94 protein-coding genes are annotated in these 99,676 nt (G+C 70.5%); 45 read left to right on the top strand and 49 right to left on the bottom strand.

The features are described from left to right. Positions 1–366: 366 nt before the first annotated feature. The 4 genes from MKK65_RS09355 to MKK65_RS09370 all read right to left on the bottom strand — a co-directional run bounded on the left by MKK65_RS09355 (position 367) and on the right by MKK65_RS09370 (position 4,202). The gene (locus MKK65_RS09355) at positions 367–1,251 is read right to left on the bottom strand and encodes a 3-keto-5-aminohexanoate cleavage protein (RefSeq protein WP_243957229.1); all 885 of its coding nucleotides are present in this window, start codon (positions 1,249–1,251) and stop codon (positions 367–369) included. A 210-nt stretch (positions 1,252–1,461) separates the two neighbouring features. Continuing rightward, positions 1,462–2,220, bottom strand: a complete 759-nt coding sequence (locus MKK65_RS09360) for an SDR family NAD(P)-dependent oxidoreductase (protein ID WP_243957231.1) — start codon at positions 2,218–2,220, stop codon at positions 1,462–1,464. Then, the gene (locus tag MKK65_RS09365; RefSeq protein ID WP_313902033.1) at positions 2,217–3,167 is read right to left on the bottom strand and encodes a 3-hydroxyacyl-CoA dehydrogenase family protein; all 951 of its coding nucleotides are present in this window, start codon (positions 3,165–3,167) and stop codon (positions 2,217–2,219) included. Before MKK65_RS09365 ends, MKK65_RS09360 begins: the two co-directional genes overlap by 4 nt. A gap of 9 nt (positions 3,168–3,176) precedes the next feature. Beyond that, on the bottom strand, positions 3,177–4,202 hold the full coding sequence (locus tag MKK65_RS09370; RefSeq protein ID WP_243957235.1) for a cyclase family protein: 1,026 nt from the start codon (positions 4,200–4,202) through the stop codon (positions 3,177–3,179). A gap of 323 nt (positions 4,203–4,525) precedes the next feature. On the opposite strand from MKK65_RS09370, the gene MKK65_RS09375 reads away from it, so the two are divergent. The 9 genes from MKK65_RS09375 (at position 4,526) to MKK65_RS09415 (ending at position 15,090) form a co-directional block, all read left to right on the top strand. Then, positions 4,526–5,785, top strand: a complete 1,260-nt coding sequence (locus MKK65_RS09375) for an ABC transporter substrate-binding protein (RefSeq protein WP_243957237.1) — start codon at positions 4,526–4,528, stop codon at positions 5,783–5,785. Between the two features lie 24 nt (positions 5,786–5,809). Then, positions 5,810–6,685: a branched-chain amino acid ABC transporter permease gene (locus MKK65_RS09380; RefSeq protein ID WP_058190718.1), complete on the top strand. Its 876-nt coding sequence runs from the start codon at positions 5,810–5,812 to the stop codon at positions 6,683–6,685. A 250-nt stretch (positions 6,686–6,935) separates the two neighbouring features. Further along, positions 6,936–7,856 (top strand): branched-chain amino acid ABC transporter permease, encoded by a 921-nt coding sequence (locus tag MKK65_RS09385; protein WP_243957238.1) that lies wholly within the window; start codon positions 6,936–6,938, stop codon positions 7,854–7,856. Then, positions 7,853–9,358: an ATP-binding cassette domain-containing protein gene (locus tag MKK65_RS09390; protein ID WP_243957240.1), complete on the top strand. Its 1,506-nt coding sequence runs from the start codon at positions 7,853–7,855 to the stop codon at positions 9,356–9,358. The genes MKK65_RS09385 and MKK65_RS09390 overlap by 4 nt, the downstream gene beginning before the upstream one ends. A gap of 94 nt (positions 9,359–9,452) precedes the next feature. Then, positions 9,453–10,688, top strand: coding sequence for an acyl-CoA dehydrogenase family protein (locus MKK65_RS09395; RefSeq protein ID WP_243957242.1), 1,236 nt, complete (start codon positions 9,453–9,455; stop codon positions 10,686–10,688). Next, the gene (locus MKK65_RS09400) at positions 10,685–11,743 is read left to right on the top strand and encodes a phosphotransferase family protein (protein WP_243957244.1); all 1,059 of its coding nucleotides are present in this window, start codon (positions 10,685–10,687) and stop codon (positions 11,741–11,743) included. Before MKK65_RS09395 ends, MKK65_RS09400 begins: the two co-directional genes overlap by 4 nt. A gap of 1 nt (position 11,744) precedes the next feature. Further along, on the top strand, positions 11,745–12,521 hold the full coding sequence (locus MKK65_RS09405; RefSeq protein WP_243957246.1) for an SDR family NAD(P)-dependent oxidoreductase: 777 nt from the start codon (positions 11,745–11,747) through the stop codon (positions 12,519–12,521). Between the two features lie 29 nt (positions 12,522–12,550). Next, positions 12,551–13,321: an SDR family NAD(P)-dependent oxidoreductase gene (locus MKK65_RS09410; protein WP_243957248.1), complete on the top strand. Its 771-nt coding sequence runs from the start codon at positions 12,551–12,553 to the stop codon at positions 13,319–13,321. After that, positions 13,318–15,090 carry a class I adenylate-forming enzyme family protein gene (locus tag MKK65_RS09415; protein ID WP_243957250.1) on the top strand — a complete coding sequence of 591 codons (1,773 nt, stop codon included), beginning with the start codon at positions 13,318–13,320 and terminating at the stop codon, positions 15,088–15,090. The genes MKK65_RS09410 and MKK65_RS09415 overlap by 4 nt, the downstream gene beginning before the upstream one ends. Here MKK65_RS09415 and MKK65_RS09420 read toward each other — a convergent pair. Beyond that, positions 15,057–15,605, bottom strand: coding sequence for a hypothetical protein (locus MKK65_RS09420; RefSeq protein ID WP_243957374.1), 549 nt, complete (start codon positions 15,603–15,605; stop codon positions 15,057–15,059). The genes MKK65_RS09415 and MKK65_RS09420 overlap by 34 nt on opposite strands. 281 nt (positions 15,606–15,886) lie before the next feature. On the opposite strand from MKK65_RS09420, the gene MKK65_RS09425 reads away from it, so the two are divergent. The 3 genes from MKK65_RS09425 to MKK65_RS09435 all read left to right on the top strand — a co-directional run bounded on the left by MKK65_RS09425 (position 15,887) and on the right by MKK65_RS09435 (position 18,767). Continuing rightward, positions 15,887–16,132, top strand: a complete 246-nt coding sequence (locus tag MKK65_RS09425; RefSeq protein WP_243957251.1) for a ferredoxin — start codon at positions 15,887–15,889, stop codon at positions 16,130–16,132. Between the two features lies 1 nt (position 16,133). Beyond that, positions 16,134–17,408, top strand: coding sequence for an NAD(P)/FAD-dependent oxidoreductase (locus MKK65_RS09430; RefSeq protein ID WP_243957253.1), 1,275 nt, complete (start codon positions 16,134–16,136; stop codon positions 17,406–17,408). A 105-nt stretch (positions 17,409–17,513) separates the two neighbouring features. Continuing rightward, the gene (locus MKK65_RS09435; RefSeq protein ID WP_243957255.1) at positions 17,514–18,767 is read left to right on the top strand and encodes a cytochrome P450; all 1,254 of its coding nucleotides are present in this window, start codon (positions 17,514–17,516) and stop codon (positions 18,765–18,767) included. A 61-nt stretch (positions 18,768–18,828) separates the two neighbouring features. Here the strand turns inward: MKK65_RS09435 and MKK65_RS09440 are convergent, their stop codons facing one another. The 5 genes from MKK65_RS09440 to bchO form a co-directional block, all read right to left on the bottom strand. Beyond that, positions 18,829–20,568 carry a methyl-accepting chemotaxis protein gene (locus tag MKK65_RS09440; RefSeq protein ID WP_243957257.1) on the bottom strand — a complete coding sequence of 580 codons (1,740 nt, stop codon included), beginning with the start codon at positions 20,566–20,568 and terminating at the stop codon, positions 18,829–18,831. 300 nt (positions 20,569–20,868) lie between these two features. Continuing rightward, positions 20,869–21,465: a DUF1989 domain-containing protein gene (locus MKK65_RS09445; RefSeq protein ID WP_058193829.1), complete on the bottom strand. Its 597-nt coding sequence runs from the start codon at positions 21,463–21,465 to the stop codon at positions 20,869–20,871. 66 nt (positions 21,466–21,531) lie between these two features. Further along, positions 21,532–22,290, bottom strand: a complete 759-nt coding sequence (gene gntA, locus MKK65_RS09450) for a guanitoxin biosynthesis heme-dependent pre-guanitoxin N-hydroxylase GntA (protein WP_243957259.1) — start codon at positions 22,288–22,290, stop codon at positions 21,532–21,534. A 292-nt stretch (positions 22,291–22,582) separates the two neighbouring features. Then, positions 22,583–23,365 (bottom strand): gamma-glutamyl-gamma-aminobutyrate hydrolase family protein, encoded by a 783-nt coding sequence (locus tag MKK65_RS09455; protein WP_243957261.1) that lies wholly within the window; start codon positions 23,363–23,365, stop codon positions 22,583–22,585. Positions 23,366–23,466: 101 nt separating this feature from the next. Then, positions 23,467–24,372 carry an alpha/beta fold hydrolase BchO gene (bchO, locus tag MKK65_RS09460; RefSeq protein WP_243957263.1) on the bottom strand — a complete coding sequence of 302 codons (906 nt, stop codon included), beginning with the start codon at positions 24,370–24,372 and terminating at the stop codon, positions 23,467–23,469. A gap of 207 nt (positions 24,373–24,579) precedes the next feature. On the opposite strand from bchO, the gene MKK65_RS09465 reads away from it, so the two are divergent. Next, entirely contained in the window at positions 24,580–24,726 is a 147-nt protein-coding gene (locus tag MKK65_RS09465; protein WP_201025803.1) for a hypothetical protein, read from the top strand. A gap of 33 nt (positions 24,727–24,759) precedes the next feature. Here the strand turns inward: MKK65_RS09465 and MKK65_RS09470 are convergent, their stop codons facing one another. From MKK65_RS09470 to bchF, 16 genes are all read right to left on the bottom strand, one after another. Next, entirely contained in the window at positions 24,760–26,541 is a 1,782-nt protein-coding gene (locus MKK65_RS09470) for a magnesium chelatase subunit D (protein ID WP_243957266.1), read from the bottom strand. A gap of 77 nt (positions 26,542–26,618) precedes the next feature. Then, positions 26,619–27,632, bottom strand: coding sequence for a magnesium chelatase ATPase subunit I (gene bchI / locus MKK65_RS09475; protein WP_243957269.1), 1,014 nt, complete (start codon positions 27,630–27,632; stop codon positions 26,619–26,621). A 136-nt stretch (positions 27,633–27,768) separates the two neighbouring features. Continuing rightward, complete coding sequence (gene hemA / locus MKK65_RS09480) at positions 27,769–28,986, bottom strand: 5-aminolevulinate synthase (protein ID WP_243957270.1); 1,218 nt, start codon at positions 28,984–28,986, stop codon at positions 27,769–27,771. A 110-nt stretch (positions 28,987–29,096) separates the two neighbouring features. After that, on the bottom strand, positions 29,097–29,891 hold the full coding sequence (gene puhE / locus MKK65_RS09485) for a putative photosynthetic complex assembly protein PuhE (RefSeq protein WP_243957271.1): 795 nt from the start codon (positions 29,889–29,891) through the stop codon (positions 29,097–29,099). A gap of 1 nt (position 29,892) precedes the next feature. Then, positions 29,893–30,981: a magnesium-protoporphyrin IX monomethyl ester (oxidative) cyclase gene (gene acsF, locus MKK65_RS09490; protein ID WP_243957272.1), complete on the bottom strand. Its 1,089-nt coding sequence runs from the start codon at positions 30,979–30,981 to the stop codon at positions 29,893–29,895. Next, entirely contained in the window at positions 30,978–31,274 is a 297-nt protein-coding gene (locus MKK65_RS09495) for a hypothetical protein (RefSeq protein WP_058193822.1), read from the bottom strand. Before MKK65_RS09495 ends, acsF begins: the two co-directional genes overlap by 4 nt. Next, positions 31,274–31,762: a photosynthetic complex assembly protein PuhC gene (puhC, locus tag MKK65_RS09500; protein ID WP_152997567.1), complete on the bottom strand. Its 489-nt coding sequence runs from the start codon at positions 31,760–31,762 to the stop codon at positions 31,274–31,276. The genes MKK65_RS09495 and puhC overlap by 1 nt, the downstream gene beginning before the upstream one ends. 11 nt (positions 31,763–31,773) lie before the next feature. Beyond that, positions 31,774–32,430: a photosynthetic complex putative assembly protein PuhB gene (gene puhB / locus MKK65_RS09505; RefSeq protein ID WP_243957273.1), complete on the bottom strand. Its 657-nt coding sequence runs from the start codon at positions 32,428–32,430 to the stop codon at positions 31,774–31,776. Continuing rightward, a complete protein-coding gene (gene puhA, locus MKK65_RS09510) occupies positions 32,427–33,206 on the bottom strand; it encodes a photosynthetic reaction center subunit H (RefSeq protein WP_058193820.1) in 780 nt (259 codons plus the stop codon). Before puhA ends, puhB begins: the two co-directional genes overlap by 4 nt. 18 nt (positions 33,207–33,224) lie before the next feature. Then, positions 33,225–34,658, bottom strand: coding sequence for a BCD family MFS transporter (locus MKK65_RS09515; RefSeq protein WP_243957275.1), 1,434 nt, complete (start codon positions 34,656–34,658; stop codon positions 33,225–33,227). Continuing rightward, positions 34,655–35,359, bottom strand: a complete 705-nt coding sequence (bchM, locus tag MKK65_RS09520; protein ID WP_243957277.1) for a magnesium protoporphyrin IX methyltransferase — start codon at positions 35,357–35,359, stop codon at positions 34,655–34,657. Before bchM ends, MKK65_RS09515 begins: the two co-directional genes overlap by 4 nt. Positions 35,360–35,375: 16 nt before the next feature. Next, positions 35,376–36,269, bottom strand: a complete 894-nt coding sequence (bchL, locus tag MKK65_RS09525; protein ID WP_058193817.1) for a ferredoxin:protochlorophyllide reductase (ATP-dependent) iron-sulfur ATP-binding protein — start codon at positions 36,267–36,269, stop codon at positions 35,376–35,378. Then, complete coding sequence (locus MKK65_RS09530) at positions 36,266–39,994, bottom strand: magnesium chelatase subunit H (RefSeq protein WP_243957279.1); 3,729 nt, start codon at positions 39,992–39,994, stop codon at positions 36,266–36,268. The genes bchL and MKK65_RS09530 overlap by 4 nt, the downstream gene beginning before the upstream one ends. Continuing rightward, positions 39,984–41,585: a ferredoxin:protochlorophyllide reductase (ATP-dependent) subunit B gene (gene bchB, locus MKK65_RS09535; RefSeq protein WP_243957281.1), complete on the bottom strand. Its 1,602-nt coding sequence runs from the start codon at positions 41,583–41,585 to the stop codon at positions 39,984–39,986. Before bchB ends, MKK65_RS09530 begins: the two co-directional genes overlap by 11 nt. Before the next feature lie 4 nt (positions 41,586–41,589). After that, positions 41,590–42,864: a ferredoxin:protochlorophyllide reductase (ATP-dependent) subunit N gene (locus tag MKK65_RS09540; protein WP_243957284.1), complete on the bottom strand. Its 1,275-nt coding sequence runs from the start codon at positions 42,862–42,864 to the stop codon at positions 41,590–41,592. Then, the gene (gene bchF, locus MKK65_RS09545) at positions 42,861–43,367 is read right to left on the bottom strand and encodes a 2-vinyl bacteriochlorophyllide hydratase (RefSeq protein WP_243957286.1); all 507 of its coding nucleotides are present in this window, start codon (positions 43,365–43,367) and stop codon (positions 42,861–42,863) included. Before bchF ends, MKK65_RS09540 begins: the two co-directional genes overlap by 4 nt. A 326-nt stretch (positions 43,368–43,693) precedes the next feature. On the opposite strand from bchF, the gene MKK65_RS09550 reads away from it, so the two are divergent. The 9 genes from MKK65_RS09550 (at position 43,694) to MKK65_RS09590 (ending at position 53,717) form a co-directional block, all read left to right on the top strand. Next, the gene (locus tag MKK65_RS09550) at positions 43,694–44,605 is read left to right on the top strand and encodes a B12-binding domain-containing protein (RefSeq protein WP_243957288.1); all 912 of its coding nucleotides are present in this window, start codon (positions 43,694–43,696) and stop codon (positions 44,603–44,605) included. 30 nt (positions 44,606–44,635) lie between these two features. Beyond that, entirely contained in the window at positions 44,636–46,081 is a 1,446-nt protein-coding gene (gene ppsR, locus MKK65_RS09555; protein ID WP_243957290.1) for a transcriptional regulator PpsR, read from the top strand. 602 nt (positions 46,082–46,683) lie between these two features. Continuing rightward, positions 46,684–47,568 (top strand): chlorophyll synthase ChlG, encoded by an 885-nt coding sequence (gene chlG, locus MKK65_RS09560; protein ID WP_058193810.1) that lies wholly within the window; start codon positions 46,684–46,686, stop codon positions 47,566–47,568. Positions 47,569–47,843: 275 nt separating this feature from the next. Beyond that, positions 47,844–49,148 (top strand): BCD family MFS transporter, encoded by a 1,305-nt coding sequence (locus tag MKK65_RS09565; protein WP_243957293.1) that lies wholly within the window; start codon positions 47,844–47,846, stop codon positions 49,146–49,148. A 157-nt stretch (positions 49,149–49,305) separates the two neighbouring features. Then, a complete protein-coding gene (locus MKK65_RS09570; RefSeq protein ID WP_243957295.1) occupies positions 49,306–50,514 on the top strand; it encodes a geranylgeranyl diphosphate reductase in 1,209 nt (402 codons plus the stop codon). Further along, positions 50,511–51,011 carry a TspO/MBR family protein gene (locus tag MKK65_RS09575; protein ID WP_243957297.1) on the top strand — a complete coding sequence of 167 codons (501 nt, stop codon included), beginning with the start codon at positions 50,511–50,513 and terminating at the stop codon, positions 51,009–51,011. Before MKK65_RS09570 ends, MKK65_RS09575 begins: the two co-directional genes overlap by 4 nt. Then, positions 51,011–51,349 carry a hypothetical protein gene (locus MKK65_RS09580; protein WP_058194947.1) on the top strand — a complete coding sequence of 113 codons (339 nt, stop codon included), beginning with the start codon at positions 51,011–51,013 and terminating at the stop codon, positions 51,347–51,349. Before MKK65_RS09575 ends, MKK65_RS09580 begins: the two co-directional genes overlap by 1 nt. 85 nt (positions 51,350–51,434) lie before the next feature. Then, positions 51,435–53,012 carry a cytochrome c gene (locus MKK65_RS09585; protein ID WP_409565389.1) on the top strand — a complete coding sequence of 526 codons (1,578 nt, stop codon included), beginning with the start codon at positions 51,435–51,437 and terminating at the stop codon, positions 53,010–53,012. Between the two features lie 531 nt (positions 53,013–53,543). Continuing rightward, a complete protein-coding gene (locus MKK65_RS09590; RefSeq protein ID WP_082643446.1) occupies positions 53,544–53,717 on the top strand; it encodes a YqaE/Pmp3 family membrane protein in 174 nt (57 codons plus the stop codon). Between the two features lie 4 nt (positions 53,718–53,721). Here MKK65_RS09590 and MKK65_RS09595 read toward each other — a convergent pair whose 3' ends face one another. Continuing rightward, positions 53,722–55,200, bottom strand: coding sequence for a murein L,D-transpeptidase family protein (locus tag MKK65_RS09595; RefSeq protein ID WP_243957301.1), 1,479 nt, complete (start codon positions 55,198–55,200; stop codon positions 53,722–53,724). Between the two features lie 421 nt (positions 55,201–55,621). Then, on the bottom strand, positions 55,622–56,797 hold the full coding sequence (locus MKK65_RS09600) for an MFS transporter (protein WP_243957303.1): 1,176 nt from the start codon (positions 56,795–56,797) through the stop codon (positions 55,622–55,624). 96 nt (positions 56,798–56,893) lie between these two features. On the opposite strand from MKK65_RS09600, the gene MKK65_RS09605 reads away from it, so the two are divergent. After that, positions 56,894–57,796, top strand: a complete 903-nt coding sequence (locus MKK65_RS09605) for a LysR family transcriptional regulator (RefSeq protein WP_243957305.1) — start codon at positions 56,894–56,896, stop codon at positions 57,794–57,796. Positions 57,797–57,805: 9 nt separating this feature from the next. On the opposite strand, the gene MKK65_RS09610 is transcribed toward MKK65_RS09605, so the two are convergent. Continuing rightward, positions 57,806–59,338 carry an MFS transporter gene (locus MKK65_RS09610; RefSeq protein ID WP_243957307.1) on the bottom strand — a complete coding sequence of 511 codons (1,533 nt, stop codon included), beginning with the start codon at positions 59,336–59,338 and terminating at the stop codon, positions 57,806–57,808. Positions 59,339–59,574: 236 nt separating this feature from the next. Between MKK65_RS09610 and MKK65_RS09615 the strand changes: the two genes are divergently transcribed. After that, positions 59,575–60,459 (top strand): LysR family transcriptional regulator, encoded by an 885-nt coding sequence (locus MKK65_RS09615; RefSeq protein ID WP_243957309.1) that lies wholly within the window; start codon positions 59,575–59,577, stop codon positions 60,457–60,459. A gap of 30 nt (positions 60,460–60,489) precedes the next feature. Here the strand turns inward: MKK65_RS09615 and MKK65_RS09620 are convergent, their stop codons facing one another. From MKK65_RS09620 to MKK65_RS09640, 5 genes are all read right to left on the bottom strand, one after another. Beyond that, positions 60,490–61,221 (bottom strand): DUF1796 family putative cysteine peptidase, encoded by a 732-nt coding sequence (locus MKK65_RS09620; RefSeq protein WP_243957311.1) that lies wholly within the window; start codon positions 61,219–61,221, stop codon positions 60,490–60,492. Between the two features lie 148 nt (positions 61,222–61,369). Then, a complete protein-coding gene (locus MKK65_RS09625) occupies positions 61,370–62,332 on the bottom strand; it encodes an acetyl-CoA carboxylase carboxyltransferase subunit alpha (protein ID WP_243957313.1) in 963 nt (320 codons plus the stop codon). A gap of 484 nt (positions 62,333–62,816) precedes the next feature. Further along, positions 62,817–64,022, bottom strand: coding sequence for a DUF2252 family protein (locus MKK65_RS09630; protein WP_243957315.1), 1,206 nt, complete (start codon positions 64,020–64,022; stop codon positions 62,817–62,819). Positions 64,023–64,245: 223 nt separating this feature from the next. Further along, entirely contained in the window at positions 64,246–65,619 is a 1,374-nt protein-coding gene (locus tag MKK65_RS09635; protein WP_243957317.1) for a PleD family two-component system response regulator, read from the bottom strand. A 78-nt stretch (positions 65,620–65,697) separates the two neighbouring features. Next, on the bottom strand, positions 65,698–66,069 hold the full coding sequence (locus MKK65_RS09640) for a response regulator (protein ID WP_007560977.1): 372 nt from the start codon (positions 66,067–66,069) through the stop codon (positions 65,698–65,700). A gap of 80 nt (positions 66,070–66,149) precedes the next feature. Here MKK65_RS09640 and MKK65_RS09645 point away from each other — a divergent pair, with 80 nt between their 5' ends. Beyond that, the gene (locus MKK65_RS09645; RefSeq protein ID WP_058195144.1) at positions 66,150–66,446 is read left to right on the top strand and encodes a DUF3572 domain-containing protein; all 297 of its coding nucleotides are present in this window, start codon (positions 66,150–66,152) and stop codon (positions 66,444–66,446) included. A gap of 275 nt (positions 66,447–66,721) precedes the next feature. On the opposite strand, the gene MKK65_RS09650 is transcribed toward MKK65_RS09645, so the two are convergent. After that, the gene (locus tag MKK65_RS09650) at positions 66,722–67,645 is read right to left on the bottom strand and encodes a cell envelope integrity EipB family protein (protein WP_243957320.1); all 924 of its coding nucleotides are present in this window, start codon (positions 67,643–67,645) and stop codon (positions 66,722–66,724) included. Between the two features lie 192 nt (positions 67,646–67,837). Then, on the bottom strand, positions 67,838–69,682 hold the full coding sequence (locus MKK65_RS09655; protein WP_243957322.1) for an ABC transporter ATP-binding protein: 1,845 nt from the start codon (positions 69,680–69,682) through the stop codon (positions 67,838–67,840). A gap of 132 nt (positions 69,683–69,814) precedes the next feature. Between MKK65_RS09655 and MKK65_RS09660 the strand changes: the two genes are divergently transcribed. From MKK65_RS09660 to MKK65_RS09670, 3 genes are all read left to right on the top strand, one after another. Beyond that, complete coding sequence (locus MKK65_RS09660; RefSeq protein ID WP_243957324.1) at positions 69,815–70,333, top strand: ComEA family DNA-binding protein; 519 nt, start codon at positions 69,815–69,817, stop codon at positions 70,331–70,333. 198 nt (positions 70,334–70,531) lie between these two features. Then, a complete protein-coding gene (locus tag MKK65_RS09665; protein ID WP_243957326.1) occupies positions 70,532–70,777 on the top strand; it encodes a type II toxin-antitoxin system VapB family antitoxin in 246 nt (81 codons plus the stop codon). 12 nt (positions 70,778–70,789) lie between these two features. Beyond that, a complete protein-coding gene (locus tag MKK65_RS09670; protein ID WP_243957328.1) occupies positions 70,790–71,185 on the top strand; it encodes a type II toxin-antitoxin system VapC family toxin in 396 nt (131 codons plus the stop codon). Positions 71,186–71,228: 43 nt separating this feature from the next. On the opposite strand, the gene trpB is transcribed toward MKK65_RS09670, so the two are convergent. The 3 genes from trpB to MKK65_RS09685 form a co-directional block, all read right to left on the bottom strand. Further along, the gene (trpB, locus tag MKK65_RS09675) at positions 71,229–72,470 is read right to left on the bottom strand and encodes a tryptophan synthase subunit beta (protein WP_058194253.1); all 1,242 of its coding nucleotides are present in this window, start codon (positions 72,468–72,470) and stop codon (positions 71,229–71,231) included. A gap of 135 nt (positions 72,471–72,605) precedes the next feature. Then, entirely contained in the window at positions 72,606–72,923 is a 318-nt protein-coding gene (locus MKK65_RS09680) for a helix-turn-helix domain-containing protein (protein WP_152997598.1), read from the bottom strand. Continuing rightward, positions 72,901–73,296, bottom strand: a complete 396-nt coding sequence (locus MKK65_RS09685) for a type II toxin-antitoxin system RelE/ParE family toxin (protein ID WP_243957330.1) — start codon at positions 73,294–73,296, stop codon at positions 72,901–72,903. Before MKK65_RS09685 ends, MKK65_RS09680 begins: the two co-directional genes overlap by 23 nt. A gap of 262 nt (positions 73,297–73,558) precedes the next feature. Here MKK65_RS09685 and msrA point away from each other — a divergent pair, with 262 nt between their 5' ends. After that, positions 73,559–74,269 (top strand): peptide-methionine (S)-S-oxide reductase MsrA, encoded by a 711-nt coding sequence (gene msrA, locus MKK65_RS09690; RefSeq protein ID WP_243957332.1) that lies wholly within the window; start codon positions 73,559–73,561, stop codon positions 74,267–74,269. A gap of 7 nt (positions 74,270–74,276) precedes the next feature. On the opposite strand, the gene MKK65_RS09695 is transcribed toward msrA, so the two are convergent. Together MKK65_RS09695 and MKK65_RS09700 are read right to left on the bottom strand one after the other, a co-directional pair. Beyond that, entirely contained in the window at positions 74,277–75,227 is a 951-nt protein-coding gene (locus tag MKK65_RS09695) for a prephenate/arogenate dehydrogenase family protein (protein ID WP_243957335.1), read from the bottom strand. Further along, the gene (locus tag MKK65_RS09700) at positions 75,220–76,335 is read right to left on the bottom strand and encodes a pyridoxal phosphate-dependent aminotransferase (protein WP_243957337.1); all 1,116 of its coding nucleotides are present in this window, start codon (positions 76,333–76,335) and stop codon (positions 75,220–75,222) included. Before MKK65_RS09700 ends, MKK65_RS09695 begins: the two co-directional genes overlap by 8 nt. 193 nt (positions 76,336–76,528) lie before the next feature. On the opposite strand from MKK65_RS09700, the gene MKK65_RS09705 reads away from it, so the two are divergent. The 6 genes from MKK65_RS09705 to metW all read left to right on the top strand — a co-directional run bounded on the left by MKK65_RS09705 (position 76,529) and on the right by metW (position 79,828). Beyond that, entirely contained in the window at positions 76,529–76,822 is a 294-nt protein-coding gene (locus MKK65_RS09705; RefSeq protein WP_243957339.1) for a hypothetical protein, read from the top strand. Between the two features lie 142 nt (positions 76,823–76,964). Continuing rightward, the gene (locus MKK65_RS09710) at positions 76,965–77,132 is read left to right on the top strand and encodes a hypothetical protein (protein WP_201025806.1); all 168 of its coding nucleotides are present in this window, start codon (positions 76,965–76,967) and stop codon (positions 77,130–77,132) included. 106 nt (positions 77,133–77,238) lie between these two features. Next, positions 77,239–77,418: a hypothetical protein gene (locus MKK65_RS09715; RefSeq protein ID WP_243957341.1), complete on the top strand. Its 180-nt coding sequence runs from the start codon at positions 77,239–77,241 to the stop codon at positions 77,416–77,418. A 92-nt stretch (positions 77,419–77,510) separates the two neighbouring features. Next, positions 77,511–77,717, top strand: a complete 207-nt coding sequence (locus tag MKK65_RS09720) for a hypothetical protein (RefSeq protein WP_243957342.1) — start codon at positions 77,511–77,513, stop codon at positions 77,715–77,717. Between the two features lie 210 nt (positions 77,718–77,927). Next, entirely contained in the window at positions 77,928–79,133 is a 1,206-nt protein-coding gene (locus tag MKK65_RS09725) for a homoserine O-acetyltransferase (protein WP_243957344.1), read from the top strand. Next, entirely contained in the window at positions 79,130–79,828 is a 699-nt protein-coding gene (gene metW, locus MKK65_RS09730; protein WP_243957346.1) for a methionine biosynthesis protein MetW, read from the top strand. Before MKK65_RS09725 ends, metW begins: the two co-directional genes overlap by 4 nt. On the opposite strand, the gene MKK65_RS09735 is transcribed toward metW, so the two are convergent. Genes MKK65_RS09735 through MKK65_RS09745 form a run of 3 tightly spaced genes read right to left on the bottom strand, consistent with a single transcriptional unit; the run spans position 79,825 to position 82,169 of the window. Continuing rightward, positions 79,825–81,189, bottom strand: a complete 1,365-nt coding sequence (locus MKK65_RS09735; RefSeq protein WP_243957348.1) for an ATP-binding protein — start codon at positions 81,187–81,189, stop codon at positions 79,825–79,827. The genes metW and MKK65_RS09735 overlap by 4 nt on opposite strands. Then, the gene (locus MKK65_RS09740) at positions 81,186–81,848 is read right to left on the bottom strand and encodes a response regulator transcription factor (RefSeq protein ID WP_243957350.1); all 663 of its coding nucleotides are present in this window, start codon (positions 81,846–81,848) and stop codon (positions 81,186–81,188) included. The genes MKK65_RS09735 and MKK65_RS09740 overlap by 4 nt, the downstream gene beginning before the upstream one ends. A gap of 15 nt (positions 81,849–81,863) precedes the next feature. Continuing rightward, positions 81,864–82,169, bottom strand: coding sequence for a PepSY domain-containing protein (locus MKK65_RS09745; protein ID WP_243957353.1), 306 nt, complete (start codon positions 82,167–82,169; stop codon positions 81,864–81,866). A 336-nt stretch (positions 82,170–82,505) separates the two neighbouring features. On the opposite strand from MKK65_RS09745, the gene MKK65_RS09750 reads away from it, so the two are divergent. Together MKK65_RS09750 and MKK65_RS09755 are read left to right on the top strand one after the other, a co-directional pair. Next, positions 82,506–83,099, top strand: coding sequence for a thermonuclease family protein (locus MKK65_RS09750; RefSeq protein WP_243957354.1), 594 nt, complete (start codon positions 82,506–82,508; stop codon positions 83,097–83,099). 524 nt (positions 83,100–83,623) lie between these two features. Then, a complete protein-coding gene (locus MKK65_RS09755) occupies positions 83,624–83,839 on the top strand; it encodes a hypothetical protein (RefSeq protein WP_243957357.1) in 216 nt (71 codons plus the stop codon). A gap of 467 nt (positions 83,840–84,306) precedes the next feature. Here MKK65_RS09755 and MKK65_RS09760 read toward each other — a convergent pair whose 3' ends face one another. Beyond that, on the bottom strand, positions 84,307–86,562 hold the full coding sequence (locus tag MKK65_RS09760; RefSeq protein WP_243957370.1) for a lytic transglycosylase domain-containing protein: 2,256 nt from the start codon (positions 86,560–86,562) through the stop codon (positions 84,307–84,309). A gap of 296 nt (positions 86,563–86,858) precedes the next feature. Here MKK65_RS09760 and dapA point away from each other — a divergent pair, with 296 nt between their 5' ends. The 3 genes from dapA to MKK65_RS09775 all read left to right on the top strand — a co-directional run bounded on the left by dapA (position 86,859) and on the right by MKK65_RS09775 (position 89,000). Next, positions 86,859–87,758, top strand: coding sequence for a 4-hydroxy-tetrahydrodipicolinate synthase (dapA, locus tag MKK65_RS09765; protein WP_243957358.1), 900 nt, complete (start codon positions 86,859–86,861; stop codon positions 87,756–87,758). A 15-nt stretch (positions 87,759–87,773) separates the two neighbouring features. Next, positions 87,774–88,247 carry an SsrA-binding protein SmpB gene (smpB, locus tag MKK65_RS09770; RefSeq protein WP_058194244.1) on the top strand — a complete coding sequence of 158 codons (474 nt, stop codon included), beginning with the start codon at positions 87,774–87,776 and terminating at the stop codon, positions 88,245–88,247. 186 nt (positions 88,248–88,433) lie between these two features. Further along, positions 88,434–89,000 (top strand): peroxiredoxin, encoded by a 567-nt coding sequence (locus tag MKK65_RS09775; protein ID WP_243957360.1) that lies wholly within the window; start codon positions 88,434–88,436, stop codon positions 88,998–89,000. Positions 89,001–89,015: 15 nt separating this feature from the next. Here MKK65_RS09775 and MKK65_RS09780 read toward each other — a convergent pair whose 3' ends face one another. From MKK65_RS09780 to rpoZ, 3 genes are all read right to left on the bottom strand, one after another. Then, a complete protein-coding gene (locus tag MKK65_RS09780; protein WP_058194246.1) occupies positions 89,016–89,657 on the bottom strand; it encodes an NYN domain-containing protein in 642 nt (213 codons plus the stop codon). A 358-nt stretch (positions 89,658–90,015) separates the two neighbouring features. Further along, on the bottom strand, positions 90,016–92,241 hold the full coding sequence (locus tag MKK65_RS09785) for a RelA/SpoT family protein (protein WP_243957372.1): 2,226 nt from the start codon (positions 92,239–92,241) through the stop codon (positions 90,016–90,018). A 217-nt stretch (positions 92,242–92,458) separates the two neighbouring features. Then, on the bottom strand, positions 92,459–92,869 hold the full coding sequence (rpoZ, locus tag MKK65_RS09790; RefSeq protein WP_010685409.1) for a DNA-directed RNA polymerase subunit omega: 411 nt from the start codon (positions 92,867–92,869) through the stop codon (positions 92,459–92,461). Positions 92,870–93,167: 298 nt separating this feature from the next. Here rpoZ and fabD point away from each other — a divergent pair, with 298 nt between their 5' ends. The 5 genes from fabD to MKK65_RS09815 all read left to right on the top strand — a co-directional run bounded on the left by fabD (position 93,168) and on the right by MKK65_RS09815 (position 98,503). After that, positions 93,168–94,109, top strand: a complete 942-nt coding sequence (gene fabD, locus MKK65_RS09795; protein ID WP_243957362.1) for an ACP S-malonyltransferase — start codon at positions 93,168–93,170, stop codon at positions 94,107–94,109. Positions 94,110–94,126: 17 nt separating this feature from the next. Beyond that, the gene (gene fabG / locus MKK65_RS09800; RefSeq protein ID WP_243957364.1) at positions 94,127–94,864 is read left to right on the top strand and encodes a 3-oxoacyl-[acyl-carrier-protein] reductase; all 738 of its coding nucleotides are present in this window, start codon (positions 94,127–94,129) and stop codon (positions 94,862–94,864) included. Positions 94,865–95,145: 281 nt separating this feature from the next. Then, complete coding sequence (locus MKK65_RS09805) at positions 95,146–95,385, top strand: acyl carrier protein (RefSeq protein WP_007559070.1); 240 nt, start codon at positions 95,146–95,148, stop codon at positions 95,383–95,385. A 172-nt stretch (positions 95,386–95,557) separates the two neighbouring features. Further along, positions 95,558–96,820 carry a beta-ketoacyl-ACP synthase II gene (fabF, locus tag MKK65_RS09810; RefSeq protein WP_243957366.1) on the top strand — a complete coding sequence of 421 codons (1,263 nt, stop codon included), beginning with the start codon at positions 95,558–95,560 and terminating at the stop codon, positions 96,818–96,820. Between the two features lie 174 nt (positions 96,821–96,994). After that, positions 96,995–98,503 carry a hypothetical protein gene (locus MKK65_RS09815; RefSeq protein WP_243957368.1) on the top strand — a complete coding sequence of 503 codons (1,509 nt, stop codon included), beginning with the start codon at positions 96,995–96,997 and terminating at the stop codon, positions 98,501–98,503. A 71-nt stretch (positions 98,504–98,574) separates the two neighbouring features. On the opposite strand, the gene MKK65_RS09820 is transcribed toward MKK65_RS09815, so the two are convergent. After that, complete coding sequence (locus MKK65_RS09820) at positions 98,575–99,288, bottom strand: YidB family protein (RefSeq protein WP_058194256.1); 714 nt, start codon at positions 99,286–99,288, stop codon at positions 98,575–98,577. Between the last annotated feature and the right edge of the window lie 388 nt (positions 99,289–99,676).

Below are 99,676 nucleotides of genomic sequence, written 5' to 3' on the forward strand. Positions count from 1 at the left end.
CCGCACACCCTATGTCCTAACGCAACGCCGCTTCGATGCCGGATACGGGCGGGTGGTAGGCTACGCGCGTCTCGCCCGGGCCACGGGGGCGCAGAGTGGCCTGTACGTTCGCCGGAGTTTCGCGGAGCGGTCCGTGCGAAACACGAGAGGCCGGTCACACCTGCCGCATCACGGCTTGATCCATCGCTGCCGGATCACGCCCCCGGCTAACGCAAGCGGGCCTCCCTCCCCCGCAGAGGGGGTAGGGAAAGCCGCAGTGCTTCCCGTGGCTTCTGCAGACCCGATATGTGAATCCCCGAGCCCGCACTGGAACGGCGACCCACCCTCACCTTCGGCCTGCGGCGCTACCCGCGATGCGTGGACCCCTCACCCGCGCGGCGCCAGCCCGAAGATCGCCCGCGCCTCGTCGGGCGTCGCCGGCTCGCGGTCGAGATGGGCCAGCAGGCTGACGGCCTTTTCCACCAGGGCGGCGTTGCTGGGCGCGAGCACGCCCCGGGACAGGTACAGGTTGTCCTCCAGCCCGACCCGGACGTTGCCGCCCATGCCGGCGGCCACCGCCAGCATCGGGAATTCCTCCCGGCCGATGCCGAAGGCCGACCAGATCGCGTCCTCGGGCAGCCGGGCGCGCATCGCCACCAGGGCCTCCGGGGTCGCGGGCGCCCCCCAGGGGATGCCGAGGCAGATCTGGAACAGGGGTGGCCGCGCCAGATGCCCCTCCGCGATCAGGTACCGGGCCAGCTCGATCTGGCCGAGATCGAACACCTCGATCTCCGGCTTCACCCCGGCCGCGCGGATCTGGCCCGCCATGGTCCGCAGGTGCGCGGGGGTGTTGAGGAACAGGTGCTCGCCGAAATTCATCGTGGCGACGTCGAGGGTGCAGATCTCGGGGCGCAGCGCCGAGACGTGCCGGGTGCGGGTCTTGGGCGACATGAAGGTGGTGCCGGGTCCCGCCACCGACGGGTCGGGGTCGCCGGGCACGAACCGGCCCCCGGCCCCGGTGGTGAGGTTGAGGATCACGGACGCGTTCCGCTCGCGGATCCGCTCGACCACCTCGCGGTAATGGGTGAGCTCCATGCTGGGCGTGGCGGTTTCGGGATCGCGCACATGGATGTGGACCACCGCGGCCCCTGCGGAGGCCGCCTCCAGGGCCGATTGCGCGATGGCCTTCGGGCTCACCGGCACCGCCGGGTTCTTCCGAGGCGTGTCGAACGAGCCCGTGAGGGCGCAGGTGATGACGGTCGTCCGGGACATGTTTTTCTCCCTGGCCCTGTTCCTGATGCTGCAGGGTTTTCCCCTCCCCCTTGCGGGGAGGGGTTAGGGGTGGGGGTCGTGCAGACGGCACCGGGCCGCTCGATCCTGAACCACCCCCACCTCCGGCTCTTCCCCGCAAGGGGGGAGGAGAGCGTGCCTTGATCCACGATGGGCGAAACCGGGTGGCCGCCTGGGCGGAGGCGAGCCGCGCTATAGCGCTCCGCCATCCACCGTGATGGTCTCGCCAGTGATGTAGGCGGCGCCCGCGGCCAGGAAGAAAATCGTCTCGGCGATGTCCTCGGGCCGGGCCATGCGGCGCAGCATCGTGTGCTGCACGGTCGCGGCCTTGCGCGCTTCCGGCCAGGGCTCGGTCCAGGGCGTGGCGACGAGGCCGGGGGCAACGGCGTTGACCCGCACGTCCGGGGCGAGTGCCCGGGCGAGGCTGCGGGTCAGGTTGATCAGGCCGGCCTTGCTGGCCGAGTAGGCGATCGAGGAGCCCCGCCGCCCGAGTCCCGCCACCGAGGCCGTGTTGACGATCGCCCCGCGGTTTTCTTTCAGACTGGCCGCCGCGGCCCGCGAACAGCGGTACGGGCCGATCAGGTTCGTCGCCAGGATCGTCTGCCAAAACTCTTCCGTCATCGCGTCGAGGTCCTCGAAGGCGATCGGCGCGGTGGTGCCGGAGGTCCCGGCATTGTTGACCAGCACGTCGAGGCCGCCGAGCGCCGCGATCCCGGCCGCCACCATCGCCTCGGCCGCGCCGGGCTGGGACACGTCCCCGGGGAGCGCCATCACAGCCAAGCCCTCGCCGGCGAGACGCTCGGCCTCCGCGGGGCCGCGGGGATCGTCGGGCAGGTGGTTCAGGGCCACGCTAGCGCCGTTGCGGGCGAACAGCGTCACCGTCGCCAGCCCGATGCCCGAGGCGGCGCCGGTGACGAGGATGCGCCGTCCGGACAGGTCCGCGCCGATCATGTGCCCTCCATCCGGCCGATCCCGACCATCGCCGTCTTGAGCGCCAGGAGCTTGCGGTCGCGCGCGCGGAACAGCTCCGCCGGCTCGCGCCCGCCCCAATCGAAATAGCCGCGCCCCGCCATCACCCCGGTCCGGCCCTCGGCGCAGAGCGCGTCCAGGGTCTCCGACCGGGTCCGGGGCGGGGGCGGCACGTAGCTGGCATTCGCCAGGGCGCGCCGGGTCAGGTCCAGCCCGGTGAAATCGGCCTTGGCGAGGTGGCCGAGGATCGGGATGCGTAAGCTGAGCCCGTGGATGATCGCGTCGTCGATGTCGCGCGGCTCGGCGATGCCCGCGTCCAGCAGCCGGAACACCTCGGCGCTGATCGCCGACTGGATCCGGTTGGCGACGTAGCCGGGGATGAAGCGCTTGAGCACGATCGGCACCTGACCGAGGCCGAGCACGAGGTCGCGCATCGCGGCGATCACCGCCGGATCCGTGCCAGGACCCGGGACCACGTCGACGAGGTCGACGATGTAGGGCGGCGTGTACCAGTGCATGACCAGCGCCCGGGCCTGGCGGGCCTGCGGGATCAGCGGGAAGACGTCGAGATAGCTGGTGTTGCTGGCCAGGATCGCGTCGGCCGGGCAGAGCCGGTCGAGCGCGGCGAACAGCGCCTGCTTGGCCTCCGGGTTCTCGGTGATCGCCTCGATGACCAGGCCGGCGCCCGCCACCGCCGGTTCGAGGTCCGCCTCGACGCGGACGGCCTCGGCGAGCCGGGCGGCGTCCCAGCCGTCCGGTGCGGCGCCCGCCTCCTGCAGGGTTGCCAGCGCCGATTCCATGAGCGTCGGCACCCGGGCGCGGGTCTGCGCATCCGTGTCGGTGATCCGCACGGCATGCCCGTGGAGCGCCAGCACCAGGGCGATGCCGTGCCCCATCAGGCCGCCGCCGACGATCGCGATCTCCATGATGCCGCCCCCTCAGACCGTCGCGATCGGCGTCGTCGGCGAGCCGACCGCGCCGGGCAGGCGCAGCGGCGGCGCGGTGAGCAGGAAGCGGTTGCGCCCATGAGTGCGCAGCCAGTCGGCCAGCGGCGTCAGGTGCCACAGCTCGCCGAGATTGACCCCGAGCTTGAACAGGCAGTGCTCGTGGAGCGGCAGGGTCGCGCAGCAGGCCGGCCCCGCCCCGGCGGGATAGGCCTCGACGGCGTAGTTGTCGGCGATCAGCGCGCAGAGGCCCGAGCGGGTGATCCAATCGAGGAGCCGCGGGTCCCGGCCGTCGAGGCCGGCGCAGAGGTTGTGGACCTGCTTCGGATCGGGCGTGCCGCCCATGGCGATCAGCCGCTCGGCGAAGCCGGTATGCAGGCAGACCATGTCGCCGGGCTCGATCACGACGCCGTCGGCCTCGAGGATCCGGGCGAGCTGGTCGTAGCCGACCTTGACCTTGGCGTCGCCGAGATGGGCGCGCAGGTCGATCATCACGGCGCGGCCCTGCATGCCGACTTCGGCCAGGCGCTCGATCCCGAGTTTTTTCGCCCGGGACGGCTGGTCGGCCGCCTCGGGCGTGCTCGGCCCGACAATGTCCCGGCCGCCGCGAAAACCGTTGTAGAAGGTCGGTGCCGCGCCCGCGCCGTCGGCATCGAACAGCGCGCCGACATGGGCGAGCGAATCCCACTGCGTCGAGTATTGCAGATGGATCAGCGCGCGGTCGTCGCAGATCACGTCGGTGGCGCCCGCGACCTCCTCGCAGACCGGGAAGTTCATGTTCGGCCGGCCGTTGGCCCGCCGGGTCGGGGTGATCTGCGGCGGATGGCGGCGCGGGTTGAGGACGTTGCCGCCCGGCAGGTCGAGGGGCAGGCTGAGGCAGAAGGTCAGGCCCTCGCGCACCTCGGCGACGCCCTGGCGCACCTTCTCGGGGGTCAGGAGGTTCAGCCGCCCGAGCTCGTCGTCGGGGCCGAAATCCCCCCAGGTCGAGCCCTCGGGGCGCCGGGTCCAGCGCAGGCTCATTCGCGCCGTCCCCGCGACCGATGCCGCTGGGCGGGTCGCGTTGCGGGAATCCGGGGCCGCGGTCCGGGGCGAACCCCGGCCGCGGCCGAGTGTGCGTTCCTCACCTGTGCGTCGCCCTTCTTCGAGGCCGTCGAGCCCGCGTTTCGCGAAGCCGCTCCGAGCCTAGGACGGCGCTGCGTGAGTCGATACCCCCGGCGGAAAACGACTCGGCCGAAACGTCACCGGCCAATCCCGACGCAGGTCTTGTGATCTGGCTTGGCACGGATACAGTTCATCCCAAGCCCGCGAATAAAAAATTCGGGCACTGGGATGAGGAATCGCCGATGTCCGAGACCGTGCGCGTCGTCGCTCGGCATGCCCCGATTCGGCGCACGCTGCCCGTGCTGCTCGCGGCGGGCTTGATCGTCTCGGGGCAGGCGCGCGCCGCCGACCCGATCAAGATCGGGGTGATCGCCGAGGCGCAGTCGGTGGCCGGGGCCGCGATCCCGAAGGCGGTCCAGCTCGCCGCCGACGAGATCAACGCCCAGGGCGGAATCGACGGCCGCCAGATCCAGGTGGTGACCTACGACGACAAGAGTTCCGCCTCCGACGCGGTCCGCGCCTTCCAGCGGGCGGTCAGCGAGGACAAGGTCAACCTCGTCATCGCCAGCTATATCTCCGAGGTCGTTCTGGCCCTGATGCCGTGGTCGGCGCGGCTCAAGACGCCGATGATCACGCCGGGCGCCGCCTCCAACGAGATCAGCGTCGCGGTCCACAAGGACTACGCGCGCAACCGCTACACCTTCCACGGTTATCTGACCTCGCACGCCCTGGCGCAGTCGGTCTGCGACTCGGCCAAGGAGGCGCTCGTCGGGCTGTTGAAGGCGAAATCCGCGGCGATCATGAGCGAGGACGCGGCCTGGACCCGCCCGCTCGACGCGGCCTACGAGGAATGCCTGCCCAAGGCCGGGCTCACGGTGGTGGAGCACGTCCGGTTCTCGCCGGATACGGGCGACTTCACGCCGATCTACAACAAGATCGAGGCGGCCAAGCCCGACCTGATCGTCACCGGCATCGCCCATGTCGGCGTGCAGCCCACCGTGCAGTGGCAGAACCAGCAGGTGCCGATCGCCATGACCGGCATCAGCGGCCAGGCGACTTCCTCCACCTTCTGGGCCAACACCAACGGCGGCACGCAGGGCGTGCTGTTCGACGCCATCGCGGTCCCCGGCGTGGCGATGACCGAGAAGACGAACGCCTTCACGGACGCCTACATCAAGCGCTTCGGCGGCGCCCCGTCCTACGCGGGCTACATGGCCTACGACGCCATGCATTACGCCGCGGATGCGGTGAAGCGCGCCGGTAGCACCGAAGCCGACAAGCTGGTGGACGCCCTGGAGAAGACCGATTGGCTCGGCACGGTCGGGCGCATCCAGTTCTACGGCAAGGACGAGACCTTCACCCACTCGATCAAGTACGGGCAGGGCTTCGTCACCGGGCTGCTGGCGCAATGGCAGGCTGGCAAGCAGGTCGCGATCTGGCCGGCGGCGGTGGCCAACGGGACATTGATCCTGCCCCCCGCTGTGAAGCCGGCGGTCCAGTAATCGCGACGCGAGAGGCCCAAAACAATGATCGGGCTCCAGATCCTCGTCGACGGCTTCGCGATCTCGGCGCTCTACGCGCTCGGCGCGATGGGCTTCACCCTGATCTTCGGCGTCTCCGGCGTGCTCAACCTCTCGCACGGCGCGCTGATGGTGATGGCCGCGGTCGCCGCCTGGGCGGCCTCGTCCCAGTTCGGCCTCGGCTCCTACGCGGGCGCCGGCATCGGCATCCTGTGCGGCCTGGCCGCCGCCCTGGTCACCTACTTCGCCATCGTCGCCCCGATCGAGCGCAGCAAGGCGATCCCCCGGGAGGAGAAAGAGATCTTCGTGCTCACCGGCACCCTGCTCTGGGGCATCATGATCCAGGAGCTGGTCGCCTACTTCTTCACCGACAACCCGAAGACGGTGCTGCCGATCGTCGAGGGGGTGATCGAGATCGCCGGAGTCCGCACGCCGAAGAACGAGATCTTCACCGCGGTGATCTGCTGGATCGTGATCGGTCTGCTCTGGGTGTTCGTGAACAAGGCGCGGGCCGGCAAGGTCCTGCTCGCCGCCTCCATGAACCCCCGCGGGGTCACGCTGCTCGGCCACGACATGTCCCGGATCTACGTCGCGGTCTGGGCGATCTACGGGCTGCTCGCCGGCATCGCCGGGGTGCTGCTCGGGATGTTTTTGGGGGTCTCGTCCTACTCGGTGGGGCCGCTCACCGCGAGCGCCTTCTCGATCGTGGTGCTGGGGGGCTTGGGCAGCGTCACCGGCTCGCTGATCGCGGCCTATGTGGTCGGCTATCTCGAGACCGCCACAGCCTACCTGATCTCCCCGGCCTACCGGGTGATCCCGGCGCTGCTGCTGCTCGTGGCCGTGATGTACCTGCGCCCGCAGGGCCTGCTGGGGCGGCGGTGATGGTTTTTTGGGGACTTGTCCGCCCGTGGTCCGAATGGGAGGCGCGCGACCTCCATGGCACGCCCTCCCCCCTCTGCGGGGGAGGGTGGCCCCCGAAGGGGGTCGGGAGAGGGGCAGCGCGACGATGCAGGATGGATCGGGCGTCACGCCTTCTTCGGACACCGCGCTCCCCTCTTCCGACCCGGCCTGACGGCCGGCCCACCCTCCCCCGCAAAGGGGGGAGGGCAACGCGCGGAGGATGGACCCGCTCATGAAGCTCCTCACCACCCCGGGCTTCTGGGTCGCGCTCCTGGCGCTCGCCCTGGCCGCGTTCCTGCCCTGGTGGGTCTCGGGCTACATCCTCGGGCTCCTGACCATCGCGTATTATTTCGGCGTCTTCGCCATGGCCTGGGACCTGCTGTTCGGCTTCGCCGGCGAGGTCAATTTCGGACCGACCTTCCTGATCGGACTCGGGGCCTACGGGGCCGGCATCCTCAACAACCGCTACGAAGTGCCGATCCCCTACTGCCTGGCGGCCGGGACGGTGCTGGCGGTGGTCGGCGGGCTGGCCCTGGCGCTGCCGGCCCTGAAGGTGCGGGGGCCGTATTTCGGGCTGATCACGCTGGTCGCGGTGCTGCTCCTGCAGAACATGATCGTGGTGTTCTCCGGGATCACCGGCGGCGAGATCGGGCTCACCGTGCCCGACGTGATCTCCATCGACGCCGACACCAATTACTGGATCGCACTCGGCTTCATGGCGTTTGCCGGTCTGGTGCTCACCGCCATCGCCCGCTCGCCCGTGGGGCTGATCCTCCAGGCCTCCGGCCAGGACCCGATCGTGACCGGCGCGCTCGGCTTCAACGTCGCCAAGCACAAGCTCGCGGCCTTCGCGGTCAGCGCCGCCTTCTCGGGCCTCGCGGGCGGATTGGTGGTCTTCTACATGGGCACCGCCTCGGTCGGCACGCTGATCGACACCGCGGTGGGCGTGCAGGTGATCATCGCCGCGGTGCTCGGCGGACGCCGGACCATCGTGGGCGCTGCGCTGGGGGCGGTGTTCCTGATCGCCGCGGGCGAGCTGCTCCGACCGCTCGGCGCGCTCTCGACCTTCGTGGTCTCGGCGGTGGCGCTGCTCGTCATCCTGTTCGTGCCCTCGGGACTGCTCGGCCTCGCATCCGTCCGGAGAGCACGATGACCGTCGCCGTCCGCCCAACGCCCCCGCGGACCGCGTCCCTCGCCGAGCCCTGCCTCACGGTGCGCGGCCTGACCAAGCGCTTCGGCGGCCTCGTCGCCGTCAAGGACATCGACCTCGACCTGCGGCCCGGCGAGATCCTGGGGCTGATCGGGCCGAACGGCTCGGGCAAGTCCACCGTGATGAAGCTGATCATGGGGCTGGAGCGGCCGAGCGCCGGCTCGATCCGCCTCGACGGCGCCGAGATCGGCGGGCTGCCGGCCCATCGGGTCGCCCGCTCCGGCGTCGGCCTCGTGTTCCAGCACGCCCGCCCGCTCCAGCGACAGACCGTGCTGGAGAATATCAGCCTCGCGCTCCTGCCCGACAGCCTGCTCCGCCTGGTCGCGGATCCCCACGTCGCGCGCCGCGCGAAAGACATCGCCGAGCGCGTCGGCCTCGGCGCCGTGGCGGATCGGCGCCCCGGCACCCTGCCCTTCGCGGATCTGCGCCGGCTGGAGCTCGCCAAGGCGATCGCCCGCGACCCGAAAGTGGTGCTGGTGGACGAGCCGTTCGCGGGCCTGACCGGGGGCGAGGTCGCGGCCTTCTCCGAGCTGATCCGGGGTTTTCGCGACGAGGGCAAGGCGGTGCTCCTCGTCGACCACAACGTGAAGAGCGTCGCGGCCCTCGTGGACCGGGTCTTCGCCATGTATCTCGGCGAGCGCATCGCCGAGGGCTCGGCCGACTCCGTGATGGCCGATCCGACCGTGCGCCGGGTCTATCTCGGCGGCAGCATCGAGACCGCGGCCCGGCCCGAGGCCGCCTTCAAGCTGGAATCGCTGCTCACGGTCGAGAATGTCGACGTGCTCTACGGGAAGGCGCAGGCCCTGCGCGGTGCCGCGATCCACGTCCACGAGGGCGAGTTCGTGTCGGTGGTCGGCCTCAACGGCGCCGGCAAGACCACCCTGTTCAACGCCATCTCGGGGCTGGTCCCGCATACCGGCACGATCCGGTTCGACGGCCGGGATCTCGCCCGCTTGAGCCCCGCCGCGATCGCCCGGGCCGGCATCGTCCAGGTGCCCGAGACCCGCGAGCTGTTCGGCGACCTCAATGTTCGCGAGAACCTCGATCTCGGCGGCCAGCACTTCCCGAAGGCCGAGAGCGCCAAGCAGCGCGACTGGCTCTACGAGCTGTTCCCGATCCTCAAGGCCCGGGAGGCCCAGACCGCCCGGACGCTGTCCGGCGGCGAGCAGCAGATGCTGACCATCGCCCGCGCCCTGATGATGCGCCCGCGCCTCCTGATCCTCGACGAGCCGACGCTCGGCCTCGCCCCGGTGATCCTGGAGCTGCTGTCGAAGGCCCTGGAGCGCCTGCGCCAGACCACGCCGATCACCGTCCTGCTCGGCGAGCAGAACGTCACCTTCGCGCTCCCCCATGCCGACCGGGTCTACGTGCTGGAACAGGCCCGCATCGTCTGGGAAGGCCCGCCGGACCGGTTCGCCGGCGAGATGGGGGCGAAGTATTTGTGAGGAATGTGGTCGCACGCGCCGCTCTCCCTCCCCCCCTCTGCGGGGGGAGGGAGATGCGCGGATCCCATCAGAACAACATCGGGGAGCGGATGCCGTGGATTTCAACCTCTCCCCATCCCAGACGCACTGGCTGACCCGGGTCCGCGCCTTCATCGCCGATGAAATCCGGCCCGCCGCCGGTGCGGTGGCAGCCGAGCGGGCGGCGAGCCGCGCGCCCTCGCCGACGATGGAGCGCTTGAAGGAGAGGGCGCGAGCCGAGGGCCTGTGGAACCTGTTCCTGCCGCCCTCCCCCGAGCACGACACCGATGAATACCGCGGCGCCGGCCTGACGAACCTCGATTACGCGCTCTGCGCCGAGGAAATGGGCAAGGTCGGGATCGCGTCGGAATGCTTCAACTGCGCGGCGCCCGACACCGGCAACATGGAGGTGCTGCACCGCTACGGCAGCCCGGAGCAGAAGGCACGCTGGCTGCGGCCGCTGATGGACGGAAAAATCCGCTCGGCCTTCCTGATGACCGAGCCGGACGTGGCCTCCTCGGACGCCACCAACATCGAGACCGCGATCCGCCGGGACGGCGACGATTACGTCATCGACGGGTGCAAATGGTGGTCCACCGGCGTCGGCGATCCGCGCTGCACGATCGCGATCCTGATGGGCAAGACCGATCCGGACGCGCCCCGGCACCGGCAGCAATCGCAGATCCTCGTGCCCATGGACACGCCCGGCCTGCGGGTCGAGCGGCTGCTGCCGGTCTTCGGCTACGAGGACGCGCCCAAGGGCCACGGCGAGGTGGTGCTGGAGACCGTGCGCGTCCCGGCCGAGAACCTGATCCTCGGCGAGGGGCGCGGCTTCGAGATCGCGCAGGGGCGACTCGGGCCGGGGCGCATCCACCATTGCATGCGCACCATCGGGGTCGCCGAGGCGGCGCTCGAGGCCATGGCCCGGCGCCTGGTCTCCCGGGTCGCCTTCGGCAAGCGGATCAGCGAGCAGTCGGTCTGGGAGCAGCGGGTCGCGGAGGCGCGGATCGATATCGAGATGACCCGCCTGCTCTGCCTGAAGGCCGCCGACATGATGGACAAGGTCGGCGCCAAGGGTGCCAAGCTCGAGATCGCCATGATCAAGGTCGCCGCGCCGCGGATCGCCCTCAAGGTGATCGACGACGCGATCCAGGCCCATGGCGGCGCCGGCGTGTCCGAGGATTTCGGACTGGCCAGGATGTACGCCCATATCCGCACCCTGCGGCTGGCCGACGGGCCGGACGAGGTGCACAACCGCTCCATCGCCCGACTCGAATTCGGGCGCTACACCAATGCCCGGGAGGGTACATGAGCGGCCCCGACGCCTTCTCCGGCGTGAAGCCGGTCGAGCCGCGCCATCGGATCGACGAGGCGCGGCTCGCCGCTTGGCTCGCCGAGCACGTCCGCGACTATGCCGGGCCGCTTGACCTGCAGCAGTTCCGCGGCGGCCAGTCGAACCCGACCTACCGGCTGGAGACGCCGGGCCAGGCCTACGTGCTGCGGCGCAAGCCGTTCGGGCCGCTGCTGCCCTCCGCACATGCGGTGGAGCGCGAGTTCCGGGTGATCGGCGCACTCTACGGCGAGGGGTTTCCCGTCCCGCGCCCCTTCGCGCTCTGCGAAGACGAAACCATCATCGGCGCGGCCTTCTACGTGATGGAGGCGGTGGGCGGCACCGTGCATTGGGACGGCACCCTGCCCGGCTTCGACCCGCATGCCCGGCACCGCCACTACGCCATGATGATCGCGACGCTGGCCCGCCTCCACGCGATCGAGCCGGAGGCGGCCGGACTCGCCGATTACGGCAAGCCCGGCAACTACTTCGCCCGGCAGGTCGACCGCTGGACCCGCCAGTACCGCGCCGCCGAGGATGGTCGGCTGGAGGATGTCGAGCGCCTGATCGCCTGGCTGCCCCGCACCGTGCCCGAGCAGCAGGGCGCGGCCATCGTCCACGGCGATTACCGCCTCGACAACCTGATCTTTTCCCCCGACGGCGGCGTCAGCGCGGTGCTCGATTGGGAGCTGTCGACGCTGGGCGATCCGCTCGCCGATTTCACCTACCTGCTGATGCATTGGGAGCTGCCCGCGGACGGGCGCAGCAGCCTCGGCGGCCTCGACCTGCCGGCGCTCGGCATCCCAACCCGGGACGAGGCTGTGGCGCTCTACTGCCGGGCCGCGGACCGCGTCGCCCTGCCCGACCTCGACTGGTACTTCGCCTACAACCTGTTCCGGCTGGTCGGCATCCTCCAGGGTGTGGCGGCCCGCGCCAAGGCCGGCAACGCCGCGAGCGAGCACGCCGCCGCCATGGCGGCGCGGGTGCCCGCACTCGCCGCAAGGGCCTGGGCGTTCGCCGAGCGCGCGGGGGCCTGAGATGGATCTCGCGGGCCGCGTCGTCGCCGTCACCGGGGCCGCACGGGGCATCGGCCGGGCGCTCGCCGAGGCCGCGCAGGCCCGGGGCGCAACGATCGTCGCCCTCGACCGGGACGGCGCCGGGGCGGAGGCCGTTGCCGCCCGGCTCGGCGGCCGCGCCTACGCGCTGGACGTGGCGGATGCCGAGGCCGTCGCGGGGACGCTGGCCCGGATCGAGGCCGAGATCGGGCCGATCGCGCTCTACTGCTCCAATGCCGGCATCCTGGAGCGCGACCCCGATCCCGGGCTCGCGACCTCGGCCGATCCGGCGAGCTGGGACCGGGCCTGGTCGGTGAACGTGATGGGCCATGTCCATGCGGCCCGAATCCTGGTTCCGCTCTGGCTCGACCGGGGCGGGGGCGCCTTCCTCGGCACCGTCTCGGCGGCCGGATTGCTGAGCCAGATCGGCGGCGCCACCTATTCGGCGACCAAGCACGCCGCCCTCGCCTTCCTGGAGCACATCGCCATCGCGCATGCCGCGGACGGCATCCGGGTCGCCGCCCTGTGCCCGCAGGGGGTCGACACCGCCATGCTCGGCGGGGCCAGCGCCGCTGCCCGCGACGGCGTGCTGTCGCCCGCCTCCGTGGCCGAGGCGGCCTTCGACGGGCTGGCGCTGGGCCGGTTCCTGATCCTGCCGCACCCGCAGGTCGCGGACTACGCCCGCCGCCGGGCCGACGACCCCGAACGCTGGCTCGCCGGCATGGCGCGCCTGCGCCGGTCGATGCTGGACGCTCGATGACACCTGACCCGGCTCAGCGAGGACGCGCCATGTCCCTGTTCGATCTGACCGACAAGGTCGCGCTGATCACCGGCTCGTCCCGGGGCATCGGCCGGGCGATCGCCCTGCGGATGACCGAGCACGGCGCCCGGGTGGTGATCTCGTCGCGCAAGCGCGAGGCCTGCGAGGCGGTGGTGGCGGAGATCGAGGCCGCCCACGGCCCGGGTCGCGCGGTGGCGATCCCGGCGAGCATCTCGGTGAAGGTGGAACTGGAAGATCTGGTCGCGCAGACAGAGGCCCGGCTCGGGCCGGTGGACGTGCTGGTCTGCAACGCCGCCAGCAACCCGTATTACGGGCCGCTCGCCGGCATCTCGGACGCGCAGTTCCGAAAAATCCTGGAGAACAACGTCCTGTCGAACCACTGGCTGATCCAGATGGTCGCCCCCGGCATGGTCGCGCGGCGGGACGGGGCGATCGTGATCGTCTCCTCCATCGGCGCGCTGAAGGGGTCGCCGGTGATCGGCGCCTACAACGTCTCGAAGGCTGCCGACCTCCAGCTCGCGCGCAACTACGCGGTGGAATACGGCCCGGCCAACGTCCGGGTGAATTGCCTTTGCCCGGGGCTGATCCGCACCGATTTCGCCCGGGCCCTGTGGGAGGATCCCGAGATGCTGGCCTCCACCACCGCCGCCGCGCCGCTGCGCCGGATCGGCGAGCCCGACGAGATCGCGGGGGCGGCCGTGTTCCTGGCCTCGCCGGCGGGCCGGTTCGTCACCGGCCAGGCGCTGGTGATCGACGGCGGCGTGACGATCGCACGATGAGCCCGGATCACCGCCTTCCCGCCGGCTGGCCCGCCCTCTCCTTCCGCGAGGCGGAAGCGCGCCTCACCGGGCCGGGCGCGCCCTTCGCGATCGCCACGGTGCCGATCCGCGGTGTGCCGACCCGGATCTGGACGAACGCGCCCCCGACCCTGCGCGACCTGTTCCGCATCGCCCAGGGCCATGGCGACAGGACCTTCGTGGTCTACCGGGACGAGCGCGTCACCTTCACGGGCTTCGCCCGCGCCGCGACCGCCCTGGCCCACGCCCTGGTGGCGGCCGGGATCGGCAAGGGCGACCGGGTCGCGATCGCGGTGCGCAACCTGCCGGAATGGCCGGTCTGCTACTACGGCGCCCTGCTGGCCGGGGCGATCGCGACGCCGCTCAACGCCTGGTGGACCGGGCCGGAACTGGCCTACGCGCTCCGGCATTCCGGCGCGCGGGTGCTGATCGCCGACGGCGCCCGATACGAGCGCATCGCCCCTCACCGGGTCGAGTGCCCGGCCCTGGAGCGGATTTTTGTCACGCGGATGGAGCCTGACGAGCGGGCGACGCCGCTCGGCGACGTGATCGGCCCGGTGGCGGATTGGGCCGCCCTGCCCGACCGGTCGCCGCCCGACATCGCCCTCGATCCGGAGGACGACGCCACCCTGTTCTACACCTCCGGCACCACGGGCCGGCCGAAGGGCGCGGTCGGCACCCACCGGGCCGCGGCGACCACCGTGATGGCCTATCCCTATTCCGCGTCGCGCAGCGCCCTGCGCCGGGGCGAGGCACCGCCGCGGCCGGACCCCGCCGCACCGCAGCGGGCCTCGCTTCTGGTGATCCCGCTGTTCCACGTCACCGGCTGCCACGCGAGCCTCGGGGCGGCGCTCTATGGCGGCCATCGCCTGGTGATGATGCATCGCTGGGACGCCGTTGAGGCCCTCGACCTGATCGACCGGGAGGGCTGCACCGGCGCCGGCGGCGTCCCGACCATCGCCTGGCAGCTCGCCACCGCCGCCCGGGAGGCGGGTCGGCCGCTGCCGAGCCTGGAATCGGTGACCTATGGCGGCGCCCCGGCGGCCGGCGACTTGGTGCGTGCCCTGGGCGAGGCCTTCCCGAAGGCCGTCCCCGCCACCGGCTGGGGCATGACCGAGACCTCGGCGACCTTCACCCATCACCAGGCCGAGGATTACCTGGCCCATCCCGAATCCTGCGGCCCGCCCCTGCCGGTCTGCGAGGTGCGGATCCTCGATCCGCTGGGCCAGGACTTAGCCCCCGGCAGCATCGGCGAGCTGTGCGTGAAGGGCCCGAACGTGGTCCGTGGCTACTGGGACGACCCGGCGGCCACCGCGGAGGTTCTGTCCGACGGCTGGCTGCGCACCGGCGACCTCGCTCGGGCCGATGCGGACGGCTTCCTGACCATCGTCGACCGGATCAAGGACATGCTGATCCGCGGCGGCGAGAACATCTATTGCTGCGAGGTCGAGAACGTCCTCTATGCGCATCCGGACGTGATCGACGCGGTGGTGCTGGCCGTGCCCCACCCGACGCTCGGCGAGGAGCCCGGCGCCATCGTGGCCCTGGCCGAGGGCGCCCGGACCGGCCCGGAGGAGATCCGGGCTTTCGCGGCCGAGCGGCTCGCGGCGTTCAAGGTGCCGGTGCGCGTCGTGGTCTGGGACGGGCTCCTGCCCCGCAACCCCGCGGGCAAGATCCTGCGGGCGCCGCTGCGGAGCGTGTTCGCGGAGGCCTCCGCTCAGAACGGCTCGCCCTCGTCGTCCGGCCGGTAGACCCGTAGGGACCGGCCGTCCGGGAATTCCACGGAGCGGCGGCGCACGACGAGGTAGCCCGCGGCCTCCGCGGCGCGCAGGCGCTCCAGTCGCTCGTCGGCATAGCCCGGTCCGTAATTGTAGGCCCGGTAACGCGGGTAGCTGTCCAGCGGCGGCGGGGGCGGTGGCGCGACCGCGACCATCCTGTGGGCGCGCGCGGTCCGGGTCGGGGAAGCGGCGATGCGCGGCCGGTGCACCGTCGTTGCAGCCCGCCTGGCCTCCGGGCCGGTGCGATGCGTCGCGATCCGTTTCTGGATGGGCCGCGCGGCGACCGCCTTGCGGGCCGGTGCTGCGGCAGCAGGGGTCGAGGCGGGCGGCGGGGCGGCTTTCTGAGCCTCGGCCGGACTAGCCACCGGGGCCGGATTGCGGGCCGGCGGATCGGTCCAGCCCGACGCCTGCTCGGCCCGCACGCTGGTCGCGCCCAGAGCGAGGGACAGGATCAGGGCGGCGAGACTCGTTCGTGCACCGTACGGCATGGTGCCCTCCTGAGATCGCGGGATTTCGGGTCGGTCCGCGGGGCAGCGCGACAATAGAGGGAACGGTCCCGGAGGGGAATTCCACCGCTCCAATTTGACCGTGATCCCCCAGGACATTTTTAGATCAGTGAATCGTTACGGATTCGAGCCGACAACTTTTCCGCGGGGCCGCGGATCCCCACGCACGGCCACGATACTCTAGTGGATTGGTTCGAAGGCCCTGCGACGGCGGTTGCTGCACCCCTTGCGGAACCCGCCGCCTTCGCCGTGGTTGCACCGCCATGTCCGTCCCCGCCGATGCGTCCTCCAGCCCACCACCTGGCTTGCGGGTGAGCGTCGATCTGAACCTCTGCCAAGCCTATGCGCAGTGCTGCTATGCGGCGCCGCGGCATTTCCGGATCGAGGGGCACGAGGCCCTGATCTACGACCCGGCTCCGGGCGTGCAGGATCGTGCCGACATCGAGCGCGCGCGCATCGCCTGCCCGGTCCAGGCGATCCGGGTCGAGGATCCGGAGCGAGGCCCCTGAGATGATACCAAGTTCGGACCGTGCCGTGGTGGTCGGGGCTGGCCTCGCAGCGCTTCGTGGCGCCGAGGCCATGCGCGCGTGTGGGTTCTCCGGCTCTGTAACCATCGTCGGTGCCGAGCCCTACCGACCCTACGACCGCCCGCCCCTGTCGAAGCACGTCCTGACCGGCGAGATCCGGTCGGATGCCACCACCCTGCCGAGCAGCCTCGGCGCGGATGTGAACTGGCGGCTCGGCAGCCCGGCCGTGCGTCTCGACCGCGGCACCCGGACCCTCCACCTCGCGGACGGGGGGGCTCTGTCCTACGACCGCCTGCTGATCGCCACCGGCACCCGCGCCCGGCCCTGGCCGAACCCGCACGAAGGGCGGCTCGACGGTGTCTTCACCCTCCGCGGGCGGGACGACGCCGCCGCCCTGCGGGCCGCCCTGGCCGCCCGACCCCGACGGGTTCTGGTGATCGGCGGCGGCTTCATCGGCTGCGAGGTCGCCAGCTTGTGCCGACACCTCGGCCTGCGGGTGACCCTGGTCGAACCCGGTCCGACGCCGCTGGCGCGCGTGCTCGGCAGCACGGTCGGCGCGCTCATCGGCGCGATCCACGGCGGCCGGGGTGTCGATCTGCGCTGCGGCAGCGAGGTTGAGTGGCTGGAGGATGCAGGTGGTCGGTTCGTGCGCGCCCACCTGACCGACGGCACCCGCATCGACGCGGATGTCGCGGTGATTGCCCTCGGGGCCGTCCGCAACACCGAATGGCTCGACGGGGCGGGCCTGTCGGCCGATCCGGGTGGCGTCGATTGCGGTGCCGCGGGCTACGTCCTCGACGCCGACGGGCAACCCGATCCGCGGATCGCCGCGGCCGGTGACGTAGCGCGCTTCCCCCACCCCCTCTACGGCGGCCGGCGGGTGGCGCTGGAACATTGGAGCCAAGCGGTCGCGCAGGGGATCCATGCCGGGCGGCTGCTGGCCGGGGCGAAGCCCGAGGGTCCCTACGGGGCGCTGCCGACCTTCTGGTCGACGCAGGGCGACGTCGTGATCAAGTCCGCCGGGCTGACCGAGGGGGCGGACGCCCTGGCTTTCACCCAGGGCGAGCCCGCCTCGGGCCGCTTCATCGCCGTCTACGGCCGAGAGGGGCGTTGCATCGCGGCGGTATCGGTCGATTCGGCCCGCTGGCTGCCGGCCCATGCCGAGATGGTCGCCACGGGGGCGCCGTTCCCGCCGCGCGGTGCCGCGGCCGACCGGCCCGCGAAGGGAATCGCGATCCACGCCCCGGGCTTCACCTGACGGCTTGGCGCCCCGGCCTGGATCCGGGATGCTGCGCCGGGGTTTTGATTGGAAGCGCTCCGAGAACCGGCTCCCCGTCCGGACGATGCGCAGCACGGACACCGCATGCCTGACGCCACCCTCCTCAATCAGGTCAAGGATTTCGCCAACCGCGCGAATCCCTACCCTGTCTATGCGAAGCTGCGCGAGAATCCGGTCTCGCGCCAAGACGATGGGACCGAGTCCGGAACCTGGGTGGCCTCCACCCACGCCACCATCGCGAGCCTGCTTCAGGATCCGCGAGTCAGCTCCGAGACCCTGCCCCCGGCAGACCGGCCGCGCACCGGCAATCCCCTCACCGACCTGCTCGTCAAGCCGCTCAAGGACTGGATGATGAACCGGCACCGGGTCTTCATCTTCCGCGATCCGCCCGACCACGATGTCCTGCGGGCCTCCGTGATGCATCAGTTCTCGCGCGCGCGCATCCAGGCGATGCGGACCCGCTCCGAACGGCTGGTGGCCGACCTGCTCGACGAGAAATGCGCCGCCCGGGAGATCGACGCGGTCGACGACCTCGCCTACCCGTTGCCCGTGACGGTGATCTGCGAGCTGTTCGGCGTGCCCCGGGAGGACGAGCCGAAATTCCATGGCTGGGCGACGCAACTTGCCACGGCCCTGGAGCCCGACAGCCTGTCCGACCGCAAGATCCGCGACGAGAACAGCCGGACCTTCGACGCGATCGGCGGCTACATGGCCGACCTGATCAAGGAGAAGCGCAAGCACCCGCAGGACGACATGCTCTCGGGCCTCGCCAACGAGGCGACGCTGGAGGGCGTGAAGATGGGCGATTATGACCTGATCGCCACCTCGATCCTGATGCTGGTGGCCGGCCACGAGACCACCGTGAACCTGATCACCAACGGGCTGCTGACGCTGCTGCGCCACCCCGACGAGCTGGAGCGCCTGCGCCAGGATCCCGAACGCGCGCCCCGGCTGATCGAGGAGCTTCTGCGCTATGAGCCGCCGGTGCAGTTCCGGACCCGCAAGACGCTGTCTTCCATCGACATCGCCGGCGTGACGATCCCCGAGGGCGCCGACCTCGTCCTGTTGCTCGCCTCCGGCAACCGCGATGGCACCGTGTTCCCGGATCCCGACCGCTTCGATCCCGACCGCGCCGGCATCCGGCATCTCGGTTTCGGCGGCAGCCTGCATTACTGCGTCGGCGCCCCGCTGGCCCGCTTCGAGGCCGAGGCGGCGCTCACGGCGCTTGCCAAGCGGCTCAAAGCCCCCCGGCTGGTCGAAGACCCGCCGCCCTACCGATCGGGCGCCGCCCTGCGCGGGCCCGAGCACCTGCGGGTGGCGATCGACGGGATCGTTTGACGTGTCGAGGACGGGACCCGAGCGACGCTGAACGTCGTGGACGTTCCGTCCCCCCGCTGCCTCAGGCCGCTTTGACCGCCGCCAGGAACGTGGTCACTTCCTGGCCGAGCCCCGAGGCGTAGCGCGCCAGATCCTGGGCCGCGCTCAGCACCTGACCGGCGGCCGCGCCGGTTTCTCCGGCGGCATGAAGCACCTCGGCGATATCCGCGCTGACGGCCTGCGTGCCCTGCGCGGCCTGGGAGACGTTCCGGACGATCTCGCTCGTCGCCGCGCCCTGCTCCTCCATGGCCGCGGCCACGCTCAGGGCCACCGTGCGCATCGTGTCGATCGTGCCGCCGATCGTCTGGATGGACTCCACGGCGTGCCGGGTCTCGCTCTGGATCGCGGCGATCTGGCCGGCGATCGTGTCGGTGGCCTTGGCGGTCTGGGCGGCCAGGGCCTTCACTTCCCCGGCGACCACGGCGAACCCCCGGCCGGCCTCACCGGCGCGGGCGGCCTCGATGGTGGCGTTCAGCGCCAGCAGGTTGGTCTGCCCGGCGATGCCGGCGATCAGGCCCATCACCTCGCTGATCTGGTCCGTGCCCCGGGAGAGAACCTGCATCAGCGCGTTCGTGCGGGCCGCGTCCACGCTCGCCTGGTCGGCCATCGTCGAGGATTGGGCGACACGGGACGCGATCTCCTGGATCGAGGCGGACATCTCCTCGCTGGCGGCGGCCACGGTCTGGACGTTGCTCGATGTCTGCTCGGAGGCGGCGGCGACCCGCCCGGACTGGTCCGTGGTCCGCGCGGCGGTGCGCGTCATCTCCCGGGCGGTGGCTTCCATCTCCACGGCGGCCGAGGACAGGCTCTGCGTCAGCGCGCCGACATGCGCGTCGAACCGGGTGGTCAGTGCATCGAGGGCCTGGGCCCGGCGCATCTTGGCGGCGTTCTCGACGGCGGCGGCCGCCTCGGCCTCCCGCTTGGCGACCAGCGCCTCCTTGAACACCTGCACCGCCCGCGCCATCGCGCCGACCTCGTCGCCGCGCTGCTGATCCGCCACCGGCGCCGCGAGGTCGCCGCCGGCGAGCGCCCGCATCGCCGCGGTCAGGCGGACGATCGGCCGTGACAGGCCGTTGCCGATGAGCAGGAGCAGGGCCAGCACCGGGAGCACGAGGCCCGCGGACCAGAGGGCGTTGGTGATGGCGCGATGGCGTACGGCCGTGTGGACGTCGTCCCGGTAGAGGCCGGCCGCCAGGATCCAGCCCCAGGGTTTGAAGAGTTGCACGCTCGCGACCTTCTCGACCGGCTCGGTCCCGCCCGCGCGTGGCTTCATGTAATCGACGAAGCCGGAGCCGTCGCGCTTGGCCAGCTCGACCATCTCGGCGAAGTAGCGCTTTCCGCCCGGCATGTCGGTCTGATCCAGAACCACCTTGCCGACATTCTTGGTGTTGAACGCGTTGGCGATCAGCCGTCCCTCCGTGTCGAGGACGAAGAAGTAATCGGCCTTGCCGAAGCGCAGCGCGCTGACGGCTTCGAGGGCGGCCTTCTGGGCCTGATCGAGGGGCATCCGGCCGGCGGAGGCCAGCGCCGCGTAATGGCCGAGCAGGCTCTGCGCGACGTCGCCGAGATTCGTGGTCATCAGCGCGCGATCTTCGAGCGCCGAGGAGCGGGTTTCGACGTAGTTCAGGCCGCTGAGGACGCCGACGGCCGCGAGCACCAGCGCCATCACGGCCGCCAGCTTGTGGCGCAGCCTGATGTTCGCGAGACGCCACCGAGACGCAGGGTTGCCCTCAGGCGAGCGATTGGTCTGCGAGCGTGTCATCGGGGCACCGGGAACGGGACGGCCGAAGGCCGTCGGGAGCTCTCAGCACCGGAGGCGCCGCCATACGCAGCGAATCGTACCCCCAGCGCTGTTCCGCGGCGAAGGTTAGACACAAGATTGGTAAACACAAACTACACGCCGTTCGGCAGCGACCGAATTTCGCCGTGAACCGGCCTGTATGGATCTTCCGATGTCTATTCGACAGTCGGTTCCTTTAGAAGCAATGTCGTTTCAAGATTTCGTAGCGAAGAGCACAAAAACGGTTCTGTATCGCCGGGGCCGCCGGCGATGTTCCACGCGCTAGCCGTCGATTTGATAGTGGATCGGTTTGAAGCTACCGTTGTTCGATTGCAGCGCCGAGCAGGCGGTCAGACCGATGATCAGGTCGGTCTCGGCGGTGAACACGATCCGGTCGCCGGCCCGGCTCAACGGCGGCGCGACGGTGAGCGCTCCGGTGGTGCCGTCGATCGGCACGTTCATGAAGCAGTTGAACGCAACCGGGATCGCATCCGGCGCGATGCCGTAGGGCGCGAGGGCCGCCGCCAGATTGCCGAAGCAGCCGCGATGCGGGTCCGTGTCGCCGTAGATGATCCGGAACGTGTCGGCCGAGCACGGCGTCAGAAGGAAATCGTGGCGTCCGACCGTGTCCTCGACGATGCGCAGCAATACGTTGGAGCGGTTGGAATAGAGCGGATCGCCGGTGGTCAGGTAGATCCGGCTGGCATAATCGAGGGTCCGCCCCGACGAGATCACCTCGCCGGTGTCGTGGCGGTTGTAGGCGACGAGGTCGGCCACCTGCTCCCCGCGCGGGTCGATCACCGTGAGCCGCTGTCCCCGGTCGAGGGTGAAGGCGACGCCTGAGCGCGGCTCGATCTGCTGCACGTCCGCCCGATCCATGATGTCTCCGCTTCCGCTTCAATCCGGCCGGAAACGCGGCAAAGGCCGCCGCGATCCAGCGACGTCTCAGGCGCCGTTCATCGGGAAGATGGGATCGAGCGGCGAAGCCAGGGGATGCCAGTCGTCGGTGGTTGTCGTCGCCGGAGCCGCAGGCCGGCCCTGCATCGGGCAGCGCCACTCGTCGCCGACCACCCGGCCGCTGTACTGGCGGGCCTCGGAGATCTCGCCGTGGCGTGCCAGCATCGGGTTGAGGCTGCCGGCCAGGGCCTCGTCGCGCTCCAGGATCGAGGCGCGCAGCTTCTCGTAGCGACCCTCGGCCCGCAGCCGCTCGAACTGGGCGTGCAGGTTGAACACCAGCACCGGCGAGGAGAATTGCCGGGCCGGCCGGCTCGCATGCGGGTGCAGCCCGACCACGAAGAACGCCTCGCCGCCGAAGCTCAGCGAAAAGTGCGGGTTCTCGGGGTCGTCCGCGACGCGCGCGTCGTGTGGCTGGCCGAGCCAGGCATCCTTGTCGGTAAGCGATTGCGCCCGTGCCCAGAGGTTCTGCTCGAACGCCTCCTCCGAGAGGTCGCCCGGTCCCTCGAACACCACCGCGAAGCTCTGGAACAGATCGGGCGCCTCCCGGTAGCGCGCCACGAAGGCGAGCAGTGCCGGGTAGATGCGCATGTCGTCCCAGCCCGAGGTGAGGTCCCGGGCCACCACGATCTTCATGCGCCCGCGCGACAGGGCCGACTTGGCACCGACGCAGGGAAACGGGGGATTCCGGATGAAGTCGCGAAAGGCCTGGGCGCGGGGATGCTCTTGGTCGTCGCGAGGAAACTGCATGCGGTCCGTGGCTCAAAATCTGCGCAGGTGTGCCCTGGGTGAGGCAACCGCTGTTCGGGACTCGGGCAACCCCGGTTTGAGGTCGCTGTTCCCACCTGCGACAGGTCGTCCGGGGAGAAGGTGAATCTTTCGCCGGTGCAGACAGAATCGGCGGGGTGTTCGAAAGACATGCTGCAATGTTCGGCGCCCGTCCAAACATAGATTAAGGTGGGTAAGACTCGGTCTGCGACCACGCGAATGCTGCGGGGACGACGCCGTAACTTCGCTGGGCACACTGTCGGCCTGACTCAGCTCAACGCCGGCTGCCCGCCTCGGCCCGCTGCCGCGTCGCCGCGGCCCCGAACGCCTCGAACAGCGCCCGGTTGATCGGGTTCGTCGTGGCGTCGTGTTCCGGGTGCCACTGCACGCCCAGGGCGAAGCCCGCCGCGTCCCGGATACGGATCGCCTCGATCGTGTCGTCCTCTGCGACACCTTCAACGATGACGCGGGCGCCCAACTCCTGGATGCCCTGGCCATGCAGGGAATTCACCCGGATCGTCTCGCGCCCGAGCAGCCGCGCGAAGGCGCCGCCCGGGGTCAGGCGCACGTCGTGGCGGTCGGCGAACACGACCTCCAGATCCGGATGGATCTCGCCATTCTCGAGCCGTGGCATCCGGTGGTTGAGGCGGCCGGGCAGGTTGCGGATCTCCGGGTGCAGGCTGCCGCCGAAGGCGACATTCATCTCCTGGAAGCCGCGGCAAATGCCGAACAGCGGCACGCCGCGGGCGATGCAGGCCTCGATCAGCGGAAGCGCCATCGCGTCGCGGGCCTCGTCGTAGGGTTCGTGCGCCGGGTCGGCCTCGGTCCGGAATCGGGCCGGATGGACGTTGGCCCGCCCGCCGGTGAGAAGGATGCCGTCCACCGTGTCGAGGAGGTCGCCGAGATCGGTGATCCCGGGGCAGCCGGCGAACACCAGCGGCAGGGCTCCGGCCACTTCCGCCAGCGCGCGGAGGTTGTTCTTGCCGACGATCTGGGCCGTGAACCGGTTGTCGAGCAGGCGGGCGTTTCCGATGACGCCGATCACGGGTCTCGCCATCGTCCCGCCCACTCCTTGTCCCGGCTGCGCCGCAGGCCCTGCACCTTGCGGTTGGCTCTACGACCCAGGCAAGGCCGGCGCCAGTCCCGCCGGCCGCCGGGTCAAGCGCCGAGGATGCCGAGACTCCGCGCCTCTTCGAGGAGCACCTCGGCGACACGCTCGGGCGCCTCCTCGTGGGCGAGATGGCCCAGCCCCCGGATCAGGGCGACGCGGGCGTCGGGCAGGCGGTCGCGCAGGGTGAAGGCGGTATCCGGCAGGATCGCCCGGTCGTCGCCGCCGACGATCAGCAGAGTCCGGGTCGTCAGCTCCGGCAACGCCCGGTGCAGCCCGGCGAGGTCCCAGTTGGCCATCATGCCGAGCGCCCCGCGGACATGGCCCGCCCGGGCGAACAGCCGCCGATAGAGATCGACGCCCTGCGGATCGAGGCGCGAGCCGGTGCCCTCGATCAGTCTTTTGGCTGCCGACCGATCCGCCGTCCAGGCGAAGATTTTTGGGGTGAACGGGTTGAGGAACAGCAGCCGGGCCATGCCGGGGAAGAGGAGGCTCGCCGCCCCGGGCAACGGTGCCAGCGCGCCGTTGAAGGCTGCCAGCAGCCGCGGGGCGATCGCGCCGTCCAGGCACATCCGCGCCAGCACCGCCGCCCCGGCCGAGTGACCGGCCACCACGACCGGCGGGCGCCCGAGCGCCGCGACGAGTCCCGCCACCGCCCGGGCCATGCCGGGCAGCGACAGGTCGGAATCCGGCAGGGGATCGGTGAAGCCGTGGCCCGGCAGGTCAGGGGCGATCACGTAAAAGTCTTGGGCCAGGAGCGGCGCCAGGCCGCGCCAGGAATGGGTGGCGGCGCCGGTCCCGTGGAGCAACAGCAGCACCGGCGCTTCGGGACGGCCGAACTCCTGGACATGCCAGCGCAGGCCCGCCGCCTCCACGAAGCGGCTCGCCGCCCGGTGCGGCCAATCCCGGCCCTCGACTGCCCAGTCGGGCCGATCCGTTTCCTTGACGCTTAGCACCGGCCTGTATCCTGCGGTGCACCAAACTGGCGCGCGACGTGGATCTCTGCGCTATCATGCCGGGTTGGAAGTATTTCGTAAGACATTGCAATTGCATGCGGAAATCGCATGCCACTGCTGCCGGAAACCAGATTGCTGCAACGCAGCAAGGGGCGCATCACGGTGGCGCTCCCAGACACCGCGCACCTCCCACCAACGGAACCGGCCATGATCGTCTTCACCTCCTCGACCCATCACTTCGACAGCGCGACTTCCGGCCGCTGGAGCTTCCGCGGCCTGTTCCGCGAGATGCTGAACGCCTGGATGTCCCACAACCAGCGCGTCGCCGATCTCGGCGCCGGCCATCCCCTTTAATCCTCGACCCACCCGGTCAGGCCGTAGCCCCGCTCAGAGCGCGGCCCGCACCGCCGCGCTGAGCAGACCTGCATCGGCCCGCGGCAGCACCAGGTAGCGGGCGGCCATCGCGTCTGCGACCGAGCGTGCGCCTTCGCCGCGTGCGCCGGTATCGATCACCAAAGCCGGCACGCCGGCCGTGCGGAGTGTGCGAGCCGCCTGCAGAGCCTCCTGCCCGGCCCGGACGCGGCCGCCCTCTCCGGACCGCGCGACATTGGCGCGTCCATCCGTCAGCAGCACGATCACGGGCCGGCTCCCGCCCCGGCGTACGCCGAGCGCGACAGTCAGCGCCGCGTCGATCCCCGCCGCCAGTGGCGTACCGCCCCCGCCCGGCAGGCCCGACAGGCCGCGCTTGGCCCGGGTGAGCGAGCGGGTCGGCGGCAGGACCAGCTCCGCACCTGCGCCGCGGAACGCCACCAAAGCCACCCGATCGCGCCGGACATAGGCTTCCGCCAGGAGCAGCTCGACCGCGCCCTTGGCCTCGGCCAGACGTTCCAGCGCGGCCGAGCCGGAGGCATCGACGCAGAACACCGTGGTGGTCTCGGTCCGCTGCCGCAGGATCCGAATCCGCAGATCGTCCCGCCGGACCACGATCGGTCGGGTTTCGCCCTCTGCACGCCGGAGGGCCTGCCACGGGGCCGCCGCCCGCAGGGTCGCGAGAAGGTCGAGGCGCCCCCGCCGCGGGTCGCCCCGCCGGCTGCCGATCGGACGCCCGGTGCGCGCCGCCGCCGGCTGGCCGACCCGCCCGGCCTTCGCGGTCGACAGGCGTACGCCCCCCGCCAGCAGCTGATCCAGAAGGTTTGCCGGGATCGCCGCGCGCACCGCCTCCAGAACGCGATCCTCGGCCGGATCGGCCGGGGCCGGATCCGTCGCCTGATCCGTCGGGCCGTCTTCCTCGGACGGCGGGGGCGGCACCTCGGCTTCCTCCGGGGGCGCCTCCTCCGGTGCAGGCAGCCGCGTCGCGCGCGGGGCCAGGACCAGGCGGGCCGCCGCCGTGATCGCGTCCGTGCCGATCGGCCCGTCCGCTGCGAGCGCCCGCGCCACCCGGGCCGCCAGGATCGGCCCGCGCAGGGAGGCGATGCCGAGCGCCTCCGCCAGCCGGCACAGCGTGCCGAGCGGATCGGCCTCCGGGGTGCCGACCTCCGTGTTCACGGCGGCGACGGCAGGTGCGTCGCAATGCGCGATCCCGACGCCGCTCAGGTCGATCCGGAACGCCACGCGATCGGCCAGGGCCTCGGCGACGGTCTCGTCCCCCTCGCCCTCGTCGAGGAGCACGAGGCCGAAGCGCGCCCGGCGCTCCGATGCCGTGCCGGTGTCGAGGGCACCCGCCAGGCGGGCTGCGATGCCGGGGGGCAGACGCTCGGCCATGGGCACGACGATCAGCCCGCCATCGGTCTCGGCGAGCAATCCCGCCCGTGCCACCGACCGGCCCGCCGCCAGAGTGGCGGCGAGGTCGAGACCGCCGAGCAGGCTGTCGTCGCCGATGCCGGGCGGCAGCCGCCGCCAGGGTGTCCCCGGCGGAAGCGCCGCCCGCAGGCCGTCGAGCCAGCGCTCCCGCACCTGTCCGGGCCCCGCCCGCACCACCGCGCCGCCGAAGCCATGCGGGTCGGTGGCGAGGAGGTGGGCGGCGAGCAGGGCGTCGGGCCAGATTCTTTGCGGCGCGTCCGCCTTCCCTCCCCCCTCTGCGGGGGAGGATGGCCCTCGCGTCAGCGAGGGTCGGAAGAGGGGCTGCGCCACGGCAGCGGGGTTCGCACCCGACGCGCCTCGTCCGGACATGGCGCTCCCCTCTCCCCCTCTGCTTCGCAGGTTCCCCTCCCCGGCAGAGGGGGGAGGGAAAACCCGCTCCGGCCCCGTCACGAAAACACGTCCGCCAGCGCCCGCTCGACCCGGGCGGTCGAGCCGGATTCATCGAGGGGGTTGCGGCGCAGGCGGTGGCGCAGGGCAGCCGGGGCGACCCGGCGGATATGGTCGTCGGTGACGGCCTCGGCGCCGTCGAGGGCTGCCAGCGCCCGGGCGGTGCGCATCAGGGTCAGCTCACCGCGCAGGCCGTCGGTGCCGAGCGCCAGGCAGAGCTGCGCCGCGCGCTCCAGGGCCGAATCCGGCACCGCCAGCTGCGGCAGGCGCTCCCGGGCCAGCAGGATCTTTTTTCGGATCACTGTCTCGTCGCCAGCGCGAGCGGTGCAGAACCCTTCGGGATCGCGCTCGTAGGCGTCCCGGGCGCGCACCACCGCGATGCGGGTGGCGATGTCCTGCGGGGTGACGACCTCGCAGGCCAGCCCGAACCGGTCGAGGAGTTGCGGGCGCAACTCGCCCTCTTCCGGGTTGCCGGAGCCCACCAGGACGAATTTTGCGGGGTGCCGCAAGCTGAGCCCCTCACGCTCGACAGTGTTCACCCCGGAGGCGGCGACATCGAGCAGGAGATCGACCAGGTGGTCTTCCAGCAGGTTCACCTCGTCGATGTACAGGAAGCCGCGATTGGCCCGGGCCAGCAGCCCCGGCTCGAACGCCTTCACGCCGGCGCCGAGCGCCCGCTCCAGATCGAGGGTGCCGACCACCCGGTCCTCGGTGGCGCCGAGCGGCAGATCCACCACCGGCACCGGTTTTTTTTGACTTTTCCGCGGGCCTGGCGTGCTCGCGCAGTGCGGGCAGGATTCGGCCGGGCTGTCGGGATCGCAATTGTACGGGCAGCCGACCACCGCGCGCATCGGCGGCAGCAGGGCGGCGAGCGCCCGGATCGCCGTGGATTTCCCGGTGCCGCGGTCGCCGAACACCAGCACGCCGCCGATGGACGGGTCCACGGCGGCGATCAGCAGCGCCTGGCGCATCTCGTCCTGCGCGACGATGGCCGAGAAGGGGAAGGTTGGCACGTGGCTCTGGCTCTCGCACCTCTCCTCCCCCTTGCGGGGAGGAGCCGGAGGTGGGGGTGGTGCAGGATGGACCAGCGGTGCCGTTTGCACCACCCCGACCCCGACCCTTCCCCACAAGGGGGGAGGGAAGAGCGCCCTACTCCGCCGCCTTCTGCCGGAGCCCGATCCGCGCCCAGATCGTGGAGAGCGCTCCGACCAGATGCGCGATGTCCTTGTCCGTGTGCAGCGGCGAGGGGGTGATCCGCAGGCGCTCAGTGCCGCGGGCGACCGTCGGATAGTTGATCGGCTGCACGTAGATGCCGAACTCGTCGAGCAGGGTGTCAGAGATCGCTTTGCACAGCACCGGGTCGCAGACCATCACCGGCACGATGTGGCTGTCGTTGGGCAGGACCGGGATGTCGGCGGCCTCCAGGGCGGTCCGGACCTTGGCGCAGCGCTCCTGATGGCGCGCCCGCTCGGTGGCGCTGGCCTTGAGATGGCGGATCGAGGCCGCCGCGCCGGCCGCGACCGCGGGGGGCAGCGAGGTGGTGAAGATGAAGCCGGAGGCGAAGCTGCGCACGAAGTCGCAGAGCTTTTCCGAGGCTGTGATGTAGCCGCCGTGCACGCCGAACGCCTTGCCCAGCGTCCCCTCGATCACGTCGAGGCGGTGGGCGACGCCGTCACGCTCCGAGATGCCGCCGCCGCGGGCGCCGTAGAGGCCGACCGCGTGGACCTCGTCGAGATAGGTGAGCGCCCCGTGGGCCTCGGCCACGTCGCAGATCTCGCCGATCGGGGCGATGTCGCCGTCCATGGAATAGACCGACTCGAAGGCGACCAGCTTCGGCCGGGCCGGATCCACCAGGGCGAGCTTCCGGTTCAGATCCTCCGGATCGTTGTGGCGGAAGATGTGGCGCTCGGCGCGGGAGAACCGGATGCCCTCGATCATCGAGGCGTGGTTCTCGGAATCGGAGAAGACCGCGCAGTTCGGCAGGCGCGAGGCCAGGGTGCCGAGCGCCGCCCAGTTCGACACGTAGCCGGAGGTGAACAGCAGCGCCGCTTCCTTGCGGTGGAGGTCGGCGAGCTCCTGCTCCAGCAGCACGTGGTAGTGGTTGGTGCCGGAGATGTTGCGGGTGCCGCCGGCCCCGGCGCCGCAGCGGTCGATGGCCTCGTGCATCGCACCCGTCACCGCGGGGTGCTGGCCCATGCCGAGATAATCGTTGGAGCACCAGACCGTGACCGGGCGCGTGCCGGACGGATGGTGATGCGTGGCGTGCGGGAAGTTGCCGGAATGGCGCTCCAGATCGGTGAAGACCCGATAGCGTCCCTCGCGGTGGAGACCGGCGATCTCGGCTCCGAAGAAGGTCTCGTAGTCCATGTCGCCTCTCCCCGATTGGTTCGCGGGTTGCTCCCGCCTGTGAGGTCGGATTTCGCACGAAACCAATTCCAAATTGGTGCGCACGCGAAATCCCGTTGTGATGGTCGGACCTACCCGTTGTCCCCCGGCCGCGCCGCGCCGTCCGGATTGCGCGCCGGCAGGCTCCACCGCCACAGCTCGGCCGAGGGCAGCGGCAGCATCAGGAACCAATGCTCCAGGGTCGCCAATGCCATCAGCGTCGCCAGGATTGTGAAGCCGATCAGCTCATGCGCCAGCAGGTCCGGGCCGAGGGCCGCACGCCCGAGCAGGCCCGCCGCGATGGTCCCGAGGCTCACCGAAACCGGGAACAGCAGGTTCATCGGCTTGCGCGACAGATAGCAGGCCAGATAGCCCAGATGCTCGGGCAGGAACTCGGCGTGCAGGTTGCGCACCCCGAGGAACAGGTTGAGCCGGGCCGACAGGTTCATCACCACCAGGGCGCCGTAGGTCCACAGGGCGATCGTGTTCGCCCCGCCCCAGACCAGCGCCAGGATCGCCAGACCGCCGATCACGATGGCGAATTCGTGCCACAGGCTGGTGGCGAGCGCCGCCAGGAACCGGTCCAGCCCGCGCAGGCCCGGCGCGCAGGCGGCCGGCTTCGGGCCCGACAGGAAGCCCATATAGTAGCTCATCTCCTGCCAGCCCCAGACCACCAGGGCCGCCGTGAAGGCGGTGTAGGCCCCGGCGGCGCTGGTGTCCTGGGCGCTGGTGCGGATCGCCACCAGGGCGCCGGCCAGCAGCAGGGTCGCACCGGCCATGCTCCACGGATGCGTGCGCCGCGGGGCGTGGTCGAGCAGCAGGATCAGCCCGGTGGAGAACCACCAGAGCACCAGGGCATAGACGATAGGGGCGGCGTAGGTCGCCATCCTACCAGACCGGCTGGAGGCGGATATCGGCCGGCAGAGCGTTCGCTTTCACCGGCAGGAGGTAGAGCCGGACGAAGGTGGCGGCCGCGCGCAGCACCTGGATGCCGTGCTTGAGCTTGCCCAGGACGCCGCCCTGGGCCCGGGCCTCGGCGATCGCCCGGGAGCAGGCGAGCAGCGTCTCCAGCCCGGCGTGGAACTTCGGGTTGTCGAGATCGAGCTCCAGCGGGAAGGTCTGCCGCGAGATTTCGGAGGTGATGCGGAACACCGTGTAATCGTAGTCGGTGGGATCGACCCCGAGCGCGGCGTGGAAGGCCGGCCGGTGATGGTCCCGCACATACATTGTGGCGAACACCGCCAGCAGGAAGAACCGGATCCAGTAGCGATTGACGCCGCTGGTCAGCTTCGGGTTGGCCCGCATGAGCAGCGCGAAGGCTTCGCCGTGGCGGAACTCGTCGTTGCACCACAGCTCGAACCACTTGAAGATCGGGTGGATGCGCCGCTCCGGGTGCTTCTCCAGCTCGCGGAAGATGGTGATGTAGCGGGCGTAGCCGATCTTCTCCGACAGATACGTCGCGTAGAAGATGAATTTCGGCCGGAAGAACGTGTACTTCTTGGACTTGGTCAGGAAGCCCAGGTCCACGCCGATGCCGAAATCCTTGAGCGTGTCGTTGATGAACCCGGCGTGGCGCGCCTCGTCACGGCTCATGAAGCCGAATAATTCTTTGATATCCTTGTTCTTGGCGCGTTTTCTCATCTCGGCGTAGAGCACGCAGCCGGAGAACTCGGCGGTGATCGACGAGACCAGGAAATCTAAAAACTCCTTCCGCAGCTCGGGCTCCATCTGCGACAGGTCGCAGTCGAAATCGGCGTTGCGGGTGAAGTGGCGCTTGTTCGGGTCGGCGCGCAGCTCGGCGATGAGCAGGTCCCAGTCCCGGCGCACCGGCTCGACATCGGTGCGGTCGAGCTCGTCGAAGTCGGTGGTGTAGAAGCGCGGGCTCAGGAAGGTCGTCTCCTGGGCGGCCTTGGTCGATTCGTTGACCGGAGTTTTCGGGACCGGCTGGCCGGAGAGCGGCGGGACGGGAGCGTTCACAGCTTCCTCCTCTCGGAAAAACTGACTTCGTAGAGCTCGGTCAGCTCGAGATGGGCGACGAGCTTGGTCCAGGCCCGCTCGAGCGGGCCGGCCCGGGTGACGGTGGCGGTACGGTGCACGGTGAGCCGCTCGCCGTAGGGTACGGAGGTCGGGGCGTCGTGGACCTGGACCTCGTCGCCGGGCTCGATCTCGAAGCCGGAATCGAGGGTGACGTGCGCGTGCAGGCTCTCGGGCGTCTGCTCGATCTCGATCGTGCAGGGCACGGTGACGGTGCGGCTTCCGAACAGGCCCATCAGCGCGTCTCCGTGCTGGCGGCGGCGAGCAGCCGGGCGAAAGCCCCGGCATTGGTCGGGCCGAACGCCTCCAGGGGCACCCGGCGGCCGGTCGCATCGTCGGCGAGGGAGAGGCGACCGTCGTCGTAGCGGGTCAGGCTGAACGGCTGTTCCTGGCCGAGGCCGTCGCGCTGGCGGGCCTGGGCCAAGCCCCGCAATGTCCCGCGCAGAAAGCCGTCCTCGCCGGGGCGGATCCAGGCGACGATCTGCCGGTCGGCGGCGTTGCGCAGGGCGATCGAGCCGTCGACCTGATCCTCGGCGCGGAATTCGAGCCGCGTGACCGGCTTGGCCGGCGGCAGGGCGATCATGCCGATACCCTCGCTGCGCCCGACCAGGACGGCCAGCATGGTGAAGCCCATCAGCGCACCGGCGCCGATCATCAGCAGGGCCGGTGCCGGTCCGGCAGCCGATCCTTTGGCTTGGCCGATGCTCTCCGCCCGCTCGCCCATCGCGCCTCTCCCTACTCGGCCGCGACGAGGCGGCCGGGATTGTCTTGGACCGCCCGCGGACGCGGCACGATCATGGGCCGCACCGTCTGAGACAGCTCGGCATGGGCCTCGATGGCCCGCGCCAGCAGCCTCGCCACCGCGTCCGCATCGGGCACGGAACGCAGCATGGGCTCGGTCCGGGCGATGCGCCAGGGCCGGGCATGCGGCCACAGTTGAAGGTAGGCGATACGCAGGCCCGGCCGCAACCGGAGCGGCAGATCTCCGCTCCTGTCCGTGAAGGCACGCAACGCCGCACCCTCGACCTGCGCGAAGGGCACATTGTGCGTCACCGGCAGGGCGATGCCGACGTGCATCACGATTCGGCGGTCGGTGATCGTGTAGACCGTGGTGCGGTGGTTGAGCCACGCGAACAGCCAGAGCAGGGCGAGGCCGACCGCGCCGACCAGCAGGGTCAGGCCGACGGTGGTGAGCGCCGAGACGGGCGATCCGGCCGTGAGCCCGAAGGCCAGAGCGCAGGCAACGAACCAGGCGGCGACCAGGCGGGCATGATAGGCGCGGACCCAGAGGCCCCCCGTGGTCGGCGCCCCCTGCCACAGGATGCGCTCGTTTGCCGGCAGCGGGCCGGGCAGGCCCCGCAGGGTGCCCTCGGGAAGGAAATCGCCGCTCATAGCAGGGGCTCCGCCCGGGCCGGAGTGGCGTAGAGCGTGCCGGCGCCGAAATAGGCCATGATCCGCTCCTCCTCGAGGAAGGTGATGCTGTCGGGATCCCGGGTGACCGGGATATCGGCGAACTGGGCGGCGAGCAGGGCCTCGGACTTCACCGTCTTGGTGAAGCCGCCGGCCCGGCAGAACGTGGTCGGCATCAGCCGGCGGCCACCGGTGGGCAACTCGACCTCGTAGTAGCGGATGAGCGACTCGCCGCGGTCGATCCAGACGTCGCTGACGACGCCCGCCACCGCGTTATCGGTGCCGAACACGGTCATGCCGATCGGGTTCGGGCCGGCTTCGTGGATGACGAAGGCCGTAGCCACCCGCAGGGGCACGATCCGGTACTCGTCGTCCCAGGTCTTGTCGTGCACGTCGTGCCGGACGACCCAGGAGCCGGGGCCGACGCCGGCCTGCAGCGACGCGTCGGTCCGCTCGTAGGGCGCGCCGGGCCAAGGCTCGACCTTGCGGGCCGGGATTCCGGTCTCGATGTCGTCGCGGCCCTGCACCGCCTGGGGGGCGTAGGTGGTCTCGCCGCCCGGCAGGTGGAACGCCTTGGAGCGCGGGATCAGGACCGGGTCCGGCGCCTTGCGGCGGCCGACGATCTCGTTCTCCAGCGGGTAGCCCTCGCGCCGGTCCTCCCGGCGGAGCCAGAACACCAGCCCGAAGAAGAAGATGAAGAAGGCGTAGAGCACGACCTGGGCGACGTCGACGTACCCTGTAATGGCGCCGGTTGGCATGGCTGTCCTCCCCGAGTCTCAGGCCGCCCGTTCGGCGAGGGCGCCGCCGAGCCGATTTTTCCCTGCTGCACGCGCGTCCTCCCGCACCAGCGGTCCCAGGGCGATCAGGGCCGCGAACAGGAGGGCGATCTCGATGTGGTAGACGATCAGGTAGCCGATCGCGGGCTCGTTCATGCCCTCGCCGAGCACGCCCGATTGGGCAATGGCGCCGCCGATGTCGCGCACCACGCCGCTGGCGGCGATCGAGATTCCCGCGGCGCTGGCCTGGACGGCACCCCAGGCACCGAGCGCCAGCCCGGTATCCTCGGGACCGGCCCGGTTCATCGAGGCGGTGAGCGTGCCGTGGGCGAACAGGCCGCCGCCCAACCCGATCAGGCTGACGCCCGCCGCGAACAGGTCGGCCGAGGCGAGCGGCGCGGCGAAGACCACCGCGGAGAAGGCCAGGATGCCGATCCCGACGCCGACCGCGGAGACCCGGAACGGGTCGCCGCCGCGCCCGAGCCAGCGGGCGGCGACGAGCAGGCCGAGCCCGCCGCCGGCGGCAAGCAGGGCGGTCAGCGCCGTGGTCGCCCCGACCGAGAGGTGCAGGATCTGGCCGCCATAGGGCTCCAGCAGGATATCCTGCATCGAGAACCCCGCGGTGCCGAGCCCGATCGCCACGAGCCGGCGGCGCGCGGTGCCCTCTCCAGCATAGGCGTGCCAGGAGGCGCGGAAATCCCGCGCCGGGGCGGCCTGGGTGCGGTGCGGCGCGCGCGGCTCCTGCTTCCACAGGGCGACCCCGTTCAGCACGATGGTGACGAGCGCCGCGCCCTGGATCACCTGGATCAGCCGCACGGGCGAGAAATGCGCCAAAAACAGCCCGAACAGCAGGGCGCTCGCCATCATCCCGAACAGCAGCGCGACGCAGAGCAGCGCCACCACCTTCGGCCGGGCATGTGCGGGGGCGAGGTCGGTGGCGAGCGCCAGACCGACGGTCTGGGTGGTGTGCAGCCCGGCCCCGACCAGCAGGAACGCGAACGCTGCCGCCACGTCGCCGACCCAGAGCGGGCCGGTCGTGTCGCCCGACAGGATCAGCAGGGAAAACGGCATGATCGCCAGCCCGCCGAACTGGAGCAGGGTGCCGAACCAGATATACGGCACCCGCCGCCAGCCCAGCACTGAGCGGTGCGTGTCCGACCGGAACCCGACCAGGGCCCGCAGGGGCGCGAAGATCAGCGGCAGGGCCAGCATCACCGCGACGATCCAGGCCGGCACGCCGAGCTCAACGATCATCACCCGGTTCAGGGTGCCGATCAGCAGCACCGCGGCCATGCCGACCGTGACCTGGAACAGGGCGAGCCGCAGCAGCCGGCCGAGCGGCAGCTCGACGGTGGCGGCATCCGCGAAGGGCAGGATTGCCGGGCCGAGGCGCATCAGGGCGCGGGTGAGTTTTTGGGAGGCGGCGCTGCTCATCGCGAACGACCCAGCGTGATCGCGTTCGACAGGTAGAAGCCGCTGTTGACCCGATGGCTCTGTACCCAGGTGAATCCGTCGAGCGCCGGCTCCGAGGAGATCCGCCGGCGCAAGCCGCCCTCGGTCACCGGCACGATCGCCGGCGAGCGGTCGCCGCGGGGAAACAGCTTCCCGGCCGCATGCATCAGGGTCAGCAAGGCCGTGCGGGGCGCCACGGTGAACAGGACGGACCCATCCGTGCGGGCGCCCAGGACCGCCAGCGCCTGGACGATGTCGGCGGCGCGGTAATGGATCAGCGAATCCATCGCGACGACGTGGTCGAACCGGCCGAGGCCGGGATCGAGCATGTCGCCGACGCGAAAGTCGATCCGGCCGGGGCCGGGGATCGCCGGAAGCCGGTCCCGGGCGAGACCAACCAGTGTCGGCGACACGTCGATGGCGACCACCTCGGCCCCGCGCCTTGCGGCCTCGACGCTGAGCGCCCCGGTGCCGCAGCCGGCATCGAGCAGGCGCAAGCCGGTCATGTCGGCGGGCAGCCAGGAGAGCAGCGTCCCGCGCATCGCGTCCCGGCCGGCCCGCACGGTGGCGCGGATGCGGCTCACCGGCGCGTCGGAGGTCAGGCGCGACCAGGCCTCGACCGCGGTGCGGTCGAAATAGGTGGTCAGTTCACCCCTGCGGGTATCGTAGCTGGCGCCGGCCATCAGTCGAACCCCACTCTCAATCGAACCCGAGGAACTCGAACAGGTCGCGATCCTTCATCGGCAGGGCCTCGCAGGGCTCCCCACCGGCCCAGAGCGTCTCGGCCAGTCGCATGTACTCGGCGGTGACGGCGTCGAGTTCGGGGGAGGAATCCATCTCGAACAGGGTCGACTTCTTCAGCCGCGAGCGGCGGACCACATCGAGGTCGGGGAAGTGGGCCAGCCGCTTCAGGCCGACCGCGTCGTTGAACCGGTCGATCTCATCGGTCTTGGCCGAGCGGTTCGCGATGACGCCGCCGAGCCGCACCGGGTAGTTCTTGGACTTGGCGTGGATCGCCGCCACGATCCGGTTCATCGCGAAGATCGAATCGAAGTCGTTGGCGGTGACGATCAGCGCCCGATCGGCGTGCTGGAGCGGCGAAGCGAAGCCGCCGCAGACCACGTCGCCCAGTACGTCGAACACGACGACGTCGGTGTCTTCCAGGAGGTGGTGCTCCTTGAGGAGCTTCACGGTCTGGCCGACCACATAGCCGCCGCAGCCCGTGCCTGCCGGCGGCCCGCCGGCCTCGACGCACATCACGCCGTTGTAGCCCTCGACCACGAAGTCCTCGACGCGCAGCTCCTCCGAGTGGAAGTTCACCGCCTCGAGGGCGTCGATCACCGTGGGGGCGAGGCGCTTGGTCAGCGTGAACGTCGAGTCGTGCTTGGGGTCACAGCCGATCTGCAGCACCCGCTTGCCGAGCTTGGAGAACGCCACGGACAGGTTCGACGAGGTGGTGGACTTGCCGATGCCGCCCTTGCCGTAGACCGCGAACACCTTCGCGGTCTCGATCTTCAGGTCCGGGTCGAGGGCGACCTGGACGCTGCCTTCTTCCTTCCGGGCGATGACCGGATTGCGGATGGCGATGTTCATGCGGCGACTCCTGTGGTGACGCCTTCGAGACGATCTTCCAGTTCCTCCTCGGCCCGGTCGAGGGCGTCCCGCATCGCTGCGTCGGGGGTCCAGAAGCCGCGCTTGTGAGCCTCGATCAGCCGTTGAGCGACCTTGGCGGAGGCGGTGGGGTTGAGGGTGGCCATGCGCTCGCGCATGGCCGGGTCGAGCACGTAGGTCTCGGTGATCCGCTCGTAGATCCAGGGCTGGACCGCATTGGCGGTGGCCGACCAGCCGACCGTGTTGGTCAGGTGGGATTCGATCTGGCGCACGCCCTCGTAGCCGTGGCCGAGCAGGCCCTCGTACCATTTCGGGTTGAGCATGCGGGTGCGCGTCTCCAGCGCCACCTGCTCCTCCAGGGAGCGCACGCGCCCCTCCCCGCGGGTCTGGTCGCTGATGTAGATCGGCACCGCCGCGCCGCGGGCCTTCGCCACCGCCCGGCCCATACCGCCGAGCCCGTCAAAGTAATGGTCGACCGAGGTGACGCCGACCTCGACCGAGTCGAGGTTCTGGTAGGCCATGTCGACGGAGGCGAGCACCGCCTGCATCAGGGCGCGCTGCGGCGCGGGCTTGCCCGAGCGGCCATAGGCGAAGCTCTTGCGGCGCGAGAAGGTCTCGCACAGCTCGGCATCGTCGTCCCAGGCCCCGGAATCGACCAACTGGTTGACGTTGGCGCCGTAGGCCCCCTCGGCGTTCGAGAAGACACGCAACGCTGCGGTTTCCAGATCGCAGCCCTGCTCGGCCTGGATCGCCAGGGCGTGCTTCCGGACGAAGTTTTTTTCGAGGGGCTCGTCGGCGGTGGCGGCGAGATACGACGCCTCGGCCAGAAGCTTAGTTTGCAGGGGCAAAAGATCCCGGAAAATGCCCGACAGGGTGACGACCGCGTCGATCCGCGGGCGGCCGAGGGTGTCCAACGGGATCAGCTCGGCGCCGCTGAGCCGGCCGTAGCCGTCGAAGCGCGGGGCGGCGCCGATCAGGGCCAGAGCCTGGGCGATCGGGCCGCCCTCGCTCTTCAGGTTGTCGGTGCCCCACAGGACCAGGGCGACGCTCTCGGGACAGGGTTTCCCATCCGCGGCGAAGCGCTCGAGGATGCGCTCGACCTGCCGGGTACCGTCGGCCACCGCGAAGGCGGAGGGCAGGCGGTACGGATCGAAGCCGTGGATGTTGCGTCCGGTCGGCAGGATCGCCGGGTTGCGCAACAGGTCGCCACCGGCCACCGGCGGGATGAACCGGCCGTCGAGAGCCCGGAGCAAGGCCGGAAGCTCATGGTCCCGCGCCAGCAGGGCGTCGGTCTGGGCAAGGACCGCGAAGGCGGCACGCGTCTCGGGATCGCCGGTCAGGCCGGAGACCGCAAAGGCCGCCTCGGCGCCCTTCCCCGCGATGAGCGCGGCGATGGCGGCGCGATCAGGCTTCAGCCCGTGTGAGGCTTCCGCAAGGGCGAGGAGCAGGTCGACCCGCTCGTCCTCCGGAACGCCTTCGCCGACCACGTGCAGCCCGTGCGGGATCAGGGTCTGCTCCAGCTCCTGCACGGCCGACCAGAGGGTTGCGACTTGGGCGCCGAGATCGCCGGTCCAGGCCGGCTCGGCCGGGACGAGATCGACGGCCGCACCCTGCTCCTGGATCAGCCGGGCGAGGGTTTCGCGCTCGGTGACCGCTTCGAGATCGAGCCCGCGCCAGCGCTCCATGGAGCTCTTCAGGTCGAGCAGGCCGCGATAGAGTCCGGCGGTGGCCAGACTCGGGGTCAGGTAGCTCACCAGCGTCGCGGCGGAGCGGCGCTTCGCGAGCGTCCCCTCGGACGGGTTGTTGGCGGCGTAGAGGTAGATGTTGGGCAGCGCCCCGATCATCCGCTCCGGCCAGCACGCCTCGGACAGGCCGGTCTGCTTGCCGGGCATGAATTCGAGCGCCCCGTGGGTGCCGAAATGCAGCACGGCGTCGGCACCGAAATCCTCGCGCAGGTAGCGGTAGAAGGCTGAGAACGCGTGCGTCGGCGCGAAGCCGCGCTCGAACAGCAGCCGCATCGGATCGCCCTCGTAGCCGAAGGCCGGCTGGACGCCCACGAACACGTTCCCGAATTGCGCCCCGAGCACGAACAGGTCGGAGCCGTTGGTCTGGTGACGGCCGGGCGCCGGGCCCCACTGGGTCTCGATCTCGGCGAGGTACCGTTCGCGCCGGACATGGTCCTCGGCCCGGATGCGGGCATGGACGTTGGCCTGGGTCCCGTAGCGCTTGGCGTTGCCCTCCAGGATTGTTTCGCGCAGGGCGTCGACGCTCTCCGGGATCTCGACGGCGTAGCCGTCGGCCGCCAAGCCCTTCAGGGTGTTGAGCAGCGAGGCGTAGACCGACAGGAACGCGGCCGTGCCGGTCGCGCCGGCATTGGGCGGGAAGTTGAACAGCACCACCGCGAGCTTGCGCTCGGCCTTCGGCGTCCGGCGGAGGGAGACCAGGCTCTCGACCCGCTCGGCCAGCCGCGCGACCCGCTCGGGATGGGCGCGCATGTCCCGGGCATTGTCGCTGCCCGAGGCCGAGGAGCGGCCGCCGAACACCATCGGGGCGGTGGCCCCGTCGAGCTCGGGGATCGCGACCATCATGGTCGCCTCGACCGGTGACAGGCCGCGCTCGCCCGTCTCCCATTGCTCGATCGTCTGGAATTCGAGCGCTTGGGCGGCGAGGTAGGGCACGTCGAGCTGCGCCAGCATCGCTTCTGCGGCGGCGGCGTCGTTGTAGGCCGGGCCGCCGACCAGCGAGAAGCCGGTGAGCGACACCAGGGCATCGATCCGCGCCCGGCCGTCGCGCATGAAGAAGGCGTCGACGGCCGGGCGGTTGTCGAGGCCGCTGGCGAAGGCCGGCACCACCTCGAGGCCCTTGGCCTCCAGGGCTGCGATCACCCCGTCGTAATGGGCGGTGTTGCCGGCGAGCACGTAGCTGCGCATCAGCAGCAGGCCGACGCGGCCCCGCGTCCCCGCTGAGCGCGGCAGGCGGGCCGGATCCTGGCCGATCCGGCCGGCCATGCGCGGGTGGTAGAGGCCGGTCTCGGGATAGTCGAGCGGGGCCGGCGCGGCCGGGCCCTCGCGCCAGACGGCGCGCGCGCCGGCGGCGTAGCGGTGCACCAGGAAGCGGACCAGGGCGGCGACGTTCTCGTCCGAGCCGGCGAGCCAGTATTGCAGGGTCAGGAAGTAGGCGCGCACGTCCTGCGCCGAACCTGGGATGAAGCGCAGGATCTTCGGCAGCTTGCGCACCAGCGCCATCTGCCGGCCGGCATTGCTCTGCTGGCCGGGCTTGCCGCGCAGCTTCTTCAGGAAATCCAGGGCGCTGCGCTTGTTGCCGCTCATGTCGAAGCGGCCGAGCTTGGTCGTCTTCACCACCTCGCTCGCCGACATGCAGCCGACCATCGCGTCGCAGCCGTCGCGTCGGGCCGCGAGCGCCGGCAGGATCGCCCGGACATGCTCGTCCATGAACAGCATGGCCGAGAGCACGATGTCGGCCTGCGCGATGTCGCTGCGGCAGGCGTCGAGGGCCGCGGGGTCCGTGTCCCACTCGGCCGCGGCGTGGAAGCCGAGCACCAGACCCGGCATCTCGGACCGCAGGCGCAGCCGAGCCCGCTCCACCGCACTCGCGAGGTGGTTGTCGAGCGTGACGATGACCACGCGGATCGGCGGCCTCTGCGCCGAACCAGCCTCGCGTCCGGGGGAGAGCGCTCTAGCGGCCATAATGCGCCTTGGCGTCGTAGAGGGTTTCGACGGTGATGAGCGGCAGCTGCCGCTCACGGGCGAACTTCTCCGTGTTGCTGCGCGCTTTGCCGCGCACGAAGAATGGGATTTTCTTCAGTTCCCGCTCGGCTTCTGGGGCCCAGGAAGCGGCCGTGATCGTGACGGCTTCGTCCAACAGGATCGGCGCCACGGCCAGGCTCGGCGCAGCCGCGGCCGGGACCGACTCCAGGGACGCCGCGGCCTGCGGCGCCTCGAACGGCGTGCCGCCGAGATGCGACGGCCCGACGCCGTCGTGGAATTCGGGATCCTCCCGGAACATGCCCAGCAGGTGCTCTTCGAGGCCCATCATCAGCGGATGGACGAGGGTATCGAACAGGACGTTGGCGCCCTCGAAACCCATCTGCGGGGCGTAGCGGGCCGGGAAGTCCTGGACGTGGACCGGGGCGGAGATCACCGCGCAGGGGATGCCCAGCCGCTTGGCGACGTGGCGCTCCATCTGGGTGCCGAGGACAAGTTCGGGTGCGGCCGCGCGGATCGCAGCCTCGACGTCGAGGTAGTCGTCGGTGATGAGGGCCTCGATGCCGTGCTCGGCGGCCTCGGCGCGAACCTCGCGGGCGAATTCGCGGCTGTAGGTTCCGAGGCCGACGACCGTGAAGCCCAGTTCCCGCGCCGCCATCCGGGCAATGCCGATCGCGTGGGTCGCATCCCCGAACACGAAGACGCGCTTGGCGGTCAGGTAGGTCGAATCAACCGAGCGCGAATACCAGGGCAGGCGCGAGCCGAGGCCGTCCAGAAGCGGCGCTGGATCGAGGCCGGTCAGAGCCGCGACCTCGGTGATGAAGCGGTTCGTGGCGCCGACCCCGAGGGGTACCTCCTGCGTGAACGGCTGCCCGAAATTCTTCTTGAGATACTCGGCCGCGCTGCGGGCCGTCTCAGGATAAAGCACGACGTTGAAGTCGGCCTCCTTGAGCCGGCCGAGATCGGCCGGGCTGGCGCCGAGCGGCGCGACGACGTTCACGTCGATCTCGAGGCTGTCGAGCAGCCGACGGATCTCGATCAGGTCGTCCCGGTGGCGGAAGCCCAGAGCCGTAGGACCGAGGATATTGCAGAGCGGGCGTCGTCCCGGCTCCCGCGCGGGCCGCGATGCGGGGGCTCCGGCGAGCGCCCGGACCAGGCGATAAAACGTCTCGGACGCGCCCCAGTTCTCCTTCTTCTGGTAGGCGGGCAGCTCCAGCGGGATCACCGGAATCGGCAGGTCGAGGGCTTTGGCCAGCCCCCCCGGATCGTCCTGGATCAGCTCGGCGGTGCAGGAGGCGCCGACGATCATCGCCTGCGGCTGGAAGCGCGTGTAGGCCGCGGCCACCGAGGTCTTGAACAGCTCGGCGGTGTCCCGGCCGAGATCCTGCGCCCGGAAGGTCGTGTAGGTGACGGGCGGGCGGGCATCGCGCCGCTCGATCATCGTGAACAGCAGGTCCGCGTAAGTGTCGCCCTGCGGCGCGTGCAGCACGTAGTGCAGCCCGGTCATCGCGGTGGCGACGCGCATCGCGCCGATATGCGGGGGGCCTTCGTAGGTCCAGAGGGTGAGCTGCATCGCCCTACACCTCCAGCAAGGCGCGGCGCCGGAGCGGGCGCGCGAACAATTCGGCGAGGTCGCCGGCCTGCTCGTAGCCCTGCACGGGCGTGAACAGCAGCTCGATCGACCACTTGGTCGAGAGGCCCTCGGCCTCCAGCGGGTTGGCCAGCCCGAGGCCGCAGACCGTGAGATCCGGCCGCGCCGCCCGGCAGCGATCCATCTGGTCGTCGAGGCTCTGGCCTTCGGTCACGCGGGTGCCCGCCGGCAGCATCTCGATCTCGGCCGCCAGATGCGCCCGGTGCAGGTAGGGGGTCCCGACCTCGACGAGCTCGACGCCGAGTTCGCGGGCGAGGAATCGGGCGAGCGGCACTTCGAGCTGCGAATCGGGGAAGAAGAACACCCGCTTGCCGCCGAGTTTTTCGCGGTGGGGGGCGAGCGCGGTCTCGGCCCGGGCGCGCCCCGCGGCGGTCGCCGCCGCGAAGGCCGTGTCGTCCACGCCGAACGCGTCGGCGGCCGCCTGCAGCCAGCCGGTGGTGCCCTCGGCGCCGAGCGGGAACGGGGCGGCGAGCCGGTGCGCACCGCGCTCGTCGAGGGCGCGGGCGGTGTCGGCCAGGAACGGCTGCGCAAGCAGGTAGCGGGTGTTGCGACCGATTGCCGGCATCGCACCGGCGCGGCGGGCCGGGAGGAACCGGACATCCGCGATTCCCATCGCGGCGAAGATCCGAAGGAACTGGTCCTCGACCACGTCGGCCAGCGCTCCCACGATGAGGAGCGAGGGGGCGGCCTCCGCGGGCGACCGCGGCAGTTCCGGGACGAGGGCGGCGAGGCAAGCATCTTCGCCCTGCGTGAAGGTCGTCTCGATGCCGGAGCCGGAATAGTTCAGCACCCGCACCGGCGCGAGGCGCCCCGACAGGCGCTGGGCTGCCCGGGACAGGTCGAGCTTGATCACCTCGGACGGGCAGGAGCCCACGAGGAACAGCAGCTTGATGTCCGGCCGGCGCTCGATCAGCCGCGTGACGACCCGGTCGAGCTCCTCGTTGGCGTCGGCGATCCCGGCGAGGTCGCGCTCGTCGATGATCGCAGTGGCGAAGCGCGGCTCGGCGAAGATCATCACGCCGGCGGCGGACTGGATCAGGTGGGCGCAGGTGCGCGACCCAACCACGAGGAAGAAGGCGTCCTGGATCTTCCGGTGCAGCCAGACGATGCCGGTGAGCCCGCAGAACACCGCCCGCTGGCCGTGCTCCTGATGGAAATCGATGCCGCCGCAGGCGGTGGGGGGCGGAACGGGCGCGTTCATGACAGCGCCTCCGCGAAGTGCGGTTGATGCGTGCTTGCGCCTTCCAGGCGGGCGGCTCGGAGCTTGAGCAGGAACTGCCCGGCATTGATCACGTAGGTCGCGTAGGCCGCCAGCGCGAGGATCAGCAGGGCCTGATTGCCGAGGGCGCTGGTGCCGAGGGCGGCGAGGTAGGCGGTGTGGAGCGCCAGCACCAGCATGCTGACCACGTCCTCCCAGTAGAAGGCCGGGGCGAACAGCCAGCGGCCGAATACGGCCTTCTCCCAGATCGAGCCCGTGATCATGATGGCGTAGAGCGCCAGGGTCTTGACCACCACGGAGGCCTCGGCGGCCTCCTGGCCCTGACCGGTGGCGAGTGCCCGCAGCACCAGCGCCAGGCTCACCAGGAAGATCAGGAACTGCACCGGGGCCAGCACACCCTGCACCAGGGTCCAGGGCGAGGCATCACGCCGCTGCCGCTCGGCAGGCGTGTAGAGCGGTCGTGCTGGCTGGTCCCCGGGACCCATGCATCCGCTCCCCTGTGCTCGGCGCCGTCCAGGGACGTCGTCGTTGGCAGAGGCTAGGGCCGCAGCCCCAAAAGTGTCAAGTGCGCTTGACGCTCGAACGAGGTGACACGGCGTTTGACATATTTTCTTTGTTCCAAGTCATTGCCAAGATCGACGGCTCGGGTATCGTTCCTAACACCGGTTGGGCTTTTCGGGGTCTTGGCCGGTGTGATCCGAGGATCGGCGACGACGAAGACGTGAGTAGACAGGCGGGGAACGCCGGACTCGAACACGTATGCGGAACCGCCGGTCCATTCGGGCCGGGGCCGCTTCTGGGAGGGATGCCGATGGGAGACTGGAGGCATTTCGGTGAGCGTCTGGACCCCGGGCCGATCGCCGGTGGCTGCGGCGCGATGGGTGACGGCCGCTCGGCCTTCGGGGACGGGCCGCGGGTCCGCCACCAGGCGATTCCGCGCTCCGCTGCGGACGACAAAGCGGTGCCGGACGCCCTGGCCCGCTTGGTCGAGGCGGAGATCCTGCCCCGGCTGATGCTGGCCCACCGGCCCGCCGGGCGCCGTGCCCAGGCCGACCGGGCGCCGAGCCCGGACGAGATCGCCGCCTTCAGCGCGCTCCTGCTGGCCCCCGGACCGATCGACCTGGACGGCCAGGTCTCCGCCCTGCGCGAGGGCGGGCTGCCGCTGCCGCGCCTGCTCCTCGACCTGCTCGCCCCGGCGGCGCGCCATCTCGGCGAGCTCTGGGAGGACGACGCCTGCGATTTCCTCGCCGTGACCGAGGGGCTCGGCCGGCTCCAGGCCGTGAGCCGGCGCCTCTGCGCGCAGCTCGAGGACGACACGGTGCCGGCCAACGGCCGCAGCGTGCTGCTGCTGCCCTGCCCGGGCGAGACCCATCATTTCGGCCTGTCGATCGTCGCGAGCTTCTTCCGCGAGGCCGGCTGGGACGTGACCACGGCGGTCCCCGGCCCCGAGGTCGATCCCCTGTCCCTGCTGCGGACCGAATGGTTCGACGTCGTCGGCCTGTCACTGTCCTGCGACGTGTTCCTGCCGGCCCTGTCGGGCACGGTGACGGATGTCCGGCGCGCCTCCAGCAACCCGGAGGTCCGGGTGATCGTCGGTGGCCCGTACTTCGCCCGCTACGGCGGCGAGGCGGGCATCGTCGGCGCCGATGCCTGCGCCCCGGACGGATGCCTCGCGCCGGCCACAGCCGAAGCGTTGCTGGACAGACGCGCCCTGGCCTGCTGAAAGGGCTGCCACATCAACTATCACAATACGGTGACCGTGACGCCCCAGCCTCACCCCACCCCGCAGTCGCCACCTCCGGCACTGCTCCAGGTGGCCGACCACCTCGATGGCGAGGCGGTCGGGCGTCTTGTCGCGGCGTCGGCCGACCTGTCCCTGGTGGTCGACGCCGACGGGGTGATTCGCGATGCGACCGCCGCCGCCGATCTCGATGCGGAGAACATCCACGGCTGGCTCGGGCGCCGCTGGATCGATACCGTGACCATCGAGAGCCGGCCCAAGGTCGACGCCCTGCTGCGTGACGCCCGGCCCGACGGCATCACCCGCTGGCGCCAGATCAACCACCCCTCCCCCAGCGGCATCGACCTGCCGATCCGCTACGCCTCGATCCGCTCCGGCGAGGGCGGTCCGATCGTCATCCTGGGCCGCGACATGCGGGCTGTGGCCGCGCTGCAGCGGCGGCTCACCGATGCCCAGCAGGCTCTGGAGCGTGATTACGACCGCCTGCGCGCCGCCGAGACCCGCTACCGGCTGCTGTTCCAGATCTCCGGCGAGCCGGTGCTGGTGGTCGATGCCGGAACGCGGCGGGTCGCGGAGGCGAACCCGTCCGCCGCGCGCCTGCTCGGGCGCCCGGCCAAGCGCCTGACCGGGCAGGACGCCGTCGACCTGTTCGATGCCGGCAGCGTCCGCTCCCTGGAGGCGCAGTTCGCCGCCCTGCGGGCGACTGGTCAGGCCGGCGAGGTCCGTGCCGCCCTGCAACACGGGCGGGGCGAGGTCACCGTCGCGGTCTCCCTGTTCCGCGGCGAGGGCGGGCCGAGTGCGCTGATGCGGCTCGTGGCCGATCCGGCCGCCGCCGAGGCCGGCCACGATCAGGAGGCGCCGACCCGGGCGGTGATCGAGGCGATGCCCGAGGGCTTCGTCGTCACGGATTCCACCCGCCGGGTCCTGATGGCCAACGCCGCCTTCCTGGAGCTGGCGCAGCTCGCCACGGAGAGCCAGGCCCGGGGCCGGCCCCTCGACCAATGGCTCGGTCGCGAGGATACCGAGGCGCAGGCCTTGTTCGCCAGCCTGGTCGACCACGGCTCCGTGCGCCGCTTCGCCACCGTGATCCGCGGGACCTATGGCGGCGTCGAGGATGTCGAGGTCGCCGCCGTCTCGGTGCCGGGGGCGCGTCCCTGCCTGGGCTTCGCGATCCGCTCCGCCCCCCGGCGGATCCCGGAGGGGCGGCTCGCCGGCAGCCGCGACGTGCCGCGCTCGGTGGAGCAGATGGCCGAGCTGGTCGGCCGGGTCTCGATGAAGACGCTGGTCCGCGAGACCACGGACCTGATCGAAAAACTCTGCATCGAGGCGGCCCTGCGGATCACCCGGGACAACCGCGCCTCGGCCGCCGAGATGCTCGGCCTCAGCCGCCAAGGCCTCTACGCCAAGATGCGCCGCTACGGCGTCGGCGACCTCGACAGTCCCGGCGAAGACGATTGAGTTGGTTCGGGTTTTCGGCCCTGGGGCTTCAGCCCGGGGCGATGATGCCGTGAGCAGGGCGGGGTCTGCCGACCCCTGCCCGCATCCGGAGGCGCCGGAGCGCAGCGGCGGCCTCGAAGGCGACCCCCGGGGATCGCACGGCTGGCTGGACGGTGTCGTCGAGGCCCGCCGATGCGGGCGCCGCGTGATGAGGCAGGACCCGGCATATCCGGGATCTGGGGCCTCCGCGGTCATTATGAGCCGGCAAAGCATCTGGGGCCCGCGGGGGGCAACGACCCGGGCCGGGACCGCGATGAGCGGGCGCGGCAGGGGGCTGGCCGGACGATCCGACGACGATGCGGCGTTCGGCGGGCACCGACCTCCGGGATCCGGCGAAGACTTGGCACCGTGTCCCGTCGCATACTCTTCGAAGGCTGGGCTGGACCGCCGCGATCCGTCGCCGAATCGGCCCTGCGCCTGACGCGATCGTGTCCGGGTGGCACTGGTATTGGATTATGTATTTGGCGGGCCACGGTCACGTTTGTTCGCCAACCGGCAGCGACATGTTTCGGCCGAGTGTAAATCTAGCTTGACACGCGGAGCCGCCCCGGTAGCGTGCCTGCATGGCTACCACGCCCGCCCCGAGCGCCGTTGTCGAGCTTCTCAAGCCGATCACCTGGTTCGCGCCGATGTGGGCGTTCGCCTGCGGCGTGATCTCGTCCGGCCAGCCGGCCCACGGGCAATGGCCGGTCATCGCCGCCGGCGTCGTGCTGGCCGGGCCTCTGGTCTGCGCCACCAGCCAGGCCACCAACGATTGGTTCGACCGGCATGTCGACGCGATCAACGAGCCGGGCCGGCCGATCCCCTCCGGGCGCATCCCCGGACGCTGGGGCCTCTACCTGGCGCTGGGCTGGACGCTGCTGTCGCTGCTGGTCGCCGCGGCGCTGGGTCCCTGGATCCTGGGCGCCGCCTTGTTCGGGCTGGTGCTCGCCTGGATCTACTCGGCCCCGCCCCTGCGCCTGAAGAAGAATGGCTGGTGGGGGAACGCCGCGGTCGGGCTCTGCTACGAGGGCCTGCCCTGGTTCACCGGCGCCGCCGTGATGGCCGCCGCCCTGCCCGACCGGCGGGTCCTGCTCGTCGCCCTGCTCTATTCCATCGGCGCCCACGGCATCATGACCCTCAACGATTTCAAGTCCGTGGAGGGCGACCGGCGCATGGGGCTCCTGTCCCTGCCGGTGCAGATGGGCTCGGACCGGGCCGCCCGCTTCGCCTGCCTGGTCATGGCGGTGCCGCAGGTGGTGGTGATCGGCCTGCTGCTCGCCTGGGAGCGCCATGGCCACGCCGCCCTGGTGGCCGCCCTGCTGGCGGGCCAGCTCGCCCTGATGGTCCGGTTTCTCAAGAGCCCGCGTGAGCGCGCGGCCTGGTACAACGGCACCGGCACGACCCTCTACGTGCTCGGCATGCTGGTCGCCGCCTTCGCCCTGCGGCCGCTGGTGGGAGGGGCGTGATGCGCGAATCGGGTTCGAGCTCTGCCTCCACGACGGTGCCGGATGCGGTGCGGGTCCCCTCTCCCACACGGGATAGGGAGCGTGTCGCGGTTGCGGCGTTCGATGTTGATCACCGTATGGTCGGCACGGAACGCGACGCGCTCTCCTCCCCCTTGCGGGGAGGAGTTGGAGGTGGGGGTGGCTCAGAAGGCACCGCTGCGCCCCATCCGGAACCACCCCCACCCCTGACCCCTCCCCGCAAGGGGGAGGGGAAAGCGGGCGCGGGTGAGCCGACGTTGGGCTGGCCCCAGATCGTCCGGCTCGGCCTGGTCCAGACCGCTCTGGGCAGCGTCGTCGTGCTGATGACGGCCACCCTCAACCGGGTGATGGTGGTGGAGCTGGCGCTCCCCGCCCTGGTGCCGGGGTTCCTGGTCGCCCTGCACTACGCCGCGCAGGTGCTGCGCCCGCGCTGGGGCTACGGCTCGGACCGGAGCGGGACGCGCACCCCCTGGATCGTCGGCGGCATGGCCGCGCTCTGCCTCGGCGGGTTCGGGGCGGCCTGCGGCACGGCGCTCGCCGCCACCGACCTCGCGCTCGGCCTCGCGCTGGCGGCCCTGTCGTTCCTGTGCGTCGGGATCGGCGCCGGGGCCGCCGGGACGTCCTTGCTCGTTCTGCTCTCGGGGGGCGTCGCGCCGGCCCGGCGCGGGGCGGCCGCCACCATCGTCTGGGTGATGATGATCCTGGGCTTCGCCCTGACGGCGCCGCTGGCCGGGCACTTTCTGGATCCGTTCTCGGGCCTGCGCCTCGTCGCGGTCTCGGGCACCGTCTCGGCCATCGCCTTCACGGTCGCCGTGCTGGCGCTCCTCGGGGTCGAGCGGCGCCTGCCGGTGCGGGTGCCGGAGCCCGAAGCGGCCAAAAAACCGTTCTTCACGGTGCTGGCCCAGGTGCTCGCAGATCCGGTGGCCCGGACCTTCACGATCTTCGTGTTCGTGTCGATGCTGGCCTACAGCGCCCAGGAGCTGATCCTGGAACCCTATGCCGGTCTGGTCTTCGCCATGAGCCCGGGGGCGACCACCAAGCTCGCCGGGCTCCAGCATGGCGGGGTGCTCGCCGGGATGCTGCTGGTGGCGGGCGTGACGCTGGCGGCCCGCGGCACCCCCCTCGCCTCCCTCCGGCTCTGGATCGCGCTGGGCTGCGCCGGCTCGGCCGCCGCCCTGTTCGCGCTGGCCGCCGGCGGCGACGTCCTGCCCCTGCGGCCGGTGGTGTTCGCGCTCGGTGTCGCCAACGGCGCCTACGCGGTCGCCGCCATCGGCTCGATGATGGCGCTCGCCGGCCGCGGCGACGCCCGCGAGCGCGGCACCCGCATGGGCGTCTGGGGCGCGGCCCAGGGCATCGCCTTCGGGGCCGGCGGCTTCCTGGGGGCGGCCGCCGTGGATGCGGTGCGGCTCGTCACGGCCGAGCCGGTCCAGGCCTACGCCGCCGTCTTCGCCGCCGAGGGGGTTCTGTTCCTCGTCGCGGTGGTCCTGGCCCTGCGGCTCGAGCCCGTCCGGGCTTCCGCTCGGGGCACGATCCCGCTCAATCCCATCCTCGGCGCGAGGTGACGTGATGGCTCGGTTGGTTGATGGTGGTGAAGGCCGCGACGCGCTCTCCTCCCCCTTGCGGGGAGGCGCTGGAGGTGGGGATGGCTCAGAAGGCACCGTAACGTTCGATCTTGCACCACCCCCACCCCTGACCCCTCCCCGCAAGGGGGAGGGGAAAATGCGCGGTGCCGACGTTTCCTACGACGTCGTTGTGGTCGGCGGCGGTCCCGCGGGGGCCACGGCGGCGACCGAGCTGGCCCGGGCCGGGCACGCGGTGCTGCTCCTCGACAAGCCCGGGCGGATCAAGCCCTGCGGCGGCGCGATCCCGCCCCGGCTGATCCGCGACTTCGCGATTCCCGACGCGCTGCTGGTCGCAAAGATTCGCTCCGCCCGGATGGTGGCGCCGAGCGGCAAGGCCGTGGACATGCCGGTGGGCGAGGGCTTCGTCGGCATGGTCGACCGCCAGCATTTCGACCCCTGGCTGCGCACCCGCGCCGAGGAGGCCGGCGCCGACCTGCGCGAAGCGGCGTATGACAAGATCACCCGGACGGATGACGGCTCGACGCTGGTCCACTTCACCACCGGCAAGGGCGAGGCCCAGGCCCGCTACACGGTCCGGGCGCGGCTGGTGATCGGCGCCGACGGGGCCTGCTCGCCGGTGGGCCGGGCCGAGGTGCCGGGCCACGACCGGATGAAGCAGGTCTTCGCCTATCACGAGATCGTCCGGGTGCCGGCCCCCGATGCGCCGGGCGGCGGCGCGGTCGATGCTGCCCGCTGCGACGTCTATTACCAGGGCCGGCACTCGCCGGATTTCTACAGCTGGATCTTCCCGCACGGGGACACCGCCAGCATCGGCACCGGCAGCGCCAAGAAGGGGTTTTCCCTGCGCTCCTCGATCCGGGCGCTGCGGGTCGCCACCGGCCTCGACGGCGCCGAGACCATCCGGCGGGAGGGCGCGCCCCTGCCGCTGAAGCCCCTCAAGCGCTGGGACAACGGCCGCGACGTGCTGCTGGCGGGCGACGCCGCCGGCGTCGTCGCCCCGGCCTCCGGCGAGGGCATCTACTACGCGATGCTCGGCGGCCAGCTCTCGGCGGAGGCGGCCAAGAGCTTCCTGGCCACCGGGGATGTCCGGGCGCTCGCGGGCGCGCGGAAACAGTTCATGAAGCTGCACGGCCGCGTGTTCTGGATCCTCGGGATCATGCAGTGGGTCTGGTACCGCAGCGACGGCCTGCGCGAACGCTTCGTCTCGATCTGCCGGGACAAGGACGTCCAGCAGCTCACCTGGGACAGCTACATGAACAAGGAGCTGGTCCGGGCGAAACCCGCCGCCCACGCGCGGATCTTCTTCAAGGACCTCGCCCACCTGTTCCGCTGGGTCTCCCCGTGACTCTTTTGGGGTCCGAGGGCTGGGGGCCGCCGGCCGTGGCCGCCGTGGCGGCGATCCTGGTCGCGGTCGCGGGCGCCGTCGCGACCAAGACGGATGGCTGGTACCGGCACCTGCGGTTCCCGTCCTGGAAGCCGCCGGACTGGGCGTTCGGGCCGGTCTGGACCACCATCTTCCTGCTCACCACCATCGCCGCCGTGATGGTCTGGAACCGCGATCCCGATCCCACCGCCCGGCTGCTGCTGGTCGCCGCCTACGCGGTGAACGGCGTGCTCAACATCGCCTGGAGCGTGCTGTTCTTCCGGTTCCGCCGGCCCGACTGGGCGCTGGCCGAGGTCGCGGCCCTGTGGCTGTCGATCGCCGTGCTGGTGCTGGTCACCGGCCGGGTCTCGATCGCGGCCGGGCTGATGAACCTGCCCTATCTCGCCTGGGTCAGCGTCGCCGCCTGCCTGAACCTCCGGATCGTGCGGCTCAACGCGCCGTTCCGGGGGCTGGCCTGATGGAGGCGCTGTTCGCCTCGGGCCGGATTGTCGACGCGATCCTGGTGCTAGTCGCGGCCGAGGCGCTGCTGCTCGCCTGGCTGGCCCGGAGCCGGGGCCTGGCCCGGGCGCCGCTCCTGGCCAACCTCGCCTCCGGGGCGGCCCTGATGCTGGCCCTGCGCGCCGCCCTCACCGGGGCCGTCTGGCCGGTGGTCGCCGGATGGATGCTCGCGGGGCTTCTGGCCCATCTGGCGGATCTGACGTTGCGCCTGCGCGCCGCTCGGACGCAACGCCGCAGCCCCCCGCCCGCCGGAACAACGCCGCAAACGGACGCGTTCACGCGCGGTGTCACCTTGTAACAACTATAAACGCAACCCGGGAGATGTGGTCATGCAGCTTAGAGCATCATCCCGGAAGGTAATCCCCGGCCTTCGGAAAAAGATGATGCCTGCGCAAAACCTTAGAGCATCGTCCGCCCCGATCCTGGCGGGCCTGCTGCTCGCGTTCCCGGCCCTGGCGCAGGACGCGTCCGACCCGGTCGAGCGCGGCAAGTACCTCGTGACCATGGGCGATTGCGCCGCCTGCCACACCGCCCCGGGCGGCAAGTTCCTGGCCGGCAATTACGCGCTCAACATGCCGTTCGGGGTGATCATGACCCCCAACCTGACCCCCGACAAGGAGACCGGGCTCGGCAACTGGAGCTACGAGGATTTCGATAAGGCGTTCCGGCACGGCTACAGCAAGAACGTCGGCTATCTCTACCCGGCCTTCCCGTTCGGCTGGTTCACCAAGGTCACCGACGACGACACCAAGGCGATCTGGGCCTACCTGCAATCGGTCCCGGCGGTGAACGAGAAGCGCCAGGAGAGCCAGATCCCGTTCCCGTTCAGCGTCCGCACCGCGCTGGTGACGTGGCGGACCGCCTTCTTCACGGACGAGCGCTTCAAGCCCGACCCGAATGCCAGCGCCGAGGTGAATCGCGGCGCCTATCTGGTCGAGGGCCTGGGCCACTGCGCCATGTGCCACAACGAGAACAAGCTCGTCGGCAATTCGAGCTTCGCGGGCCGCTTCGGCGGCGGCGTGATCGACGGCTGGTACGCCCCCAACATCACCCCGGACGGCCACCAGGGCATCGGCGCCTGGACCGACGAGCAGGTGGTGACCTACCTCAAGACCGGCACCGCCCCGGGCGACCGCCCCGGCGTCGCCGCCGGCCCGATGCGCCAGACCATCATGGAATCCCTCTCCAAGGTGAAGGAGGAGGACCTCAAGGCGATGGTCGCCTACCTGCGCACGGTCCCGGCCAAGCAGACCTACAAGCCGAAGGATCTCGCCGCCTTCGACACCCCCGGTGCCCCCGGCGCCTCCACCTACCTGACCTACTGCTCCTCCTGCCACCAGCCCGACGGCAAGGGCATCGAGGGCGCGGTGCCGGCGCTCGCGGGCAACACCTCGGTGATGTCGGACGGCCCCGAGACGGTGCTGCGGGTGATCTATGGCGGTCTGGCCGCCCAGAGCGGCCTCGCGCCGATGGTGGCGATCGGCCAGCAGATGACCGATGTCGAGGTGCGGAACGTCACCGACTACATCCGCAATTCCTGGGGCAACAAGGCGCCGCCGGTGACCGGCGACAAGGCCTCCGCGGCCCGGGCCGCCACCAAGACCATGCTGTCCGGCACGGCCCCCTGCGCCGAGATCGAGCAGGACAAGCTCAAGGCCGCCTTCTACCAGATCGGCGTCTCGGCGACGCTGACCGGGCTGAAGCAGCAGGATTTCGTGCCGACGCTGGTCCGCCTGGTGCCCCAGGTGAAGGCCGCCAACACGGGCGCCAACGACGACGATGTGGTGAACGCCCTGACCACGGCCTTCTGCAAGGTCGGCCGCGACGACCCGCAATACGCCAACCCGAGCTGGCCCGCGGTGATCGGCACCTTCTCCAACGTCGCCTACAGCCAGGTGAAGAACCCGGAGAAGCAGGCGATCAACGTCCCCGGCGCGACGACGCCGCCGACGAAGAACTGATTTCTTTTCGGGGGGCGCGGCGCTCACTGCGCCCTGCCCGTCATTGCGCGTGCAGCGAAGCAACCGCGTGCCTGCCAGCATTCCGGAGCCGTCCGCACGGCTGCTTCGTGCATGTGCGCTGCTCCGGATGCCGGTGATCCTCGCGGGCGCCCTGTCCGAGATCGACGCCCCGTCCACCCAGCCCTTCGAACTCCCCTTCCCCTCGCCGCAGCGGGTGACACGGGTTGGAATCGTCCTCCTTCGCCGGCACGCTGAGCGTAGTCTCGTTCCTCAAGAAGGCAGACCGATGCCGACCCGTCATCCCGGGGCGCCGCAGGTGAGCCCGGAATCCAGAAACTCCGCGATTGCAGGATCGAGCAGCAGAACTCCGATCTCTTTCGGACGCCGTGGCGGATCTGGATTCCGGGCTCCGCGGCGCGGCCCCGGAATGACGGGCAGGGCGGCCTAAGCCGCACGGCACCCCCACGGGAACGGACACGGGCGCGCTTCGTTTGAGCCGGGATCCCTCAGGTTCTGAGCCCCGGAGTGCCCGTGTCGACCCTCGTCCGTATCCTGCTCGCGATCTTCATCCCGCCGGTGGCGGTGCTCGTCACCACCGGCTTCGGCGTGCAGTTCCTGCTGAACATCCTGCTCTGGGTGCTCGGCTGGCTGCCCGGCACGGTCCACGCCCTGTGGCTGATGAACCGCGACCGGCCGCTGGTCTGAAGCCCTACGGCTTGGCCTTGGCGTCCGGCTCGCCTTTGCGCAGGGCGGGCTTCACGTCGGGCTTGGTTTCGGCCTTGGCCTCGACCTTGGCGGTCTTCACCGCATGCGGCTTGGCCGCCGCCTTCGGGGCGACCTTCTCGGCCGCGTGCGCGAGCTTGACCGGCTCGGGCACCACAGTGGCATCCACCGCCGGGGTGGCGGGGGCCGGCTTCTCCTTGTCGAACAGCGTGCCCAGAAGCTTCTGGTAGCTGCTCGGATCGCCGTCGGCATCGGCCACGGCGATCCGGGCCGGCTTCTCGCCGACCGATGCGGTGGTCTCGACCCGAAGCTCCGGCTCGGACCGATTCGCCATGAGGGTCGTGGCGGCGGGCTTCTGCTGTCCCCGGCCGGCCTTCGCGGTCGCCTTGGCGGACGCCGGCGCGGCGGCGGCCATCAGGGTCGGCTGCACCTTCGGACCGATCTCGATCTCCTCCGGCCCGGCCGCCAGGGTCTCGGGGCGGCTGACGTCGCCGAGATTGTGCCGGCCGAACTCCTTCGCGTCGTAGGGCAGCACCGTCTCGGTGCCGCCCAGACTCGCGAAGGCGCTGGTGTTGGCGGGCGGGCGGAACACCGGGTTCTGGCCGCCATCCTGATAGACCACCCGCACCGCCGGGGTGCCCTTGGCGACGAGCTCCGCCACCTCGCGCTCGTCGTGCGCGCGCTTCTCGGCCACCTGCGGGTCGACCCGCGGCTTGCACGCGCCGGCCGCCGCGTCCGAGCCGCCGAACACGTATCGGGTGCCGCACTGGCCGACCTTCGGCTCCTCGCGCAGGGCCTCGAAATAGTCCGAGCCCTCCTTGAGATTCTGCCAGAACGGCATGTTCGGGTCGTTGCGGAACTTGGCCATGTTCTGGGCCGTCATCCGGAACGGGTAGGACTGGAACTGGAAGCTGCGCTGGCCGCCGATGAACGCCTCGCGCGCCACCGCGTAGATCTCCGCGATGGTGGCATCGGTCATGGCGAAGCAGCCCGCCGACGAGCAGGTGCCGTGGACCATCAGGTAGCGGCCGGTGCGGCCGTTGGCCCGGTCGACGGCATTCGGGAAGCCGGTATCGAACGAGAGGTAGTACGACGAGTTCGGGTTCATCAGGCCCGGGGTGATCGTGTAGAACCCCTCCGGCGCCTGCCGGTCGCCCTCGCGGACCTTCGGCCCGAGCTGGCCGGACCAGCGGCAGATCGGGTAGGTCTTCAGCAGGGCGTAGCGACCGTCGCTGCCGCGCTTCCAGACCTCCATCTCCGCTTCCTTCTTGTAGGCGCGGATCAGGATCGGGTCGGATTGCTGCATGCCCTTGGACTGCATCAGGGCGAGCGTCTGGGGGGCGATCGGCGCGATGCTGCGCGCGGTCGGCCCGTTGATCCCGGAACCGTCCTGGCAGCCGGCCAGCGCCAGAGCCAGCAGGGAAGCGGCCGCCAGCAGTCGCGCAGTCGCGAGACGCGCCGTCATGGGGAACCTCGTCGTCTTCGTGCCCCCGGCGGCCTTTTGATAGCCGACCTCGGGGGCCACTCCCCAACCCAATAGGCTCGTTAAGCTTGCGCCTTTGTTACCGCAAGCGCCCGGACGCAACACTGCACGGCTCTGAGCGGTGGATACGACGCAGTTCACCCGTCTTCGCGGGATGGGGATGAGGGCCGCGGCGAACATGCGCGCGCTCCCTCCCCCCCTCTGCGGGGGAGGGTGGGCCGGCCGTCAGGCCGGGTCGGGAGAGGGGCAGCGCGACGGTTCAGGATCTCGCGCTCGTCGCGCCCTGTCCGGAAACGGCGCTCCCCTCTCCCGACCCCCTTCGGGGGCCACCCTCCCCCGCAAAGGGGGGAGGGAAAGCGTGGTGGTTCAGGCTCTTGCGGCCAAGGCCGACGGACCGAATCCGTTATCCGCAGCTCGCCGCCGGGGTGGCCCGCACCCGTCCGTCCCGGCGCAGCCACAGCAGGAAGGCGAGCCCCAGCGCCGCCATGGCGGCGCCCGCGAGCGGCACCGTTCTGTAGCCGAGCCCGGCATCGATCACGCCGCCGCCCACAGCCGCCCCGATGGCGTTGCCGAGGTTGAACGCGCCGATATTCATCGCCGATGCGAGGTTGGGCGCCGCGCGGGCTTCATCCATGACCCGCATCTGGAGCGGGGGCACGATGGCGAAGCTCGCAACGCCCCAGAGGACGATCAGCACCGCGGCCGGCGCCTCCCCGTGCATGCCCCAGGCGAACAGCACCAGGATGGCGATCTGGGCTGCCAGGGAGCCGATGATCGTGCCGTCCACCGAGCGGTCGGCGAGGCGGCCCCCCAGCCAGTTGCCGATGGTGAGGCCGATCCCGAAGAGCACCAGCATCGCCGTCACGAACAGGCTCGTCGCGCCGGTCTCGATCCGCAGGATCGGCACGACGTAGGTGAACAGCGTGAACATCGCGCTGAAGCCCACAACGGTGAGCGCCAGGGCGGCGAGTACCGGCCCGTGGCCGAGCGCGCGTACCTCCGCCCGCAGGTCGGCTACGGGATCGGCCTTCAGCTCGGGCAAAGCCAGGCGCAGGGCCAGCATGGCGACCGCGCCGATGGCCGCGATGCCCCAGAACGCCGCGCGCCAGCCCAGGATCTCGCCGATCCAGGCGGCGAGCGGCACACCGCCGATCGTCGCGATCGCGAGCCCGGAGAACATCGACGCCACCGCGGCGGCCCGGCGCTCCGGCTGCACGATCCCGGCGGCAACCACCGAGCCGATCCCGAAGAACGCCCCGTGGTTCAGCGCCGTGACGAGGCGTGCCACGACAAGCATGGCGTAGCTGTCCGAGATGGCGGCCAGAAGGTTGCCGAGGGTGAAGATCGCCATCAGCCCGACCAGCAGCCGGCGGCGGGGTATGCGCACCGAGGCGAGGGTCATCAGCGGCGCGCCGACCAGCACCCCCAGCGCGTAGGCGCTGACCACGAGGCCGGCCGCGGGAATCGAGACGCCGAGATCCCCGGCGATGAGCGGCAGCATGCCCATCGGGGTGAATTCCGTGACGCCGATGCCGAAGGCGCCGACCGCCAGGGCCAGCAGGGGAGGATTGATCGCCATGAGGGCTCTCCGGTTGTTCCGGAACCGCACGTGGCGGATTCGGCGTGCGGGGAGTAGTCCACGCGTGGGACCAAGATCTGTGCGTCGGAGGCACGAATGCTGCGCGACAGGGCCGACCGCGCCGGGGACATGGCCGTGTTCGTGGCGGTGGCGGAGGCCGGCAGCCTGTCGGGGGCGGCGCGCCGGCTCGGGCTGACGCCCTCGGCGGTGAGCCGGGTCGTCGCCCGGATCGAGGCGCGCCTCGGCGTGCAACTCCTCGTCCGGACGACCCGGACCCTGCGCCTCACCGCCGAGGGCGAGACCTACGGGCGCGCGGCACGGCGCATCCTGGCCGATCTCGCGGAGACCGAGACCGCGCTGTCCGACCGGGGCTGCCCGCGCGGGCGCGTCCGGGTCAGCGCCGCCACCGCCCATGGCCGGCTGGTGATCGTGCCGCTGCTCGGGGCGTTCGCGGCCCGCCATCCCGGCATCGTGGTCGAGATCGACCTGAGCGACGAGATCGCCGACGTGCTCGGCGGGCGGGCCGATATCGGCATCCGGTTCGGCCCCCTGGCCGACAGCCCGCTCACCGCCCGGCGGCTTGGCGAGACCGGAAGGACCGTGGTGGCCGCCCCCGCCTATCTCGACCGGGCCGGGACCCCGCGCCGCCCGGCCGACCTCGCCGAGCACAACTGCCTGGACTTCACCTTCCGCCGGAGCGAGCCCGGCTGGCCGTTCCGCGAAGCGGGGCGCGACTTCATCCTGCCGGTGCGCGGCACGATCGCGGCCAACAACGGCGAGACCCTGGTGCAGCTCGCCCTCGGCGGCGTCGGCATCACCCGGGTCGGGACCTTCCACATCGCCGACGACCTCGCCGCCGGCCGGCTGGTGCCGCTCCTGGAGCCGTTCAACCCCCAGGACCGCGAGGCGATCCACGCGGTGTTCGTGGGCGGCGCAGGCCTGCCGGCCCGGGTGCGGGTGCTGGTCGACTTTTTGGCGGAGCGGATGCGTGGGAGCTGAGCGACGGCTTCAGGAACCCGCACCACCCGTCACGCCAATGTCGGCCGATTCGTCCCTTGGCGCCGCGAGCAGACCGAGCACCGCCACGGCGCAGGCGGCCGTCACGGCGGCCAGGGTCCAGGACAGGGTGGTGAAGGCCGCCTGGTAGGCCTGGGACAGGGTGGCCGCGTCGAGACCCGGCAGCAGCGCCCGGGCGCCGTCCGGGTTTCCCACCGCCAGGCGCTGGCCCGCCTGCGCGAGGGATGCGTCGGGCAGGCCCGGGATCCGGCGCAGCTCGGCCGCGACCAAGCCGGCGAGCGCTGCGCTGACCAGGGCGAGCGCCACGCCCTCGCCGGCGACCCGGACCGTTCCGAAGATGCCCGCCGCCATGCCGGCGCGCTCCTGGGGTACGACGGCGACCGACAAGCCGTCCATCAGGCCCCAGGGCAGGCCGCTGCCGAGGCCGATGAGCAGCATCGGCGCCAGCACCGCGCGGCTGCCGATCTCGGTGAAGCCCAGCCAGACGAGGCCGATTGCCGCCACCAGCAGGCCGAAGCCCGAAAGCAGGCCGGGCGGGACGCGCCTTACCAGCGCGGCGGCCAGCATCGGGACGACCAGCATCGGCGCCGAGAGCGCCAGCATCAGCAGCCCGGCCTCCATCTCGCTCCGGCCCTCGATGCCGATGAAGCGCAGGGGCAGGAGCACCAGCAGCACGACGAAGCCCGCGCAGGTCGCCACCGGCAGCATCTGCACGCCGACGAAGCGCCGGTAGCGGAACAGGCGGAGGTCGAGCATCGGCCGGGCGGCGCGGGTCTCGATGATTGCGAAGGCTGCGAGGAGCAGCGCGGCGGCGGCGAGCAGCCCGCCCAGCGCCAGGCTATGCCAGCCGAGGCCCGGCGCCTCGATCACCGCCACCGTCAGGGTTGTGAGCATGGCGGTGAAGCTCACCGTCCCGGGCCAATCGAGGCTGCGGGCTTGCGGGTCGCGGGTCTCGCGCATCCGCGGCGGTCCGAGCACGAGCGCGGCGCTGCCCACCAGCGCCCCCACCCAAAAGATCGCGCGCCAACCGGTGCCGACGATCAGGGCGCCGGTGACGATCGGCCCGAAGGCCAGGCCGATGCCGAAGGTGGTCCCGAGCAGGCTGAAGGCCCGGGTGCGGCCGTGGCCATCGAATTCCTGGGCCAGGGCGGCGGTGCCGCCTGCCAGCGCCGCCGCAGCGCCGACGCCCTGCCCGGCCCGCAGCAGGTCGATCAGCCAGACCGAAGGCGCGAGGCCAAGCGCCAGGGAAAACCCGGTGACGATCGCGACACCCACCGTGAAGACGCGCCGGCGGCCGTAGCGGTCGGCCAGGGTCCCGGCCGCCATCAGCAGGCTGCCGAAGGTTAGCATGAAGCCGTTCGTGATCCAGGTCAGCGCCTCGGGCGAGCCGCCGAGCTCGCGCCCGATAGCCGGGGTCGCCACCGCCCCGGCCGAGAAGCTCAGCGGCAGGATCAAGGCGGCGAGGCACACCGCCCCCAGGACCAGCGGGTCGCCCGCGTGGGCGGGAGGTGGCGAGTCGGGCATGGATCGGCTCCGTTCCTGCGGGCTTCGCGTATGGCTGGACGCGACGGGCTCTCCTGCCCCCTTGCGGGGCGGGGGAAAACGCGGCGTCTCAATGGCTTGCTGCCGATGTCGTGAGTTCGAAACCCAGCCCGGCAGGTCGCCCTCGGACCCACGCCTCACCTTCGCTTGCGGCGTGGTCACCGTTAATCGCGCCGTTCGTCCTGTCATTCCGGACCGATGCGCTCTAATCTCATGGCATGGACAGCCTCGGCGATATCGCGGCCTTCGTGCGGACGGCGGAGCGGCTGAGCTTCGTCGAGGCGGGGCGCGATCTGCGCCTGTCGGCCTCGGCGGTGGGCAAGGCCGTGGCGCGGCTCGAAGCGGAACTCGGCGTGCGCCTGTTCCATCGGACGACGCGGCGGGTCTCGCTCACGGAGGAGGGCGCCCTGCTCCAGGCGCGCTGCCGGGGGATCCTGGACGACCTTCGCGAGGCCGAGGCGCTGGTCACCCAGAGCCGGCTCGCGCCGCGCGGCATCCTGCGGATCAGCCTGCCGATCATCGGCTACCGCTTCTTGCTACCGGTGCTGCCGGACTTCCAGAGACGCTATCCGGAGATCGAGCTGGACCTCGATTTCAACGATCGCCTGATCGACCTGGTGGAGGCCGGCGTCGACGCCGCGATCCGCAGCGGCACCCTGGTCGATTCGAGCCTGGTGGCCCGGCGGCTCGGCCCGTTCCGGTTCGTGCTTTGCGCTGCCCCGGCCTATCTGGAGCGTGCCGGCACGCCCCGGCGCCCGGCCGAGCTGGTGGGGCACGCGGCCCTGCGCTTCCGATTTCCCAGCTCCGGCAAGCTGCAGGACTGGACCCTCGCTGAGCCCCTGCCCGCAGGCCTCTCCACCGCGCTCACCTGCAACAACATGGAAGCCCTGCGCGCCGCCGCGATTGGCGGGTTGGGCATCGGCTGCATGCCCGACTTTCTGGCCGAGTCGGCCCTGCGCGAGGGCGCCCTCACCCGGATCCTAGACCCGTACCTCACAGATCCCGGCCAGTTCTCGATCCTGTGGCCCTCCGGGCGGCACATGTCGGCCCGGCTGCGCGCCTTCGTGGATTTCGTTGGGGCGCGGTTGTTTCAGGCGGGGTGAGGCAGCGGTTTGGGAAGACCGGGCGCCCCCTCAGCCGAACACCATCGGTCGCCTTGCCGCCTCGGTGCGGATGATCGCCACGAGCTGCGCGTCCTCGGCCGGGTCGGCAAGGCGCAGGCCGACTGGGGTCGAGCGGGTCTGGATCGTCAGCCAGCGCAAGGTGGGCCGGAGGTCGGTGGCCTCCACCACCGCCACCCCGGGATGCTCCGGCTGGAGCTGCAGGAAGGTCAGGTGGTTGCGGCTCGCCCGGCGGCCGAGGAGGTCGTCGATCGCCTCGGCCGTCTCCCGGGGCGTGTGCAGATGGGTCATCATCCACAGCCGGTTCTGGGTGCCGGGCGTGTCCAGGGCCTGGCGCAGGCGGCGCACGCCCTCGGTCAGGAAGGCGTAATCCGCCTCGCTCGCCGCCGGGTCGTGGTGGTTGAACACGCATTCGAGCCCGTGCCGCTCCCGGTAGAGCCGGTGGCGCCCGCGCCAGATATCGGGGCCGCGCCGCTCCGCCTCCGGGATGCTCTCGAGCTGGCCCCGGTCGGTGAGAGCGGCGAAATCGTCATCCAGGCAGTCCCGGACCATGCCGGGCATGGAGAAGATCCAGTCGAGCGGGCCGGACCAGTGACGCAGGTCCAGGGTCTTGAGCACGTGCGCCATCTGGCAATTGCAGCCGAGCGAGACGTGGTTGTGCCCGCCCGGCTCGCGCGCGTCGCGCCGCCCGAGGAGCCGCCCGAGGGCGCCCAGCAGGCCGCCCGTCGCGCCCGGGGCCATCATACCGTTCGCCCTTGCGGCTGACGCCTCCAGGGCGGTCCGCCGCACGCAGCCAAGTGTACGCAGGCCGCGCAAGCTTGCCTGCGGCGACGCGCATTCGCGCGTGCCGACCGCCGAACGCCGCGAACGTCAAACGTTTCGGCCGTCGGACTCACAGGGTCCGGCCGATGGCGAGGAATTTTTCGGCGCGGCGGTCGCGGATCTCCACGGGGCTCAAGCCCTCGAACTGGGCGAGCGCGTCTGCGATGGCGTCGCCTGCGCCCCGGATCGCCGCCTCGCGGTCGCGATGCGCGCCGCCGGTGGCCTCCGGGATGATGCCGTCGATGACGCCGAGCCGCAGCAGGTCCTGGGCGGTGATCTTCATGGCGGTGGCGGCCTCGTGGGCGCGGCCCTGGTCGCGCCACAGGATCGAGGCGGCACCTTCGGGCGAGATCACCCCGTAGATCGCGTGCTCCAGCATCAGCACCCGGTTGGCGGTGGCGAGCGCAATGGCGCCGCCCGAGCCGCCCTCCCCGATCACCACGGCGACGTTGGGCACGCCGAGCGCCAGGCAGGCCTCGGTGGAGCGGGCGATGGCCTCGGCCTGGCCGCGCTCCTCGGCCTCGATGCCCGGATAGGCGCCGGCCGTGTCGACGAAGGCGATCACCGGCAGGCCGAACCGGTCGGCGGTCTCCATCAGCCGGACCGCCTTGCGGTAGCCCTCGGGCCGGGCCATCCCGAAATTGTGGCGCAGCCGCGCCTCGGTGGTGGCGCCCTTCTCCTGGCCGAGCACCAGCACCGGGCGCCCGCGGAAGCGGCCGAAGCCGCCCAGGATCGCGGCGTCCTCGCCGAAGCTGCGGTCGCCGGCGAGCGGCGTGAATTCGGCGATCAGCCCGGCGCAGTAATCCACGAAATGCGGGCGCTGCGGGTGGCGGGCCACCTGGGTCTTCTGCCAGGGCGTGAGGCTCGCGTAGATCTCGGCCAGGGCCTGGCCGGCCTTGGCCTCCAGCCGGCCGACCTCTTCGGAGATCGAGACGGCGCCGTCGCGCTCGCCGACCGCCCGCAATTCCTCGAGCTTGGCCTCCAGCTCGGCAACCGGCTTCTCGAAGTCGAGGTAGGTGCGCGTCACCGCCATCGTGTCACAGGTCTTCCCGGGTTCGCCGCTCCGGAAGCGGCGGGCGCGAGGTGTTGGCGATGGCGGGTTTGGTGTCAACCGGCGCCGGGTTCGAGCAGCTTTGCGTCGATGCTGTGCGGGCGGGATTTTTTGGCCGCCTGGTTGCGGTCGTGGGGTTGGGAGGGTGCGTCGGAGAGATTTGCGACGCTCTCTCCTCCCCCTTGCGGGGAGGAGTTGGAGGTGGGGGTGGCTCAGAAGGCACCCTTAACGTTCGATCCTGCACCACCCCCACCCCTACCCCTCCCCACAAGGGGGAGGGGAAAACGTGTCGTGTTTCAGAGCCTTGCTTCAAAACCACCCGGATGTGTGAAGCCGCTAACCCGCAGAGGGGGGAGAGGCGATCGGGTCCGGCCTTCGTGCACAATCGGTAGCGATGGAAACCGGCACAGATTGTCGAGTTGATGGGCCAGCGTTCAACGCGGTCGGGCCGCCCAATCCCAAACAATCACGCCGCCAGGTCCTCTCGGGCGATCCGGCGGCAATGCTCCAGGTAGCCGCGCTGGTGCGCGCCCATCAGGTCGGTGACCGCGGACCAGAGCCAGCCGGGGGTGTCGGCGCCCTGCCCCGGCGCGCGGACGGTGTCGCTCCAGGTCTGGCGGTCGGCATCCCCCATTTGTCGGCCGTGGGCGCGGCCCAGGATGGCGGCGAGATGGCCGGAGACCCGCACGGCCTCGCTCCGGGAGAACTGCTCGGCGTCGATCTTGAGATCCTGCGGCATCAGCTCCCGGACCGTCACCGGGGTGCCCTGAAAATGGGTGGCGACCATCCGGTCGCCCAGATTCGGCGACAGGGCGCGGGCGCCGGCCACGACGCGGGCGGCCGCATCCGCGGGCATGTCGGCCCCCGGGGCGGCCGGGGCGAGGTACGGCACCGCCTCCTTCACGTCGAGGAGCGCGAGATGCGGGCGGGCGCCGCCGGAGATCTCCACGAGCCCGGCATAGCGCAGACGGCCGAGCGAGCTGCAGCCCTTGATCCAGTAGGCGGCGTCGAGCAGCCGGATCGTCGCCCCGGCTTCGGCGCCGCCGAGCGCCAGGACCAGCCGGTGCACCTCGGGGTCGCGGCTCAGGGCCGCGAACGCCTCCTGCTCGGCCGGGTCCAAGTCGAAGAAGCGGTTGCCGCGCGGCAGGCGGGCATCCTTGCCCTTGAGACGCTCCCGGGACAGGTGGCGCCAGCGCCGGCCGAGCGCCCGGCGCCGGGTGGTGGCGACGATCTCGGATTCGGCGACACCCCGCTCGGCCTGATCCGGATCGAGGATCCCGTCCGCGTAGCCGACCGCCATGGCGTCCATCATCCGGGCGGTGACGATGCCCGGCAGGGTCGCGTTCAGCGCCGCGGTGACGAGCGACAGGGACAGCCGGACGAGGTCGAAGGCCGGGTTCGACACCAGGGTCTGGTCGAGGTCGCGGATCTGGATGTCGATCCGCCCGTCGGGGGCCGCCACCGCGCCGAGATTGCCGAGATGCGCGTCGCCGCAGATCCAGATCGGCGGCCCCTCCGGCAGGGATCCCGCCGGCATGGCGGCGATGAGCTCGTAGAAATGCGCAGTGCTGCCCCGGACATAGGCGTGCGGCGAGGAGGCGATCTTGCACAGGCGGCGCTGTTCCAGCTCGCTCGCCGCGCGCCCCGACCGGGCCGGCACCTGCATATCCATCCGCGTCGTCCGATCCTCTGCCGCGCCCTGTGCGACAGGGGCGCGGATCGATGTCGGGTGCGAGGTTAGAATTTCATCCTTAAGGGCGGGTGAGCGTTTTGACGCAGTGCGATGGTGGGCTCCGTCATCGCGAGCGCAGCGAAGCGACCCAGCGATTCGCTACGATCGAGGATTGCGTGCTGCCCTGGGTTGCTTCGCTGCGCTCGCAATGACGGGTAAGCCTTCAAGCCGCCTGCTGCTCGACCCGGTTCCGCCCCGCAGCCTTGGCCCGATACAACGCGATGTCGGCGCGCTTGAGCATGTCGCCCGGGCCGGTATCCTCCGGGTGGCGGATGGCGACGCCGATCGAGACCGTCACCGGGATCGTCCGGGTGGCGCGCTGGACCGAGAACGGCAGCGCCTCGACCTTCTCGCGGATACGCTCGGCGATGGCCCGGGCCTCGGCCAAACCGGCTTCCGGCAGGACCACCACGATCTCCTCGCCGCCGTAGCGGGCGACGATGTCCACCGGCCGCGTGTGCTGGCGGACCCGCTCGGCGAAGGTGCGCAGCACCTCGTCGCCGGCTTCGTGGCCGTAGCTGTCGTTGATCCCCTTGAACAGGTCGATGTCGAGGATCAGGGCGGCGAGCCCCGGGCGGCGGGCGGTGTCGTCGGCAAACAGCGCGCCGAGATGGTTGTCGAGATAGCGCCGGTTGTGCAGGCCGGTGAGCGCGTCGGTGACGGCGAGCTGCAGGGAGGCCTGCATGGCGCCCCGCAGGGCCTCGGTGAAGCGCTTGCGCTTCACCTGGGTGCGGACCCGGGCCATCAGCTCGTTGCGGTCCACCGGGCGCATCAGGAAGTCGTGGACCCCGAAATCGAGGCCGCGCACCACCCGGGCGCGGTCGTGCTCCTCGGCCAGCATGATCAGCGGCATGGCCCGGGTGCTGTCCAGGGAGCGGAGCTGGCTGCACAGGCGCAGGCCGTCGAACCCCGCGAGGTCCAGGCTCACCAGGGCGAGGTCGAAGCCGCCCTCGGCGGCCAGGCGCATCGCCGCCTGCGGGTCGGGCTCGATCGTGACGGCGTGGTGCTGGCGCAGGGCCCCGGCCATGCGCTCGGCCGAGCCGGGCCGGTCCTCGACCAGCAGGATCCGGGCGTCGAGGCCGGTCTCCGCGGTGGCGAGCGCCAGGGGATCGCCGATGCCGAACTCGCGGGACGCCAGCGCGCGCTGGCGCAATTCGTCGGTGACCGCCTTGAGGCGCACGAGGCTGCGCACCCGGCTGAACAGGGCGGTGTCGTCCACGGGCTTGGTGAGGAAGTCGTCGGCACCGGCATCGAGGCCGCGCAGGCGGTCGGAGGGCTGGTCCAGCGCCGTGACCATCACCACCGGGATGTGGGCGGTGACCGGGTTGTTCTTGAGGTAGCGGCAGACCTCGAACCCGTCCATGCCGGGCATCATCACGTCGAGCAGGACCAGGTCGCACAGGCCCTTCTCGCAGATCGCGATCGCGTCCGGCCCGTTCATGGCCGCGACGGTGTCGAAATATTCGAGCCCGAGCTTCGTCTCCAGAAGCTTCACGTTCGGGAACAGGTCGTCGACGATCAGGACGCGGGCCGACATGGTTCCTCGCTGACGCGCCGTTGCGCGATTCCGCCCGAGCGGGCGGTCATGCGCCGCCGATAGTGCGCCGGTTCGGCGTCACCGCGGCTCAAGATACGCGCGAACCGTTGCCAAAAACTTCGCGACGGAGATCGGCTTCGACAGATAGGCCTCGCAGCCGCCCTCGCGGATCCGCTCCTCGTCGCCCTTCATGGCGAAGGCCGTGATCGCGATGACCGGAATGCTCTTGAGGTCGTCGTCCTCCTTGAGCCATTTGGTCACCTCGAGGCCGGAGACCTCGGGGAGCTGGATGTCCATGAGGATCAGGTCGGGATGGTGCGCGCGGGCCAGCTCGATCGCCTCGATGCCGTGGGCGGTCTTCAGGGTCGCGTAGCCGTTCGCCTCCAAGAGGTCGTTGAACAGCTTCATGTTCAGTTCGTTATCTTCGACGATCAGCACCGTCTTTTTCATGATCCGATGTCCCGGTGCGCGCCGATCATGATTAGCGGGCCGTGAAGCCCCTTGATGACCTTTGTAGCGATCACATGTTGATGAATGGCAAACCTCTTCAAGGGGCCGAATCTGCGGAACGGCTCGCCCTCGACGTTCTGCTGTGGATCGTCGCGGAGGATGACCGCCTCCTCCCCTTCCTGGCGGCGAGCGGCCTGAGCGCCGACACCCTGCGCGAGAGCGCCCAGGAGCCGGCCTTCCTGGCGGGTGTTCTCGACCACGTCATGGGCGACGAGGGCGTGCTCGTGGCCTGCGCGGGGGCGCTGGAGATCAAGCCGGAGCGCATCGCGGCGGCCTGGCGCATCCTGTCGCCGCAGCCGGAGGATGATTGGGCCTGAGGGGGCGGTTTGCCGCGTCTGGGGTTGAGAGGAACGGGGGGATCTCGCCGGAAAAGGCTCTGACCTCCCTCCCCCCTCTGCGGGGGAGGGTGGCCCCTGCGTCAGCAGGGGTCGGGAGAGGGGAGCGACGGTTCAGGAGAAAGCGTCGGCCCACACGCCGGCTCTGCCTTTTCCGGCAGCGGCGCTGCCCCTCTCCCGACCCGGCCTGACGGCCGGCCCACCCTCCCCCGCAGAGGGGGGAGGGAACGGCGCGTGCAGCGGCTTGCTTCACACCCTCACGGCGTGCAGCCCTTGTCCCCCTCCTTCGCGGCCGCCCGGTTCGCCTGGGCGTCGATGTCGAGGGCGGTCATGTCGCCCAGGATGGCGAACTCGCCGTAATCGAGCTTGAGGGCGCCGCTGACGCCGTTCTCGTAGAGGTCGAAGCCGAGGGTGTAGATCGGCGTCCGCTCCCCGGCCCCCGGCGTGTAGTAGCTCAGCCGCACCGGCCAGTGCTGCATGCCGGCCAGCGGGCCGTCGCGCAGGGGCTTGTCGCGGGCCGGGTCGGAGGCCGCGGCCGGGCCGGTGCCGGCATGGCCGATCACCGCGAAGGTGTCGTAGATCTTCTTGCCGTCGTCCGAGCCGTCGAACACCTTGGCCGAGAGGGTCGCCTGGCCGGCCCGTGCCGCCGTGATCAGGTGGCGCATATGCTCGCTCGGGAACAGCACCGGCCCCTCGACGGTGAACGGCTTGGCCGTGCCCTTGAGCTTCACCGTGACCGACTCCCCCTGCTCCGAGGCGGTGCCGTCCACCGGGGCGGCCGGCTGGTTGTTGGTGAGCGTCGTGGTCTTGAACCGGAACTCCCGGCCCTTGCCGCCCTCGAAGGTGGTGCTGCGCATGTCCGACAGGCGCGGGCCGGTCTCGCCGGAGGAGAGCTCGGTCACCTGCCGGGTCAGCATGGTATAGCCGCGGCAGGCATCGCCCCGGAAATCGATGACGATCCGCCCGCGGGCGCTCTCCACCGAGCGTGTGCCGCCGCCCTCGGCCAGCGACAGGTCGTAGACCGCCCGATGGTTGGCCAGCACGATCTCCTTGGGTTCCTGGCCCGGCGCGGGGGCCTCGGCCTTGGCCTCGGGGACCGGCGGCTCGGATACGGCCGGCGCAGCGTGTGCCCCCCAGGCAGAGACGAGCAGGCCAGCCGTCAGGAGGTGCGAGAGGCGCATGAATAATCCCGGTTCAAGGTCCGCCAGATAGCAGGCGACGCGAAAGGGGCAATCCTCGGGCATCGGGGCGGCCCCCGATATGGGGTTCCCAAAGGGCTGAGCCTTTTGGCGGGGCATCGGGGCAGGCCCCCGATGGACCAGGGCGCTGCCCTGGACCCGCGAAAGGTCCCGGACCTTTCGAAACCGTGACCTTCACCGGTAGCCCTGCGCCTGCAGGGTGAACAGCTCGGCGTAGCGGCCGCCCTGCCCCATCAGGGCGGCGTGGCTGCCGTCTTCGAGCAGCCGGCCGCCTTCCAGGACCAGGATGCGGTCGGCCATGCGCACCGTCGAGAAGCGGTGCGAGATCAGCACCGTCGTGCGGCCCGCCGACAGCTCCCGGAACCGGGCGAACACGTCGTGCTCGGCCCGCGCATCCAAGGCCGCGGTCGGCTCGTCGAGGATCAGGATCTCGGCCTCGCGCATATAGGCCCGGGACAGGGCGACCTTCTGCCACTCGCCCCCCGACAGGTCGACGCCGCCGGCGAAGCGCTTGCCGAGCGGCTGGGCGTAGCCCTCCGGCAGGCGCTCGATCACCGGGGCGGCGAGCCCCCGGGCGGCGGCGGCCGCGATGCGGTCCTGGTCGTCGGCTTCCGCGATCCGGCCGACCGCGACGTTCTCGCCGGCGGTGAGGTCGAACCGGACGAAATCCTGGAAGATCGCCGCGACCCGGGCCCGGAGGTCGTCGAGGTCGTAGGCGGCCAGCGGCCGCCCGTCGAGGAGCACCCGGCCCTCGTGCGGGTCGTAGAGCCGGGTCATCAGCTTGACGATCGTGGTCTTGCCGGCGCCGTTGCCGCCGACGAGCGCCACGGTCTCCCCGGCTCGCACCGCGAAGGACAGGCCGCGCAGGGCCCAGATCTCGGTGCCCGGATAGCGGTAGCCGACATCCTCGAACACAAGGCCGTCGCGGATCGGGCTCGGCACCGGGACCGGATGCGCGGGCGAGCGGATCTCCGGCCGGATCGCGAAGAACGAGAAGAAATCGTCGAGATACTGCGCCTGGCCGCTGATCTGGGTGAGGCCGAGCAGAAGCCCCTCGATGCCGCCGCGCAGGCGCTGGAACGCGCCGGCCAGGAAGGCGAGGTCGCCGATCGAGAAGGCGCCGGCCACGGTCCGCCAGACGATCACCGCGTAGGCCGCGTAATAGGCCAGCGTCCCCAGGCTCGCGAAGGCGAAGCCCCAGCGCGCCCGGGCCGTGGCCAGCGTCCGGTTCTCGGCGAGCAGGTTCTTCGCGAGCGCCCCGTAGAGCGCGGTGATGTAGCTCGACAGGCCGAAGAGCTTCACCTCCTTGGCGGTCTCGACGCTGGCGCCGAGGTAGCGCAGGTAGTCGATCCGCCGCCGCTCCGGGCTGCGGATCCAGGCCAGCCGATAGCCGGCCTTGGTGAAGTGCCACTCGTTGAGCAATGCCGGCACCAGGGCGGCGGCGATCAGCACCACCAGCCACGGGGTGAAGACCGCCACCCCGGCGGTGAGCGAGGCGAGGGTCACCAGGGCCTGGAGCTGCCCGAACACCGTCCCGATCAGCCCGGTGCGGCCGCTGACCTGCCGGCGCGCCCGCTCCAGCCGGTCCTGCTGGGCGCTGTCCTCGAACTGCGCCAGGTCGAGGGAGGCCGCGTGCGCCATCAGCCGCACGGACGCGGCGTTGGCGTAGAGATCGCCGATCAGGGTCTCGGTGAGGCTTGCCAGCCGTCCGGTGAGGTCGGAGAGCAAAGCCAGCCCGAGCTCGGCCCCCACCAGCAGGGCGAGCCGCGCCCGGCCGGGATCGGAGAGCCACTCCGCAATCCCCGCCTCTGGCGACGGGCGGGCCTGTTGGGCCACGATGCCGTCGAGGATCAGCTTGGCGAGGTAGAGCGACAGGATCGGCAGGCAGGCCGCCACCAGGCGCAGGCCCAGGCTCGCAGCGAGCAGGCGCGGGCTCGCCGCGGCGATCTCGCGGAACAAGGCCGGCAGGTAGCGCAGCGCCCCGAGGCGCTCGCCGAGGCGGGCGATCCGAAGGCTCATCGGCGGTCCATCCAGGCGGATCCCCTGTTGACGACAGCGGTCCTTCGACCCGGGGGCGCGCCGTGCCGTTGGCCGGCAGGTCGAGAGAGCATTATCTGAGGCCCGAGACTGAATTTCATCGTCGAGTGACGCGTGCTGAGTGGCCCTGCAATCCTGCGTATTTCCGTCTTACTGATCCTGGCCGGAATCCTGGCGGCGCTGGTGCAGTTCCTGCTGCCGAGTCCGGTGCCCGCGCCGGCCCCTGTCCCCGTGGCCGAGGCGCCCGCCGAGGCCGTCCCGGCCGAGCCGGCCGCGCCCCCGCCGGCCTCGGAACCGGCGTCCCAGCCGCCCGCCCCACCCCCGGTTCCGGCCCCTGCGCGCCCCGCCCAGATGCCGTCCGACGCCCTCGCCTTCCCGTCCGATCCCGTGCCGGTCCAGCAGGGCCAGGCCGAGATCGACCGGGCCGAGGATTCCGCCGGCCCCCGGGCGATCGCGATCCTCGACCTGAACACCGCCTCGGCGGCCGATCTCAACAAGCTCCGGGGCGGCGGCGCGATCGGCCGGGCGATCGTCGCCAAGCGTCCCTACACGTCGGTGGAGCAGCTCCTGTCGAAGCGCGTCCTCAGCCGGGCCGTGTACGACAAGATCAAGGATCAGGTTACGGTGCGGTGAGGCGCCCGCTTCCAGCGACATCGAACGGCGTTGGTTTGCCGTTCGACGCCCTTGTCCCGACAGCTCCTGCCCAGGACCGCAGAGCCCCGGAGGGGTGGAGCATGCGCCAACCGATCGTGCCGGCGACGTCCTGCTCACCCCCGGTTCGCCCGCCTTGCGGCACGTATGTCTAGGGCCTAGGGATATCCAAGATATCCGGTGAGCATATCCATGGCGCTCTACGTCAAGGATCCGCAGGTCGATGACCTTGTCGTCCATCTCATGACGCTGCTGGGCACGACCAAGACCGACGCGGTGCGCCAAGCGCTTCAGAACGAGATCGCCGGCCAGGTCGATCTGGTCGAGCAAACGGTCGATTTCGTCCGAACGCTTCACCGGCGGGCTGGGCCAAACCCGAAGCCCGCCGACATGGCGTTCATCGATAGCCTTTACGAGCGCGATTGAGGCAGAGGCGCGATGTTCGTGGATGCTTCGGCCCTCACGGCGATCCTGACCGACGAAGCCGACGCCCGCGCCCTGGTCGCCCGGCTGCAGCGGGCGCGCCGCCGCATGACAACGCCCCTGGCCGTTTGGGAGACCGTCGTGGCCGTAGCGCGCCGCCTCGACCTGTCGGTCCCGGACGCGCGCGATGCGGTGCGCGCCTATCTCGACCTCGCCGGCATCCAGGTCCTCGCCGTAACCCCGGAGGCTGCCGAGGTCGCCCTCGACGCCTACGACCGCTTCGGCAAAGGCCGGCATCCTGCCGGTCTCAACTTCGGCGACTGCTTCGCCTACGCTTGTGCCCGGACGCACCGGGTTCCGCTGCTCTACGAGGGCAACGACTTCCCGCTCACCGACATCGAGGCCGGGTGAGGCCAGACCTCGACCGCGGGACGAGATCCGGCCCGATCCGCGCTCAGAGCTTCGTCCCAAAGATCTCCGCCACCTGCGGGATGTCCTTGTCGCCCCGGCCCGACATGTTGAGCACCATCAAGTGCTCGGCCGGGCGCTGGGGCGCGATGTCCAGCACCCGGGCCAGGGCATGGGCCGGCTCCAGGGCCGGGATGATCCCCTCCAGCATCGAGCAGAGCTTGAACGCCTCCAGGGTCTCGGAATCGGTGGCCGAGAGGTATTGGACCCGGCCCATCTCGTGCAGCCAGGCATGCTCGGGGCCGATGCCCGGATAGTCGAGGCCGGCCGAGATCGAGTGCGCGTCGGAGATCTGGCCGTCCGCGTCCATCAGCAGGTAGGTGCGGTTGCCGTGCAGCACCCCGGGCTTGCCGCCGGTGAGCGAGGCGGCATGCAGGCCGGACTCGACCCCGTGCCCGGCGGCCTCGACCCCAAAGATCTCGACCTCGCGGTCGTCCAGGAACGGGTGGAACAGCCCCATGGCGTTGGAGCCGCCGCCGATGCAGGCGATCAGCGAATCCGGCAGGCGGCCTTCCTGCGCGATCATCTGCTCCCGGGTCTCGCGGCCGATCACCGACTGGAAGTCGCGGACCATGGCTGGGTACGGGTGCGGGCCGGCCACGGTGCCGATGCAGTAGAACGTATCGGCGACGTTGGTGACCCAGTCGCGCAGGGCCTCGTTCATCGCGTCCTTGAGGGTCTTGGTGCCGGATTCCACCGGGATCACCTCGGCGCCGAGCATCTTCATCCGGAAGACGTTGGGCGCCTGCCGGGCGACGTCGACCGCGCCCATGTAGACCACGCATTTCAGGCCGAACCGCGCGCAGAGCGTCGCGGTGGCGACGCCGTGCTGGCCGGCGCCGGTCTCGGCGATGATCCGGGGCTTGCCCATGCGCCGGGCCAGCAGGATCTGGCCGAGCACGTTGTTCACCTTGTGGGAGCCGGTATGGTTCAGCTCCTCGCGCTTGAAATAGACCTTGGCGCCCTGCCCGGCGGGCGCCTTGGCGCGCAGGTGCTCGGTCAGCCGCTCGGCGTAGTAGAGCGGGCTCGGCCGGCCGATATAGTGGGTGCCGTAGCTCGCCATGTCGGCTGCGAAGGCGGGATCGACCTTCGCCGCCTCATAGGCCGCCTCCAATTCGAGGATCAGCGGCATCAGCGTCTCAGCCACGAACCGGCCGCCGAAGATGCCGAAGCGGCCGCGCTCGTCGGGGCCGGTGCGGAAGGAGTTCGGTTCGGGGGCGATGGTCACGGGGCAGGTCCTTCCGGACGAATTCGATCTGTTGCCGGGTGCTAGACCCATGCGGCCGCCGCCGCAATGCGGCCTCCCGCCCGCGTAAACACGGCGGCCGGGGCCGATCGCCGCGAATGCGGTGTCTTCGCGCGTTTACAGGATGGCGTCGATGCCCTTCCGGTTGGCGAGGGCGAGCAGCTTCAGCGACGGGCCGCCGGGCTTCTTCTCCCCCCGCTCCCATTTGCTGACCAGCGAGGCGGTCACGTTGAGGGCCATGGCGAAGATCGCCTGGCTCATCTGCGCGGTCTCGCGGATGGCACGGATCGCCTCCGGCCCGAGATCCTCGACCGGCGTCAGGCACGATACGTCGAACCGGCGCATCGTCGCCTTGTCGATGGCGCCGGCCGCGTGGAGATCCTGGGCGATCCGGTGCGCCGACCGGAGCGCGTCACTGCGGTAGGGCGTCGTCACGCTTCCCATCGTCGATCCGTCTCCAGCTTTGCGCGGCGGCGACCCGTTCCAGCGCCTCGTCGCTGAGACTTGCCAGGGTCGCCGCGAGGTCGCGGAACACCTGCGTCTCGGTTTTGGTCAGGTTCGCCCTGGCATTCTTGGCGAATAGGTGCAGGAAGATCGCGATCGTCCCCCGCTTGTAGACGATGATGCTGCGGAAGCCGCCGGAGCGGCCCTGTCCAGCGCGCGGGATGCGCTGCTTGATCAGCGCCAACCCGAGGCGCGCATCGATCAGGTCGCGTTCCGCACGGGCGACCGCCTCGCGCAGATCGTCGTCGGTCACCTTCTGCTTCGCGGCCCGATTCGCGAAGTCGAGCGGCAGGAAGATGCGCATACGATGGCCTTGCGGGGCGCAGCCCGCTCCAGCATGTGCTCATGTCCTGCTCCTGTCGGCTTGTGTCTGCCTGTGCTGCCACCGCCCCCGTCCGCCGATCCTATAATTATGGTACCTTGTACCACGGTTCAACGCCTGCCTCGGCCTTCCGCCTCGTGCTGAGGGAGCCACCGCCTGCGTAACCGGGGCGCGACCGGGAACGAACATCCGGTGCCATCAAGCGCCGCGCCTCACGCAGGGCGCGCTCTGCAGGAGGACAATCATGGCTCATCGCGTCACGCTTCGCCCGCACCTTGGGGCGGCCCTCGGGCTCGGCCTGGCGGCTGCGCTCCTGCTGCCGCGGCTGCCGGCCTTCGCCGAGGAGGCGCCGCGCCGCCTGCCCGAAGCTGCTACCCATGCGAGCGAGGCGCCCGGCGCACAGGTCGCGGTGTTCGCGGGCGGCTGCTTCTGGGGCGTGCAGGGCGTGTTCCAGCACGTGCGCGGGGTGACCGGCGCGGTCTCGGGCTATGCCGGGGGCACGGCTTCGGACGCGGATTACAAGAGCGTCAGTGGCGGCGGCACCGACCATGCCGAGGCGGTGGCGGTGACCTACGACCCGGCCGTGATCCGCTACGACGAGCTGGTGCGGATCTTCTTCTCGGTGGCCCTCGACCCGACGCAGATCGACCGGCAGGGACCCGATACCGGGCGGCAATACCGCTCGGCGCTGTTCCCCCGGGATGCCGAGCAGGCCCGCATCGCCCGGGCCTACCTCGACCAGCTCGATGCCGCGAAGGCCTTCGCGCGCCCGATCGCGACCCGGATCGAGCCGGGCGCGGCGTTCTACCCGGCGGAAGCCTACCACCAGGACTTCATGGCCCGGCATCCGGGCCACCCCTACATCGCCGTCAACGACGCGCCGAAGCTCGAGGCGTTGAAGCAGCTGTTCCCGGAGCGGACGGCGCCGGTGCTGGTGAGCCGGCCGCCGGCATAATCCGGCCCTAGGCCTCCGGCGGCCGAGGCCGTCCGAAATCCGGGGCGGCGGTTTCCTGGCCCTGGGCCACGATGCTGCGCCGGATCGCCCGGGTGCGGGTGAACATCGCGTGCAGCGCCTCGCCGTCGCCCCAGCGCACCGCCTTGGCGAGCGCCGAGAGGTCCTCGTTGAACCGGCCGAGCATCTCCAGCACCGCCTCGCGGTTGTTGAGGAAGATGTCCCGCCACATGGTCGGGTCGGAGGCGGCGATGCGGGTGAAATCGCGGAAGCCGCTCGCCGAGAACTTGATCACCTCGGATTGCGTCGCCTCTTCGAGGTCCGCGGCGGTGCCGACGATGTTGTAGGCGATCAGGTGCGGCAGGTGGCTGGTGATCGCCAGCACGTGGTCGTGGTGCTCGGCGCTCATGGTCTCGACATTGGCGCCCATGCCCTCCCACAGGGCCCGCACCCGCGCGACGGCCGCGGGATCGGTGCCCTCGGGGGGCGTCAGGATGCACCAGCGACCGTTGAACAGGGTCGCGAAGCCGGCATCCGGCCCCGAGAACTCGGTGCCGGCGATCGGGTGGCCGGGCACCAGCGCGACGCCCGCGGGCAGGTGCGGCTGGATCGCCGCCACGACGGCGCCCTTGACCGAGCCGACATCCGAGACGATCGCGCCGGGCTTCAGGTACGGCGCCAGCTCGGCCGCCGCCGCCCCGATGGCGCCGACCGGCACGCACAGGATCACCAGGTCGGTCTCGGCGGCGCCCGCCTGCGGGTCGCCGGTGACGACGTCCGCGATGCCGAGCTCGGCGACCCGGGCGCGCACGGCCTCGTCCCGGTCCAGGGCGACGATCGTGCCGGCGAGATTGTAGCGGCGGGCCGCCCGGGCGATCGAGGAGCCGATCAGCCCGAGCCCGACGATGGTCAGGCGCCCGAGGGGCGGTGTCGCGGCCTCGGCAAGGTGCGGTTCAGGCATGCGCGCCCCGCACGAAGTCGCCGAGCGCCGCCAGGAAGGCCTCGTTCGCCTCGGCACCCGCCACCGTCACCCGCAGGGCGTTGGGCAGGCCGTAGGCGCTGACCCGGCGCGTGATCAGCCCGCGCTCGGTGAGGAAATCGTCGGCGTCGGCGGCCGAGCGGCCCGGTTCGTCGGGGAAGTGGATCAGCACGAAGTTGGCGACGCTCGGCGTCACCGTCAGCCCCAGCGCCCGGGCGCCGTCGGTGAGCTTGGGCAGCCATTCGGCGTTGTGGGCGGCGGCCGCCGCCATGTGCGCCTCGTCGGCGATGGCGGCCGCGCCGGCCGCGATGGCCGGGCCCGAGACGTTGAACGGGCCGCGGATGCGGTTGACCGAATCCGCCACATGGGCCGGGGCCAGCATCCAGCCGATCCGCACGGCGGCAAGCCCGTAGATCTTCGAGAAGGTCCGGGTCATCACGACGTTCTCGGAGTCGAGCGCGAGTTCGAGCCCGGCCGAGTAATCGTTCGCCCGCACGTATTCGGCATAGGCGCCGTCGATCACCAGCAGCACGTTGGCCGGCAGGGCGGCGTGCAGGCGGCGGATCTCGTCGAACGGCAGGTAGGTGCCGGTCGGGTTGCTCGGGTTGGTGACGTAGACGATCCGGGTGCGCTCGGTGACCCGGGCCAGGATCGCGTCGACATCGGTGGTGTAGTCGCGCTCGGGCGCCACCACGGGCGTCGCGCCCGAGGCCAGGATCGCGATCCGGTAGACCAGGAATCCGTGCTCGGAATAGATGCCCTCGGTGCCGGGGCCGCCATACGCGTAGGCCAGCAGCGACAGCAGCTCGTCCGACCCCGCGCCGCAGACGATCCGCTCCGGGTCCAGCCCGTAGCGCTTGGCGATGGCGGCGCGCAGCACCGTGGCGCGGCCGTCCGGGTAGGTCTCCAGCTTGGCGGTGGCCTCGTGCAGGGCGGCCAGAGCCGCCGGGCTCGGGCCGAGCGGCGTCTCGTTGGACGAGAGCTTGTGGACCTTACCGCCACCGGGCCGCCCGCTCTTGCCGGGCACGTAGGTGTCGATCGCCAGGACGCCGGGGCGCGGCTCCGGGCGGACGGGTTTGGGGGCGGACATGGCTCTGCGACTCGGATGCGCGGGCGGGACTTTCGTTTGCCGGGTCCGTCTACAACATTTCCTCGGTGGGTGAAGCCGGACGTCTTTGCACGCGCCCATAGGTTAAGCTCTTGCGGGAGATCGACACGCCCTGGTTGGGTCGCGCGCCGTCGCTATGTCCCCCCGATACCCGCTTGCGACAAGGACCGATCCCATGCCCCTCACACGCTACCTGGATGGCGGCGCCCATATCCTGCCCGCCGACGAGAGCCTGATCCGGTTCGCGATGACCAACGGCGAGCGGGTGATCGGGATCGACGTGCCGATCCCGGTGCTGCGCCAGCATTTCGGCGGCGCCGACCTCCCACCCCTCGACCTGTTCGCCCGGAACCAGGCGGCGATCGAGGCCGCGGCGAGCGCCGCCTACGACACGACCGCGACCCCCAACGACCTTCTCGACATGGGCCCGGAGGATTTCCGGACGCCCCCGGGCGCGGCCACGCTCTAAGGGTCCGGCGGAGCGAGGTTCCCCCGCGGCAAAGCGGCGACGCGCAAATGCCGCGGGGCACTCGCCACGTTTCGGCCTGTTGATCCCGGAGAAGGGGCCGCGTCGGGCGCGTCGCGCCCCGCGTTCCCCTGGACGGATTCATATGCCCGGTGACCTGATCCCCTGCAGCCTGTTCCTGATCGGGATCCTCACCTCGGTGGCCGCCGATTGTCGAATGCGCCGGGCCGACGCCTCCACGTGGACGAACGGTTGCATCACCGCGGTCGGGGCCGCCATGGTGTTTTTCGCCTGCGCGGTGGCGATCCGCTGATGGGTCCCGCGGGCCCAGATCTGCGGAACCGGCGGGCCCCTCGCACACTTCCCCAGCCGTGATCCTGGGCCGCCTATCGCGGCGCGGCCGGCTCGGTGAGGTTCCCATGATTTCGATCCAGGCGATCGTCGGCTGTGCGCTCGTCCTGTCCGGGCTCTGCGTCGAGAACGTCGCGAGCCGGAGCTGGCGGGTTGGCGTCGGTGCCGACCGGCTCGATGCCCGCGCGGCCCTGGCGCTGGGGCTGCCGGCCCTCGGGCTGGCGCTGATGGCGGCCCCGCTCGCCTGAGCGGGCTTTCGAGTCCGAAGGCCGTGTCGCGGCGCACCGCGAGGCCTGGCAGAGCGGCTTAGATCCCCGGTATCGCAAAGCGGGGACGGGTCATGGACTTCATCGGTGAGATCATCCTGAACGGCACGATCGCGGCGGCGCATGCCGCGTTCGAGTTCCTCACGCAGGCCGTGCCGACCCAGTTTCCCGTCGCCCTGAGCGGTTCCGCGGTGGAGGCCGGAGCGACCGCTTTGGCGGATGTCCTCGGACCGACCGGGACGGAGCCCGCGGCGGCCCCCGCGCGGGACGATGCGCCGTAACTCGACCGGCCGCGCGCAGGCCCTACGCCGACAAGCCGGACCAAGCCTTTCGGACCGGGCCCTCTTGCACCGGCCCCCGCGTTGACGCTTGCTCCCCGGAGCATTACCTCCCGGTCTCGCTGGCCGCGTCGGGCGAGTGCGGCGCGTCACGCGACACCGCGCTCGCCCGACGCGGACCGGGATCGCCGACACACGGTCGTCAAGTCCCGCATGGATACCCAACCGGACACCGCGCTGCGGCCGGACCCGATAGACGAGACGGCGGGGCGCCTGTTAGAGCCCTCGCAGGCGCTCGACCCGAAAAGCCTGGTCATGCGCTTCGGCACGGACGCGCCGCTGCGAACCGATGCCGGCGTCGAACTCGCTCCGTTCCAGATCGCCTACCAGACCGCCGGGACCCTCAACGCGGCGGGCTCGAACGCGGTGCTGATCTGCCACGCGCTCACCGGCGACCAGTATTTCGCCCATCCCCATCCGGTCACCGGCAAGCCCGGCTGGTGGGAGACGCTGGTCGGCCCCGGCAAGCCCGTGGACACCGACCGCTACTTCGTCGTCTGCTCGAACGTGATCGGCTCGTGCATGGGCTCCACCGGCCCGGCCTCGATCGATCCCGCCACCGGGCGGCCCTACGGGCTGAACTTCCCGCTGGTGACGATCCGCGACATGGTCCGGGCCCAGGCGATGCTGCTGGAGCGGCTCGGCGTGCGCGACCTGTTCCTGTGCATCGGCGGCTCGATGGGCGGGATGCAGGTGCTGCAATGGGCGGCCCTGTACCCCGAGCGAGTCTTCGCCGCGATGCCGATCGCCACGGGGCCGCGCCACTCCGCGCAGAACATCGCGTTCCATGAGGTCGGCCGGCAGGCGATCATGGCCGATCCGGCCTGGGCCGACGGGCGCTATCTGGAGGAGGGCACGCGGCCGTCCAAGGGGCTCGGCGTCGCCCGGATGGGCGCGCACATCACCTACCTGTCCGAGCCGGCCCTGCACCGGAAGTTCGGCCGGCGGTTCCAGGGCGGCTCGGCGCCGACCTTCTCGTTCAACGCCGACTTCCAGATCGAGAGCTACCTGCGCCACCAGGGCCTGAGCTTCGTCGAGCGGTTCGATGCCAACGCCTATCTCTACCTCACCCGGGCGATGGATTACTTCGACCTGGCCGAGGATCATGGCGGCGTGCTGGCCAACGCGTTCCGGGGGATCAAGACCCGGTTCTGCCTGATCTCGTTCACCTCCGACTGGCTGTTCCCCACATCCGAATCGCGGGTGATCGTGCACGCGCTCAACGCCGCCGCCGCCCCGGTCGCCTTCGTGGAGGTCGAGACCGACAAGGGCCACGACGCCTTCCTGCTCGACGAGCCGGCGATGTTCTCGGCCGCCCGCGGCTTCATCGACGCCGCCGCCCGGGCGCGCGGCTTATGAGCGGCTCGATGCTGTTCAAAGGCTCCCCGGGCAACACCGCGCCCTGGCAGACCACCGACGCCCTGCCCCGCACCCCCGAGGGCAACGGCGCCCGGGTCGACCACATCGTCGTGCTGGGCCTCGTGCCGCCGAGCGCCCGGGTGCTCGATATCGGCTGCGGCGACGGCTCCCTGCTGGCGCTACTGCGCGACCGCCGCAGCATCGACGGGCGCGGAATCGAGCTGTCCCGCGACGGGGTGAATGCGTGCCTCGCCCGCGGCCTGTCGGTGATCCAGGGGGACGCCGACACCGACCTGGAGAACTACCCGGACGACGCCTTCGACGTGGTCGTGCTGTCCCAGACCATCCAGGCGACCCGCAACCCCCGGATCGTGCTGGAGCACCTGCTGCGCATCGGCCGGCAGGTGATCATCTCGTTCCCGAATTTCGGGCATTGGCGGGTCCGGTCCGAACTGGCCCTGCGCGGCCGGATGCCGGTCACCGAGATCATGCCGGATGCCTGGTGGGAGACCCCCAACATCCACCATTGCACGATCCGCGACTTCGTCGGCCTGTGCCGCCTGATCGGCGCCCGGATCGAGCACGCCACGGCGCTCGACGCGAGCGGCCGGCCGATGCGCTTCTCCATGCCCTGGTGGGTGTGGAACCTGTTCGGGGCGCAGGGCGTGTTCCTGCTCCGGCGCAGGGCGGATTAGCGCCCCGGCATCGCGCCGTCCGCCGCCTCCGTCCAGGTCAGCGCGGCCTGCAACCCGCCCATCTCCGAGCGCATGAAGGCGAGCTGGGCGCCTGCGGCTTCGGCCACGTCGCGGGCGATCGCGATGCCGAAACCGGTGCCCGGGCGGCTCTCGTCCCAGCGCTGGCCGCGTTTGATGCCGGTGATCGCGGCCTCGCTCATGCCGGGGCCGTCATCCTGGACCGTGAGCCGCAGGCCGGCGCCGCTCACCGCCCCGGTCACCCGCACCCGCCGGTGCGCCCATTTCCGGGCATTGTCGAGCAGGTTGCCCAGCACCTCCATCAGCTCGCCCTCCTCGCCCGGATAGGCGAGCGCCTCCGGCACGGCGACCTCCCAGGCGAGGGAGTCGCCCTCCGGCAGCCGCCGCATGGTCGCGACCAGGCGCTCGGCCACCGGGGCGACCCGGCAGGTCCGCCGCCGCAGGTCGCCGGCTGCCGCGATCCGGGCGCGGGCCAGCGCGCGCTCGACTTGGCCCCCCATCGCGCGGGCCTGCTCGGCGATCTCCGCCGAGAGGCCGGGATCGGCCGGCCCGGTCCGGCGCGCGAGGGCGTCGAGCACGGCCAGCGGCGTCTTGAGGCCGTGGGCCATGTCGGCGGCCGCGGCGCGGGCCCGGACCAGGGCCCGCTCCTGCGCGTCAAGCAGCCGGTTGAGGTCGGCCACCAGAGGCCGGACCTCGTCGGGGAAATGCTCGGGCAGCCGGGTCCGTGTCCCGGCATGGACCGCGCCGAGATCCTGCTGCAGCACCCGGAACGGCGCCAGCGCCCGGTGCACGAACAGCCACAGGGCCAGCGTCAGCACCACGAACAGGGCCGCCAGCGCCGGGACCAGCAGGCGCAGGAACGTGGCCCGGCTCGCAGCCAGGCCGCGCCGGTCCTCGGCCACGATCACGCGCAGCTCGGTCTCGGTGCCGCGCGGGCCGATCTCCAGGGGGCGGATGACGGCGATCAGCCGGCCACCATCCGGCCCGGTGGCCGCGACGGTGGCGGGGGCGTCGCCGGTCGTTGGCCCCAAGTCGAGGCGCTTGTCCCAGAGGGAGCGCGAGCGCAGGACGTGGCTCCCCGCCTCCACCTGCCAGTACAGGCCGCCATAGGGTGTGGAAAAGCGCGGGTCCGGCGGCTCCCGGGAGATTGTGGGGCTCCCGTCCGGCGCGATCCCGACCCGGCCGGCGATGAGCTTGGCGGTCCGGTCGAGCTCGTCGGCGGTGCGGGCGTCGAGCACCTGGTCGAGGATCACGGTGAGGCCGATGCCGGCCAGCAGCAGCGCGAGCGCGATCAGGGCGGCTGCCGCGAGCCCCAGCCGCAGCCGCAGGGAGTCGCGCCTCACGGCGCGTCCGCGACGCGGTAGCCCTGGCCGCGGCGGGTCTCGATCACCCCCGGCCCGAGCTTGCGGCGCAGGCGGGTCAGGAGCGCCTCGAGGGCGTTGGCCTCGCGCTCGGTGCCCACGCCGTGGAGATGGTCCAGAACCTCGCCCGCCGGCACGACCTGCCCCTGCCGGTGCAGCAGGAAGGCCAGGAGCCGGTATTCGAGGGCGGTCAGTTCGGCCGGCCGGCCCGCGACGCTGACAGCCCGGGTGCGGGTATCGAGCTCCACCGCCCCGGCCCGGAGCACCGGCGAGGCGTGGCCGGCGGTGCGCCGCAGGATCGCCCGCAGGCGCGCGACCAGCTCCTCCATGCGGAACGGCTTGACCAGATAATCGTCGGCGCCGGCATCGATGCCCTCGACCCGCTCGCGCCAGCCGTCCCGGGCCGTGAGGATCAGCACCGGCAGCACCACCTCGGCCGCCCGCAGCCGGCGCAGCACGCCTAGCCCGTCGAGGCGCGGCAGGCCGAGATCGAGCACCATGGCATCGTAGGGTTCGGTCTCGGCGCGGAACCACGCCGCCTCCCCGTCCGCGACCACGTCGGCGACGTAGCCGGCCTGTTCGAGCCCGTGCTTCACGTCCGCGGCGATGCGCGGTTCGTCCTCGACCACTAGGACGCGCACGGCCGGCTCCCGCCCTCAATCATCCTCGTCCTCGTCCAGGATCTTGAGCGAGCCGGCATCGACCTTCACGGAGCGGCGCTTCCCGTCGGTGCCGAGGATGCGCAGCTTGTACCGCCACTGCCCGTCGTCGCGCTTGAGATCGACCGCCACCACGTCCCCCGGCACCGCCGCGCGGGCGGCGCGCAGGACCTCGTCGAGGGGGCGGATCTCACCCTTCTCCAGGGCGCGGCGGGCGCGGTCGGCATCCTCGGAGGCGTGGGCGGGCCAGGCCGCACAGGCGAGCAGCAGGAGCGCGGTGCGGCGGGACGGGGGCTGGATCATGCGGGGGCGGTCTCGGTCATGACGGGTTCAGGGCATCACATGTTTCCGAAGGCGGCGCTGGTCCCCTCCCCGCACGGGGGAGGAGCGCGCGTCGCGCCTTCCACCAGCCGATGTGTGAACATCGTAGCCCGCAGAGGGGAGGCGCGCGCGTCGCGGCCTGCACCAGGCAACATTGGGCTGGGTCAACCATAACGCAGAGAGGTGGGGTCCGGCCCTGTAAAGTCATCCCGCATCGCATGGCGCGAACAGCCTGACGGGAGGCTGACAGGCGCCGTCAGGATCGCGGGGCGCCGCTCCGTCAGAAGGGGGCCAGACCTCTTCCGGAGACGCGATCCCATGTCCCTGATCCTCGGTGCCCTCCTCGCCTGTGCCGCCGGTCTCGCCGGCACCCTCCTCTGCCCCGACGACGCCGCCCGCCGCTCGCGGCTGCCGCTGCTGGCCGCGTTCCTGGCTGGCGGTCTCGCCTGGCACGCACCGGCCCGGGCCGGCGAGGCTCTGCACGGCCCCGCCCGGGTGCTCGACGGTGGGACCCTCCTGATCGGCGCCAGCCGCATCAGCCTCGCGGGCATCGCGGCACCGGACGCCGACCAGACCTGCTCGGACGCCCGGGACCAGACCTACGCGTGTGGCCGGGCGGCGGCCCGGGCGCTCGCGGATCATATCGGCGGGGCTGCCATCACCTGCGAGCCCCGTCCGTCCGAGGCCGGGGGCGCCGTGGTGGCGCTGTGCCGGATCGGCGACGAGGATCTCGGGGCCTGGATGGTGGCGCAGGGCCTCGCGGTGCCCGATCGCGCCGCGGCGCCCACCTATGCGGCGGCGGCCGACCGGGCCTGGGGCCGCCGGCTAGGCCTCTGGTCCGGGGTGTTTCAGGACCCCGCGGAGCGGCGCGGCCGGCGCGCCGACATGGCCGGGCTCCGGGTCGCCGGCTAACGGACGGCGCCGACGCCGCCGGTGCGCGATGGCTGCCGGCTCCGGCGCGCGGCGTCCTGACATTCAGCCGCAACAGCCGCGGCGGGTGCCGTTCAGAGGCCCGAACGAGGGCCGGCTTCCGCTCCTGATCCAGCGCAGGCTTCCTGTCGGCGACAGGGAGACGGACGCGCAGACCGAACCCAGAGGCTCCCGACGTGGCCCGCGTGCGCACGGCGCGGTCCCACCGGTGATCTCGGCCCATGTGCTGCTGCGGTGGGTGAGCCGTCCGTCGGCACGATCAGGCCCGTCGACCTGCGCGGATCGACAAAGCCGTCGTCGCCGACGCGGACACCGGTTCGGCGCCCGCGAGCGCGAGACGGCAAAAACCGATCCGGCTGCCTATTGCAACGCGTTCGGAGACGGCTCAGAATTCCCGTCACGGTCTCTTATGGTTGTCTAAAAATAGCAGACTTGATTTTTTATACAGTTTTTCGTGCTACAACTTCGGTTCATCTATACCGACAGACGGTAGAAGGATGTCCCGCATGAGCGGCTCGGACAAGCCGGAGAGCCAGACCTTGCGGACGCTGGCTGGAATCCTCGGCGTCTCGGTCAAGCATTTCTTCGACGGCGCTCTCGCATCCGACGGCACCGCAGACTCGCAGGAATGCCTGCGGCTCTGGTCCTGCATCAGGACCGACGAGGGGCGTCAACGCGCCCTGACCTATCTCCGCGGCATCCTGGAGGACGAGCAGCGGTGATGCGTGGGGGCGACGATCGAGGCGGCGCGCCCTCCGCGAAGGCTCTCGGGCGTGGCCGAGCGAGGCATCGGGCCCGTCTCCCCCGGGGCTGGCGGCTTGACGGAGCGAGATCCGGACGGTCCTCGGCGGCAAGAGGTCCGCGGCGGCAAGCGAAGTCTCCTCCGAGGAGACCCGCGCCGTCCCTCCCCCCGCAGCTACGATGTTCGCACAACGGCTCTTGGGACGCGCTCTCCTCCCCATGCAAAGAGGCGTTGGAGCCGGGGGGCTCAGAAGGCACCGCTGCGCTTGATCCTGAACCGCCCCCACCCCTGACCCCTTCCCGCAAGGGGGAAGGGAAACGCGGTGTGTTTCGGAGACTTGCGACAGAGCTTTTTGAGGTGTGAATCCGCCAGCCCCCCGCAGAGGGGGCGGACGCGCCTGGGGCCGCTCCATGACCCCCGGCCGTCCATGACGGCCGGCCCGATCCCCTACCGCGCCCCGCGGTGCAGATCCCCGTCGATCAGCAGGGCGCTGCGGTTGTCCAGGCGGGAGCGGTAGACCTGCAGGTTCTCCATCACCCGCTGCACGTAATTGCGGGTCTCGGTGAACGGGATGCGCTCGACCCAGTCGATCACGTCGACCTCGCCCTTGCGCGGGTCGCCGTAGGCGTCGATCCACTTCTTCACGTTGCCGCCGCCGGCATTGTAGGAGGCGAAGGCGAGCACGTAGGAGCCGCGCCAATCCTCCATCAGCTCGCCGAGATGGGCCTGGCCGAGCTTGGCGCAGTAGGCCGGGTCGCTGGTCAGGCGGTCGACGTCGAAGGCCGTGGCGACCCGGCGGGCGGTGCGCTGGGCGGTGGCCGGCATCATCTGCATCAGGCCGCGGGCGCCGACGCCGGACTGGGCCCGGGGGTCGAACTGGCTCTCCTGCCGGGCGATGGCGTAGACCATGGCCCGCTCCACCTGCGGCACCGCCGTGAAGGTCTCGTAGGTCGGGATCCCGATGGTCGGATAGGCATGGGCGTCCAGCGGCAGGCCGCGCTGCACCGCGAGCTTGCCGATCGCCACCAGGGCGCGGGCATCCTTCATCTCGGTGGCGAGGTCGCCCAGCGCCTGGATCTCGCGCGGGTCGGCGAGGTCCCGGGCGGCATCGATGTAGAGCGGCAGCGCCAGGTCCTTGAGCCCCGCCTCGCCGAGCATGCGCAGGGCCCGGATGTAGAGCCGGTCGTCGAAGGATTGCCGCTCGACGCCCTCGAGATCGGCCGGCGCGCGCAGGGGCAGGCTGGTCTGGCCGAGGTGCGCCCGGGCGACCTGGCCGTAATAGGCGATCGGCTGCAGGGCGGCCCGTTCGTAGAAGGTTTTGGCCACGTCGTGCTGGCCGAGCGAATCGGCCGCCCGCCCCTGCCAATAGGCGGCGCGGGCCAGCGAGACCGGGCTCTCCGCGATGGTCGCCATCCGGGCGAAGTGCTGCGCGGCGCTCGCAGGGTCGCCGGCGAAGCGCAGGGCGATCCAGCCGGCGTGGAACTCGGCCTCCAGGCGCTTCTCCGGTGTGCGTGCGGCGTGGCCGCTTGCCACCGTGAAGGCGGTCCTGGCATCGCCGAGGTCGAGGAGCTTGCGCGCCACGATCCGGCGCTCGACCCACCATTCGTCGCCGTCGACCAGCACGTCCGGATTGGCGGGCGCCGTGGCGAGCACCGCGGCGGCCTCCTCGGGCTTGTCGGCCCGGCGGAAATACTGCGCCCGGGAGAAGATGTAGGAGGCGTCGCCCCGCAGGGACGGCGGCACCGCCGCGAGGGCGGCCGGACCGCCGGCCTTGTCCTCGACGGCCCGGCGGGCGCGCACGAGGCTGGCATAGCCGCCGCCCGCGTAGCCGGCGGCCCGGCCGGCGCTCTCCCAATCGTCCTTCAGGAGCGCGCGCTCCATCCGGTAGCGGTGGTCGATCCGGGTCAGCACGCCCTGGAACGCGTCCTGGACCTTGGCCTCCAGGCTTTTGCCGAAGCTCTCGGTCCGCCACAGGTCGTGGACGATCTCGGCGGCGTCGCCGTCATAGCCGTCGGCGCGCAGCGCCAGCGCCAGGGCGAACTTGCCCGGCGCGCTCACCGGCTTGGCGGTGGCGAAATAGGCCCGGACCACGGACGGGGGCTTGCGCTCGGAGAGCAGGGCCTCCTCGGCCCGGCGGCGCAGCAGCGGCCCGGCCGGCCAGGTTGGGTTGGCCCGGGCGAAGGCCACCGTGCGGGCGAACCCGATGCCGGCGCCGGCGCGGATCGCCACCCATTCGAGCAGCGCCCGGGCGGCGGGATCGGTGAAGCCGTCGCGCATCCGGTCGCCGTCGGCGACCCGGCCCTTGCGGTAGAGGTCGATGGCGCCGCGCAGCAGCGTCGGGTCGGTGTCGCCCGAGATTTTCGGCTTGCCCGGGTCCGGGACTTCCGGAACCGGCGCGGCCGGAGTCACCGCCGCGTCGGGCAGCGGGAAGGCCACGGGCGCGTCGGGATCGGCCGAGGCATAGGCAGTGGCCGCCGCCGGGATCTTGCCGCCGGCCTCCTCGCCCCGGTCGGAGCCCTTGGCGGTCTGGGCCGGATCGAGCTTGAGGGCGTCGGCGGTGACCGGATCGGCGACCGCCTCGGCCTCGGTGCTCCGGGTCTGGGCCGGGGACAGGGCGGCGTCGCTCGAAGGCGGCGTCGGCTGCGAGGTGGGTGCGTCGGTGCCGGCCTGCCCGGCCAGCGCGACGCCCAGCGTCGTGACCAGGGCCGCCGCCGCCAGGGGCGTGCGCGTCGAGGCCAGCGCGCGGATCAGGGGACCTCGGATCGACTGGGCTCGGATCACGTTTCCCCCCTTCTCGCGACCGGAGTGGAAAGAGATGAAGATCGGCGCGCGGGCATTAAGAACCCGTAAACCGTGACCACGATCTGTTTGCGCACCGTGGCGCGACCTTCTATGTCTGCCCGTCCGCGGCCGAACGGCACGCGGGACGCGCGGCGCCGAGAACGCCGCAGCCAACCAGTCCGCCGAGACGCCAGCTCATACTCTTCGGGACGCCTGAGATGACCGAGATGACCGGGAGCCGCCTGCGGGGCTCGCTCACCGCGCTTGTGACGCCGTTCCGCGACGGCGCCTTCGACGAGGCCGCGTTCCGGACATTCGTGCGCTGGCAGATCGCGCAGGGCAGCCACGGCCTGGTGCCCACCGGCACCACCGGCGAGAGCCCGACCCTGACCCATTCCGAGCACGACCGGGTGGTCGAGGCCTGCATCGACGAGGCCGGCGGCCGCGTGCCCGTGGTGGCGGGTGCGGGCTCCAACTCCACCGCCGAGGCGGTGGCCCGGGCGCGCCACGCCGAGCGCGCCGGCGCCGACGCCGTGCTGGTGGTGACGCCCTACTACAACAAGCCGACGCAGGAGGGCCTCTACGCCCACTTCAAGGCCGTCAACGACGCGGTCGGCATTCCGATCATCATCTACAACATCCCGCCGCGCTCCGTCGTCGACATGAGCGTCGAGACGATGGCCCGGCTCTTCGAACTGAAGAACATCGTCGGCGTGAAGGACGCGACCGCCAAGATCGACCGCGTCAGCCAGCAGCGACAGGCCATGGGGGCGAACTTCCTCCAGCTTTCAGGCGAAGATGCGACGGCGCTCGGCTACAACGCCCAGGGCGGCCACGGCTGCATCTCGGTGGTGGCCAACGTGGCGCCCCGGCTCTGCGCCGACCTGCAGGAGGCCTCGCTCGCGGGCGACTACGCCAAGGCGCTTGCCCTGCAGGACCGGCTGTTCCCGCTGCAGAGCGGGCTGTTCGCCGAGGCCAATCCGGGCCCGACCAAGTACGCGCTGGCCAAGCTCGGCCACATGACCGAGGACCTGCGCCTGCCGCTGGTTCCGGTCTCGAACGCCACCCGGGCGATCGTCGATGCGGCCCTGCGCCACGCCGGCCTTCTGGAAGGCTGAGGAGAGTCACCCAACATGGCCCCGAAACCGGAGCCCAGTCGGCGCATCGTCGCCGACAACCGTGCCGCACGCTTCCACTACACGATCGAGGACACCTTCGAGGCCGGCCTCTCGCTGACCGGCACCGAGGTCAAATCCCTGCGCATCGGCAAGGCGACGATCGGCGAGGCCTATGCCGGCCCCTCCGGCCGCGACCTGATGCTGTTCAACTGCTACATCCCGGAATACCTGGAGGCGAACCGCTTCAACCACGAGCCCAAGCGCCCGCGCCGCCTGCTGCTGCACCGCCGCCAGATCAACAAGCTGATCGGCGCGACCCAGCGCCAGGGCTACACGGTGGTGCCGCTGAAGATCTACTTCAACGACAAGGGCCGGGCGAAGATCGAGCTCGGCCTGGGCAAGGGCAAGCAGGCCCACGACAAGCGCGAGGCCGCCAAGGAGCGCGACTGGCAGCGCGACCGGGCGCGGCTGCTGCGGGACCGGGGGTAGACCGGTTCACGGCTGTTCCGTCATTGCGAGCGGAGCGAAGCAACCCAGTGCGGCGCGCGATCCCAGACCATCGCGCCGCCCTGGGTCATGGCGCTTCGCGCGTGATGACGGTGCGGGCGAAGCCTGAAAACGGGCGATTCCCCTTCGGCGCGCGGCGATCTAGGCTCGCGATCCGAGGAGACGCCCATGCAGCCCAGCACCGACGCCCTGCCCGCCGACCTGCCGGCTCCCGTGGATGACGGCGCCGCCGATCACCTGCGCGGGATGACGCTGCCCGACGTGGCGCTCACCGCCACGGATGGCCGGACGGTGTCGCTCGCGAAGCTCTCCGGCCGGACCGTGGCCTATGCCTATCCGCGCACCGGCGAGCCGGGGAAGCCGGCCCTGACGCCGGATTGGGACGCGATTCCCGGTGCCCGGGGCTGCACCCCGCAGGCCTGCGATTTCCGGGATCATCATGCCGCCCTCCGGGAGCGCGGCGTCGCCCAAGTCTTCGGTCTCTCGACCCAGACCAGCGCCTACCAGCGGGAGGCGGCCGAGCGGCTGCACCTCCCGTTCCCGCTGCTGGCCGATCCGCACCGGGCCTTCACGATGGCCGCCCGCCTGCCGGTCTTCGCGGCGGGCGGGCAGGTGCTGCTGGCCCGCCTCACCCTGGTGATCGACGACGGCGTGGTCGCCCAGGTGTTCTACCCGGTCTTTCCCGCCGATCGCGGCGCCCAGCAGGTGATCGACTGGCTCGACGGCGCCGCCTGAAGCTTAGCCCCGATCTCAGCCCTCTTCGGACTCCGGCTGGCGGATGCCGTAGCGGTTCTCGAGGGCCGGGCTCGGGCGGGCTTCGCCGCGGTAGCGGCTGGCGGTGTCGCCGGCAGCCCGGACCGGGCGCTCGCTCGGCTCGCGGCCGATGCGGTTCGAGAGGCTCGCGAGGTCCACGAACTCGTCGGCCTGCCGCCGCAGCTCGTCGGAGATCATGGCCGGCTGGGTCTGGATGGTGGAGATCACCGTCACCTTGACGCCGCGCCGCTGCATCGCCTCGACCAGCGAGCGGAAATCGCCGTCGCCGGAGAACAGCACCATGTGGTCGATATGCGGGCTGAGCTCGAGGGCGTCGATCGCCAGCTCGATATCCATGTTGCCCTTGTACTTGCGCCGGCCCATCGAGTCCGTGAACTCCTTCACGGGCTTGGTGACGACGCGATAGCCGTTGTAGTCGAGCCAATCGATCAGCGGCCGGATCGAGGAATATTCCTGATCCTCGATCATGGCCGTGTAGTAGAACGCCCGCAGCAGGTTGTCGCGAGCCTGGAATTCCTTGAGCAGCTTCTTGTAGTCAATATCGAAGCCGAGGGCCTTGGTGGTCGCGTAGAGGTTGGCGCCGTCGATGAAGAGAGCGCTGCGCTGCGGTGCTGCCATGGATGGATCGGATCCTGAAGAATATGGGGCGCCGGAAATCGTGGGCTGAAACGGCTGAGAGAGATCCGGGCGGAAAACCCGGGCCGCGTCGTCGCGATCGAATGCCGAACGGGGATGAAATCCGAGGCGCAATGGCTCGGCCCCTTCCGGGCGACCGTCGCCCGGGCGTTTCAACCATTTGGGCGAAACGCACCCCTGTCAAGTCAACCGGAAGGAATGCGGATCTCGTTAGCGGCGAATCCGCGCAGTGTCGATCAAAAAATTGTATCCCGACGTATCGCGCCCAAGCTCTGGGATAAAAGGCCGAAGTTGATCCGTAAAACCTGAGGTTCATCGCCCCGTCGGGCCGGCGATGATCTTAGCCGTTCACGCGCTCGACGCTGTTGACTGGGCGCTTGCCGCGCAGCTCCGCGATGATCGCAGTGAGATGCTGGAGATCCCAGACCGACAGGTCGATGGTGATGTCGGTGAAGTCCTGGGTGCGCCGCTTCATCGAGATGTTGTCGATGTTGCCGTCGTGGTCGGCGATCACCTGGGCGATCTGGGCGAACACGCCGGGCTCGTTGATCGACTTCAGCGCCAGCCGGGCCGGGAAGCGCTCGGTGCCGGAGGCCTCCGTGTCCCAGCGGACGTCGAGCCAGCGCTCGGGCTCGTTGTCGAAGGCGGCGAGTGCGGCCGACTGGATCGGGTAGACGGTGACGCCGACCCCCGGGGTCAGGATGCCGACGATCCGGTCGCCCGGGACCGCGCCGCCATTGGGCGCGAAGGTTACCGGCAGGTCGCCGGCGAGGCCCCGGATCGGGATGGCCTCGCTGCGGCCCTCGCTGCCCGGGAAGGTCAGCCGCATGGTCTGGTCGGCGGAGCGCACGAGCCGTCCGGCGCCGTTCAGCGCGCCCTGCGGCGTCGATGGCCGGCGCTCGTCGCGATGGTCGGGATAGACCGCCCGGACCACGTCGCCGGAGAACATCTCGCCCCGTCCGACGGCGGCGAACACGTCCTCCGTGGTCGCCCGGGCCAGCCGCGGCAGGGCACCGCGCAGCTTGTCCTCCGAGAAGGTCTTGGCGGCGCGCTCGAAGGCCCGGTCCAGGATCTGGCGGCCGAGCCCGGCATATTGCCGGCGCACGGCGGTCCGGGTCGCCCGCCGGATCGCCGCCCGGGCCTTGCCGGTCACCACCAGCGATTCCCAGGCGGCCGGCGGCGAAGCGCCGTCCGAGCGGCTGATCTCGACCTCGTCGCCGTTGGCGAGCTCGTGCAGCAGCGGCGCCATCCGGCCGTTGATCTTGGCGCCCACCGCCGAATTGCCGACATCGGTATGCACCGCGTAGGCGAAGTCGATCGGCGTCGCGCCCCGCGGCAGGGCGATCAGCCGGCCCTTCGGGGTGAAGCAGAACACCTGGTCCTGGAACAGCTCGAGCTTGGTGTGTTCCAGGAACTCTTCCGGGCTGTCGCCCTCGGCCAGCAGCTCGATGGTCCGGCGCAGCCACTGGTAGGCGCCGCTCTCGGCGGCGAGCTTGGGGTGGACGCTGCCCGGCTCCCTGGGCACGTCCTTGCCGAGTTCCTTGTAATGGGCATGCGCGGCGATGCCGTATTCGGCGATGTCGTCCATGGCGCGGCTGCGGATCTGCAGCTCGACGCGCTGGCTCTTCGGCCCGATCACCGTGGTGTGGATCGAGCGGTAATCGTTCTGCTTCGGCGTCGAGATGTAGTCCTTGTACCGGCCCGGCACCATCGGCCAGCTGGTATGGACGATCCCGAGCGCCACGTAGCAATCCTGGACCGTGTCCACGATCACCCGGAAGCCGAAGATATCGGAGAGCTGCTCGAAGGCGACCGACTTGCGTTCCATCTTCGACCAGATCGAGAACGGCCGCTTCTGCCGGCCGCTGACCTCGGCGGTGATGCCCTGGACGGAGAGCTTTTCGGTCAGCACCTGCGCGATGGTCTCGACCACCCGCTCCGACTTGGCGGTAAGGCGGGCGAGCCGCTGGGTGATGGTGGCGTAGACCTCCGGCTCGATGTTGCGGAAGGCCAGGTCCTCCAGCTCCTCGCGCAGCTCCTGCATGCCCATCCGGCCGGCGAGCGGCGCGTAGATGTCCAGGGTCTCCTGGGCGATGCGGTGGCGCTTGTCCTCCCGCATGTGGTGGAGGGTGCGCATGTTGTGCAGGCGGTCGGCGAGCTTGACCAGCAGCACGCGCACATCCGCCGCCACGGCGAGCAGCAGCTTGCGGAAGTTCTCGCCCTGGGCGGCCTGCTTGGAGACGAGATCGAGCCGCTTGAGCTTGGTCAGCCCGTCGACCAGCGCGCCGATCTCCGACCCGAACAGGCGGCGGATCTCCTCCAGGGTCGCCTCGGTATCCTCGACGGTGTCGTGCAGGACCGCGGCCACGATGGTGGCGTCGTCGAGATGCAGGTCGGTGAGGATCGCGGCCACTTCGAGCGGATGCGCGAAGAACGGATCGCCCGAGGCCCGCTTCTGCGTGCCATGCGCCTGCATGGCGTAGACGTAGGCCCGGTTGAGCAGCGCCTCGTCGGCGGCCGGATTGTAGCACTTGACCCGCTCGACGAGCTCGTACTGGCGCATCATCCGCCGGGCCGTCGTCGGTTCCTGGATGGCGCGCGGGGTCGGAGTCACGCCCGACTCTCCCGCAACGGGCGTGCCCGCGCCAGCCCCCGGCGGCGGAAAAGCGCCGGTTGCGACCGTATCGCCGTCCGAACGCAAGAACCCGGCGTCTCCGCCGGGTCCGGTCGCGGTCAGGTCGTGATCATCCAGGCCCACGTGGAGCGGCTCACTGTATCCGGGTTTACTCGCCTTCGTCGTCGGTCTCGACCGGCGGGGCGAGGTTCTCGAGGCCGCGCAGCAGGTCTTCCTCGCTCATGCGGTCGAATTGGACCGCCGCATCGTCGCTGGAGGATTGCGGGGCCACGGCGGCCGCGGCCGGTGAGCTCGACAGCAGCGGCACGGTCTCGGCCTCCGGCTCGTCCACCTCGACGTATTTCTGCATCGAGTGGATCAGCTGTTCCTTGAGGTCGTCGGCCGTGATCGTCTCGTCGCCGATCTCGCGCAGGGCCACGACCGGATTCTTGTCGCGGTCGCGATCGATGGTGAGCGGGGCGCCGGCGGCCAGCAGGCGCGCCCGGTGGCTCGCCAGCAGCACCAGCTCGAACCGGTTCTCGACCTTCTCGATGCAGTCTTCGACGGTGACGCGCGCCATGCGGGGCGGCTCCTCAGCTTAAGCGACGGGTGATGTCGGGTGTGGAGCCACTCTACACGGAATGCCGTTGTGCAACAAGCACAGCGGGTTGCGCCGGGCGCGCGTCTGGCGGGCGGGGCGGGCCCGGGGCCGCACGGCAGGCCGGGCGGGCGGGCACGGCCGGATTGTGCGACGCATTGTTGACACTCACGCCCTCGGGTGCGAGTGCGCGCCGCGCAATCCAGCCATTTCGGCCGACACGGGCGGCGATCGCGTGTCGTGCGGCGACCGCGACGAGACGAGAGCGACAGGACCGACCATGCGCGCACTCATCTTTCCCGGCCAGGGCAGCCAGGCCGTGGGCATGGCGAAGGCGCTCGCCGAAAATTTCCCGCAGGCGAAGGCCGTGCTCGACGAAGTCGACGACGCCCTGTCCCAGCCGCTCGCGCGGCTGATGTTCGAGGGGCCGGTGGAGGAGCTGACCCTCACCACCAATGCCCAGCCGGCCCTGATGGCGGCGAGCCTCGCGACCTTGCGCGTGCTGGAGGCCGAGCGCGGCCTCGACCTCGCCCGGGACGTGGCCTGCGTGGCCGGGCATTCGCTCGGCGAATACGCGGCGCTTGCGGCCGCCGGCAGCCTGTCCATCGCGGATGCGGCCCGGCTGCTGCGCCGGCGCGGGCAGGCCATGCAGGCGGCGGTGGCGCCGGGCGTCGGCGCGATGGCGGCGCTGATCGGCACCGATGTCGAGGCGGCCCGCGGGATCGCCGAGGCGGCGGCCCTCGAATCCGACGGCGCGGTCTGCGACGTCGCCAACGACAATGGCGGCGGCCAGGTGGTGCTCTCGGGCGACCGGGTGGCGGTCGAGCGCGCCGTCGGCATCGCCACGGAGCGCGGGGTCAAGCGCGCCGTGATGCTCAACGTCTCCGCGCCGTTCCACTGCCGCCTGATGGCGCCCGCCGCCGCCGCGATGGCCGCGGCTTTGGCCGAGGTCGAGCTGAAGGCGCCCCGGGTGACGCTCTACGCCAACGTCACGGCGGCCCCGGTGGCGGAGCCCGCGGCGATCCGGACGGCGCTGGTCGAGCAGGTCACCGGCACCGTGCGCTGGCGCGAGAGCGTCGCCGCCATGGCGGCCGCCGGGGTCGACCGATTCGACGAGCTCGGCGCCGGCAAGGTGCTCACCGGCCTGGTCAAGCGCATCGCGCCCCAGGCGACCGCCGCGGCGATCGGCACGCCCGCGGACGTGGCGGCCTTCGCGCTCTGATACAAAGGGAGTCCCGCATGTTCGATCTCACCGGGCGCAAAGCCCTCGTGACCGGCGCCACCGGCGGCCTCGGCCAGGCGATCGCCCGGGCGCTGCATGCCCAGGGCGCCACCGTGGCGCTCTCGGGCACGAAGCCGGCGGCGCTGGAGGCCCTGGCGGCGGAGCTCGGCGAGCGCGCGAGCCCGGTGGCGGCCGATCTCTCCGACAAGGAGTCGGTGGAGGGCCTGGTCCCGGCGGCCGAGGCCGCGATCGGGCCCCTCGACATCCTGGTCAACAATGCCGGCATCACCCGGGACAACCTGTTCATGCGGATGAAGGACGACGAGTGGGAGCAGGTGCTCGCCGTCAACCTCACCGCCGCCTTCCGGCTCTCGCGCGCGGCCGTGAAGGGGATGATGCGGCGGCGCTCCGGGCGGATCGTCAATATCGGCTCGGTGGTGGGCTCGACCGGCAATCCCGGCCAGGGCAACTACGCCGCCGCCAAGGCCGGGCTCGTCGGCATGACCAAGGCGCTGGCCGCCGAGGTCGCCTCCCGCGGGATCACGGTCAACTGCATCGCCCCGGGCTTCATCAGCTCGCCGATGACCGACGCGCTCAACGAGAAGCAGCGCGAGGGCATCCTGACCCGCGTGCCCGCCGGGCGCCTGGGCGAGGGCGCGGAGGTCGCCGCCGCCTGCATCTACCTGTCCTCGGCCGAGGCTGCCTACGTCACCGGCCAGACCCTGCACGTGAATGGCGGCATGGCGATGTTCTAGCTCCGAATCGACCCTTCCGACACGCGCGTGCCACACCCATGAAGGGAATCTGAACGGCTCTCGCCAGGGCGGGAACCCTGTGCTACCACCCCCCGCAGCCGTACAGGGGGTTGACGGTTCAGCGGGTTTTCAGTCCAAGGCCCCTCGGCGGGGCCGTCCCAGTTCACCTCCAGACACGCGCGATCGGACACCGGCCCGTCAACAAGCCCGCAAGGGCGCGGCGCGGCCACGGCACCACCCCGAGACGACTGACAGACCAAAAGGACGAGGACGGAAGACCGATGAGCGATATCGCTGAGCGCGTGAAGAAGATCGTCGTCGAGCACCTGGGCGTCGAGCCCGAGAAGGTGGTCGAGAGCGCCAACTTCATCGACGACCTCGGTGCCGACAGCCTCGACACCGTCGAGCTGGTCATGGCCTTCGAGGAAGAATTCAACGTCGAGATCCCGGACGACGCCGCTGAGACCATCCAGACGGTCGGCGACGCGGTGAAGTTCCTGGAGAAGAACTCGGCCGCCTGAGGCGCCGGATTCGGTTTCACGCGGCGCGGGTGAGGCGAAGCAGCCCCCGCGCCGTTCTGCGTTTCGCGGTTCCGTGGCACGGATCCGGCCGCGATCGGTTGAACGAGATGCGCTCCGGGGATGGCCGGCGCCGATGGCGACGGGCGAGCGCTCCTAAGACGGGACAGGTAGCATGCGGCGGGTGGTGGTCACGGGTCTGGGGATGGTCACGCCGCTGGGCAATGGCGTGCAACACACCTGGAGCCGGCTGATCGCGGGCGACAGCGGCGCCGGCCCGATCCGCGGCTTCGAATCCGCCGACCTGCCCTGCCGAGTCGCCGCGCAGGTCCCGTATGGCGACGGCACGGACGGCACCTTCAACCCCGACGCGGTGATGGAGCCCAAGGAGCAGCGCAAGGTCGATCCGTTCATCGTCTTCGCGATGGCTGCGGCCGACGAGGCCCTGAAGGATGCCAACTGGCACCCCAAGAGCCACGAGGACCAGTGCGCCACCGGCGTGCTGATCGGCTCCGGCATCGGCGGCATCGGCGGCATCTACGACGCGTCCGTGACCCTCCACGAGAAGGGCCCGCGCCGGATCTCGCCGTTCTTCATCCCGGGCCGGATCATCAACCTCGCCTCCGGCCAGGTCTCGATCGCCCACGGCCTGAAAGGTCCGAACAACGCCGTGGTCACGGCCTGCTCCACCGGCGCCCACGCCATCGGCGATGCGAGCCGCCTCGTGGCGCTGGGCGACGCCGACGTGATGGTGGCGGGCGGGGCCGAATCGCCGGTCAACCGCCTGTCGATCGCCGGCTTCTCGGCCTGCCGGGCGCTGACCACCGGCTTCAACGACACCCCGGAAAAGGCCTCCCGCCCCTACGACCGCGACCGCGACGGCTTCCTCATGGGCGAGGGTGCCGGCATCGTCGTGCTCGAGGAATACGAGCACGCCAAGGCCCGCGGCGCCAAGATCTACGCCGAGGTGGTGGGCTACGGCCTCTCGGGCGACGCCTACCACATCACCTCCCCGTCCCCGGACGGCGACGGCGCCTTCCGCTGCATGAGCGCCGCGGTGAAGCGCGCCGGCATCTCGCCCGCCGAGATCGGCTACATCAACGCCCACGGCACCTCGACGCCCATGGGCGACGAGCTGGAGCTGAAGGCCGTGGAGCGCCTCCTGGGCGATGCCGCCGCGGGCGCGACCATGTCTTCCACCAAGAGCTCGGTCGGCCACCTGCTCGGCGCCGCCGGCTCGGTCGAGGCGATCTTTTCGATCCTCGTCCTGCGCGACGGCGTGATCCCGCCGACGCTCAACCTCGACAACCCCTCCGTCCAGACCAAGATCGACCTCGTGCCCTTCGAGGCGAAGCGCAAGCAGGTGGATGTGGTGCTGTCGAATTCGTTTGGATTTGGCGGGACGAATGCATCGTTGGTGATGCGGCGGGTGAGCTGACGTCGAACGTCTCAGACATCATCTTAAGGGAAGCTCGATAGGGTCTAGTCGGAGTCATCTCACGTCCGGGCCAGATATTGCCCTGTCGAATTAAAGTCGCTGATGTCGATTTCAGCGAGGCGACCAACGCTCCACAATCGGTTTTGTTAGACGCTTTGAGATGGCATTTTTGCCATGCCTTGGCACGTGATCTACAATTCAGCTGCGGCAGTTGTACGGATTCGCACCCTAACAAAGCATATTGCCATGCCAGAATTCTTGTATCGCTTCAGGTCATTATCTCGACTGCTCGATAGTAATGAGCTTGAAAATCAAGAAATTTATTTTGCTGAGCCCGGGCAGTTGAACGACCCTATGGAAGGGTTCCGGGATGTTTTTTGGAGGGGTGATACGATTGTATGGCGAAATTTCTTTCGTCACTATCTTATTTGCTTGGATAACGCTTACACACAGCTCGCGGTGTTGGGTGAGGAATATCCAATCGGCTGGCATGTCGTGCCCGTATTTAACTACGGTGACATTAACGACGGGATTCCGAGAAAGGAAGCTGAGCAAGAAATACTTGATAGTTTCTTTGCCGAACCGTGCATTGCTAATCTAATAGGTCTTTTGTCCACACGAAAATTTCCCGTTCGCCGTAACGAATTAGCCGCTCACCTTCGCAGCATACATATGCTTAGCTTGATGACTATTCGTCGAGTTAATTCTGGGCGTGGCCTTGAGACATTGCCAGCGAATGCAGAAGAATTGTTTTTGCGGGCTCGAAGTGCGGTAACAACCTCAGTTGAAGCCCTTCGGCGTGTCCAAGAATTCGAGAGCACGCACTCCACGACAGCAGATCAATCGGAAGAGTTTTTTTCTTTGCAGAATAGACTTAGTGCGGAGCTCGATCTTATTGACACTTATAATAAAGATATCGATATTGAAAATAAGAACCGTAACTTTATATTCTTTAATTTTCCTAGCGATTACCCGTTAAAAATCGAATGCTTAATCTATCCAGAATGGTACGCCGCTTGTTTTATGAGCGAGTGTCGAAATTCCTCTATATGGGGGACATATGGCGCTAGCCATACAGCAGTTTGTCTAAAATTTAAAACTCACCTTACAGATGGTCATACTACGCTTCGGCTCAAGCGGCAGTATGGAGCCGGGACCGGCGGTCCTATTATTGGCTTTGTGCCCCATCCTTTTCACGAAGTTGTCTATGAAAATAAACACGAGCCGATTGATTTCTTTCGATCGCTAGGACGATTTCCGCTCACGGTTCTACGGGATCGTTGGTACTCTGATCAGAGTGGCTCCCTAAGTCCATGCGGCGACGATGTATTCCACTCCCAGGACGCTTGGCGAGATAAGTATTGGCTCTTATTCTATCGCGCTATATTAAGAAAGCTTGATCACTGGCAGCATGAGAATGAATTTAGGCTTGTCCTTAGCGGTGATCTCATCGATTTTTCCGATGCTAAAGATCGTATAACTACCTATCAGTTCGAGGATCTAGAGGGTATAATATTTGGTATAAATACGCCCATTCGAGCAAAGCTGGATATATTTAAGATAATAGAAAGAAAATGTCGAGAAGAAAGTCGAACGAATTTCAAATTTTATCAGGCTCGCTATCAAGCATTGACTGGTACTATAGAGCATGATGAGCTGTCGCTTCTTAGGTTTGCGACGTAGATATTTGGCGCGTTCTTTGTCGAAAATAATATGCGCTTCCTTGCAGTCTTTCCGCGGAAGCCAGGAGCGCGCTACCACCCTCTTCTTTCCTCCGCCCCCGGCACTCGCCCCTGGGGCGTGAGCGCGTGCACCACCTCCGGCAGTGCCTGGGCGAGCTGGGACAAGAGCGCCTCGCGGTCCATGCCGGTCTGGCTCTGGAGGGTGTCGAGCGTGTCGGGGCCCAGCGCCTGGGCGAGCTGGGCCGGGGCCACCGGGCGGTTGCTGCCGTGGCCGATCCAGGATTCGATCACGTCGCCGAGGCCCCCCTGGCGGAAGCGGTCGACCAGACCGTCGAGGCCGCCGAGATCACCCTGTCCCGGATCGCCCTGATGCTCCGGGGCGGCGCGGCTCGCGGTGGGGCCGGATTCGCCCGGGCCGTCGAGCATGCCGGACAGGTCCGAAAAATCGCCGGGCGGCAGGGACGGGTCGGAGGGCCCGGTCTCGCGGCGCTGGCCGGACTGGTCCCAGCCGCCGATATCGCCCGGGTCGCCGCGTCCGCCGGCATCGGCCGGGTGCTGGCCCGGATCGCGCCCGTAGGGCCCGGCGCCGCCGGACCGGTCGGCCTCGGGCCCCGGCTCACCCCGGCCGCCGCGCCCGAAGATGTCGCCAAAACCGCCGTTGGCGCCCTTGGCGAGCAGCAGCATCAGCAGGGCCTTCACCAGGGGCGACATCCCCCCGGATCCCTGCTTCTGGCCGCCGAACACCTGACCGAGCACGCCGCCGATCGCCGATTCAAGCAAACCCATCTGCATCCCTCCGGGGCAGGCTCCGCCCGGGCTGACAACGGCGGGCGGGGGGTGGGGGTTGCAGGACGGAGCGGACGTTGTGCGTGCAGTCCCTCCCCCCTCTACGGGCTACGATGTTCACACATCGGCTGCTGGAAGGCGCAACGCGCTCTCCTCCCCCTTGCGGGGAGGAGTTGGAGGTGGGGGTGGCTCAGAAGGCACCGTGACGTTCGATCCTGCACCACCCCCACCCCTGGCCCCTCCCCGCAAGGGGGAGGGGAAACGCGTGGTGTTTCAGAGGCTTGCCGCAGAACAATCCCGATGTGTGAATCTGCTAGCCTCCCCCGCAGATGGGAGAGGGAGCGCGCGCGTCACGGGCGGGGCGGATCTTCCAGTGGAGCCCCTCCCC

Source organism: Methylobacterium sp. J-001, from assembly GCF_022829565.1.
Taxonomy (GTDB): Bacteria; Pseudomonadota; Alphaproteobacteria; order Rhizobiales; family Beijerinckiaceae; genus Methylobacterium.

Excerpts from the sequence above, each read along its gene's own strand:
- MKK65_RS09745 (WP_243957353.1), bottom strand. The coding sequence starts at position 82,169 with ATGATCCAGCCCCCGTCCCGCCGCACCGCGCTCCTGCTGCTCGCCTGT.
- puhC (WP_152997567.1), bottom strand. The coding sequence starts at position 31,762 with ATGGGCGAGCGGGCGGAGAGCATCGGCCAAGCCAAAGGATCGGCTGCC.
- MKK65_RS09625 (WP_243957313.1), bottom strand. The coding sequence starts at position 62,332 with ATGGCGGTGACGCGCACCTACCTCGACTTCGAGAAGCCGGTTGCCGAG.
- MKK65_RS09620 (WP_243957311.1), bottom strand. The coding sequence starts at position 61,221 with ATGATGGCCCCGGGCGCGACGGGCGGCCTGCTGGGCGCCCTCGGGCGG.
- MKK65_RS09775 (WP_243957360.1), top strand. The coding sequence starts at position 88,434 with ATGCAGCCCAGCACCGACGCCCTGCCCGCCGACCTGCCGGCTCCCGTG.
- MKK65_RS09755 (WP_243957357.1), top strand. The coding sequence starts at position 83,624 with ATGAGCGGCTCGGACAAGCCGGAGAGCCAGACCTTGCGGACGCTGGCT.
- MKK65_RS09400 (WP_243957244.1), top strand. The coding sequence starts at position 10,685 with ATGAGCGGCCCCGACGCCTTCTCCGGCGTGAAGCCGGTCGAGCCGCGC.
- chlG (WP_058193810.1), top strand. The coding sequence starts at position 46,684 with ATGGCTACCACGCCCGCCCCGAGCGCCGTTGTCGAGCTTCTCAAGCCG.
- MKK65_RS09640 (WP_007560977.1), bottom strand. The coding sequence starts at position 66,069 with ATGAAAAAGACGGTGCTGATCGTCGAAGATAACGAACTGAACATGAAG.
- MKK65_RS09705 (WP_243957339.1), top strand. The coding sequence starts at position 76,529 with ATGCCCCTCACACGCTACCTGGATGGCGGCGCCCATATCCTGCCCGCC.
- MKK65_RS09430 (WP_243957253.1), top strand. The coding sequence starts at position 16,134 with ATGATACCAAGTTCGGACCGTGCCGTGGTGGTCGGGGCTGGCCTCGCA.
- MKK65_RS09715 (WP_243957341.1), top strand. The coding sequence starts at position 77,239 with ATGATTTCGATCCAGGCGATCGTCGGCTGTGCGCTCGTCCTGTCCGGG.
- MKK65_RS09615 (WP_243957309.1), top strand. The coding sequence starts at position 59,575 with ATGGACAGCCTCGGCGATATCGCGGCCTTCGTGCGGACGGCGGAGCGG.
- MKK65_RS09410 (WP_243957248.1), top strand. The coding sequence starts at position 12,551 with ATGTCCCTGTTCGATCTGACCGACAAGGTCGCGCTGATCACCGGCTCG.
- MKK65_RS09405 (WP_243957246.1), top strand. The coding sequence starts at position 11,745 with ATGGATCTCGCGGGCCGCGTCGTCGCCGTCACCGGGGCCGCACGGGGC.
- MKK65_RS09425 (WP_243957251.1), top strand. The coding sequence starts at position 15,887 with ATGTCCGTCCCCGCCGATGCGTCCTCCAGCCCACCACCTGGCTTGCGG.
- MKK65_RS09585 (WP_409565389.1), top strand. The coding sequence starts at position 51,435 with ATGCCTGCGCAAAACCTTAGAGCATCGTCCGCCCCGATCCTGGCGGGC.
- rpoZ (WP_010685409.1), bottom strand. The coding sequence starts at position 92,869 with ATGGCGCGCGTCACCGTCGAAGACTGCATCGAGAAGGTCGAGAACCGG.
- MKK65_RS09750 (WP_243957354.1), top strand. The coding sequence starts at position 82,506 with ATGTCCCTGATCCTCGGTGCCCTCCTCGCCTGTGCCGCCGGTCTCGCC.
- MKK65_RS09815 (WP_243957368.1), top strand. The coding sequence starts at position 96,995 with ATGCCTTGGCACGTGATCTACAATTCAGCTGCGGCAGTTGTACGGATT.
- MKK65_RS09650 (WP_243957320.1), bottom strand. The coding sequence starts at position 67,645 with ATGCGCCTCTCGCACCTCCTGACGGCTGGCCTGCTCGTCTCTGCCTGG.
- MKK65_RS09550 (WP_243957288.1), top strand. The coding sequence starts at position 43,694 with ATGGGAGACTGGAGGCATTTCGGTGAGCGTCTGGACCCCGGGCCGATC.
- MKK65_RS09435 (WP_243957255.1), top strand. The coding sequence starts at position 17,514 with ATGCCTGACGCCACCCTCCTCAATCAGGTCAAGGATTTCGCCAACCGC.
- MKK65_RS09670 (WP_243957328.1), top strand. The coding sequence starts at position 70,790 with ATGTTCGTGGATGCTTCGGCCCTCACGGCGATCCTGACCGACGAAGCC.
- MKK65_RS09445 (WP_058193829.1), bottom strand. The coding sequence starts at position 21,465 with ATGGATCGGGCGGACGTGCAGCAGATCGAGCCGCGCTCAGGCGTCGCC.
- MKK65_RS09785 (WP_243957372.1), bottom strand. The coding sequence starts at position 92,241 with ATGATGCGCCAGTACGAGCTCGTCGAGCGGGTCAAGTGCTACAATCCG.
- MKK65_RS09370 (WP_243957235.1), bottom strand. The coding sequence starts at position 4,202 with ATGAGCCTGCGCTGGACCCGGCGCCCCGAGGGCTCGACCTGGGGGGAT.
- MKK65_RS09610 (WP_243957307.1), bottom strand. The coding sequence starts at position 59,338 with ATGCCCGACTCGCCACCTCCCGCCCACGCGGGCGACCCGCTGGTCCTG.
- MKK65_RS09470 (WP_243957266.1), bottom strand. The coding sequence starts at position 26,541 with ATGTCCGGACGAGGCGCGTCGGGTGCGAACCCCGCTGCCGTGGCGCAG.
- puhA (WP_058193820.1), bottom strand. The coding sequence starts at position 33,206 with ATGCCAACCGGCGCCATTACAGGGTACGTCGACGTCGCCCAGGTCGTG.
- MKK65_RS09645 (WP_058195144.1), top strand. The coding sequence starts at position 66,150 with ATGAATGGCAAACCTCTTCAAGGGGCCGAATCTGCGGAACGGCTCGCC.
- MKK65_RS09605 (WP_243957305.1), top strand. The coding sequence starts at position 56,894 with ATGCTGCGCGACAGGGCCGACCGCGCCGGGGACATGGCCGTGTTCGTG.
- fabF (WP_243957366.1), top strand. The coding sequence starts at position 95,558 with ATGCGGCGGGTGGTGGTCACGGGTCTGGGGATGGTCACGCCGCTGGGC.
- metW (WP_243957346.1), top strand. The coding sequence starts at position 79,130 with ATGAGCGGCTCGATGCTGTTCAAAGGCTCCCCGGGCAACACCGCGCCC.
- MKK65_RS09385 (WP_243957238.1), top strand. The coding sequence starts at position 6,936 with ATGAAGCTCCTCACCACCCCGGGCTTCTGGGTCGCGCTCCTGGCGCTC.
- MKK65_RS09420 (WP_243957374.1), bottom strand. The coding sequence starts at position 15,605 with ATGCCGTACGGTGCACGAACGAGTCTCGCCGCCCTGATCCTGTCCCTC.
- MKK65_RS09720 (WP_243957342.1), top strand. The coding sequence starts at position 77,511 with ATGGACTTCATCGGTGAGATCATCCTGAACGGCACGATCGCGGCGGCG.
- MKK65_RS09360 (WP_243957231.1), bottom strand. The coding sequence starts at position 2,220 with ATGATCGGCGCGGACCTGTCCGGACGGCGCATCCTCGTCACCGGCGCC.
- MKK65_RS09600 (WP_243957303.1), bottom strand. The coding sequence starts at position 56,797 with ATGGCGATCAATCCTCCCCTGCTGGCCCTGGCGGTCGGCGCCTTCGGC.
- MKK65_RS09685 (WP_243957330.1), bottom strand. The coding sequence starts at position 73,296 with ATGCGCATCTTCCTGCCGCTCGACTTCGCGAATCGGGCCGCGAAGCAG.
- MKK65_RS09495 (WP_058193822.1), bottom strand. The coding sequence starts at position 31,274 with ATGGGCCTGTTCGGAAGCCGCACCGTCACCGTGCCCTGCACGATCGAG.
- MKK65_RS09530 (WP_243957279.1), bottom strand. The coding sequence starts at position 39,994 with ATGGCCGCTAGAGCGCTCTCCCCCGGACGCGAGGCTGGTTCGGCGCAG.
- MKK65_RS09655 (WP_243957322.1), bottom strand. The coding sequence starts at position 69,682 with ATGAGCCTTCGGATCGCCCGCCTCGGCGAGCGCCTCGGGGCGCTGCGC.
- puhE (WP_243957271.1), bottom strand. The coding sequence starts at position 29,891 with ATGGCGACCTACGCCGCCCCTATCGTCTATGCCCTGGTGCTCTGGTGG.
- MKK65_RS09570 (WP_243957295.1), top strand. The coding sequence starts at position 49,306 with ATGCGCGGTGCCGACGTTTCCTACGACGTCGTTGTGGTCGGCGGCGGT.
- MKK65_RS09415 (WP_243957250.1), top strand. The coding sequence starts at position 13,318 with ATGAGCCCGGATCACCGCCTTCCCGCCGGCTGGCCCGCCCTCTCCTTC.
- MKK65_RS09635 (WP_243957317.1), bottom strand. The coding sequence starts at position 65,619 with ATGTCGGCCCGCGTCCTGATCGTCGACGACCTGTTCCCGAACGTGAAG.
- MKK65_RS09515 (WP_243957275.1), bottom strand. The coding sequence starts at position 34,658 with ATGAGCAGCGCCGCCTCCCAAAAACTCACCCGCGCCCTGATGCGCCTC.
- puhB (WP_243957273.1), bottom strand. The coding sequence starts at position 32,430 with ATGAGCGGCGATTTCCTTCCCGAGGGCACCCTGCGGGGCCTGCCCGGC.
- MKK65_RS09540 (WP_243957284.1), bottom strand. The coding sequence starts at position 42,864 with ATGAACGCGCCCGTTCCGCCCCCCACCGCCTGCGGCGGCATCGATTTC.
- MKK65_RS09455 (WP_243957261.1), bottom strand. The coding sequence starts at position 23,365 with ATGGCGAGACCCGTGATCGGCGTCATCGGAAACGCCCGCCTGCTCGAC.
- bchF (WP_243957286.1), bottom strand. The coding sequence starts at position 43,367 with ATGGGTCCCGGGGACCAGCCAGCACGACCGCTCTACACGCCTGCCGAG.
- MKK65_RS09380 (WP_058190718.1), top strand. The coding sequence starts at position 5,810 with ATGATCGGGCTCCAGATCCTCGTCGACGGCTTCGCGATCTCGGCGCTC.
- MKK65_RS09805 (WP_007559070.1), top strand. The coding sequence starts at position 95,146 with ATGAGCGATATCGCTGAGCGCGTGAAGAAGATCGTCGTCGAGCACCTG.
- MKK65_RS09390 (WP_243957240.1), top strand. The coding sequence starts at position 7,853 with ATGACCGTCGCCGTCCGCCCAACGCCCCCGCGGACCGCGTCCCTCGCC.
- MKK65_RS09440 (WP_243957257.1), bottom strand. The coding sequence starts at position 20,568 with ATGACACGCTCGCAGACCAATCGCTCGCCTGAGGGCAACCCTGCGTCT.
- MKK65_RS09465 (WP_201025803.1), top strand. The coding sequence starts at position 24,580 with ATGATCGTCTTCACCTCCTCGACCCATCACTTCGACAGCGCGACTTCC.
- bchM (WP_243957277.1), bottom strand. The coding sequence starts at position 35,359 with ATGGCCGGCGCCAGCTACGATACCCGCAGGGGTGAACTGACCACCTAT.
- smpB (WP_058194244.1), top strand. The coding sequence starts at position 87,774 with ATGGCCCCGAAACCGGAGCCCAGTCGGCGCATCGTCGCCGACAACCGT.
- bchB (WP_243957281.1), bottom strand. The coding sequence starts at position 41,585 with ATGCAGCTCACCCTCTGGACCTACGAAGGCCCCCCGCATATCGGCGCG.
- hemA (WP_243957270.1), bottom strand. The coding sequence starts at position 28,986 with ATGGACTACGAGACCTTCTTCGGAGCCGAGATCGCCGGTCTCCACCGC.
- dapA (WP_243957358.1), top strand. The coding sequence starts at position 86,859 with ATGACCGAGATGACCGGGAGCCGCCTGCGGGGCTCGCTCACCGCGCTT.
- MKK65_RS09595 (WP_243957301.1), bottom strand. The coding sequence starts at position 55,200 with ATGACGGCGCGTCTCGCGACTGCGCGACTGCTGGCGGCCGCTTCCCTG.
- MKK65_RS09375 (WP_243957237.1), top strand. The coding sequence starts at position 4,526 with ATGTCCGAGACCGTGCGCGTCGTCGCTCGGCATGCCCCGATTCGGCGC.
- bchL (WP_058193817.1), bottom strand. The coding sequence starts at position 36,269 with ATGAACATCGCCATCCGCAATCCGGTCATCGCCCGGAAGGAAGAAGGC.
- MKK65_RS09725 (WP_243957344.1), top strand. The coding sequence starts at position 77,928 with ATGGATACCCAACCGGACACCGCGCTGCGGCCGGACCCGATAGACGAG.
- MKK65_RS09710 (WP_201025806.1), top strand. The coding sequence starts at position 76,965 with ATGCCCGGTGACCTGATCCCCTGCAGCCTGTTCCTGATCGGGATCCTC.
- MKK65_RS09630 (WP_243957315.1), bottom strand. The coding sequence starts at position 64,022 with ATGGATATGCAGGTGCCGGCCCGGTCGGGGCGCGCGGCGAGCGAGCTG.
- fabG (WP_243957364.1), top strand. The coding sequence starts at position 94,127 with ATGTTCGATCTCACCGGGCGCAAAGCCCTCGTGACCGGCGCCACCGGC.
- MKK65_RS09695 (WP_243957335.1), bottom strand. The coding sequence starts at position 75,227 with ATGCCTGAACCGCACCTTGCCGAGGCCGCGACACCGCCCCTCGGGCGC.
- MKK65_RS09580 (WP_058194947.1), top strand. The coding sequence starts at position 51,011 with ATGGAGGCGCTGTTCGCCTCGGGCCGGATTGTCGACGCGATCCTGGTG.
- MKK65_RS09780 (WP_058194246.1), bottom strand. The coding sequence starts at position 89,657 with ATGGCAGCACCGCAGCGCAGCGCTCTCTTCATCGACGGCGCCAACCTC.
- MKK65_RS09355 (WP_243957229.1), bottom strand. The coding sequence starts at position 1,251 with ATGTCCCGGACGACCGTCATCACCTGCGCCCTCACGGGCTCGTTCGAC.
- MKK65_RS09820 (WP_058194256.1), bottom strand. The coding sequence starts at position 99,288 with ATGGGTTTGCTTGAATCGGCGATCGGCGGCGTGCTCGGTCAGGTGTTC.
- MKK65_RS09700 (WP_243957337.1), bottom strand. The coding sequence starts at position 76,335 with ATGTCCGCCCCCAAACCCGTCCGCCCGGAGCCGCGCCCCGGCGTCCTG.
- gntA (WP_243957259.1), bottom strand. The coding sequence starts at position 22,290 with ATGCAGTTTCCTCGCGACGACCAAGAGCATCCCCGCGCCCAGGCCTTT.
- fabD (WP_243957362.1), top strand. The coding sequence starts at position 93,168 with ATGCGCGCACTCATCTTTCCCGGCCAGGGCAGCCAGGCCGTGGGCATG.
- msrA (WP_243957332.1), top strand. The coding sequence starts at position 73,559 with ATGGCTCATCGCGTCACGCTTCGCCCGCACCTTGGGGCGGCCCTCGGG.